The organism is Pseudomonas sp. NPDC087342 (assembly GCF_044744265.1).
GTDB classification, from domain to species: domain Bacteria; phylum Pseudomonadota; class Gammaproteobacteria; order Pseudomonadales; family Pseudomonadaceae; genus Aquipseudomonas; species Aquipseudomonas nunensis.
In genome coordinates, this window is record NZ_JBIUXZ010000007.1 from 194,068 (window position 1) to 284,555 (window position 90,488).

88 protein-coding genes and 1 pseudogene are annotated in these 90,488 nt (G+C 60.3%); 45 read left to right on the forward strand and 44 right to left on the reverse strand.

Translation table 11 applies throughout. From position 1 onward, the window contains the following. Positions 1 to 73: 73 nt before the first annotated feature. Positions 74 to 718, forward strand: a complete 645-nt coding sequence (gene pyrE / locus ACIOYV_RS17435) for an orotate phosphoribosyltransferase (protein ID WP_054048446.1) — start codon at positions 74 to 76, stop codon at positions 716 to 718. A gap of 267 nt (positions 719 to 985) precedes the next feature. On the opposite strand, the gene ACIOYV_RS17440 is transcribed toward pyrE, so the two are convergent. From ACIOYV_RS17440 to coaBC, 7 genes and pseudogenes are all read right to left on the reverse strand, one after another. Continuing rightward, the gene (locus tag ACIOYV_RS17440; protein ID WP_401325506.1) at positions 986 to 1,369 is read right to left on the reverse strand and encodes a hypothetical protein; all 384 of its coding nucleotides are present in this window, start codon (positions 1,367 to 1,369) and stop codon (positions 986 to 988) included. Continuing rightward, positions 1,356 to 1,928 carry a hypothetical protein gene (locus ACIOYV_RS17445; RefSeq protein WP_054048450.1) on the reverse strand — a complete coding sequence of 191 codons (573 nt, stop codon included), beginning with the start codon at positions 1,926 to 1,928 and terminating at the stop codon, positions 1,356 to 1,358. Before ACIOYV_RS17445 ends, ACIOYV_RS17440 begins: the two co-directional genes overlap by 14 nt. A gap of 17 nt (positions 1,929 to 1,945) precedes the next feature. Continuing rightward, positions 1,946 to 2,158, reverse strand: coding sequence for a hypothetical protein (locus ACIOYV_RS17450; protein ID WP_401325508.1), 213 nt, complete (start codon positions 2,156 to 2,158; stop codon positions 1,946 to 1,948). A gap of 189 nt (positions 2,159 to 2,347) precedes the next feature. Further along, a complete protein-coding gene (argB, locus tag ACIOYV_RS17455) occupies positions 2,348 to 3,253 on the reverse strand; it encodes an acetylglutamate kinase (RefSeq protein WP_054048454.1) in 906 nt (301 codons plus the stop codon). A gap of 25 nt (positions 3,254 to 3,278) precedes the next feature. After that, positions 3,279 to 4,655, reverse strand: a pseudogene (locus ACIOYV_RS17460) (phosphomannomutase/phosphoglucomutase); the annotation flags it as partial. A gap of 348 nt (positions 4,656 to 5,003) precedes the next feature. Further along, on the reverse strand, positions 5,004 to 5,459 hold the full coding sequence (dut, locus tag ACIOYV_RS17465) for a dUTP diphosphatase (protein WP_054048458.1): 456 nt from the start codon (positions 5,457 to 5,459) through the stop codon (positions 5,004 to 5,006). 5 nt (positions 5,460 to 5,464) lie between these two features. Then, a complete protein-coding gene (gene coaBC / locus ACIOYV_RS17470; RefSeq protein WP_401325512.1) occupies positions 5,465 to 6,673 on the reverse strand; it encodes a bifunctional phosphopantothenoylcysteine decarboxylase/phosphopantothenate--cysteine ligase CoaBC in 1,209 nt (402 codons plus the stop codon). A gap of 136 nt (positions 6,674 to 6,809) precedes the next feature. Here coaBC and radC point away from each other — a divergent pair, with 136 nt between their 5' ends. Then, positions 6,810 to 7,484 carry a DNA repair protein RadC gene (gene radC, locus ACIOYV_RS17475; RefSeq protein WP_401325515.1) on the forward strand — a complete coding sequence of 225 codons (675 nt, stop codon included), beginning with the start codon at positions 6,810 to 6,812 and terminating at the stop codon, positions 7,482 to 7,484. Positions 7,485 to 7,626: 142 nt separating this feature from the next. On the opposite strand, the gene ACIOYV_RS17480 is transcribed toward radC, so the two are convergent. Next, the gene (locus ACIOYV_RS17480) at positions 7,627 to 9,213 is read right to left on the reverse strand and encodes an ABC transporter substrate-binding protein (protein WP_401325517.1); all 1,587 of its coding nucleotides are present in this window, start codon (positions 9,211 to 9,213) and stop codon (positions 7,627 to 7,629) included. Between the two features lie 445 nt (positions 9,214 to 9,658). Between ACIOYV_RS17480 and rpmB the strand changes: the two genes are divergently transcribed. Then, the gene (gene rpmB / locus ACIOYV_RS17485; RefSeq protein ID WP_401325520.1) at positions 9,659 to 9,892 is read left to right on the forward strand and encodes a 50S ribosomal protein L28; all 234 of its coding nucleotides are present in this window, start codon (positions 9,659 to 9,661) and stop codon (positions 9,890 to 9,892) included. Positions 9,893 to 9,903: 11 nt separating this feature from the next. Further along, complete coding sequence (gene rpmG, locus ACIOYV_RS17490) at positions 9,904 to 10,059, forward strand: 50S ribosomal protein L33 (protein WP_007894709.1); 156 nt, start codon at positions 9,904 to 9,906, stop codon at positions 10,057 to 10,059. Between the two features lie 182 nt (positions 10,060 to 10,241). On the opposite strand, the gene ACIOYV_RS17495 is transcribed toward rpmG, so the two are convergent. After that, positions 10,242 to 10,604, reverse strand: a complete 363-nt coding sequence (locus tag ACIOYV_RS17495) for a cupin domain-containing protein (protein WP_054048465.1) — start codon at positions 10,602 to 10,604, stop codon at positions 10,242 to 10,244. Between the two features lie 237 nt (positions 10,605 to 10,841). On the opposite strand from ACIOYV_RS17495, the gene ACIOYV_RS17500 reads away from it, so the two are divergent. Next, positions 10,842 to 12,335: an aldehyde dehydrogenase gene (locus ACIOYV_RS17500; protein ID WP_054048467.1), complete on the forward strand. Its 1,494-nt coding sequence runs from the start codon at positions 10,842 to 10,844 to the stop codon at positions 12,333 to 12,335. A 192-nt stretch (positions 12,336 to 12,527) separates the two neighbouring features. Continuing rightward, entirely contained in the window at positions 12,528 to 13,673 is a 1,146-nt protein-coding gene (locus tag ACIOYV_RS17505) for an MFS transporter (protein ID WP_401325523.1), read from the forward strand. Positions 13,674 to 13,846: 173 nt separating this feature from the next. Here the strand turns inward: ACIOYV_RS17505 and ACIOYV_RS17510 are convergent, their stop codons facing one another. Beyond that, the gene (locus ACIOYV_RS17510) at positions 13,847 to 15,415 is read right to left on the reverse strand and encodes a phospholipase D family protein (protein ID WP_401325525.1); all 1,569 of its coding nucleotides are present in this window, start codon (positions 15,413 to 15,415) and stop codon (positions 13,847 to 13,849) included. Between the two features lie 60 nt (positions 15,416 to 15,475). Further along, positions 15,476 to 16,909, reverse strand: a complete 1,434-nt coding sequence (locus ACIOYV_RS17515; RefSeq protein WP_401325527.1) for a PLP-dependent aminotransferase family protein — start codon at positions 16,907 to 16,909, stop codon at positions 15,476 to 15,478. Positions 16,910 to 17,088: 179 nt separating this feature from the next. On the opposite strand from ACIOYV_RS17515, the gene ACIOYV_RS17520 reads away from it, so the two are divergent. Continuing rightward, a complete protein-coding gene (locus tag ACIOYV_RS17520) occupies positions 17,089 to 17,334 on the forward strand; it encodes a DUF1127 domain-containing protein (protein WP_265041696.1) in 246 nt (81 codons plus the stop codon). A 119-nt stretch (positions 17,335 to 17,453) separates the two neighbouring features. On the opposite strand, the gene ACIOYV_RS17525 is transcribed toward ACIOYV_RS17520, so the two are convergent. After that, positions 17,454 to 18,746, reverse strand: coding sequence for an NAD(P)/FAD-dependent oxidoreductase (locus tag ACIOYV_RS17525; protein ID WP_401325530.1), 1,293 nt, complete (start codon positions 18,744 to 18,746; stop codon positions 17,454 to 17,456). Between the two features lie 147 nt (positions 18,747 to 18,893). Here ACIOYV_RS17525 and ACIOYV_RS17530 point away from each other — a divergent pair, with 147 nt between their 5' ends. Further along, positions 18,894 to 19,247: a YkgJ family cysteine cluster protein gene (locus tag ACIOYV_RS17530; RefSeq protein ID WP_064680422.1), complete on the forward strand. Its 354-nt coding sequence runs from the start codon at positions 18,894 to 18,896 to the stop codon at positions 19,245 to 19,247. A 138-nt stretch (positions 19,248 to 19,385) separates the two neighbouring features. Here the strand turns inward: ACIOYV_RS17530 and ACIOYV_RS17535 are convergent, their stop codons facing one another. Continuing rightward, the gene (locus ACIOYV_RS17535) at positions 19,386 to 19,874 is read right to left on the reverse strand and encodes an Lrp/AsnC ligand binding domain-containing protein (RefSeq protein ID WP_003177284.1); all 489 of its coding nucleotides are present in this window, start codon (positions 19,872 to 19,874) and stop codon (positions 19,386 to 19,388) included. Positions 19,875 to 20,030: 156 nt separating this feature from the next. On the opposite strand from ACIOYV_RS17535, the gene dadA reads away from it, so the two are divergent. The 6 genes from dadA to ACIOYV_RS17565 all read left to right on the forward strand — a co-directional run bounded on the left by dadA (position 20,031) and on the right by ACIOYV_RS17565 (position 26,180). Next, on the forward strand, positions 20,031 to 21,335 hold the full coding sequence (gene dadA, locus ACIOYV_RS17540; protein WP_401325534.1) for a D-amino acid dehydrogenase: 1,305 nt from the start codon (positions 20,031 to 20,033) through the stop codon (positions 21,333 to 21,335). Further along, positions 21,307 to 21,660, forward strand: coding sequence for a RidA family protein (locus tag ACIOYV_RS17545; protein ID WP_054048481.1), 354 nt, complete (start codon positions 21,307 to 21,309; stop codon positions 21,658 to 21,660). Before dadA ends, ACIOYV_RS17545 begins: the two co-directional genes overlap by 29 nt. Before the next feature lie 110 nt (positions 21,661 to 21,770). Further along, the gene (gene alr, locus ACIOYV_RS17550) at positions 21,771 to 22,847 is read left to right on the forward strand and encodes an alanine racemase (RefSeq protein WP_401325537.1); all 1,077 of its coding nucleotides are present in this window, start codon (positions 21,771 to 21,773) and stop codon (positions 22,845 to 22,847) included. 128 nt (positions 22,848 to 22,975) lie between these two features. Beyond that, the gene (locus ACIOYV_RS17555) at positions 22,976 to 23,524 is read left to right on the forward strand and encodes a cupin domain-containing protein (RefSeq protein WP_047226150.1); all 549 of its coding nucleotides are present in this window, start codon (positions 22,976 to 22,978) and stop codon (positions 23,522 to 23,524) included. Between the two features lie 181 nt (positions 23,525 to 23,705). Then, complete coding sequence (locus ACIOYV_RS17560; RefSeq protein ID WP_306660420.1) at positions 23,706 to 24,116, forward strand: cytochrome c5 family protein; 411 nt, start codon at positions 23,706 to 23,708, stop codon at positions 24,114 to 24,116. Positions 24,117 to 24,254: 138 nt separating this feature from the next. After that, entirely contained in the window at positions 24,255 to 26,180 is a 1,926-nt protein-coding gene (locus ACIOYV_RS17565) for an acetyl-CoA hydrolase/transferase C-terminal domain-containing protein (RefSeq protein WP_401325541.1), read from the forward strand. Positions 26,181 to 26,307: 127 nt separating this feature from the next. Here ACIOYV_RS17565 and ACIOYV_RS17570 read toward each other — a convergent pair whose 3' ends face one another. Together ACIOYV_RS17570 and rep are read right to left on the reverse strand one after the other, a co-directional pair. Next, positions 26,308 to 26,880: a xanthine phosphoribosyltransferase gene (locus ACIOYV_RS17570; RefSeq protein ID WP_020799401.1), complete on the reverse strand. Its 573-nt coding sequence runs from the start codon at positions 26,878 to 26,880 to the stop codon at positions 26,308 to 26,310. Between the two features lie 56 nt (positions 26,881 to 26,936). Continuing rightward, positions 26,937 to 28,946 (reverse strand): DNA helicase Rep, encoded by a 2,010-nt coding sequence (rep, locus tag ACIOYV_RS17575; protein WP_401325544.1) that lies wholly within the window; start codon positions 28,944 to 28,946, stop codon positions 26,937 to 26,939. A 263-nt stretch (positions 28,947 to 29,209) separates the two neighbouring features. Between rep and ACIOYV_RS17580 the strand changes: the two genes are divergently transcribed. Continuing rightward, a complete protein-coding gene (locus ACIOYV_RS17580) occupies positions 29,210 to 30,883 on the forward strand; it encodes a putative bifunctional diguanylate cyclase/phosphodiesterase (protein WP_401325547.1) in 1,674 nt (557 codons plus the stop codon). 108 nt (positions 30,884 to 30,991) lie between these two features. Here ACIOYV_RS17580 and ACIOYV_RS17585 read toward each other — a convergent pair whose 3' ends face one another. After that, positions 30,992 to 32,386 (reverse strand): NorM family multidrug efflux MATE transporter, encoded by a 1,395-nt coding sequence (locus ACIOYV_RS17585; protein ID WP_054048754.1) that lies wholly within the window; start codon positions 32,384 to 32,386, stop codon positions 30,992 to 30,994. A 158-nt stretch (positions 32,387 to 32,544) separates the two neighbouring features. Between ACIOYV_RS17585 and ACIOYV_RS17590 the strand changes: the two genes are divergently transcribed. The 3 genes from ACIOYV_RS17590 (at position 32,545) to ACIOYV_RS17600 (ending at position 37,095) form a co-directional block, all read left to right on the forward strand. Beyond that, positions 32,545 to 33,465 (forward strand): LysR substrate-binding domain-containing protein, encoded by a 921-nt coding sequence (locus ACIOYV_RS17590; protein ID WP_054617030.1) that lies wholly within the window; start codon positions 32,545 to 32,547, stop codon positions 33,463 to 33,465. A gap of 174 nt (positions 33,466 to 33,639) precedes the next feature. Continuing rightward, the gene (locus tag ACIOYV_RS17595; protein ID WP_054048498.1) at positions 33,640 to 35,616 is read left to right on the forward strand and encodes a methyl-accepting chemotaxis protein; all 1,977 of its coding nucleotides are present in this window, start codon (positions 33,640 to 33,642) and stop codon (positions 35,614 to 35,616) included. Positions 35,617 to 35,880: 264 nt separating this feature from the next. Further along, entirely contained in the window at positions 35,881 to 37,095 is a 1,215-nt protein-coding gene (locus ACIOYV_RS17600; RefSeq protein ID WP_401325550.1) for an aldose 1-epimerase family protein, read from the forward strand. A gap of 52 nt (positions 37,096 to 37,147) precedes the next feature. Here ACIOYV_RS17600 and ACIOYV_RS17605 read toward each other — a convergent pair whose 3' ends face one another. Further along, entirely contained in the window at positions 37,148 to 37,450 is a 303-nt protein-coding gene (locus tag ACIOYV_RS17605; protein WP_054048502.1) for a hypothetical protein, read from the reverse strand. Positions 37,451 to 37,498: 48 nt separating this feature from the next. Further along, the gene (locus tag ACIOYV_RS17610; RefSeq protein WP_401325553.1) at positions 37,499 to 38,992 is read right to left on the reverse strand and encodes a YifB family Mg chelatase-like AAA ATPase; all 1,494 of its coding nucleotides are present in this window, start codon (positions 38,990 to 38,992) and stop codon (positions 37,499 to 37,501) included. A 938-nt stretch (positions 38,993 to 39,930) separates the two neighbouring features. Here ACIOYV_RS17610 and ACIOYV_RS17615 point away from each other — a divergent pair. Beyond that, positions 39,931 to 40,236: a HigA family addiction module antitoxin gene (locus ACIOYV_RS17615; RefSeq protein WP_054617025.1), complete on the forward strand. Its 306-nt coding sequence runs from the start codon at positions 39,931 to 39,933 to the stop codon at positions 40,234 to 40,236. A 53-nt stretch (positions 40,237 to 40,289) separates the two neighbouring features. On the opposite strand, the gene ACIOYV_RS17620 is transcribed toward ACIOYV_RS17615, so the two are convergent. Both ACIOYV_RS17620 and ACIOYV_RS17625 read right to left on the reverse strand, forming a co-directional pair. Continuing rightward, positions 40,290 to 40,811, reverse strand: coding sequence for a Bro-N domain-containing protein (locus ACIOYV_RS17620; protein ID WP_401325556.1), 522 nt, complete (start codon positions 40,809 to 40,811; stop codon positions 40,290 to 40,292). Between the two features lie 445 nt (positions 40,812 to 41,256). After that, a complete protein-coding gene (locus ACIOYV_RS17625) occupies positions 41,257 to 41,517 on the reverse strand; it encodes an accessory factor UbiK family protein (RefSeq protein WP_054048512.1) in 261 nt (86 codons plus the stop codon). A gap of 415 nt (positions 41,518 to 41,932) precedes the next feature. Here ACIOYV_RS17625 and glnK point away from each other — a divergent pair, with 415 nt between their 5' ends. The 4 genes from glnK (at position 41,933) to sutA (ending at position 44,710) form a co-directional block, all read left to right on the forward strand. Next, a complete protein-coding gene (gene glnK / locus ACIOYV_RS17630) occupies positions 41,933 to 42,271 on the forward strand; it encodes a P-II family nitrogen regulator (RefSeq protein WP_002555808.1) in 339 nt (112 codons plus the stop codon). Between the two features lie 35 nt (positions 42,272 to 42,306). Continuing rightward, a complete protein-coding gene (locus ACIOYV_RS17635) occupies positions 42,307 to 43,644 on the forward strand; it encodes an ammonium transporter (protein WP_054048514.1) in 1,338 nt (445 codons plus the stop codon). A gap of 214 nt (positions 43,645 to 43,858) precedes the next feature. After that, the gene (locus ACIOYV_RS17640; RefSeq protein WP_054048516.1) at positions 43,859 to 44,284 is read left to right on the forward strand and encodes a secondary thiamine-phosphate synthase enzyme YjbQ; all 426 of its coding nucleotides are present in this window, start codon (positions 43,859 to 43,861) and stop codon (positions 44,282 to 44,284) included. Positions 44,285 to 44,386: 102 nt separating this feature from the next. Continuing rightward, the gene (gene sutA, locus ACIOYV_RS17645; protein WP_054617023.1) at positions 44,387 to 44,710 is read left to right on the forward strand and encodes a transcriptional regulator SutA; all 324 of its coding nucleotides are present in this window, start codon (positions 44,387 to 44,389) and stop codon (positions 44,708 to 44,710) included. A gap of 364 nt (positions 44,711 to 45,074) precedes the next feature. Here sutA and ACIOYV_RS17650 read toward each other — a convergent pair whose 3' ends face one another. Genes ACIOYV_RS17650 through ACIOYV_RS17675 form a run of 6 tightly spaced genes read right to left on the reverse strand, consistent with a single transcriptional unit; the run spans position 45,075 to position 49,688 of the window. Then, positions 45,075 to 45,782, reverse strand: coding sequence for an HAD family hydrolase (locus tag ACIOYV_RS17650; RefSeq protein ID WP_054617022.1), 708 nt, complete (start codon positions 45,780 to 45,782; stop codon positions 45,075 to 45,077). Next, positions 45,779 to 46,678, reverse strand: a complete 900-nt coding sequence (gene xerC, locus ACIOYV_RS17655; protein ID WP_054048521.1) for a tyrosine recombinase XerC — start codon at positions 46,676 to 46,678, stop codon at positions 45,779 to 45,781. The genes ACIOYV_RS17650 and xerC overlap by 4 nt, the downstream gene beginning before the upstream one ends. Positions 46,679 to 46,680: 2 nt before the next feature. Then, positions 46,681 to 47,406, reverse strand: coding sequence for a DUF484 family protein (locus ACIOYV_RS17660; protein WP_054048523.1), 726 nt, complete (start codon positions 47,404 to 47,406; stop codon positions 46,681 to 46,683). A gap of 13 nt (positions 47,407 to 47,419) precedes the next feature. Beyond that, positions 47,420 to 48,250 carry a diaminopimelate epimerase gene (dapF, locus tag ACIOYV_RS17665; protein WP_163910686.1) on the reverse strand — a complete coding sequence of 277 codons (831 nt, stop codon included), beginning with the start codon at positions 48,248 to 48,250 and terminating at the stop codon, positions 47,420 to 47,422. Between the two features lie 4 nt (positions 48,251 to 48,254). After that, on the reverse strand, positions 48,255 to 49,502 hold the full coding sequence (gene lysA / locus ACIOYV_RS17670) for a diaminopimelate decarboxylase (protein WP_265041648.1): 1,248 nt from the start codon (positions 49,500 to 49,502) through the stop codon (positions 48,255 to 48,257). 12 nt (positions 49,503 to 49,514) lie between these two features. Next, on the reverse strand, positions 49,515 to 49,688 hold the full coding sequence (locus ACIOYV_RS17675; protein WP_010465096.1) for a lipoprotein: 174 nt from the start codon (positions 49,686 to 49,688) through the stop codon (positions 49,515 to 49,517). A gap of 314 nt (positions 49,689 to 50,002) precedes the next feature. Here ACIOYV_RS17675 and cyaY point away from each other — a divergent pair, with 314 nt between their 5' ends. The 3 genes from cyaY (at position 50,003) to rnk (ending at position 51,236) form a co-directional block, all read left to right on the forward strand. Further along, positions 50,003 to 50,335, forward strand: coding sequence for an iron donor protein CyaY (gene cyaY / locus ACIOYV_RS17680; RefSeq protein ID WP_017341439.1), 333 nt, complete (start codon positions 50,003 to 50,005; stop codon positions 50,333 to 50,335). 4 nt (positions 50,336 to 50,339) lie between these two features. Next, complete coding sequence (locus ACIOYV_RS17685) at positions 50,340 to 50,558, forward strand: DUF1289 domain-containing protein (RefSeq protein WP_401325565.1); 219 nt, start codon at positions 50,340 to 50,342, stop codon at positions 50,556 to 50,558. Positions 50,559 to 50,825: 267 nt separating this feature from the next. After that, positions 50,826 to 51,236, forward strand: coding sequence for a nucleoside diphosphate kinase regulator (gene rnk, locus ACIOYV_RS17690; protein ID WP_054048529.1), 411 nt, complete (start codon positions 50,826 to 50,828; stop codon positions 51,234 to 51,236). Positions 51,237 to 51,242: 6 nt separating this feature from the next. Here the strand turns inward: rnk and ACIOYV_RS17695 are convergent, their stop codons facing one another. The 3 genes from ACIOYV_RS17695 to ACIOYV_RS17705 all read right to left on the reverse strand — a co-directional run bounded on the left by ACIOYV_RS17695 (position 51,243) and on the right by ACIOYV_RS17705 (position 55,080). Then, complete coding sequence (locus ACIOYV_RS17695) at positions 51,243 to 54,089, reverse strand: class I adenylate cyclase (RefSeq protein ID WP_401325568.1); 2,847 nt, start codon at positions 54,087 to 54,089, stop codon at positions 51,243 to 51,245. A 193-nt stretch (positions 54,090 to 54,282) separates the two neighbouring features. Continuing rightward, on the reverse strand, positions 54,283 to 54,528 hold the full coding sequence (locus ACIOYV_RS17700) for a TIGR02647 family protein (RefSeq protein WP_401325571.1): 246 nt from the start codon (positions 54,526 to 54,528) through the stop codon (positions 54,283 to 54,285). A gap of 267 nt (positions 54,529 to 54,795) precedes the next feature. Next, positions 54,796 to 55,080 (reverse strand): hypothetical protein, encoded by a 285-nt coding sequence (locus tag ACIOYV_RS17705; RefSeq protein WP_007894899.1) that lies wholly within the window; start codon positions 55,078 to 55,080, stop codon positions 54,796 to 54,798. Between the two features lie 124 nt (positions 55,081 to 55,204). Between ACIOYV_RS17705 and ACIOYV_RS17710 the strand changes: the two genes are divergently transcribed. Beyond that, positions 55,205 to 55,864, forward strand: a complete 660-nt coding sequence (locus tag ACIOYV_RS17710; RefSeq protein ID WP_401325574.1) for a glutathione S-transferase family protein — start codon at positions 55,205 to 55,207, stop codon at positions 55,862 to 55,864. A gap of 119 nt (positions 55,865 to 55,983) precedes the next feature. On the opposite strand, the gene argH is transcribed toward ACIOYV_RS17710, so the two are convergent. Then, the gene (argH, locus tag ACIOYV_RS17715) at positions 55,984 to 57,378 is read right to left on the reverse strand and encodes an argininosuccinate lyase (RefSeq protein ID WP_054048536.1); all 1,395 of its coding nucleotides are present in this window, start codon (positions 57,376 to 57,378) and stop codon (positions 55,984 to 55,986) included. A gap of 460 nt (positions 57,379 to 57,838) precedes the next feature. On the opposite strand from argH, the gene ACIOYV_RS17720 reads away from it, so the two are divergent. From ACIOYV_RS17720 to rsd, 7 genes are all read left to right on the forward strand, one after another. Further along, complete coding sequence (locus tag ACIOYV_RS17720) at positions 57,839 to 58,585, forward strand: LytTR family DNA-binding domain-containing protein (RefSeq protein ID WP_054048538.1); 747 nt, start codon at positions 57,839 to 57,841, stop codon at positions 58,583 to 58,585. 138 nt (positions 58,586 to 58,723) lie between these two features. Beyond that, complete coding sequence (gene hemC, locus ACIOYV_RS17725) at positions 58,724 to 59,665, forward strand: hydroxymethylbilane synthase (protein ID WP_401325577.1); 942 nt, start codon at positions 58,724 to 58,726, stop codon at positions 59,663 to 59,665. Next, positions 59,662 to 60,429 (forward strand): uroporphyrinogen-III synthase, encoded by a 768-nt coding sequence (locus ACIOYV_RS17730; protein ID WP_401325580.1) that lies wholly within the window; start codon positions 59,662 to 59,664, stop codon positions 60,427 to 60,429. Before hemC ends, ACIOYV_RS17730 begins: the two co-directional genes overlap by 4 nt. Positions 60,430 to 60,445: 16 nt before the next feature. Then, complete coding sequence (locus ACIOYV_RS17735) at positions 60,446 to 61,588, forward strand: uroporphyrinogen-III C-methyltransferase (RefSeq protein ID WP_401325582.1); 1,143 nt, start codon at positions 60,446 to 60,448, stop codon at positions 61,586 to 61,588. After that, the gene (locus ACIOYV_RS17740; protein ID WP_401325585.1) at positions 61,585 to 62,823 is read left to right on the forward strand and encodes a heme biosynthesis protein HemY; all 1,239 of its coding nucleotides are present in this window, start codon (positions 61,585 to 61,587) and stop codon (positions 62,821 to 62,823) included. The genes ACIOYV_RS17735 and ACIOYV_RS17740 overlap by 4 nt, the downstream gene beginning before the upstream one ends. 405 nt (positions 62,824 to 63,228) lie before the next feature. Beyond that, positions 63,229 to 63,780 (forward strand): disulfide bond formation protein B, encoded by a 552-nt coding sequence (locus tag ACIOYV_RS17745; protein ID WP_401325588.1) that lies wholly within the window; start codon positions 63,229 to 63,231, stop codon positions 63,778 to 63,780. A gap of 177 nt (positions 63,781 to 63,957) precedes the next feature. Then, positions 63,958 to 64,416 (forward strand): sigma D regulator, encoded by a 459-nt coding sequence (gene rsd / locus ACIOYV_RS17750; protein WP_163910697.1) that lies wholly within the window; start codon positions 63,958 to 63,960, stop codon positions 64,414 to 64,416. A 62-nt stretch (positions 64,417 to 64,478) separates the two neighbouring features. On the opposite strand, the gene ACIOYV_RS17755 is transcribed toward rsd, so the two are convergent. Then, a complete protein-coding gene (locus tag ACIOYV_RS17755) occupies positions 64,479 to 65,144 on the reverse strand; it encodes an FKBP-type peptidyl-prolyl cis-trans isomerase (RefSeq protein ID WP_401325590.1) in 666 nt (221 codons plus the stop codon). Positions 65,145 to 65,336: 192 nt separating this feature from the next. Between ACIOYV_RS17755 and ACIOYV_RS17760 the strand changes: the two genes are divergently transcribed. Continuing rightward, the gene (locus tag ACIOYV_RS17760) at positions 65,337 to 66,500 is read left to right on the forward strand and encodes an AlgP family protein (protein ID WP_401325593.1); all 1,164 of its coding nucleotides are present in this window, start codon (positions 65,337 to 65,339) and stop codon (positions 66,498 to 66,500) included. Here the strand turns inward: ACIOYV_RS17760 and ACIOYV_RS17765 are convergent. After that, positions 66,497 to 66,961, reverse strand: coding sequence for a TIGR02444 family protein (locus ACIOYV_RS17765; protein ID WP_401325596.1), 465 nt, complete (start codon positions 66,959 to 66,961; stop codon positions 66,497 to 66,499). The two genes, ACIOYV_RS17760 and ACIOYV_RS17765, sit on opposite strands and share 4 nt — an antisense overlap. 50 nt (positions 66,962 to 67,011) lie before the next feature. Between ACIOYV_RS17765 and ACIOYV_RS17770 the strand changes: the two genes are divergently transcribed. The 3 genes from ACIOYV_RS17770 (at position 67,012) to ACIOYV_RS17780 (ending at position 70,374) form a co-directional block, all read left to right on the forward strand. Then, entirely contained in the window at positions 67,012 to 68,922 is a 1,911-nt protein-coding gene (locus ACIOYV_RS17770) for an ATP-binding cassette domain-containing protein (RefSeq protein WP_163910708.1), read from the forward strand. Continuing rightward, positions 68,922 to 69,503 carry a mechanosensitive ion channel family protein gene (locus ACIOYV_RS17775; RefSeq protein ID WP_163910711.1) on the forward strand — a complete coding sequence of 194 codons (582 nt, stop codon included), beginning with the start codon at positions 68,922 to 68,924 and terminating at the stop codon, positions 69,501 to 69,503. The genes ACIOYV_RS17770 and ACIOYV_RS17775 overlap by 1 nt, the downstream gene beginning before the upstream one ends. Positions 69,504 to 69,741: 238 nt before the next feature. Further along, positions 69,742 to 70,374: a LysE family transporter gene (locus ACIOYV_RS17780; protein ID WP_054044690.1), complete on the forward strand. Its 633-nt coding sequence runs from the start codon at positions 69,742 to 69,744 to the stop codon at positions 70,372 to 70,374. A 192-nt stretch (positions 70,375 to 70,566) separates the two neighbouring features. Here the strand turns inward: ACIOYV_RS17780 and ACIOYV_RS17785 are convergent, their stop codons facing one another. From ACIOYV_RS17785 to ACIOYV_RS17805, 5 genes are all read right to left on the reverse strand, one after another. After that, positions 70,567 to 71,310: a penicillin-binding protein activator LpoB gene (locus ACIOYV_RS17785; protein ID WP_163910717.1), complete on the reverse strand. Its 744-nt coding sequence runs from the start codon at positions 71,308 to 71,310 to the stop codon at positions 70,567 to 70,569. Positions 71,311 to 71,313: 3 nt separating this feature from the next. Beyond that, positions 71,314 to 71,901, reverse strand: coding sequence for a penicillin-binding protein activator LpoB (gene lpoB / locus ACIOYV_RS17790; RefSeq protein ID WP_054044687.1), 588 nt, complete (start codon positions 71,899 to 71,901; stop codon positions 71,314 to 71,316). Between the two features lie 36 nt (positions 71,902 to 71,937). Beyond that, a complete protein-coding gene (locus ACIOYV_RS17795; protein WP_054044685.1) occupies positions 71,938 to 72,309 on the reverse strand; it encodes a YcfL family protein in 372 nt (123 codons plus the stop codon). A gap of 15 nt (positions 72,310 to 72,324) precedes the next feature. Then, positions 72,325 to 73,719, reverse strand: a complete 1,395-nt coding sequence (locus tag ACIOYV_RS17800) for a COG3014 family protein (RefSeq protein WP_401325603.1) — start codon at positions 73,717 to 73,719, stop codon at positions 72,325 to 72,327. Between the two features lie 204 nt (positions 73,720 to 73,923). After that, a complete protein-coding gene (locus tag ACIOYV_RS17805; protein WP_401325605.1) occupies positions 73,924 to 75,324 on the reverse strand; it encodes a COG3014 family protein in 1,401 nt (466 codons plus the stop codon). Between the two features lie 153 nt (positions 75,325 to 75,477). Here ACIOYV_RS17805 and ACIOYV_RS17810 point away from each other — a divergent pair, with 153 nt between their 5' ends. Then, positions 75,478 to 77,376, forward strand: coding sequence for an FTR1 family protein (locus tag ACIOYV_RS17810; RefSeq protein ID WP_401325608.1), 1,899 nt, complete (start codon positions 75,478 to 75,480; stop codon positions 77,374 to 77,376). A gap of 123 nt (positions 77,377 to 77,499) precedes the next feature. Next, positions 77,500 to 77,955: a YaiI/YqxD family protein gene (locus ACIOYV_RS17815; protein ID WP_163910725.1), complete on the forward strand. Its 456-nt coding sequence runs from the start codon at positions 77,500 to 77,502 to the stop codon at positions 77,953 to 77,955. A gap of 116 nt (positions 77,956 to 78,071) precedes the next feature. Here the strand turns inward: ACIOYV_RS17815 and elbB are convergent, their stop codons facing one another. After that, positions 78,072 to 78,740 (reverse strand): isoprenoid biosynthesis glyoxalase ElbB, encoded by a 669-nt coding sequence (gene elbB / locus ACIOYV_RS17820; RefSeq protein WP_054044676.1) that lies wholly within the window; start codon positions 78,738 to 78,740, stop codon positions 78,072 to 78,074. A 115-nt stretch (positions 78,741 to 78,855) separates the two neighbouring features. On the opposite strand from elbB, the gene ACIOYV_RS17825 reads away from it, so the two are divergent. Then, positions 78,856 to 80,091 (forward strand): sterol desaturase family protein, encoded by a 1,236-nt coding sequence (locus ACIOYV_RS17825; protein WP_401325611.1) that lies wholly within the window; start codon positions 78,856 to 78,858, stop codon positions 80,089 to 80,091. Here ACIOYV_RS17825 and ACIOYV_RS17830 read toward each other — a convergent pair. Continuing rightward, a complete protein-coding gene (locus ACIOYV_RS17830) occupies positions 80,072 to 80,704 on the reverse strand; it encodes a DedA family protein (RefSeq protein WP_054044671.1) in 633 nt (210 codons plus the stop codon). The two genes, ACIOYV_RS17825 and ACIOYV_RS17830, sit on opposite strands and share 20 nt — an antisense overlap. Before the next feature lie 208 nt (positions 80,705 to 80,912). On the opposite strand from ACIOYV_RS17830, the gene hemB reads away from it, so the two are divergent. After that, a complete protein-coding gene (gene hemB / locus ACIOYV_RS17835) occupies positions 80,913 to 81,926 on the forward strand; it encodes a porphobilinogen synthase (protein WP_265041608.1) in 1,014 nt (337 codons plus the stop codon). Between the two features lie 18 nt (positions 81,927 to 81,944). Beyond that, a complete protein-coding gene (gene ppk1, locus ACIOYV_RS17840) occupies positions 81,945 to 84,167 on the forward strand; it encodes a polyphosphate kinase 1 (RefSeq protein ID WP_054044666.1) in 2,223 nt (740 codons plus the stop codon). Between the two features lie 166 nt (positions 84,168 to 84,333). Here ppk1 and ppx read toward each other — a convergent pair whose 3' ends face one another. The 5 genes from ppx to ACIOYV_RS17865 form a co-directional block, all read right to left on the reverse strand. Further along, positions 84,334 to 85,836 carry an exopolyphosphatase gene (gene ppx, locus ACIOYV_RS17845; RefSeq protein WP_054044664.1) on the reverse strand — a complete coding sequence of 501 codons (1,503 nt, stop codon included), beginning with the start codon at positions 85,834 to 85,836 and terminating at the stop codon, positions 84,334 to 84,336. A 232-nt stretch (positions 85,837 to 86,068) separates the two neighbouring features. Beyond that, positions 86,069 to 86,806 (reverse strand): amino acid ABC transporter ATP-binding protein, encoded by a 738-nt coding sequence (locus ACIOYV_RS17850; RefSeq protein ID WP_401325616.1) that lies wholly within the window; start codon positions 86,804 to 86,806, stop codon positions 86,069 to 86,071. After that, entirely contained in the window at positions 86,793 to 87,443 is a 651-nt protein-coding gene (locus tag ACIOYV_RS17855) for an amino acid ABC transporter permease (RefSeq protein WP_054044660.1), read from the reverse strand. The genes ACIOYV_RS17850 and ACIOYV_RS17855 overlap by 14 nt, the downstream gene beginning before the upstream one ends. Then, positions 87,440 to 88,108 (reverse strand): amino acid ABC transporter permease, encoded by a 669-nt coding sequence (locus tag ACIOYV_RS17860; RefSeq protein WP_054044658.1) that lies wholly within the window; start codon positions 88,106 to 88,108, stop codon positions 87,440 to 87,442. The genes ACIOYV_RS17855 and ACIOYV_RS17860 overlap by 4 nt, the downstream gene beginning before the upstream one ends. A 21-nt stretch (positions 88,109 to 88,129) precedes the next feature. Continuing rightward, positions 88,130 to 88,915, reverse strand: coding sequence for a transporter substrate-binding domain-containing protein (locus ACIOYV_RS17865; RefSeq protein ID WP_054044657.1), 786 nt, complete (start codon positions 88,913 to 88,915; stop codon positions 88,130 to 88,132). Between the two features lie 256 nt (positions 88,916 to 89,171). On the opposite strand from ACIOYV_RS17865, the gene ACIOYV_RS17870 reads away from it, so the two are divergent. Beyond that, positions 89,172 to 89,879 (forward strand): FadR/GntR family transcriptional regulator, encoded by a 708-nt coding sequence (locus ACIOYV_RS17870; RefSeq protein ID WP_054044654.1) that lies wholly within the window; start codon positions 89,172 to 89,174, stop codon positions 89,877 to 89,879. 120 nt (positions 89,880 to 89,999) lie between these two features. Beyond that, positions 90,000 to 90,329, forward strand: coding sequence for a thioredoxin TrxA (trxA, locus tag ACIOYV_RS17875; RefSeq protein WP_003177349.1), 330 nt, complete (start codon positions 90,000 to 90,002; stop codon positions 90,327 to 90,329). Positions 90,330 to 90,488: the final 159 nt, after the last annotated feature.

Genomic DNA, 90,488 nt, shown 5'->3' on the forward strand with positions numbered 1-90,488 from the left:
CAAAAAGCGCGTGCGTGTAGGATACACGGCGTCAACCTAATTAGCTAAATCCGTGGTATTTGGGGTTTTTTTCATGCAAGCGTATCAGCGCGATTTCATTCGTTTTGCCATCGATCGCGGCGTTTTGCGCTTCGGTGAGTTCACCCTGAAGTCCGGGCGTACCAGTCCTTACTTCTTCAATGCCGGCCTTTTCAACTCGGGTTCGGCCCTGGCGCAACTGGGTCGTTTCTACGCGGCAGCCATTGTCGAAAGCGGCATTTCCTTCGACGTTCTGTTTGGCCCGGCGTACAAAGGCATCCCATTGGCGGCGACTACCGCAGTGGCGTTGGCTGAACATCATGAGCGTGACCTGCCATGGTGCTTCAACCGCAAGGAAGCCAAGGCTCACGGCGAAGGCGGCAGCCTGGTTGGCGCACCGCTGACCGGCGATGTGCTGATCATCGACGACGTGATCACTGCCGGCACCGCGATTCGCGAAGTGATGCAGATCATCGCTTCCCAGGACGGCGCCAAGGCCGCCGGCGTGCTGATCGCCTTGAACCGTCAGGAGCGTGGCAACGGCGAGTTGTCGGCGATCCAGGAAGTGGAGCGCGACTTCGGGATCCCGGTGATCAGCATTGTTTCGCTGAACCAGGTGCTGGAATTCCTGGCAGACGATCCGCAGCTCAAGCAGCATTTGCCGGCCGTAGAAGCCTACCGCGCCCAGTTCGGCGTCTGACACCCATCCCTGTCGGATGGGCCTATGTGGCGAGGGAGCTTGCTCCCGCTTGAGTGCGCAGCGCTCACAAGATTCTTGGGGTTGCTTCGCAGCCCAGCGGGAGCAAGCTCCCTCGCCACAGATAAGTGCTTCCCGCCCAATTTGGTGTCTGGCGCAGCGGACCTGTAGGAGCGAGGCTTGCCCGCGAAAAGGCCATCACATTCAACATCTTTGTTGACTGAAACACCGCTTTCGCGGGCGAGCCTCGCTCCTACAGGGATTGCGTCGTCAGTGCAGTCTTTGCCATTTCCCTACCAGTTTTAGCGCCAACCTCAGGTTGAATAGCGCAAATACCAGCAGTGCCAGGACGACTAACACGTAAAGCGTTCGGTCCACGTCGAAGTCCCACAGATCCAGTGTGCTGGTGCTCATGATCCTCATAGCGGCCGGAAGGTTGACGTAAAACAGCGCCATAAACGCCGCCGTCAGCGGAAGGGCGCAGCCGAACAAAACGTTCATCACCTTTGTCCTGCTGCGTTTCCTCGCCAGCGGCCCTGACTGTTTTTCATCCAGCTCCAACGCTTCATGCAGCCTGGGCCACGCCAGGTTGAACATGAAAGTGGTCAGGGTCAGCAGCAAGCCACTGACCGCCACAATGTCACTGAACGGCATTGATCCCCAGTGTCGCGCACAGCAAGTCGTGGGAATCCTCGCTGATCTCGAACTGCCCGGCGCTGCCTTTGCGCTTGGTGATGGGTTTGAAGGTCGGCTCGTTTTGAGTGATCAGCATGTTCAGCTCATCACGGATGACATCGGAGCTGATCACCACCAGATACACCGTCTGCGCGTGCTCCGCAGACGCGATCACCGCTCGCATGCTGTGCTGCAATATCTCGTCCAGCTGATTGCGAAAGCGTGAAACCGTGTTTTTCAGCAGGGTTTTACTTTGGCTCTGGGTCAGCTGGAAAATCGTCGATATCTGCGATTCGGTCGGCAAGGTCTGCCCGAAGTAGTTTTGAATCAGATACAGCAAGCGATCCTGTTTCGCTTCATCTGCCCGGCTGGGCATTCCGCCCTCGACCAGCATTTTCAGGTATTCGGTCAGGCTTGCCTTGGCGATACGCTGTAGAGCATGGGCAATTTCACCGTCGGAAATCCTCAGGGTTTTCTTGACCGGCTCCTTTTGCTCCTGTTCGAAAGCCTGGGCGTCGATCGTGAACGAGATCTGCATGGCTCAGTCCTCCGCGATTACTTGTCGGACTTCTTCGGATAGGGATCTTCCTCTGCGTCGCCTTGGCCAGTGAGAATTTTCCAGCCGTTTTTCAAGTGCACGGAATCCAGGCGTTGCGGGCATGGAGGCAAGGATTTTTTCGATTGGTTGGAATATTCGTAACCGCAATCGGCGCATTCGTACGTGCCTGCGGACACGTCGCTTCCATTGGGTGCGTAAACTTTTTGCATGGGAAGATCTCCTGTGGGTACACGGAAGATCCTAGGCAGATTCCTTCTTTTGCGATGTCGGACGCTTCCCGCAGCGGCGTCAGGCATTTCCTATAAGCAAAAAAAGATCGCAGCCTCCGTCAGTTCCTACAAGGCGTTGAGTACACCTGTAGGAGCTGTCGAAGGCTGCGATCTTTTGTTTTTCTGGAATCAGGGGCGCTTGCGATTGCTGATCAAAGTACCCACGCCGGTATCGGTGAAGATCTCCAGCAGAATCGCATTCGGCACCCGGCCATCAATGATCAGGGCACTTCCCACGCCGCCCTGAACCGCTTCCAGGGCGCAACGGATCTTCGGCAGCATGCCGCCGTAGATCGTGCCGTCGGCGATCAGGTCGTCGACTTGCTGGGTGGTCAGGCCGGTTAAGACCGTGCCTTGCTTGTCCATCAGGCCGGCGATGTTGGTCAGCAGCATCAGCTTTTCAGCTTTCAGTGCTTCGGCCACTTTACCGGCCACCAAATCAGCGTTGATGTTGTACGACTCACCGTTGGCGCCCACGCCGATTGGCGCGATCACCGGAATGAAATCGCCTTTTACCAGCAGGTTCAGCAGGTCGGTGTTGATGCCGACCACTTCGCCTACCTGGCCGATGTCGATGATTTCCGGTTGGGTCATCTCCGGCGTCTGGCGCGTCACGGTGAGCTTTTTCGCACGAATCAGCTCGGCGTCTTTACCGGTCAGGCCGATGGCGCTGCCGCCATGACGGTTGATCAGGTTGACGATGTCCTTGTTGACCTGGCCGCCGAGGACCATTTCCACCACGTCCATGGTCTGCGCGTCAGTCACGCGCATGCCATCGATGAAGTGGCTCTCGATCGACAGGCGCTTGAGCAAGTCGCCGATCTGCGGACCGCCACCGTGAACCACCACCGGGTTGATGCCCACGGCTTTCATCATCACGATGTCGCGGGCGAAGCCGGTTTTCAGCTCCTCGCTTTCCATCGCGTTGCCGCCGTATTTGATCACCAGCGTCTTGCCGACATAGCGGCGGATGTAAGGCAGTGCTTCGGACAGGACCTTGGCGGTGTTGGCGGCGGCTTCGCGTTCGAGGGTCATTCAGGGCTCCGGGTGGATCGTTCAATCAAAACGGTAGTTGGAGATCAGGTGCAACACGCTTCAACTGGACTTTGAAAACGTCCTTGATGCGCTGCAATTCAGCCTCGTCATCAGCCTCGAAACGCAGGACCAGCACCGGTGTGGTGTTGGACGCGCGCACCAGGCCCCAGCCTTTGGCGTAGTCGACTCGCACGCCGTCAATGGTGGTCAGGTCAGCGCCTTCGCCCCACTTCGCGTCGTGCAATGCATCAATGATGCTGAATTTGCTCTCTTCGGTCACATGGATATTGATTTCAGGCGTAGAAATATCGTTCGGGAAGGTCGCAAACAGCTCTTCCGCAGTGGATTTTTCCTTGCTGAGGATCTCCAGCAGCCGCGCGGCGCTGTAAATGCCGTCGTCGAAACCGAACCAGCGCTCCTTGAAGAAGATATGCCCGCTCATTTCGCCGGCCAACAGGGCGCCGGTTTGTTTCATTTTCTTTTTGATCAACGAGTGACCGGTCTTCCACATTAGCGGACGACCGCCGTATTCCTTGATCAATGGCGTCAGGCGACGGGTGCATTTGACGTCGAAGATGATCTCGGCGTCCGGGTTGCGCTCCAGTACGTCGCGAGCGAACAGCATCAGCAGACGGTCCGGGAAGACGATGCTGCCGGTGTTGGTCACCACGCCGACGCGGTCGCCATCGCCATCGAAGGCCAGGCCCAGGTCAGCGTTGGTTTCCTTGATCTTGGCGATCAGGTCGACGAGGTTTTCAGGCTTGCCCGGGTCCGGGTGATGGTTCGGGAAGTTGCCGTCGACATCACAGAACAGCGGGATGACTTCGCAGTTCAGCGCTTCGATCAGCTGCGGGGCGATGACGCCGGCGGCGCCGTTACCGCAATCGACCACCACTTTCAGGCGGCGGGCGAGTTTGATGTCCTGGAGGATTTCGGTGTTGTAGCGATCAAGGATCTCGACCTTGGTGATACTGCCCTTGCCGCTGCTCAGGTTGTTGGTCTTGAGGCGTTCGTGTAGTGCCTGGATCTGTTCGTTGGCCAGGGTATCGCCAGCGATGACGATCTTAAAACCGTTGTAATTCGACGGGTTGTGGCTGCCGGTCAGCATGACCCCAGACTTGCCGGCCAATACGTTGGCGGCGTAATACAGCGCAGGCGTAGGCATCAGGCCGACGTCGCTGACGTGGCAACCGCTGTCGGCCAAGCCCTGGATCAGGCGCTCGACCAGTTCCGGGCCAGACAGGCGACCGTCACGGCCAACGGAAACGTTCGGTTCGTTCTGGGCCAGACTTTGGGCGCCGATGGCGCGGCCGAGCCAGTAAGCGGTTTCACCGTTCAAGAATTCCGGGACGGTGCCGCGAATATCGTAGGCGCGGAAGATGCTGTCGGGGAACTTGGGTGCGACTTGGGCTGGGCTGTTCATCTGTGGAAATGCTCCATTTCGAAAGTGACTGGACCTGTCCGGGAATAACTCGTTGGCAGGCACAAACTGAAGGGTATGACGGCGTTTTCCACAGAGAGTTCGTGGTGTGCAAAGGCCATGACCCCGGTTTCAGCGCGCACTTGACCGGCCAATCCTTTGATTTTCAGTGGTAAACCTTCCAGATGACGGCTGTGCAATTTGTGGCGAGAGAGCTTGCCCACGCTTCCCCTGTAGGAGCTGCCGGAGGCTGCGATCTTTTGATTTTCGCTTTTAAGATCAAAAGATCGCAGCCTCCGGCAGCTCCTACAGGGGAGGAAATCTATCGGATCAATGGCTACCCGAATGACCGAAACCGCCGGCACCGCGTTCGGTTTCGACGAACTCTTCGACCATCTCGAAGTGCGCCTGAACCACGGGTACCAGAACCAGCTGAGCCAGACGCTCGCCAACTTCCAGGGTGAAATCCTTGTCGCTGCGGTTCCAGCACGAAACCATCAGCGGGCCTTGATAATCGGAGTCGATCAAACCGACCAAGTTGCCCAGCACGATGCCGTGCTTATGGCCCAGGCCGGAGCGCGGCAGGATCAGCGCCGCCAGGCCCGGATCGCCGATGTAGACGGACAGGCCGGTGGGGATCAGCAGGGTTTCGCCCGGCTTGATCACGGTGTCTTTTTCCAGCATGGCGCGCAGGTCGAGGCCGGCGGAGCCAGGGGTGGCGTACTGCGGCAGCGGAAAGTCGGTACCGATGCGGGGGTCGAGGATCTTGGCTTGCAAAGCGTGCATGTAAATTAAACCTGGTTCAGACGGTCGGCGATAAAAGTGATCAGCTGGCGAGCAATCTTGCTCTTGCTGGTCTGGGCGAAAACGGTGGCGTGGAGCTGGCGGTCGATCACGCTGCAGGCGTTTTCTTCGCTGTTGAAACCAATACTCGGGTTGGCGACGTCATTGGCGACGATCAAATCGAGGTTTTTGTCTTTCAACTTGCGCGCTGCGTAATCGAGCAGATGTTCGGTTTCGGCGGCGAAACCGACACTGAACGGACGATCAGGGCGTGTGGCGATGGTGGCCAGGATGTCTGGGTTACGCACCATTTGCAGGACAAAGCCGTCGCCGCTCGTAGGGTCTTTCTTCAATTTTTGCGGGGCGACGACTTCCGGACGGTAGTCCGCAACCGCTGCCGAGGAAATGAACACGTCGCACGGGATCGCGGCTTCGCACGCGGCAAGCATGTCGCGGGCGCTGACCACGTCGATGCGGGTGACGCGATCCGGAGTCGGCAAATGCACCGGGCCGCTGATCAGGGTCACGCGGGCGCCGGCTTCCACTGCCGCTTCGGCCAGGGCAAAGCCCATTTTCCCGGAGCTGTGGTTGGTGATGTAGCGCACCGGGTCGATGTTTTCCTGGGTCGGGCCGGCGGTGATGACCACGTGCTTGCCGGTCAGCGCCTGACGCTGGAAGCAGTCGGCGGCGCACTGGGCGAGGTCGGTGGCTTCGAGCATGCGGCCCATGCCGACGTCGCCGCAGGCCTGGCTGCCAGAGGCCGGGCCGAAGGATTTGATGCCGCGACTTTCGAGCAGTTGCAGGTTGGCCTGGGTGGCCGGGTCGCGCCACATAGCCTGATTCATTGCCGGGGCCACGGCGACTACGGCGTCGGTGGCCAGCACCAGCGTGGTCAGCAGGTCATTGGCGATGCCTTGGGCCAGACGGGCGATCAGGTCCGCGGTGGCAGGGGCGATCAGCACCAGGTCGGCCCATTTGGCCAGCTCGATGTGGCCCATGGCAGCTTCGGCCGCCGGGTCCAGCAGGTCGAGGTGAACCGGGTGGCCGGACAAGGCCTGCATGGTCAGCGGGGTGATGAACTCGCTGCCGCCACGAGTCATGACCACGCGCACTTCGGCGCCCTGGTCGATCAGGCGGCGAACCAGGTCGGCGCTCTTGTAGGCAGCAATGCCGCCGCCGACGCCCAGAACGATGCGTTTCCGATACAGCCGCTGCATAGGTCTGCCTTTCATTTCGTTGATGACTGCAAGGCGAACCCCCCTCCCCAGGAGTGAAATCGCCCGCAAAAAAGATGGGCTACGATATCACAGCGACCGCTACGGAACAGCGGCGCCCACAGACCAGGGAGGTGTTATGAGTATTCGTGATTGGCCGGCGGCGGAGCGGCCGCGGGAGAGGTTACTGGAGTTGGGCTCGGCGAGTCTTTCGGACGCCGAGTTGCTGGCGATTTTTTTACGTACAGGCGTCTCCGGCAAAAGCGCGGTAGACCTGGCGCGACACTTGTTAAGTCAGTTTGGCAGCCTGCGTTCGCTGCTGGAGGCTGATCAAAAAACGTTCAGCAGCCAATTAGGGCTCGGGCCCGCAAAATTCGCTCAATTGCAGGCGGCCCAGGAAATGGGTCGACGGCATTTGGCGGAGCATTCGCGGCAGAAGTCGGCGCTGGAAAACCCGCAGGCTGTGCGTGATTACCTGAAGGCGATGCTCCGTCATGAACCCCACGAGGTGTTTGGTTGCCTGTTTCTGGATTCAAAGCATCGGGTGCTGACGTTTGAAGCGCTATTTCGCGGTTCCATCGACAGCACCAGTGTGTATCCACGGCAGGTGGTCAAGCGCGCCCTGGCACACAACGCCGCTGCGCTGATCCTGTGCCACAACCACCCGTCAGGTAACCCCGACCCCAGCCAGGCCGACCGAATGCTGACCAAGCGCCTGCAGGAAGCGTTGGAACTGGTGGATGTGCGGGTGCTTGATCACTTCATCGTTGGGGATGGTGAACCGCTGTCGATGGCGGAGTATGGGTGGATGTAGCGGGAGGAGGGCGCTGGGGGCGAGCTTTTGTGGCGAGGGAGCTTGCTCCCGCTGGGCTGCGTAGCGGCCCCAAAGATCTTGTGAGCGCTGCGCACTCAAGCGGGAGCAAGCTCCCTCGCCACAAAAGCCGCTCCCACGGTTTCTACTTCAGGCTGACTTTGGAGTAATCCTGCCGACCAAACGGGCTCACCGAGTAACCCTCGACATCCTTGCGCGTCAGCGCGAACGCCGTCGGATGCGCCAGCGGCAGCCACAGTGCCTGTTGCTGAATCTGCGCCTGGGCCTGTTCATACAACTTGGTGCGCACGCCTTGCTCGCTGGTGGTCTTGCCGGCGCTGATCAGCTTATCCAGATCCTGGTTGCAGTAACGGGCGAAGTTGGTGCCGGACTTGACTGCGGCGCAGGAAAACTGCGGCGTGAGGAAGTTGTCCGGGTCGCCGTTGTCGCCGGCCCAGCCCATGAACAGCAGGTCATGCTCGCCAGCCTTGGCGCGGCGGATCAGCTCGCCCCATTCGATCACGCGGATTTCGGCCTGGATGCCGATTTCCGCCAAATCAGATTGCAGCAGTTGGGCGCCGAGGCTCGGGTTCGGGTTCAGCAAACTGCCGGAAGGGCGGGTCCAGATGGTCGTCTGGAAGCCATCCTTGAGCCCGGCCTTCGCCATCAATGCCTTGGCCTTCGCTACGTCGTGCGGGTAACCCGGCAAGCCTTTGTTATAGCTCCAAGTGTTCGGCGGGTATGGGCCATTGGCCGCTTCGGCGGTGTCTTCGAATACAGCTTTGAGGTAGTTGGCCTTGTCGAAGGCGAGGTTGATCGCCTGACGCACTTCAGGCTTGTCCAGCGGCGGATGCTGACTGTTGATGCCGACGAAAGCGGTCATGAAGGCGTCAGTCTTTTCCACTTTCAGCGTCGATTCCTGCTTGGCGGCCACCACATCCAGCGGTTTTGGCGACAGGGCGATCTGGCACTCGTTGCGGCGCAACTTCTGCAAACGCACGTTGGCGTCCGGGGTGATGGCGAAGATCAGCGGGTCTACCGACGGCTTGCCACCGAAATAGTCCGGGTTGGCCTTGTAGCGAATCGACGAGTCTTTCTGGAACCGCGTAAAGACGAACGGGCCACTGCCGATCGGCTGGCTGTTGAGCTTCTCCGGAGTACCGGCCTTCAGCAGTTTGTCGGCGTATTCAGCCGAATAAATCGAGGCGAAGCCCATGCTCAGGGTGGCGAGGAAGGTCGAGTCCGGGTGATCGAGGGTGAAGCGCACGGTCAGCGGATCGAGGGCGTCGATCTTCTTGATCAGCGCCGGCAGTTGCATCGACTGGGCGTGCGGGAAGCCGCTCTGGGCGACTTTGTGCCATGGGTGGGCCGGGTCGAGCATGCGGTCGAAGCTGAACTTGACGTCCTCAGCGCTCAAATCGCGGGTCGGGCTGAAGTAATCGGTCTTGTGGAATTTCACCTGCGGGTGAAGCTTGAAGACATAAGTCAGGCCGTCGGGCGTGACCTCCCAGCTGTCCGCGAGGCTGGCGACCACTTTGCCGCTGGCGGTATCGAAGTCCACCAGGCGATTCATCAACACATCGGCCGAGGCGTTGGTGGTGGTCAACGAGTTGTATTGCACCACGTCGAACCCTTCAGGGCTGGCCTCGGTGCAGACGGTCAGGGCGGCAGCGTGGGCCAGAGGGCTCAGCAGCAGTGGGGCAAGCAGCAGCGGTAGGGCAGCGAGGCGCATGGTCGGATTCCTTTACAGATCGAAGGCCCATCTGCAAGTGCAGTCTGGAAAAGGCTTACCCTAGTGGGCTCTTTTGCAAATGACTATCCCCTTTTTCATTTTGGGGCGACTATAGGCGCCTTATTTGGCTGTGCGCGGTTTCACAAAGCTCCGGATTGGCGTGTTGGCCGATGCTCTGCGACGAGCGGTCGCCATCGACGACAGCCTTTGTCCAAGGCGCTCGTAGCCCGAAAAATGGGCTTTTTGTGAATTCATCGCACACAGAATGTTGTTGCTCTGAGGTCTTTCTGGTATAAAGCAGCGCTCTTTTCTAGGGGCCCGGTTCCTTCACTGTAGGTGTAGCCGGTAAGACCTCTAAAGAAACGCGGCGCCTGGCGCCAAATGACTGAGAGATTAAGCGGCCAACCCATGCCGGGTTGGGCATGTGGTTTTAGAGTGCTGAGGCATGTCGAGAGTATGTCAAGTTACCGGTAAGGGTCCGGTGACTGGGAATAACATTTCCCACGCAAACAACAAAACCCGTCGTCGTTTCCAGCCGAACCTGCAGCATCACCGCTTCTGGGTTGAAGAAGAGAAACGTTTCGTGCGTCTGCGCGTATCTGCCAAAGGCATGCGTATCATCGACAAGCGTGGCATCACTGTCGTGCTGGCCGAAATCCGCAAAGCTGGCAAGATCTAAGGGAGCTAATCATGCGTGAATTGATTCGTTTGATTTCGAGCGCCGGTACTGGTCACTTCTACACTACCGACAAGAACAAGCGTACTACCCCGGACAAAATCGAGATCAAGAAATTTGATCCGGTTGTTCGCAAGCACGTGATCTACAAGGAAGGCAAAATCAAGTAATTGATTTTTCCGACTTATGAAAAAGGCCCGTATCGCGAGATACGGGCCTTTTTTATTGCCTGCGGGTTATGTGTTGCCTGTCAGGACGCCTTCGCGGGCAAGCCTCGCTCCTACAGGGATCGCATCCGTCCTGTAGGAGCGAGGCTTGCCCGCGAAGAGGCCCGCCCCGCTAACACAAGACCTCAAGCCTTCTGTTCAAACACCACATAAATCTTGCGGCACGCCTCCAGCACTTCCCAAGTCCCTCGGAACCCTGCCGGAATGACAAAGCGATCCCCCACCCGCAACGTCTTGCTGTTGCCATCGTTGTCGCGCAGCACCGACACACCCTGAACGATTTCGCAGTATTCATGCTCGGTGTAATTCACCAGCCACTGGCCGATTTCGCCTTCCCACACGCCGGCGCTCATCTGGCCGCACGGGCTGTTGTAGTGGTTGTACACCGCTTGCTCGGGGTCGCCCTTGAGGACTTTGGCCGAGTCTGGCCGATAGCGATCGGGCTGGGTGGCGGCCTGGCTGAAGTCGACGACGTCCTGGATGTTCATTTTGTTGTAATCCCCCGTGATTGCGGCGCGATGACTGGAAAGGCCAAAGTCTATGTTTATTAAAATGAACACCGCAAGGCCGTTTACCGACCTTGTGTCAAATATATTGAAACAACCCCGGCCACTGGTTTAGGGTGGCAGGTGCCTCGGGCCGATAGCAGGCTGGCCGGGCAGAATTCCTGACAGCACCCGCGAAAAACGCGGGGCACTCGTATTCAACAAGAGGAGGACACTCGTATGACCACCCTGACTCGTGCCGACTGGGAACAGCGGGCTCGCGACCTGAAGATCGAAGGCCGCGCCTACATCAATGGCGAATACACCGATGCCGTCTCCAGCGAGACCTTCGAGTGCATCAGCCCGGTCGATGGCCGTCTGCTGGGCAAGATTGCCAGCTGTGACGCCGCCGACGCCCAGCGCGCCGTGGAAAATGCCCGCGCCACCTTCAATTCCGGCGTGTGGTCGCGCCTGGCGCCGACCAAACGCAAAGCCACCATGATTCGTTTCGCCGGCCTGCTGAAACAGCACGCCGAAGAGCTGGCCCTGCTTGAAACCCTGGACATGGGCAAGCCGATCAGCGACTCCCTGTACATCGACGTTCCTGGCGCGGCGCAAGCCCTGAGCTGGAGCGGCGAGGCCATCGACAAGATCTACGACGAAGTCGCTGCCACCCCGCACGATCAATTGGGTCTGGTCACTCGCGAGCCGGTCGGCGTCGTCGGCGCTATCGTGCCGTGGAACTTCCCGTTGATGATGGCCTGCTGGAAACTCGGCCCGGCGCTGTCCACCGGTAACTCGGTGATCCTCAAGCCGTCGGAAAAATCGCCGCTGACCGCCATTCGCATCGCTGCGCTGGCCGTTGAAGCCGGGATTCCGAAAGGCGTGCTGAACGTCCTGCCAGGCTACGGCCACACCGTCGGCAAGGCCCTGGCCCTGCACAACGATGTGGACACCCTGGTGTTCACCGGTTCAACCAAGATCGCCAAGCAACTGCTGATCTACTCCGGCGAATCGAACATGAAGCGCGTCTGGCTCGAAGCCGGCGGCAAGAGCCCGAACATCGTGTTCGCCGATGCCCCGGACCTGCAAGCTGCCGCCGAATCCGCCGCCAGCGCCATTGCCTTCAACCAGGGCGAAGTCTGCACCGCCGGTTCGCGTCTGCTGGTCGAGCGTTCGATCAAGGACACCTTCCTGCCGCTGGTGATTGAAGCGCTGAAAACCTGGAAGCCAGGTAATCCGCTGGATCCGGCGACCAACGTCGGTGCGCTGGTGGATACCCAGCAGATGAACACCGTGCTGTCCTACATCGAATCCGGTCACACCGACGGCGCCAAACTGGTGGCCGGCGGCAAGCGCATTCTTCAGGAAACCGGTGGCACCTACGTTGAGCCAACGATTTTCGACGGCGTGAACAACGCGATGAAAATCGCCCAAGAAGAAATCTTTGGCCCGGTGTTGTCGGTCATCGCTTTCGACACCGCCGAAGAAGCCATTGCGATTGCCAACGACACGCCGTACGGCCTGGCCGCTGCGGTGTGGACCAAGGACATCTCCAAGGCACACCTGACCGCCAAGGCACTGCGTGCCGGTAGCGTGTGGGTCAACCAGTACGACGGCGGCGACATGACTGCACCGTTTGGTGGTTTCAAACAATCGGGCAACGGTCGCGACAAGTCGCTGCACGCGTTCGACAAGTACACCGAGCTGAAGGCGACCTGGATCAAGTTGTAAGTTGTTAACGGGGGGCCTGTTGTAAGGCAGGTCTCCCGAATGATGCAGATCCCCTGTGGGAGCGAGCTTGCTCGCGATAGCGGTGTAACAGTCGACATCAGTGTTGAATGTTCTACCGCTATCGCGAGCAAGCTCGCTCCCACATTTGTTTTGTGGTGTACCTGAAAAATAATATCCACAGGAGCGTGGAACATGCGTTGGGCGACTTATTTCGCCGTGTTGGCGTCTGTCTTGAGTGTCGGCCTGGCCCTGGGCGTCAGCATGCCGCTGGTGTCGTTTCGCCTGGAAAGCTGGGGCTACGGTTCGTTTGCGATTGGCGTGATGGCGGCGATGCCCGCCATTGGCGTGCTGCTGGGAGCGAAGATTTCCAGCCATCTGGCGGCGCGGTTTGGCACGGCCAACCTGATGCGCTTGTGCCTGTGGGGCGGGGCGGTGTCCATTGGTTTGTTGGCGCTGTTGCCGAGCTATCCGATCTGGCTGGTGTTGCGGCTGATGATCGGAGTGATCCTCACCCTGGTGTTCATCCTCGGCGAAAGCTGGATCAACCAACTGGTGGTCGAGCAGTGGCGCGGGCGCCTGGTGGCGCTGTATGGCAGCAGTTATGCGCTGAGCCAACTGGGCGGACCGTTGCTGCTGGGAGCCTTGGGCACCGAGCATGATTACGGCTTCTGGGTCGGCGTCGGTTTGCTGCTGACCGCACCGTTGCTGTTGCTCGGCCGTAGCGGTGCACCGAGCAGCGAAGCCAGCAGCGTGACCTTCGGCGATTTGTGGACCTTTTGCCGAGGCCTGCCGGCGATTGCCTGGGCGGTGTCGCTGTTCGCCGCGTTCGAAGCGATGATCCTGACCCTGTTGCCGGTGTATTGCCTGCGCCAAGGGTTCACGGCGGAAATCGCACTGGCGATGGTCAGCACGGTTGTGGTCGGCGATGCGTTGTTGCAACTGCCCATCGGTGCGCTGGCGGATCGGCTCTCCCGGCGCAGTTTGTTCACCGGGTGTGCCGTGGTCTTGCTGGTTTCGAGCCTGGCTATTCCGCTGCTGATCGATACGTTGTTGATCTGGCCGTTGTGGGTGTTATTCGGCGCGAGTGCCGGTGGCTTGTTCACCTTGTCGCTGATCCTGATCGGCGAGCGCTATCGCGACGATGCACTGGTGCGGGCCAACGCGCATATCGCGCAGCTGTGGGGGATTGGTTGTCTGGTCGGGCCGTTGGCGGCCGGGGCGGGCAGTCAGTGGATCAGCGGGCATGCGTTGCCGTTGCTGATGGCGACGGGAGCTTTGGGGTTGGTGATTCTGTTGATGCGCCAAGGGGCGTTTGGCGCAGTGGCCGAGCCTGCCTAAAACCCTGTGGGAGCGGGCTTGTGTGGCGAGGGGGCTTGCCCCCGTTCGGCTGCGCAGCAGTCGTAAAACCATTCAGCGCGACCTAACTGATAGATCATGTCGTTAACTTTGGGGCTGCTTCGCAGCCCAACGGGGGCAAGCCCCCTCGCCACAGTTAATCAGTGAATATCTGATTACAACATCCGCTCAAGCCCCACGGTGGTGCTCATCCACGCATTAAACCGGCGCCACCAACTCCCCGGTTCCTTGGTCAGCGTGTGCATCTGGCCGTTATCTTCGGTCACCCAGACAATCTGCCCATTCTGCAATTTCGCCTCATAACTCAGCGGTGGCGCCATGCCTTGCAAGGCCAGTTCGCGCACGTGCGCGGCCAGTTCCGGGCTGTCGACCAGCACGCCGACTTCGGTGTTCCACAGCACCGAACGCGGGTCGAAGTTGAACGAGCCGATAAACGATTTTTGCTGATCGAAAATCATCGCCTTGCTGTGCAGGCTCGAATCCGAGCCTTGATAGGCCGAGCGCCGGAACAAGTGCGGGCCACTGCCGCTCCCTGCGCCGGGCTGACGCCGCAGTTCGAACAGCTTCACTCCATGTTCCAGCAAAGCCTTGCGATACGGCGCGTAACCGCCATGCACCGCTGGCACATCGGTGGCTTCCAGCGCATTGGTCAGCAGACTGACCGAGACACCTGCGTCGGCACGCCCGGTCAGGTACACCAGCCCCGGTTGGCCGGGCACAAAGTAGGCGGAAATCATGATCAGTTCTTTGCTGACCCCGTTCAGTTCCGGCGCCAGTTGCGTGGTCAGTAATAATTGCGGGTCGGGTTCGCCCTTGGACAGCACCTTGCTCGGCGCGTCCCACAAGGCTTGGTTCCAGGCCCAGATCAGCTCTCGGCGCCAGATGTCCAGGCGCGGGTGTTTGTCGTAAATCATCAGCTGTTGATACAGCGCGTGGTTCTGTTTGCGGGTTTCTTCCAGGGATTCTTCAAGGCGCGTGCGAGTGTTTTGCAGGTCCTTGGCGGTCGGTTTGCTGGAGAGGAATTCGTCGATCGGCTTGCTCAGGGCACTGTTCCAGTACTGGTCGAAACTGTGCCCGAGCTGCTCGGCGACGGGCCCGACGCTGAGCATGTCGATGTCAGTGAAGTTCAGGTTGGGCTCGGCATCGAAATACTCATCGCCCAGGTTGCGTCCACCGACGATGGCCACGCTGTTGTCCGCCAGCCACAGCTTGTTGTGCATGCGCCGGTGTTGCAGCGACAGGTCGAACAAGCGGCCCATGGTCCGCGTCACGCCGGTGCTGCGGCCCAGGTGCAACGGGTTGAACAGACGAATCTGAATCTGCGGATGGGCCGCCAGGGTGGCGATGACCTGGTCGAGGCCATCGCTGGTGGTGTCATCGAGCAGGATCCGCACCCGCACGCCGCGATCGGCAGCCTTGAGCAATTCCTCCACCAGCATTCGCGTGCTGATGCCGTCATGGACGATGTAGTACTGCAAGTCGAGACTGGTTTGCGCGTTGCGGATCAGCTCGGCCCGGGCCATGAAGGCTTCGGTGCTGTTGGAGAGCAGGCGAAAGCCCGATTGTCCCTGATGGGGCGCGGCCTGTGCCTGGATCGAGCGGCCAAAGCTTGAATCCGCCGCTGGCAAGGCCTGGCTCGGTTCGCGCGGCACGTCGAGGCTGGCGCAACCACCGAGGAACGAGGCGAGTAACAGAAAAGCGAGCAGGGGCTGTCTGAGGCTCACGTGGGATCGTTCCGATTGGCGGCAGTTGTCGGCATATGGACGCGGATTTCCGGATAAAGGTCAGTCGGTGATGTAATCAGTTTCCGCCAGCAACTTGATTGCCGCTGCGCCAACCTTGCGCACGGCTTCTTCAATCTGCGGTGTCGGCTTGGCAGCGTAGTTCATCCGCAGGCAATTACGATACTTGCCCGAGGCCGAAAAAATGCTGCCGACGGCAATCTGTACGCCCTGGTCGTGCAAGGCACGATTCAGTTTCAAGGTATCGAAGCCTTCCGGCAATTCGACCCACAGCATGAAACTGCCCTGAGGACGACTGGCGCGGGTGCCGGCCGGGAAGTAGCGCGTTACCCAATCAATCATCATGTCGCGATTGCGCTGGTATTGGCTGCGCATCCGCCGCAAATGCGGTTCGAAGTGGCCGCCCTTGAGGAAATCGGCGATGGCGATCTGCGCTTGCGGCGCGGTGGAGCCGGTGCTGATGTATTTCATGTGCAGCACCCGTTCCAGATAGCGGCCCGGCGCTACCCAACCGATGCGCAACCCCGGTGCCAGGGTCTTGGAAAAGGAGCTGCAGAGCAGCACGCGGCCGTCTTCGTCGAAGGATTTGATCGTTCGCGGACGCGGGTAGGTGTAGGCCAGTTCGCCATACACATCGTCCTCGATGATCGCCACGTCGAAGCGCTGTGCCAGGTTCAACAATGCGCGTTTACGCGCCTCCGGCATGATGTAGCCCAGCGGGTTGTTGCAGTTGGGGGTCAACTGTATGGCCTTGATCGGCCATTGTTCCAGGGCCAGTTCCAGCGCATCGAGGCTGATGCCGGTGATCGGGTCGGTGGGGATTTCCAGGGCTTTCATGCCCAGGCCCTTGAGGGTTTGCATGGCGCCGTGAAAGCTCGGCGAATCCACGGCGACGATGTCACCGGGTTCGCAGATGGAGCGGATGCTGGTGGACAGCGCTTCGTGGCAACCGGTGGTCACCACCAGCTCGGAGGCGCTCAACTGGCAGCCGGAATCGAGCATCAGCCGGGCGATCTGTTCGCGCAGTTCGAGGTTGCCGTGGATGTTGTCGTAATACAGGCCGGGCATGTCCTGGCGCCGACTGATCTGCGCCAGCCCGCGCAGCAGCGGTTTCATGGTCGGCGTGGTGATGTCCGGCATGCCGCGGCCCAGTTGCACCACGTCTTTGCGTGGCACGGCGCGAATCAACTCCAGCACCTGATCCCACTGGGAAATATCCACCGGGCGCTGCGCCGGACGGCCGACGGCGGGCAGTTCCGGCAGCTCGCGGCTGACCGGCACGAAGTAGCCGGATTTCGGTTTCGGTGTGGCCAGACCGCTGTCTTCCAGCACGCGATAAGCCTGCTGCACGGTGCTCAGGCTGACCCCGTGTTCAACGCTCAACGCCCGCACCGACGGCAGCCGGTCGCCTGGGCGATAGAAGCCCTGTTCGATACGCGTGCCGAGCAATTCGGCGAGATTGACGTAAAGGGTCATGACACTGCCTCGGTGCAGGTGATTCGGTTAACCGGTACAGATGGGGCAAAAATACAGGATTCAGAGCTTTTGGCGGCCAATCTGTATGGAAATAATACATTCTGTTTGAATCTGTAATGCTTTTCGCCGTCCGCGCATGATGAAACCTCTGGCTACCCAAGTAAACAGGAGCAATCAAAATGAACGGCTTGAGCGATGTGCGGCTGACGTTACACAGTCAGGAACTGGCAGCAGGGCAGAACCACGGCACCCGTGAGGCGCGCATGCGTAACGCGCCGTCCTGCCTGAATCGCTGGGATCTGTTCTGGCATCGTCTGCACACGCGCAAGGCGTTGCTGAACCTGACCCCGGAGCAGTTGCGGGATGTGGGGTTGAGTCGGGAGGAAGCGCTGGAGGAGGGGCTTAAGCCGTTCTGGCGGATCTGAAGTCTGTGGTGTTCTTTAGGTCCATTCGCGGGCAAGCCTCGCTCCTACAGGTTATGCGCTGGATACCTGTAGGAGCGAGGCTTGCCCGCGAAGGCGTCCCCACAGACGCCAAAAATCCTTCAAACCAACTCTTTAAGCCGATGCCACAACATCCCCAACGCCAACAACGGCGAACGCAAATGCCGGCCACCGGGGAAGGTGATGTGCGGCACCTGCGCAAACAAATCAAACCCACCACTGTGCTGCCCACTGATCGCCTCGGCCAACAACTTGCCAGCCAGGTGAGTGGCATTCACCCCGTGACCTGAATATGCCTGGGCGTAATACACATTCGGCTGGTCCTTGAGCCGGCCGATCTGCGGCAAGCGGTTGGCGCCGATGCCGATCATGCCGCCCCATTGATAGTCGATTTTCACCCCGGCCAGTTGCGGGAACACTTCCAGCATCTTCGGCCGCATATACGCGGCGATGTCTTTCGGGTCTCGGCCTGAATAGTGGCAGGCGCCCCCGAACAGCAAGCGGCGATCCGCCGAGAGCCGGTAGTAATCCAGGGCCACGCGCTGGTCGCAGACCGCCATGTTCTGCGGCAACAGGGCGTGGGCCTGTTCTTCGCTCAACGGCTCGGTAGCGATGATGTAACTACCGGCGGGCAGCACTTTGCCGCTGAGTTCAGGGTTGAGGTTATTGAGATAAGCGTTGCAACCCAGCACCAGGGTCTTGGCGCGGACCGAGCCTTGGGCGGTATGGACCTTCACTTCGGTGCCGTAATCGATGCGGGTGACCGCGGACTGTTCGAACAGCTTCACGCCCAGTTGCTGCGCGGCCGCCGCTTCGCCCAGCGCCAGGTTCAGCGGATGCAAATGCCCGGAACCCATGTCGATCAAGCCTCCGACGTAACGGTCGGAGCCGACCACCGAATGCATTTCGTTGGCTTGCAGCAAGCGGGTTTCGTAGCGATAACCGAGGCTGCGCAGTTCTTCGGCGTCTTCGGCGAAACCTTCGAGGTCGCGGGGTTTGTTGGCGAGGTCGCAATAGCCCCACGTCAGGTCACAGGGGATCTGAAAACGCTCAACCCGCTGTCGGACGATTTCCACCGCTTCCAGGCCCATGAGTTTCATCTGACGCACGCCGTCGGCACCGATGACATTGGCGAACTGATCGAGGCCATGACCGACCCCGCGAATCAATTGCCCGCCATTGCGCCCGCTGGCGCCCCAACCAATCTTGTGCGCTTCCAGCAGCACCACGCTGAGTCCGCGCTCGGCCAGTTCGAGCGCCGTGTTCAACCCGGAAAACCCGCCGCCGACCACACATACGTCCGCGATCAATTCGCCCTGGAGCACCGGGTGATCGGGCTGCGGCGAGCTGCTGGCGGCGTAGTAAGAGTCGGTGTGCCGGGCAGGGGCATTCATGCGTGAGTTCCTGATTCTGGTGTTTGAAAAAGTTGACGGAGCATAAGCCGGACGTTCCGGCGCGGGCAACATTGGTCGGGCGGCGCTGTCTGGATCGGGGCTTTTGCGTCAGAATCGCGCCCTATTCCGCTTTTGGTCACCGCTTCGATGAGCTGCAACAGTCAGAAAATTCGCACCCTGCGGCAGCAGATTCCCTCGTTTGAGTGCGTGCCCGGCTGCCATGACTGCTGCGGTCCGGTGACGACTTCGCCGGAAGAAATGTCGCGCCTGCCGCGCAAGACCCGCGCCGAGCAGGATGCGGCGATGGACGAGCTCAATTGCGTACACCTGGGGCCCGACGGTTGCACTGTGTATGACGAGCGGCCGCTGATCTGCCGCCTGTTCGGCACCACCAAAACCTTGCCATGCCCCAACGGGCGCGGGCCGGTGGAGCTGATTCATCCGCGGGTGGAGAAGCAGATTCATGAGTACATGGCTTCGACGCGGCAGGTTCTGGTCTAAGGGACGACCGAGTTGCCTGCCTTCGCGAGCAGGCTCGCTCCCACTATGGATCTGTGCAAGACACAGAATTTGTGGCCAGTGAAGATCACTGTGGGAGCGAGCCTGCTCGCGAAGGCGGTCGAATAGGCGACGAATGCTTCAATCCGGAATCGGCAGACTCAAGCTCTCTTTCACTTCTTCCATCACGATATAGCTCTTGGATTCGCGCACATGCGGCAGTTTGAGCAGGATATCGCCGAGCAATTTGCGATACGAAGCCATCTCGGAAATCCGCGCCTTCACCAGGTAGTCGAAATCCCCTGACACCAGATGGCACTCCAGCACGTGGGGCAGTTTCAGGACCGCGCGTCGGAACTCTTCAAAAGTATCGCCGGATTTGTAGTCGAGGCTGATCTCGACGAACACCAGCAGACTACCCTTGAGATGCTGCGGGTTGAGCCGGGCGTTGTAGCCCATGATGATCCCTTCGCGTTCCAGGCGCCGGACCCGCTCAGTGCAAGGCGTGGTCGACAGGCCGACCTTTTCCCCCAGCTCGGTGAAGGAGATGCGCCCGTCCGCTTGCAGGATCCGCAGGATGTTGCGGTCGATCTTGTCCAGCTCACGTTTGGTCTGAGTGTTGGTACGCATAGGGGATGCGCCTCCGTGAAAAGGGTTTTTGCCGAGAATTGTCGCCAAATATAGGCACTTATATAGTGAAATGCACTGGCTAATCTTTTTTAAACTGCCCACATCTTCGGTCTGCACAACACACGTCAGCGGTAAGCCGCGATGAGGGATATGAAAATGCGCGTTATGGTCTTGGGTAGCGGCGTCATCGGTACCGCCAGTGCTTACTATCTGGCGCGTGCCGGATTTGAAGTGGTGGTCGTGGACCGGCAGCCGGCTGCGGCCATGGAGACCAGTTTCGCCAACGCCGGGCAAGTGTCGCCGGGCTATGCCTCGCCGTGGGCCGCGCCGGGTGTGCCGCTCAAGGCCATCAAGTGGCTGCTGCAACGCCACGCACCGCTGGCAATCAAGGCCACCGCCGACATCGACCAATACCTGTGGATGGCGCAGATGCTGCGCAACTGCACCGCCAACCGTTATGCGGTGAACAAAGAGCGCATGGTCCGTCTGTCCGAGTACAGCCGTGACTGCCTCGACGAATTGCGCGCCGAAACCGGGATTGCCTACGAAGGCCGCAGCCTCGGTACTACACAGCTGTTCCGCACCCAGGCTCAACTCGATGGCGCCGCGAAAGACATCGCCGTGCTGAAAGAGTCCGGCGTGCCGTTCGAACTGCTCGACCGCGCCGGCATTGCTCGGGTTGAACCGGCCTTGGCCGCCGTCACCGACATCCTCGCAGGTGCCTTGCGCCTGCCGAACGACCAGACCGGCGACTGCCAGATTTTCACCACTCGTCTGGCCGAAATGGCCGTGAAACTGGGTGTGGAATTCCGTTACGGCCAGGACATTCAGAAACTCGACTTCGCTGGTGATCGCATCAACGGCGTGTGGATCGACGGCAAGCTGGAAACCGCTGACCGTTACGTCCTGGCACTCGGCAGCTACTCGCCGCAATTGCTCAAGCCGCTGGGCATCAAGGCCCCGGTGTATCCGCTCAAGGGCTACTCCCTGACTGTGCCGATCACCAATGCCGCGATGGCCCCGACCTCGACCATTCTCGACGAGACCTACAAGGTCGCGATCACCCGTTTCGACAACCGCATCCGCGTTGGCGGCATGGCTGAAATCGCCGGTTTTGACCTGTCGCTGAATCCGCGTCGGCGCGAAACCCTGGAGATGATCGTCAACGACCTTTATCCTCAGGGCGGCGATCTGGCCCAGGCGAGTTTCTGGACCGGTCTGCGTCCGACCACCCCGGACGGCACGCCGATCGTTGGCGCAACCAAATTCAGCAACCTGTTCTTGAACACTGGCCACGGCACGCTCGGTTGGACCATGGCTTGTGGTTCCGGTCGCTTGCTGGCTGACCTGATGGCGAAGAAAACCCCGCAGATCAGCGCCGAAGGCCTCGATATTTCCCGTTATGGCCGCAAAATTCAGGAGTCCGCAAAACATGGCAATCCAGCGCCAGCTCACCAATGAGCGCATGAGTCAGATCGTCGCTCACAACGGAACGGTGTATCTGGCAGGGCAGGTCGGCGATGACATGAGCGCCGGGATTGAACAGCAGACCCGTGAAACCCTCGCCAACATCGAGCGTTTGCTCGATCTGGCCGGCACCGACAAGCACCACTTGCTGTCCGTGACGATTTACCTGAAAGACATCGACGCGCATTTCGAAGGCATGAATGCGGTCTGGGACAAGTGGCTGCCAAAAGGCGTCGCGCCAGCCCGCGCCACCGTTGAGTCGAAGTTGTGCGAACCGGAAATCCTGGTTGAGTTGTCGGTAGTTGCCGCGCTGCCGTAAAGCGCCGCAACGACCTGTTGCAAACGATCCCTCTCCCGGTGCTGTTGGCGGTTCACGCCGTCAGCCAGCGCCGGTTTTTTATTCCCATGACCGCCTAGAAGTCTGCCGCCATGCGTCCTGCCCGTGCCCTGATTGACCTTCAAGCCCTGCGTCACAACTACCAAGTCGCCCGTGAAGTCACGGCGGGGGCCAAGGCCCTTGCGGTGATCAAGGCCGATGCCTATGGCCATGGCGCGGTGCGTTGCGCCCAGGCGCTGGAAGCCGAGGCGGACGGGTTTGCAGTGGCCTGCATCGAAGAGGCCTTGGAGCTGCGCGCCGCAGGCGTTCGGGCGCCGGTGTTGTTGCTGGAAGGTTTTTTCGAAGCCGATGAGCTGTCGCTGATCGTCGAGCATGACTTCTGGTGCGTGGTGCATTCGTTGTGGCAGCTCGAAGCGATCGAGAAGGCCGCGCTGAGCAAGCCGATCACGGTCTGGCTCAAGCTCGATTCCGGTATGCACCGGGTCGGTTTGCATCCGAAGGATTATCAAGCGGCCTATCAACGGCTGCTGGCCAGCGGCAAAGTGGCGAAAATCGTCTTGATGAGCCACTTCGCGCGGGCCGATGAGCTGCACGAGCAGGCCAGCGCCGAGCAGGTTGCGGTATTCGAAGCGGCGCGCCAGGGCTTGGCCGCCGAGGTCAGCCTGCGCAACTCGCCAGCGGTGCTCGGTTGGCCGCAGATCCCGAGCGATTGGGTGCGCCCGGGCATCATGCTCTACGGCGCCACGCCTTTCGAAGAAGCCAACGCCATGGCCTCGCGCCTGCAGCCGGTGATGACCCTCGAATCCAAAGTGATTTGCGTGCGCGAACTGCCGGCCGGCGAACCCGTCGGCTATGGCGCGAAGTTCATTACCCAGAAGCCGATGCGCATCGGCGTGGTGGCGATGGGTTATGCCGACGGCTACCCGCGTCACGCGCCAACCGGCACGCCAGTGTTGGTTGCCGGGCAGCGCAGCCAATTGCTCGGCCGGGTATCGATGGACATGCTCTGCATCGACCTGACCGATGTGCCGCAAGCCGGCCTCGGTTCGACCGTCGAGTTGTGGGGTAAAAACGTGCTGGCCAGCGAAGTGGCCATGGCTGCGGACACGATTCCTTACCAGATCTTCTGCAACCTGCGCCGGGTGCCGCTGCTCTATTCCGGGGCTTGACCCGGAACACCGAGTGCCGGAAGTCGCCTCGCTGAACAGGATTCAGGCCAAAGTGTTGTAAATACTGAACGCTGTCGCCATGATAACGCTCAATATTCCTACAACCTGAATCCCTGGAGGCTCCAGCATTGGACGTCGGTGAACGACTGCAATCCATCCGTAAGCTCAAAGGTCTTTCGCAGCGTGAACTCGCCAAGCGCGCGGGCGTCACCAACAGCACCATTTCGATGATCGAGAAGAACAGCGTCAGCCCTTCGATCAGTTCGCTGCGCAAGGTTCTGGGCGGGATTCCCATGTCCATGGTCGAGTTCTTTTCCGAAGAGATCCTGCAGGAAAAACCGACTCAGATCGTCTACAAAGCCAACGAGCTGATCGATATTTCCGATGGTGCCGTGACCATGAAACTGGTCGGCCGGGCGCACCCGAGCCGGGCCATCGCATTCCTCAATGAAATCTACCCGCCAGGCGCCGATACCGGTGACGAGATGCTCACCCATGAGGGGGAGGAAACCGGGATTTTGGTCGAAGGGCGACTGGAGTTGGTGGTCGGCGCAGAAACTTTTGTGCTCGAAGCCGGCGACAGCTACTACTTTGAAAGTACCAAGCCGCACCGTTTCCGGAATCCGTTCGACGCACCGGCGCGACTAATCAGCGCAGCCACGCCGGCGAATTTCTAAGAAAAGAGGCGTCCTGCCAGTACCGCCGAGGCGCCCGAGCTGTTTTCCACCGCACAACAAGACCCCTTCGACTTTGGGGTTGTTTCAGTGTGGCGGGCTTGCCGTTATACTTGCGCCCGCCTGCGAACCGTGGCCGCGGGCGTGAATAGCCACCATTGAGGGTGAACGCGTGAACCTAATTATGAAAATGCTGGCTGCACCAGCAACTGTATTGGCCCTTTGGGCTGTGAGCGCACAAGCTGCGACGAACGACGACATTGCCAAACGCCTTGAGCCAGTCGGCCAGGTTTGTGTAACGGGTCAAGAATGCAAAGGGATGGAAGTCGCTGCCGCTACCGCCGGCGGTGGTGCCAAGGCGCCTAAAGATGTTATTGCAAAACATTGCAACGCTTGCCATGGCACCGGCCTGCTAGGCGCGCCAAAAATCGGCGACAAAGCTGCCTGGAAAGAGCGCGCCGATCACCAGGGCGGCCTCGACGGCATCCTGGCCAAAGCCATTACCGGTATCAATTCCATGCCGCCAAAAGGCACCTGTGCCGATTGCTCGGATGACGAGCTGAAGGGCGCCATCAAAGAGATGTCCGGCCTGTAACCTGCCTGCATCTATCGCGAAAAAGCCGCTTGCGAGCGGCTTTTTTGTGCCCGCGATTTGCCTGCGCGACTATTCTTTGCAGCAAAGACCCGGCAAGCTCGGTCCAACCCCAATTCACGGAACGTGCGGGAGGATCAGATGGTGCAGTTGTGTTCTATCGAACAAGCGGTCGATGACGTACTGGCGCGGTTGCCGGCGCATATTCACATGGGCCTGCCCCTGGGCCTGGGCAAACCCAACCACTTCGTCAACGCGCTGTTCCAACGCATCGCGCAACTGCCCGAGCGGCGGCTGACGATCTACACCGCCCTGTGCCTCGGTCGTCCGTCCTTGGGCGATGGTTTGCAAAAGCGCTTCCTCGAACCCTTCATCGAACGGGTCTTCGGCGATTATCCGGAACTGGATTTTCTCGCCGAGCTGCAAAAAGACAACCTGCCGCCGAACATCCAGATCCAGCAATTCTTCATGCAACCCGGCAGCCTGCTGCACAGCGCCCAGGCCCAGCAGGATTACGTCAGCAGCAATTACAGCCACGCCGCCCGTGACATCAACGCCGCCGGTTTGAATCTTGTTGCGCAACTGGTGGCCAGCCATGCCGATCACCCGGATCGCCTGAGCCTGAGTTGCAACCCGGACATCACCCTCGACCTGTTCCCGATGATCGCCAAGCGCCGCGAAGCAGGGGAGACCATTCTGGTCGTCGGCCAAGTGCACAACGATTTGCCCTACATGCCCGGCGACGCGGAAGTCGGCATGGACGCGTTCGACCTGCTGATCGACGCGAAGGACAGCACCACGCTGTTTTCCACGCCGAACATGCCGGTGGGTTTCCAGGATCACTTCATCGGCCTGCACGCCAGCACCCTGGTGCGCGATGGCGGCACGTTGCAGATCGGCATCGGCTCCATGGGTGATGCGTTGACCGCGGCATTGCTGGCGCGCCAGGCGGATAACGCCGGTTACAAAGCGTTGCTGGCGGACTTGAATCTGAGCCAGTGGGCGCAGTTGATCGAGCGCGAAGGTGGCGTCGAACCGTTCGCCAAGGGCCTGTACGGTTGCAGCGAAATGTTCGTCAACGGTTTGCTGGTGCTGGCGGATGCCGGGATCGTGCGGCGCAAGGTTTACCCGGACGTGCCGACCCAGCAACAGGCCAACGAAGGCACGCTCGACGAAGCGGCGCAAACCGATGGCATCTCGGTGCACGGCGGGTTTTTCCTCGGGCCGCGCAGTTTCTATGAACGCCTGCGCGAGTTGCCTCAGAGCAAGCGCCTCGAATTCAACATGACCCGCATCAGCTACATCAACGAGCTCTACGGCCAGGAAGAACTCAAGCGTTTGCAGCGCCTCGATGCGCGGTTTATCAACACCGTGTTCACCATGACCCTGATGGGCGCTGGCGTGGCGGATCAACTGGAAGACGGGCGTGTGCTCAGCGGTGTCGGCGGGCAATACAACTTCGTCGCCCAAGGCCATGCGCTGGAAGGCGCGCGCTCGGTGCTGATCCTGCGCAGTTGGCGCGAGGCGGGCGGTGAAGTCAGTTCGAACATCGTCTGGGAATATGGCCACTGCACGATTCCACGGCACCTTCGAGACATCGTGGTCACCGAGTACGGCATCGCCGATTTGCGCGGCAAAACCGATGCTGCGGTGATCGAGGCGTTGCTCAACATCAGCGATTCACGCTTCCAGCCGGGGCTGATCGAACAGGCCCAAGCCGTCGGCAAGTTGCCGAAGAATTTCCGCATCGATCCTCGCTTCGCCGACAACAGCCCGCAGCGTTTGCAGGACATCAAGGCGCGGCACCCGAACCTGTTTCCGGAGTATCCGTTGGGTTGTGATTTCACCGACGTGGAGCGGGACGTGTTGCGAGCGCTGAACTGGTTGAAGAGCAAGTTCAAGCTGAGCGAGATTCTGGAACTGGGCAAGGCTGCGCTGGATGCACCGGAGGCTTCGCAATACCCGGAACATCTGGAGCGGATGCAACTGACCAACCCGGAGGGGCTGAAGGAGGATTTGTTTCAGCGGTTGTTGCTCACCGGCCTCAAAGCCACCGGGCAGCAGTGAGGACGCCTTCGCGGGCAAGCCTCGCTCCTACAGGATCGCGCGTTATTTGCGGTCGCGTATAACCTGTAGGAGCGAGGCTTGCCCGCGAAGAACGATGACGCGGTCCATCAGAAAAACCGCATCGCCCTTATTCGATGAAGGTCACGACGCCGCCAGCCAGGGATTGCACCCGAGCCAACGATTCAACCCGATAACCCTGCGCATCCAGTTCCGCACGCCCACCCTGGAACGACTTCTCGATCACGATCCCCAAACCGGCCACGGTCGCGCCGGCTTGTTTGATGATCGAGATCAGCGCCTGGGACGCCTTACCGTTGGCCAAAAAGTCATCGATGATCAGTACGCGGTCGCTGCTGGTCAGGTGACGTGGGGAAATCGCCACGGTGCTTTCGGTCTGCTTGGTGAACGAATAAACGGTCGCCGACAGCAGGTTTTCGGTCAGGGTCAGGGACTGGTGCTTGCGGGCGAAAATCACCGGCACGCCCAGATTCAGACCGGTCATGATCGCCGGGGCGATGCCCGAGGCTTCGATGGTGACGATCTTGGTGATGCCCGAATCCTTGAACAGCGTGGCGAATTCGTCGCCGATCAGCTTCATCAGGGCCGGGTCGATCTGGTGGTTCAGAAAGGCGTCGACTTTCAGGACCTGATCGGAAAGCACGATGCCTTCTTCGCGAATTTTCTTGTGCAGTGCTTCCATGAAGCTTTCCTCTAAGGACGGCTATGCGTCTAAGGCTGGTTAAAAAGTAGTCGATTCTAGCGCTTTAACATCGCGCGTATATCCGCCAGTGCGGTATTGCCGCGAACGGCTTTGACTTCAACGGGTGTGTCGTCGTTGCCTTCCCACGCCAGGTCATCCGGCGGCAGTTCATCGAGGAAGCGGCTGGGCGCGCAGTCGATGATTTCGCCGTATTGCTTGCGCTTGGCGGCAAAGGTGAATGCCAGTGTCTGACGCGCGCGGGTAATCCCGACGTAGGCCAGGCGGCGTTCTTCTTCGATGGTGTCGGCTTCGATGCTGGAACGGTGCGGGAGGATTTCCTCTTCCATGCCCATGATGAACACGTAGGGGAATTCCAGGCCCTTGGAGGCGTGCAAGGTCATCATCTGCACGCCTTCGGCGCCGTCTTCCTCTTCCTGCTGACGTTCCAGCATGTCGCGCAAGACGAGTTTGCCGATGGCGTCTTCGACGGTCATCTCGCCTTCTTCGTCTTTCTCCAGGGTGTTTTTCAACGCCTCGATCAGGAACCAGACGTTACCCATGCGGTAGTCGGCGGCCTTGTCGCTGGAGCTGTTGGTGCGCAGCCAGTTTTCGTAATCGATGTCCATGACCATGCTGCGCAGGGCCGAGATCGGATCTTCCCCGGCGCACTGCTCGCGAACCTTGTCCATGAAGCGCTTGAAGCGCGACAGGCGATCGGTGAAGCGTGTGTCCAGATGTTCGCCCAGGCCGATTTCGTCGGTGGCGGCGTACATAGAGATTTTGCGTTCGGTGGCGTAGTTGCCAAGCTTTTCCAGGGTCGTCGAACCGATTTCCCGGCGCGGCACGTTGATCACCCGCAGGAAGGCGTTGTCGTCGTCCGGGTTCACGATCAAGCGGAAGTACGCCATCAGGTCTTTCACTTCCTGACGTCCGAAAAAGCTGTTGCCGCCGGAAAGTCGGTAAGGAATCTGATGGTGTTGCAGCTTCAGTTCGATCAGCTTGGCCTGGTAGTTACCGCGATAAAGGATCGCAAAGTCGCTGTACGGCCGGTCGGTGCGCAAGTGCAGGGTCAGCAGTTCCACGGCCACGCGCTCGGCTTCGGCGTCTTCGTTGCGGCAGCGGATCACGCGGATTTCGTCGCCGTGACCCATCTCGCTCCACAGTTGTTTTTCAAACTCGTGGGGGTTGTTCGAGATCAGCACGTTGGCGCAACGCAGGATGCGGCTGGTGGAGCGGTAGTTTTGTTCGAGCATGACGACTTTCAGGGACGGGTAATCGTCCTTGAGCAACATCAGGTTTTCCGGGCGAGCGCCGCGCCAGGCGTAGATCGACTGGTCGTCGTCGCCCACCACGGTGAACTGGTTACGCGTGCCGATCAGCAGTTTCACCAGCAAATACTGGCTGGCGTTGGTGTCCTGATATTCGTCGACCAACAGATAGCGGACCTTGTTCTGCCACTTTTCGAGGATGTCGGCGTGTTCCTGGAACAGCTTCACCGGCAGCAGGATCAGGTCGTCGAAGTCCACTGCGTTGAACGCTTTAAGCGTGCGCTGATAGTGGGTGTAGACGATGGCGGCGGTCTGTTCCTTGGGATTGCGCGCGTTTTCCAGGGCTTCAGGCGGCAGGATCAGGTCGTTTTTCCAGGAACCGATCATGTTCTTGATCTCGTCGACGCCGTCGTCGCCCGAGTATTCCTTCTGCATGATGTCGGTCATCAAGGCTTTGACGTCGGTCTCGTCGAAGATCGAGAAGCCCGGTTTGTAGCCCAGCCGCACATGTTCCTTGCGGATGATGTTCAGGCCCAGGTTGTGGAATGTGCACACCGTCAGGCCACGGCCTTCGCCGCCCCTGAGCAGGGTGCCGACCCGTTCCTTCATCTCGCGCGCGGCCTTGTTGGTAAAGGTCATGGCGACGATGTACTGGGCACGGATGCCGCAATTCTGGATCAAGTGCGCGATCTTGCGCGTGATCACGCTGGTCTTGCCGGAGCCTGCACCGGCGAGCACCAATAGAGGGCCGCCGACGTAGTTCACGGCTTCTTGCTGCCGGGGATTGAGTCGGGACATACGGAGTCAGGGAGTCATTTGCGAAATGGGCCGGCATTTTAACAGGCTCAGCGAATTGTGCTGCTCTCTCCGACTTGTGACGCAGCACGCGATCTCTAATTGCCGGTTTTGTTACTTTCACGCAGGATGCGCGGAGAATTTGCGGCTAATGTACGTAATTCCAGATACACAGCCGTGTTTGATAACCGATGTCATTTGGTCATTGGTTACCGGCGCGGCATAATGCCCGCCGCCTACATCATTGCAGAGTCTAGGGAGCTAGCTTGTCTACGCCTGTCGAACCCTTGCGTTTGCTGCTACTGGCCGAAGAGCCGGCGTGGGCAGCGTTGTTGCGCGAGTGTCTGGCTCCAATGGGGAGCTCGGCAGTGCTGATCAGCGCGCCGAGCTGGGAGTCGGTCAGCAGTCTGTTCGAAGACAACCGCAGCGCGGTGTTGTTGACGATCCCGGCCCTTCAGCCGGCGCCTGGCCGTTGCAGCCTGCCGACGGTGTTGCTGCTCGAGCATGAGCCGCCGACCCCGCCCGACGGTGTGAGCGACTGGTTGGTGCGCGATGTGCTCGACCCCGGCATGCTGCGCCGCTGCCTGCGCCATGTGCGCGAACGCGGCGTGCTGGAAAACACCCTGCAACGCCTGGCCGAGCAAGACCCGCTGACCGGCATCGCCAACCGCCAGGGTTTTCAGACTCTGCTGGCAGCGCGCCTGGCGGAACACGACGGCCGTGGCCTGGCCCTCGGTCACCTCGACCTCGACAACTTCCGGCACGCCAACGACGCCCTCGGCCATCAGGCTGGCGATCGCTTGATCCTGCAAGTGGTCGCGCGGCTGAAAAGCCAGCTCGAGGTCGGCGATCAACTGGCGCGCCTCGGCAGCGATGAGTTTGCCTTGCTGATCGACACCCGCCGCGCGCCGCAACGCGCCGAATGGATGGCCGAACGCATTACCGAAGCGTTGTCCGAGCCTTACTGGGTCGACGGCGAAAGCCTGTTGATCGGCTCCAGCCTCGGGATTGCCCATGCGCGGGCCCAGGCCGGCGCCGACCCGTTGATGTGGCACGCGCACATCGCCATGCAGCAAGCCAAAAGCACCCAGGGCTGCACCTTTCACATCTTCAACGAACGCATCAACCGCAATGCCCGCAGCGTCGCCGACCTGGAAAGCGAACTGCGCCGGGCCTTGCGCCGCGATGAGCTGGAACTGCATTACCAGCCGCGCCTGAACCTTGAAGACGGCAAGATCGTCGGCCTCGAAGCCTTGGTGCGCTGGCGTCATGCCGAACGCGGCTTATTGCCGCCGAGCGAGTTCGTGCCGCTGGCCGAGCAAAGCGGCTTGATCGTGCCGTTGGGTTACTGGGTGATTTCCCGGGCGCTGCGCGACATGCAAGCGTTGCGCGAACGGGGTTTGCCGGCGTTGCACATGGCGATCAACCTGTCGTTCCGCCAGTTTCAGGACAGCCAGTTGCTTTCGACGCTGAGTCGGTTGATTGCCGAGCGCGGTGTCGAAGCGCAGTGGCTGGAATTCGAACTGACCGAAACCGCCGTGATGCGCCGTAGCGACCTGGTCAAACAGACCATGGACGCCCTCGGCCGCCTCGGGGTGCGCTTCTCGCTGGATGACTTCGGCACCGGGTTCTCATCGTTCGTGCACCTCAATAGCCTGCCGATTACCTTGCTGAAGGTCGACAAGAGCTTCGTCGGCGGCATGGAAGAGCGCGAAGAAAACCGCAAACTGGTGCACGCCATGATCAACCTGGCGCACAACCTCAATCTGGAAGTGGTGGCCGAAGGCGTGGAAACCCCGGAGCAGCTGGATTTGTTGCGCGGGTTTGGGTGTGATCAGGTGCAGGGGTATTTGATCAGCAGGCCGTTGCCGTTGCCTGAACTGGTTGAGTATTTGACGTTTGGCAGCAGCCAACAGCCCGCCCTCGATATCGTGAGCTGACCCCGAACCTGTAGGAGCGAGGCTTGCCCGCGAAGGCGTCGTGTCAGTCGACATCTGTGTTAACTGACACGACGCCTTCGCGGGCAAGCCTCGCTCCTACAGGGGATCTCAGTCGGTCTGAGGAATCTGGAAGCTTTTCCCTGACGGCTCCCGCCGAATCATCCGCTTCATCTTCCACTCAAACGCCAGCGTCAGACTCACCGCCGCGCACGCCAGCCCCAGCGCCAATCCCCACCAGACGCCCGTCGGCCCCCAATTCAAGTTGAAGGCCATCATCCACGCGGCCGGCGCGCCGATCAGCCAATAGCAACCGAGCCCGACCAGGAACGTGGTCTTGGCATCCTTGAGCCCGCGAATGCAGCCCATGGCGATGGTTTGCGTGCCGTCGAACAGCTCGAACCATGCGGCCACCGCCAACAGGCTCACGGCCAGGTCGATGACCGGGCGAAACGCCGGGTCGTTATGGTCCAGGAACAAGCCGATCAACTGATTCGGCAGCAACCAGAAGACCATGGCGAACGCCAGCATCGAAGCGCCGCCAAACGCAATCCCGACCCGACCGGACAGTCGCGCGTCGAGCAATTGCCCTGCACCATAATGCTTGCCGATGCGCATGGTGATCGCATACGAAAGCCCCGCCGGCACCATGAACGCCACCGAAACGATCTGCAGGGCAATCTGATGCGCGGCCAATTGCGTGCTGCCCATGGTGCCCATGCACAGCGCCGCGAAGGCGAACAGCCCGACTTCCACTGCATAAGTGCCGCCAATCGGCAGCCCCAGCCGCCACAGTTCTTTCAGGTACTGGCGGTTCGGCCGTGACAGGCCCTGGCGCAACGGGTAAGCGTCATAAGCCGGATGCCGCCGAATGTGCAGCGCCAGCGCCACGGCCATCAGGTTGGCAACAATCGCGGTGACGAGTCCGATCCCCACCAGACCCATTTTCGGCAAGCCGAACATCCCGGTGATGAACGCGTAGTTGAGGACGAAGTTGGCCACGGTGCCGCCCAGGCTGATCACCATCACTGGCGTCGCCCGGCCGATGGCGCTGGTGAAACCGCGCAGGGCCATGAAACTCAGGTAGCCGGGCAGGGCGAATGGCAAGAACGTCAGGAACAGCCCGGCAGAGTGGACGTTGGTTTCGGTCTGGCCAAACATCAGCAACACAGGTTTGAGGTTCCACAGCAGCAACCCCGCCACCAGCGCCATCAACCAAGCGAGCCACAATCCGGCCTGGGTCAGCCGCGCCGCGCCGACGATATCGCCCGCGCCCTGACGGATCGCGACCAAAGTGCCGACCGCTGCAATCACGCCGATGCAGAAAATCGACACGAACGAGTAAGTCGCCGCACCCAGGCCACCGCCGGCCAGCGCCTCGGGACTCAGGCGCGCCATCATCAAGGTGTCGGTGAGGACCATCAACATGTGCGCCAACTGCGAGGCAATCAACGGCCCCGCCAGCCGCAGGATGGCCCAGAGTTCGGTACGTGCTGGATGCTGCATGGTCATCACGCTCCATGATCAGAGTGAACGGGAAAGGCTTGATTCTCGGCGCTTGGCGAGGTTTGCACAAAGGGATAAAAAGGATGGGTAGCATGATTAAAACTCATCCAGCAGACTTTCTGATAAGTTGCCCTCATCCCGCTATAGGAGCTTTGCGCATGTCTCGTCGGCTTCCTCCGTTGTATGCCCTGCGCGCATTTGAAGCGGCGGCGCGGCACAGCTCCTTTACCCGTGCCGCGGAAGAACTGTCGATTACCCAAAGTGCGGTCAGTCGGCATATTCGTACGCTCGAAGAGCATTTCGCCTGTCGGCTGTTTCACCGCAGCGGGCGCAACCTGCAACTGACCGATTCGGCGCGGCTGATCCTGCCCGGCATCCGCGAGGGGTTCACGGCCCTGGAGCGTGCCTGCAATACGCTGCGCGCCGAAGACGACATCCTGCGCATGAAAGCCCCGTCGACCCTGACCATGCGCTGGCTGCTGGCGCGGCTCAGTCGCTTTCGGCACTTGCAACCGGGCAACGAGGTGCAACTGACCAGCGCCTGGATGGACATCGACACCGTGGACTTCAACCACGAACCGTTTGATTGCGCGGTGATCCTCAGCAACGGAAATTTCCCACCGGACTGGGAGACGACCCTGCTGTTTCCGGAAGAATTGATTCCGGTGGGCGCCCCCAACCTGCTGGACGACCAGCCCTGGGATGTTGCGCGACTCGCCAGCACTGAGCTGCTGCACCCGGCACCGGATCGCCGCGACTGGCGCAGTTGGCTGGAACGCATGGGGTTGGCTGATCAGATATCGCTCAAGGGCGGGCAGGTCTTCGACACGCTGGAGCTGGGGATGATCGCGGCGGCCCGAGGTTACGGCGTGTCGATGGGGGATTTGCTGATGGTGGCGGAAGACGTGGCGCAGGGTCGTCTGAGTTTGCCGTGGCCGACTGCCGTCGCCAGCGGTGAGAAATATTACCTGGTCTGGCCGAAAACCCGTCCCGGCGGTGAGCGCATGCGCCGGCTCAGCGATTTTCTGCAAGGGGAAGTCCGGGCCATGGAACTGCCAGATGTTGAACGTCTGAGCTGAAACGATATAGTGGCCATGCGCTATAACCGGGTTAATAACTCAAGTATTCAGGTTTGCCGCCGAAAATCTGCAGGTGGAACCTTCGTGCAGGTTTCATGTGAGTCCCATTATTCGAAATTTTGCTGAGCGTCGAGCCGGATCAAGGAGGATCCGGTCGCTCGGCCAGGAGCTGTCATGTCTCAACCCCGTGCCCGGATCGCCTCACAGCTTGGTCTTGCGCTTGCCGTGATACTGGCGATTGTCATCAGCGGCAGCACAGTGTTCGCCCTGCGCTCGCTGGACACCGCCAACCTCGCCACCCGCGAAGAGCATCTGGCGAGTGAGGCCAGGTTGCTGGCGGATCAGCTCAGTACGTTCCACGGCACGCTGCGGGAAAGTACCCAGCGCCTCAGTGGTTTGTTCGAGAAGCGCTTCAGCGCGGGCATCAGCGTGCACCCGGACGAGCCGGTGACGGTGGCGGGCGTGCAGACCCCGGGCCTGCACCTGGGCAGCGAAGTGTTGAACAACAACTTCAAGGAAGTCGACGAGTTCAAGCAGATGACCGCCGGCGTGGCCACGTTGTTTGTGCGCAGCGGCGAAGACTTTGTGCGTGTCAGCACATCCCTGAGTAAACAGGACGGCAGCCGCGCCATCGGCACCATGCTCGATCACGCCCACCCGGCTTATGCGCGCTTGATCGCGGGGCAGAGCTACGTCGGTCGCGCGTTGCTGTTCGAACGTTCCTACATGACTCAGTACACCCCCGTACGCGATAGCAGCGGTAAGGTGATTGCCGTGCTGTTCGTAGGATTCGATTACACCGACGCGCAGAACGCGCAGTTCGAGAACTTGAAACGCTTCCGCATCGGCAAGACCGGTTCTTTGGCGTTGCTGGATGAGCAAAGCAAATGGCTGGTGCCGATTGCTGGCGTGCAAGCGCTGGACAAGGCAGTCCCGACCATTGCGGCGTTGGCGAAGAAGCCGGGTAAAGGCGAGTTCTGGAGCGACACCTCGGAAGACTTCTACAGCCTGGCCGTACCCTTCGAAGGCGGGCCGTGGTCGGTGGTCGCGAGCATGCCGAAAGCGGAAATCAGCGCAGTGACCTGGAGCGTCGGCATTCAACTGGCCATCGGCAGTCTGCTGGCGATGTTGATCGCAGTGGGCTCGGCAGTCTGGTTGCTGCGTAGCAAACTGGCGCCATTGGGCGATCTGGTGCGTCAGGCCGAAGCTTTGGGCGCCGGTGATTTGAGCGTGCGCCTGAACGTGTCGAGTAACGATGAAATCGGCCAATTGGCCCGTGCTTTCAACCAGATGAGCCAAGCCCTGTCGACCATGGTCGAGCACATTCGCAAGGCCTCGGCAGAGGTCAACAGCCGTGCCCAGGCCTTGTCCGGTCTGTCCGGCGGCGCTTATGAAGGGATGGAGCAGCAGTCCGGCGAAATCACCAGCATGGCCGGCGCCGTGGAAGAGTTCAGCGCCACCTCCCTGAACATCGCGGACAACATGAGCAATACCCAGCGCATGGCGCAGGAAAACGCACAGCAAACTCAGATCGGTCGTACATCGATGCAAGAAGCGTCCTCCTCGCTGGAGCAAATCGCTGGCGCATTGAACAGCACCGCGACCGTGATCAACACCCTCGGCCAGCGCTCCCAGGAAATCGGCGGCATTGTCGGGGTGATTACCGCGATTGCCGATCAGACCAACCTGCTGGCGCTCAACGCCGCCATCGAAGCCGCCCGTGCCGGCGAGCAGGGCCGCGGTTTTGCGGTGGTGGCCGATGAAGTGCGCAACCTGGCGTCGCGCACCCGTGAAGCGACGGATGAAATCTCCGGGATGATCCAAAGCATCCAGCAGGAAACCGGCAACGCCATCAGCACCATGGAACAGGGCAATGTGCTGATGCAGGAAGGCTTGTCGCGCAATGCCAACGTTGCTTCGGCATTGGCGCGAATCGATGAGCAGAGTCGTTCGGCGGGCCAGCAGTTTGCGGCGATCACCACCGCGACCCAGGAGCAGAGCAGCACGGCCACCTTGCTCAGCAGCAACTTGCAGAGTATTGCGCTGGCCAACAGCGAGCAGCGTGAAGTTGTTTCCAATCTGGCCATCACCGCCAAAGAACTGGAATCGCTGGCGGCGGACTTGCGGCATGAGGTTGACCGGTTTCGTTGAGGCACCGCTGAAGTAGCTTTCGCGAGCAGGCTCGCTCCCACATTGGTCCGGCGGTGAACACAAATTTGTGAGCCCCCGAGATCCTTTGTGGGAGCGAGCCTGCTCGCGAAGGGATCACCCACATTTTCGTTTTAATCCCCTCCTTCGCATCAACCCCTTTTCCCAGCTCACAGCAGCAATTCTTGCGATATCTCCATTTTTAAGCTTGATGAATCGTTTCAGCAAGACTATAAAAATGGCACAACTCCAAGAATGGCTTCAGCCATGACTCCGCTCAAACTCATCGTTGCCCTCAGCGCACTGTCCGCTGCCTCCCACGCCATGGCCTGGGATTACGTCCTGCTCGACACCGACAAAGCTGCTCAGAACTGGCAAATCACCAGCCAACAACTGGGCGTGAAGACCGACCAACCTTTCTCCGTGACCCTGCGCACCCCGCACGGCGGTCGGCAGGAAGGCGTCAGCATCGTCGACATCGATAACGGCAAAATGAAACTCTCGGTGGTGCCGACCCGTGGGATGAACGTCCTACAAGCGTCTGTAGGCAATGTGCGCATGGGTTGGGATTCGCCGGTCAAGGACGTGGTCAATCCGTCCTTCATCGAACTCAACGGTCGCGGTGGACTGGGCTGGCTCGAAGGCTTCAACGAACTCGTCGCCCGCTGCGGCTACGAATGGGTCGGCCATCCGGGCATGGACAACGGCGAACTGCTGACCCTCCACGGCCGCGCTGCCAACATCCCGGCCAGCAAAGTCACCCTGCACATCGACGAAAAGCCGCCGTACGCCATCAGCCTGCGCGGCGAGCTCAAGGAGCAGGCGTTCAAGAAAGTCGACTTCTCGGTGCAGACCGAACTGGTTACCGAACCCGGCAGCGTCGCGTTCGCCCTCAACGATACGCTGACCAACAACGGCGACTATCCGAAGGAATACCAGGCGCTGTACCACAGCAACTTCAGCACCCCGTTCCTGGAACAGGGCGCCCGGTTTGCCGCGCCGGTGAAACAGGTTTCCCCGTTCAACGATAAAGCCAAGGGCGATTTGCCGGACTGGCAGACCTATCGCGCACCGACCAAGGATTACGACGAGACCGTTTACAACGTCGTGCCGTATGGCGATGCCAAGGGCGATACGCTGACCGTGCTGCACAACAAGGCCGGCAGCCTCGGGGTTTCGGTTGGGTTTAACACCCAGCAATTGCCGGTGTTCTCGTTGTGGAAAAACACCGATACCCAGGGGCAGGGCTATGTCACCGGACTGGAGCCGGGCACGAGTTTTTCCTACAACCGTCGTTATCAGCGGCCACTCGGTTTGGTGCCAACGATCGGGGTGAAAGAGCAGAAGCAGTTCCAGATCCACTACAGCTTGCTGGCAGATAAAGGCGCTGTGGATAAGGCGTTGACGCGGGTCAGTGAGATTCAGGGCGGGCGGGCGACTGAGGTCAGGCAGGCGCCGTTGGTGGATTTGACCAAAGAGTAAGCAGCCTTACGAAATGAGCAGTGGAAGTCTTTGTTCACTGCTCATCAGAAGGCTAAAAGGGAAGTCTCATTTCTGAGGCTTGAGCAGCATCAAATAAACGCCGGATGAAATCGAAGTCGTTCCAGGTTTGGTTGGTATAAAACCGGTGTTCCTTATTTCCGATCTCATCTATGTAATAGATGACGTACTCCGCATATTTCTCATCGGCGTTGAAGCTGTAACGCAATGAAAGAGAAAATTCCTTCTCCTTGAGTTTCACAAACGAGTTGTTGTCATCGTAACTCCAGGAAAATTCACCCCGCTCGGTTCTCGCGGTGAGTGCTTTGATGAAATCGAAAAATCTAGGCGGTAGCATATTGGCGCCCTCTGGCTGGGTTAACCTTTTCTAGGTTTTCTTTGATGTTCACGCTGAGGCAGGGCGATATTGCAACGCCTCTGCCAGATGTTCGCGGGTAATCCCGTCGGCCTGCTCGAGATCCGCCAAGGTGCGGGCGACCTTGAGCAGTCGGTGAGCCGCTCGCAGCGATAAAGTCAGTCGTTCGCAGGCGGATTCCAGCCAACTTTCATCGGCTGTGGATAACTTGCAGTGTCGACGCAGTCCTGGCAGATCAAGGAATGCGTTGGCGCAGCCTTGGCGTTTGTGTTGGCGCTCCCTTGCGTCGGCAACCAGTGCAGCGGCGGTGGTTGTGTCGTCGCCGGGTTTGGGCAAAGGATTCAACGCCGTGGCTTCCCGCGCGACGGTCAGGTGCAGGTCGATGCGATCCAGCAGCGGCCCGGAGAGTTTGTTGCGGTAGCGCTGGACCATGTCCGGTGTACAACTGCATTTGCCGCTGGGTTCGCCAAGATATCCACAGGGGCAGGGGTTCATCGCGGCGACCAGTTGGAAGCGTGCCGGGAAACGCACGCGGTCCTTGGCGCGTGATATCACGATGTGGCCGGACTCCATCGGTTCTCGCAAAACTTCCAGGACCTTTCGATCAAACTCCGGCAGTTCATCCAGGAACAGCACGCCATGGTGGGCGAGGGTGATTTCTCCGGGTTGCGGTTTTGAGCCACCGCCCACCAATGCCGGACCGGATGCAGAGTGGTGGGGTTGGCGAAACGGTCGTTGTGGCCAATGACTCAGCGGCACGCAACTGGAGACCGACTGAATCGCCGCTACTTCCAGTGCCTCATTCTCGGCCAGCGGTGGCAGGAGCCCGGGCAAGCGACTCGCCAGCAGGGTTTTCCCTGTTCCCGGCGGTCCGCTGAACAACAGGTTGTGCGCGCCTGCTGCTGCAATCAACAGCGCACGCTTGGCTGACATTTGGCCCTGCACCTCATTCAAATCGGGATAAGGCATGCTGGCGTACAGCAAACCATTGGATACGTAGGGCTCGATCGGAGTGTGTCCGTTGAAGTGCGCGACCGCCTGCAGCAAATGATCCACCGCGATCACCTTCAACCCTGACGCCAGGCACGCCTCCTCGGCATTCTCTCGCGGCACCACCAGTATCCGACCCGCCTTGCGTGCTGCCAGCGCTGCGGGGAGCACACCGCGAACGGCCCGAACCGCGCCGGATAACGCCAATTCACCAAGGCATTCCACGTCATCCAGGGTTAACGTCGGCACCTGCACGCTGGCGGACAAAATCCCCAGGGCAATCGCCAGATCGAACCGCCCGCCGTCCTTCGGCAAATCCGCAGGCGCGAGATTCAACGTGATGCGCCGCGCCGGAAATTGCAGCCCCGAATTGATGATCGCGCTACGTACCCGGTCCTTGCTTTCTTTCACCGCTGCCTCTGGCAAACCGACCATGGTCAGGGATGGAAGACCGTTGGCCAGATGGACTTCGACGGTAACGGCGGGCGCATCTACACCAATCTGGGCGCGGCTATGGACGATGGAGAGGGACATGGTCGTTCCTTGAGCTTCACGGGAACCGCTTCCTGCGGTTTGTGAAGGGTAGCCGGGTCGTGCGGCGGCGCAGGTGCCAAACTTTCGCAGGATGTTGCGAGTGTCTTTCGAGTGGGAGAAAGCTTAAGGGCGGGGGATTGTCGACGTAATCAGTCGCGGGATGAGGTTGTTGTAGGACGTTGCCTAGAGTGATGAAGGATGTTGGCGAAAGCTGAATCGAAGGCGAAAAAAAACCGCCTTGAGGAGACGGTTTTTTATTTGCAGGCTTCGGTGAGGCCGAGGCCTGCGTATCCTCAACAGATACACCCACGACGGGAAGCCTATTCAAGTTTGCTCAGCCAAGCAAGCGTCAATAACGCTCCGATGATGTCAGGCGCTAACAATAGCGAGGATCTGGAAAGAGCATTAGCCACTTCATGAATTGATACAACTCGTTAGAAGATTTGAAGGGTAAGTATTCAAAGAACTGCGATAGCATTCGCCGCGATGAGGCTCGATGAGTGGGTGAATTGCGAAGTGTGGCCGGGGGCGTAAAGATTTTCATGTTCCTCGACACGGTGTGAGAATCGTGCCGGTGTTGGTTTTGAGGAACCCACACCCGGCCGCCTCAACACATACACCCACATGTATTCCCCAAGGTGTGCGTATGCCGGAAAGTGCACTGGAGGTTTGGCCTCACGCAAGGAGGGCCAAAGTATGTCTAAGTTTCTTAAACATATGTGGAGCCTCGTTAGAAACGCGTTATGGGCTTTTCGCCTGTACGAGTTTCTGCGGGACCGCTGGGATGATCCGCGGTAAGGATTGATCCGGCGGTAACCGCCCCGGTTTCGGCTGGGGCGGTTTTTGATCTGTATGAAACTTAAGAACTCCGCGTTTCTAGCAGGCATCGCTGCTCAACGCTGAATATTAATTGTCGGGGCAGGAGGCAATGGGGCGTAATGACTAAAAACGGTATGCGCCCGGTCCACCCCGGCGAGATCCTCAAAGAGGAATACCTTGAGCCACTGAGCCTTACAGCGGCGGCTTTGGCCAGGGCATTGAGCGTTTCGACACCGACGGTGAATGACATCGTGCTTCAGCGTCGAGGCGTCAGTGCTGATATGGCTCTCAGATTATCTATCTGCCTGGACACGACTCCCGAGTTTTGGCTGAACCTGCAATCGACTTACGATTTGCGCAAAGCCGAGATTGAACGAGGGGCTGCGATTCGGGATCAGGTTGAGCGTCTTGCGCACTGCGCCTGATTCTCTGCTCTGGAACGAACCCCACGCTGCAAACGTGGGGTTTTTTGTGTCGTTCAGAATGCCTGGAGTATTCGCGATGCACGCTTCCACCAAGGCGCACTCACCGCACGCCGTGGCTGCTCACCCTCCAACAGCTTATGCGGCACATCCTGTAACCGAATCCACGGCTGGTTATTCCAGTGCAGCAAGCTCAACGACATCTCTGGCCAGTTCAGCAGGCTCAATATCGGGCGTTCGGTCGAGGTCGGTTGCAGGGCGTCTCTGAGGGCTGGCACCACGTCGTGGGTCAGCCATTCACGCAGGCCTCTGTATTCGGGGCAGTAGTGGTAGACCAACAGGGCGTAGACGCCGGATTCGCTGATGAGCAGGGTGTTTTCGACGGTGCCATGGATGAGCATCTGCGCAGTTTGATGTTGGTCGGGGTCGAGTTTGCGGACGGCGCGTTCGTCGAGGAACAGGCGCAGGAGTCGGCCCAGGTCACGGGCGCTGAACCAGGGTTGGTTCTCGAGGAGGAGGGCGTGGAGGTAGAGTTTGTGGCGGGTGAAGATGTGTGGAGTTAGATAGTTTTCGTCCATGGTGTTGTTCTCCGGGGCATGTGAAGAAAACTGCCTCTGATCGTCGCCAAACGAAAAGGGTGGCAGCTATGCGTGGGTTGGCGAACCGGTGCACCCGAAACCGGCAGACCCGAAGGTCTCCCACGCAAAGCCGCCATAACTCGAGGTGGAAGAAATCCTGTCGAATGTGGTCGCGATGTGTCGGATGCTGTCCAGGTCGCCAAACCCAGTGCTGAACATTCAGCAGAAGGTGAGCTTAGGAGCCTGGACTTCACGGCGCTATCGGACGGCGGTGGTGATCTTTGTAGGACGTTGCCGAGATGTTTGCAGGGCTGAGGATCAAAAGATCGCAGCCTTCGGCAGCTCCTACAGGGGGTGGTCTTTACAGTGTGGGAGGGCTGGTTGACCGAGGCGACTCATTCGCGGGCAAGCCTTGCTCCTACAGGGGAACGCATTTTTAGCAGGGTTACTCGGTCGGCGGATTGAGCTTTGCTTCCAGCTCCGCGACCTTCGCTTCAAGGCTTTCCAACCGTGCCCGAGTGCGTGCGAGCACGACCATCTGGCTATCAAACTCTTCCCGGCTCACCAGATCCAGCTTGCTGAAGCCGCTTTGCAGCAGGGCTTTGAACTGGCTTTCGATTTCGCTTTTCGGCAGCGGGGTTTCGCCGCTGAAGAGGCGGGAGGCGGTGCCGCTCAGGGCGTCGAGGAAGTCTTTGGGCGCGAGCATGGGAAAAGTCCTGGAAACAATGGCGGGCAGTGTATCACGCAGTGTCTATAGTCAAATCCGCAGGCACGGATGCACGCTTTTCGCGCAGGCGGACGGACGGCAGCGCACTGTTGTTGTGCGTAATGTCATCGGCAGATGTGGGAAGTGGCTTGCAGCAGCGGCCAAAGGATTGAATTCAGTGGATTTTGGCGAGATGGCAAGGTTTCTGCTTAGTCGCTAGTGACCCATGCACTGATGCAGTCGCTGTGACGAATGCAGTGCGCCACGCGGAACGGGGAAGTTTCGCACGGAGTGGTTAGCTGGCGTCGGACGGGCAGGTTAGGCCGACGATGCGTTACAAAGCCAGGCACTGCGCTTAGACTTGAGACGGGTTTGTTTTCCTGGGGCAAGTCCACCAATTCGGGAGAGAGTTTTCATGAAGCTAGTCACTGCCATCATCAAGCCGTTCAAACTGGACGATGTACGCGAGTCGTTGTCCGAGATCGGCGTGCAGGGCATTACCGTTACTGAGGTCAAAGGCTTCGGTCGGCAGAAGGGTCACACCGAGCTGTATCGCGGCGCGGAGTACGTGGTCGATTTTCTGCCCAAGGTGAAGATTGATGTCGCCATTGACGACAAGGATCTTGACCGGGTTATCGAGGCGATAACCAAGGCAGCCAACACCGGCAAGATCGGTGACGGCAAGATCTTCGTGGTCAATCTGGAACAGGCGATTCGCATCCGTACCGGCGAAACCGATACCGACGCAATCTAAGCCGCCACAAACCCAACGCCCCAGGAGAAAACAATATGACTCTGCGTAAATTCGCAGGGCTAGGAGCCCTGTTGTCCCTCGTAATGCCCAGCCTGGCTATGGCGGCAGACGAAGTGGCGGCCCCAGTCCTCAATTCCGGCGATACCGCCTGGATGCTGACCTCGACAGCCCTCGTGCTGTTCATGACCATTCCCGGCCTCGCGCTGTTCTACGGCGGCATGGTTCGCTCCAAAAACATTCTTTCCGTGATGATGCAGTGCTTCGCCATTACCGGTCTGATCAGCATCCTGTGGGTCATTTATGGCTACAGCATTGCGTTCGACACCACGGGCATGGAACAGGGCGTCATCAACTTCAACTCGTTCTTCGGCGGCATGGGCAAGGCGTTCCTCGCCGGCATCACGCCAGCCAGCCTGACCGGTCCGGCCGCGCTGTTTCCTGAAGCGGTGTTCGTGACCTTCCAGATGACCTTCGCCATCATCACCCCGGCGCTGATCGTCGGTGCCTTCGCCGAGCGCATGAAGTTCTCCGCGATGCTGGTGTTCATGGGCATCTGGTTCACCCTGGTTTACGCACCGATTGCGCACATGGTCTGGTCCGGTAACGGCGGCCTGTTGTGGGACTGGGGCGTGCTGGACTTCGCGGGCGGCACCGTGGTGCACATCAACGCCGGTGTGGCCGGTCTGATCTGCTGCCTGGTACTGGGCAAGCGCAAAGGCTTCCCGACCACCCCGATGGCACCGCATAACCTCGGTTACACCCTGATGGGCGCGGCCATGCTGTGGGTCGGCTGGTTCGGCTTCAACGCCGGTTCCGCCGCTGCGGCCAACGGCACTGCCGGTATGGCGATGCTGGTCACCCAGATTGCAACCGCCGCCGCTGCACTGGGCTGGATGTTCGCCGAGTGGATCACTCACGGCAAACCAAGTGCCCTGGGTATCGCGTCTGGTGTGGTCGCCGGTCTGGTGGCAATCACCCCGGCTGCTGGCACCGTGGGCCCGATGGGCGCGCTGGTTATCGGTCTGGCGGCTGGCGTGGTGTGCTTCTTCTGCGCCACCACCCTGAAACGCAAACTCGGCTATGACGACTCCCTGGACGCATTCGGCGTGCACGGTATCGGCGGTATCCTCGGCGCGATCCTGACCGGTGTGTTCGCAGCACCGTCCCTGGGTGGCTTCGGCACCGTCACCGACATCGCCGCACAAGTCTGGATTCAAACCAAAGGCGTGGGCTTCACGGTGATCTACACCGCGATCGTCACCTTCATCATTCTCAAGGTCCTGGACGCCGTCATGGGTCTGCGTGTGACCGAGGAAGAAGAAGCGGTCGGCCTCGATCTGGCACAACACAACGAACGCGGCTACAACTTGTAAGACGCGCAGAAAAAAACTTGCCCGGCTCGCCGGGCATTTTTTTGTCCGGGATTTATCATTTAAGAGGTAGCTGAAAGGTTTTTTCCTACGGCTTTTGTCGTGTTTACGGCGAGCGTTTTTCTGAGGCGAAAAACTTACAGCAATGCAGGAATATTAGGGCCTTTGTTTTTTCCCAGAGCGCGCTAGAATGCGCCCCGAACGTGCGGAGAACTGTATGTGGCAACAGACTCTGATTACCCTGCGGGCAAGGCCCCGGGGCTTTCATCTGGTAACGGACGAGTTACTCGCCGGTCTGCCTGAACTCAAGGCGTGCCGGGTCGGTCTGTTGCATTTGTGGCTGCAGCATACCTCGGCGTCGTTGACCATCAACGAGAACGCCGATCCGGCGGTACGTCGCGACTTCGAACGATTTTTCAATCGTCTGATCCCACAAGGAACAGATGACTATGAGCATAACGACGAAGGCCTGGACGACCTCCCGGCGCACTTCAAGGCCAGCGTGCTTGGCTGTCAGCTCAGTTTGCCGATTTCGGCAGGCCGACTGGCGTTGGGGACCTGGCAAGGCGTTTATCTGGGCGAGCACCGTGATTTTGGCGGTGCCCGTAAAGTCCTCGCCACCGTGCACGGTGAAGGGGCATAAGTCGCTGGTTGCCAGCGGCTGTTGATTTTTTTCCAGCGGCCTTCGACAGATGGCGAAGCTGGGCTATAACTAATCTGCTTTTCGCAAGTCATGAGGTAGAACATGAGCGACGATGATCTGGAAAACGACGACCTCGAAGTAGGCGACGAAGACGAGGCCGAAGAAGGCCTGGAAGCAGCAGCGGAAGACGTTGCTGACGACGACGGCGGTGAAACGCCGGTTCCGACCGCCAAAGGCAAGGCCAAGGCTGCTGTGTCAGTCGATGAGCTGCCAAGCGTCGAAGCCAAAAACAAGGAACGCGACGCCCTGGCCAAGGCCATGGAAGAGTTCCTGGCCAAAGGTGGCAAGGTGCAGGAAGTGGAGGCCAATGTGGTCGCCGATCCGCCCAAGAAGCCTGACAACAAGTACGGCAGCCGGCCTATCTAAACGCCTGCTACTGGCTTGCTGAAAAAGCCCGCCGTCGCTGCGGGCTTTTTCATGGGCGATGAAAAAGGCCTGAAAGCTTCGCGGGCAAGCCTCGCTCCTACAGGGTATTTGTGATCAATACGAATCCTGTAGGAGCGAGGCTTGCCCGCGAAGAGGCCATCACATTCAGTATATGCGGTGACTGACTCTCCGCTTTCGCGAGCAGGCTCGCTCCCACATTTGATTGTTGGCGTTCACAAAATCTGTCTCCGCAGAAGATCCCCCTGTGGGAGCGAGCCTGCTCGCGAAGAGGCCCTCACATTCAGCATGTGTGGTGGCAGACACTTCGCTTTCGCGAGCAGGCTCGCTCCCACAGGGTTTGGTGTCAGGCCGAGGCTGCGTTCCAACGGGCTAAAAGCGCCGGCAGATCGGTCAGGCTACGAATCTCCGCATCCGGCAAACGATCGGCTTCCCAGGCCTTGCCTGTCGGGTTGAACCAGATTGCGCGCAACCCGGCTTGCTGGGCGCCAGCAATGTCATCACCGGGATGATCGCCAATGTGCACCGCCGTCTCGGCCGTCGCACCGCCACGCTGCAAGGCCTCGTGAAACAGCCGCGCATCGGGCTTGGCGATGCCGATGTCTTCGGCGCACAGCGCGAACTTGAAGTAATCCGCCAGGCCCAAACGACGCACATCGGCGTTGCCATTGGTGACCACGCCGAGGGCGTAATGGTTGGCCAGCGTTTCCAGAGTCGGCTGCACTTCCGGGAAGATTTGCAATTGATGCCGGGCATGCAAAAACACTTCGAAGCTCTGGTCCGCCAAGTCTGACGCCTGACCGTGGTCGTAACCGGCCTCTTCCAACGCATGGAACAGCACCCGCCGACGCAGAGCGCTGATGCGGTGCTTGAGGCCCGGTTCGTTGTTCAGCACCCGCTCACGAATGGCCCACAAATGCTCCACCGGCACCGCGCCCAGATTCGGTGCGTGCTCGGTCAGCCATTCACGCAACGTCGCTTCGGCACTGACGATCACCGGGGCGGTGTCCCACAGGGTGTCGTCGAGGTCGAAGGTGATCAACTGGATTCTCATGACTCATCGCCTTTGATTCGTTTGGCCCGCGGATGGGCGCTGTCGTAGACCGTTGCCAGGTGCTGGAAATCCAGGTGGGTGTAGATCTGGGTGGTCTTGATGTCCGAGTGGCCGAGCAGTTCCTGCACCGCGCGCAGGTCCTGGGAAGATTCGAGCAAGTGGCTGGCGAAGGAGTGCCGCAGCATGTGCGGGTGCAGGTTTTGCCCCAGTTCGCGTTCACCGGCGGCTTTGACCCGCACCTGGATTGCCCGTGGGCCGAGGCGCCGGCCTTGCTGACTGACAAATACCGCGTCGTCCGCCGGATTGGTCATGGCGCGCATAGGCAGCCACAGCTCCAGGGCTTCGCGAGCCTTTTTGCCCACCGGCAGCAGACGGGTCTTGCTGCCCTTGCCGAGCACCTGGACCATGCCGTCGGCCAGATCGAGCTGATCCAGATTCAACCCGGTCAGCTCTGAAAGCCGCAAGCCCGAGGAATAAAACAACTCCAGAATCGCCTGATCCCGGCGCGCCAGAAAGTCATCCTCGACCGCGCCTTCCAGCAGTTGCAGCGCGCGGTCTGTGTCGAGGGTTTTCGGCAAGCGACGTTCGCCCTTGGGCGGCGCCAGGCCGTTGGCCGGGTCGTGATCGCACAGGCCTTCGCGATTCAGATAGTGATAGAGCCCGCGCACCGCCGACAGCAGACGCGCCAGGCTGCGGGACGATTGACCTTGTGAATGCAGGCGCGCGATCAGGCTGCGCAGGCGCTGTATATCCAGCGCGGCCCAGCTGCTGATGTTCTGTTTGACGCACCAGCCCAGCACTTTATCGAGGTCGCGGCGGTAGGCATACAGCGTGTGCGGCGACACCTGCCGCTCACTGCGCAGGTGTTCGCAGTAAGCGTCCAGTTGCCGTTCCACGATCAGCGTACCGAGCGCAGGGAGTTATTGACCCGTGGCAGCACGCGACCCATGACTTCGGCGATGTAGCTCAAGAACAGCGTACCCACCGAGCTCTTGTAGTGCTGCGGGTCGCGACTGGCGATGGCCAAAACACCGTGGATGCCTTGATGGCTGATGGCGACGACGGCGGTGGAGCCGATCTGCTTGCGCTGTTCTTCGCCAAACAGGAAGTCCAGTTCGTGCTCTCGCAGGCTGCCACTGACGCTTTTGTCTTCCGAAAGCAAGCCGCCGATTGCGGTTTGCGCTTCGGCGTGGGTAGCCCAGCGACCAACTGGCATGGGGTTGTCGCCCAGCAGAATGAGGCTGACGAAAGGCACCTGGAAGTCCTGGCGCAGGCTGTCTTCGACGCTGATCACCACGTCTTCGAGGCTGGCGGCATCCATCAGCGCGAGAATCAGGCGGCGGGTCTTGTCGAACAGGCGATCGTTATCGCGGGCGACGTCCATCAAGTGCGACAAGCGATGACGCAACTCGATGTTACGGTCGCGCAGGATGGTCATCTGGCGTTCCACCAGCGACACGGTATCGCCGCGCTGGTGAGGGATGCGCAAGGCCGGGAGCAGTTCTTCGTGCTCGACGAAGAAATCCGGATGAGCCTCCAGGTACGCGGCAATCGCCGCCGCCTCAAGGCTTTCGGAAGGGGATTCGTCGGGCTGTAGGGCGGGGACCTGGGGCTTATCTTTCATGGATTTGGCTCTCTCAAAGACGCACTTGTCCTTCATATACGCGCACTGCCGGGCCGGTCATCATGACCGGTTGGCCTGGGCCTGCCCATTCAATGGACAGGCGCCCGCCGGGCAGGTCGATCAATAGCGGCGAATCCATCCACCCCTGGCTGATCGCGGCCACTGCAGCAGCGCAGGCGCCGGTGCCGCAGGCCTGGGTTTCCCCGGCTCCACGTTCCCAGACGCGCAGCTGCGCACGGTTCCGGTCGATGACCTGGAGAAAACCGACATTGACCCGCGCCGGGAAGCGCGGGTGGTGTTCGATTTTCGGGCCCAGTTCATGCACCGGTGCGTTATTGATGTCGTTGACCCGTAGCACGGCATGGGGGTTGCCCATGGACACGGCCGCCAGTTCCACCGTGGTGCCGTCGACTTCGAGCTGATAGCTCAGGGCCTGGCCTTCGGCTTCGAACGGGATGTCGGCCGGCACCAGGCGCGGTGCGCCCATGTCGACACTGATCTGGCCGTCGCTGCGGATATCCAGCTCGATGATGCCGCTTTTGGTCTCGACGCGTATCTGCCGCTTGGCGGTCAGGCGCTTGTCGAGCACGAAGCGGGCGAAGCAGCGCGCACCGTTGCCGCACTGCTCCACTTCGGAACCGTCGGAGTTGAAGATCCGGTAGCGGAAATCCACGTCCGGGTTGCTCGGCGCTTCGACGATCAGCAACTGGTCGAAACCGATGCCAGTGTGCCGATCGCCCCATTGCTTGGCGTGCTTGGGCAGGATGTGCGCGTGCTGGCTGACCAGGTCGAGGACCATGAAGTCATTGCCCAGGCCGTGCATCTTGGTAAAACGCAGCAGCATGGTTTTACTCCGGCAGCAGGCTTTCGCCAGCAAACAACTCGGCTACCGTCTCACGGCGACGCACTTCAAATGCCTGATCACCGTCCACCAACACTTCGGCGGTACGACCGCGGGTGTTGTAGTTGGAACTCATGACAAACCCGTAGGCACCGGCCGAATGCACGGCCAGCAGGTCGCCTTCTTCCAGCGCCAGTTGACGCTCCTTGGCCAGGAAGTCACCGGTTTCGCAGATCGGCCCGACGATGTCGTAGGCGCGAGCTTCGGTATCACGCGGGCGCACGGCGGTGACGTCCATCCAGGCCTGGTACAGCGCCGGGCGGATCAGGTCGTTCATGGCCGCATCGACGATGGCGAAGTCTTTGTATTCGGTGTGCTTGAGGTACTCGACCTGGGTCAGCAGTACGCCGGCGTTGGCAACGATGTAGCGGCCCGGCTCGAATACCAGCGTCAGGTCGCGACCGTCGCAGCGCTCGCGCACGGCTTTGATGTAGTCGGCCACCAGCGGCGGCTCTTCATCGCGATAACGTACGCCGACGCCGCCACCGAGGTCGATGTGACGCAGGTAAATGCCGCATTCGCCAAGACGATCGATCAAGCCCAGCAGGCGATCGAGGGCATCAAGGAAGGGTGGCAGGCTGGTCAGTTGCGAACCGATGTGGCAATCGACGCCCAATACTTCCAGGTTCGGCAGTTGCGCGGCGCGGATGTATACGTCTTCGGCGTCGGCGATGGCGATGCCGAACTTGTTCTCTTTAAGACCGGTGGAGATGTACGGGTGGGTGCCGGCATCGACGTCCGGGTTCACGCGCAACGAGATCGGCGCGCGAACGCCCAACTCGGCGGCGACCACTTGCAGGCGTTCCAGCTCATCGGTGGACTCGACGTTGAAGCAATGCACGCCGACTTCCAGGGCGCGACGCATGTCTTCACGGGTCTTGCCGACACCGGAGAACACGATCTTGTCGGCGCTGCCGCCAGCGGCCAGGACGCGTTCCAGTTCGCCACGGGAGACGATGTCGAAACCGGCGCCGAGACGGGCCAGGACATTCAGTACACCCAGGTTGGAGTTGGCCTTGACTGCAAAGCACACCAGGTGCGGCACGCCGGCCAGCGCATCGGCATACGCCAGGTACTGGGCTTCGATGTGGGCGCGGGAGTAGACGTAGGTCGGTGTACCAAAGCGTTCAGCGATGGCGGACAGGGCAACACCTTCCGCGAACAGCTCACCGTCACGGTAATTAAAAGCGTCCATGGCGTTCCCTTATTATTGGTAGACGTCGTGCTTGTGTGCTTTGGACGGCTGCTTTTGCGAGGACTGAGCCTGCTCGGCAGGATCCTGAGAGTCGTCAGGCAGATACAACGGGCCTTTTTGACCACAGGCCGACACAAGACAGGCAACCGCGACGAGCGCGGCAAGGGAAGAGATCAGGCGCTTCATGGCGAAATCCTTGAAAATGCGTTAATTGCGCCGGAGTATACCGGCCACCCGGCAGCTTGCCTATGTAACGCGGCTCCCGTCCGGCGGGCCTTGTGACAATGCAGGTCAGCCAAGTGCAATCCCTGTGGGAGCGAGCTTGCTCGCGAAGGCGTAGTGTCAGTCAGCATTGATGTTGAATATGATGGCCTCTTCGCGAGCAGGCTCGCTCCCACCTGTTTCGTGATCGCCCTTGGTCGTTATCCTTTGCAATCACCGGGGCTCGCCCGTATCTTGCGGCGCTTGAGCGTGATCAGACACTTTTTGAGGTTCCTGCAATGAGTTTGACCGAAGCCCGTTTCCACGACCTGGTCGATGCCACCCAGCAATCGCTGGAAGATATTTTCGACGAGAGTGACCTGGATATCGATCTGGAGAGCTCGGCCGGTGTGCTCACCGTCAAGTTCGAAAATGGCAGCCAGTTGATCTTCAGCCGCCAGGAGCCGTTGCGTCAGCTGTGGCTGGCCGCTGTGTCCGGCGGTTTCCACTTCGACTATGACGAAGAGAGCGAGCGCTGGATGTGCGACAAGAGCGAAGAGCAACTGGGTGAAATGCTTGAGCGCATCGTCAAGCAGCAAGCCGGCGCAGAATTCGATTTCGAAGGCCTGTGAGATCGTGACCGAGCCTGCACCTGTTCGTCCGCCCAAGCCGCTCTACAGCAATGTCAGCCCGGCCGTGCCTTCGCCGTGCAGCGGCGTGTGCCGGCTGGATGAGCAGAAGGTGTGCCTGGGCTGCTTTCGCCATGTCGAAGACATCCGCGAATGGCGCTCGGCGGACGATGAGCGACGGCGGGTGATCTGCGTCCAGGCTGCCCAGCGCAAAACTTTGGCATAAGAGCTTTTGTGGCGAGGGGGCTTGCCCCCGTTGGGTCGCGAAGCGGCCCCAAAAGCTTGCGACTGCTTCGCAGCCGAACGGGGGGCAAGCCCCCTCGCCACAGGGTTTACCTCCACACGTCTGATGCGCTCCTTTCCTCGGCTTGTATATTTATTGAGCTGTGATAGTGTCCGGGAACGCCTCAACCCATCGAGGCTCGTGAAAACCCCGCCTTTTTCTGGCGGGGTTTTGCTTTTTTTGTGCAGAAGAAAGGAGTCTGCCCGGATCATGACCGTACCTTCCATCACCCTTACCCGTCTGGACGTACAACGTCTGGAGCGCCTGATCGACAGCCTGGATGACACGCTGCCGGGCGTTATCGCGCTGCAAACCGAACTGGATCGCGCCGATACACTGGTCGGTCACGATGAAGTGCCCGCCGATGTCGTGACCATGAATTCGCGCGTACATTGCCGCGAAGAAATCAGCGGCAAGGACTACCACCTGACGCTGGTTTATCCCAAGGATGCCAATGCCGACGAAGGCAAGATTTCCATTCTGGCGCCAGTGGGCAGTGCCTTGCTCGGCCTGAAAGTCGGTCAGCACATCGACTGGCCGGCACCGGGTGGCAAGACCCTGAAACTGACCCTGCTGGAAGTTGAATCGCAGCCGGCCCATGGCGGCGATTTCCCGGAATAACTCCCCTCAGACCTGCTCGAGCGCTTCGTTCAATGCGCGCTCCAGGTCAGCCTTGTAGCGCAAATACAGATTGCTTGAACTCTGCCCATCACCGAGCAGGCCCGAGAGGTCCAGGTCGGTGATGTAACAGCGGTAGCGTTCCGTCTCGCGGCGCTGATCGATGATCTCCCGAGCGACCACGCTAAACAGCTGATCGCCAAACTCCAGCTCCGAAAACTCCCGCTGATTGCAATACAACGTGACCTGCACCTGGCCTGGTGCGGCTTTGCCGATGATTGCCTGAACGTCGTAGAACGGTTTATTGACCGGTGTTTGTGGCGCTGGTCGCGCTTCGACCCGACGTGCGCGTCCGGGGCCGGACGGCAATAGTTGGTAATACAAAGTATCGAGGCTCAACGGCTGGGCAGCTTCCATCGGCAGCAAGGCGTCCCGGCGATACAGGATCGATTGCAGGAAACGTTGCAGCGGCACCAGCAGGCTTTGTTCGTCGTGATACGGCAGGCGTTGCTGCCACAGCGCGTTGAATTCATCCAGCACATACAAATCAGCCTGTTGCTCGGTGATCCGGTAGAACACCTGAATGCACTCGGGCTGGCCCATCGGCAACAGCAACGCGAGGTCCTGCTCTTCGAGGGCCATCGGGTCCAGGTGCAGCGGGCTGTAGCTGGCCTGCTCTTCGCCCAGGTAATCGAACAGCGCCGGCAGGGTAGCGAGGGCGATGTGGTTGACCTGACCGGGCACCAGTTCCAGCACGTGGTAATGCTGCTGCACCTGTATCAGATAGCGATGATTGAGCTTGCTCAACAGCAGGTTCTGCGCGGTATCGAGGATTTCTTCGACCCGCCGGGCGATGAACTGCGCACGGTTGTGGCAGAAGCAGCGGACTCGCAAGCGCGGCTGATCCAAGCCCTTTGGCAGGTTGTTGAGGTAGTCGCGCAGGCAATCGAGCAGCGCATGCGGCCCGTCGTAACGGCTGACCAGCACTTCGTTCCAACTGTTGAGCGTGACCTGATCCAGGGTCAGTACCAGGTTTTCCCGCACGCCGGCGTAACTCAGGGAATCGGTACGTTCGGTAGTCATCAAAATGTTCAGGTCGCGGTGATGCTTGAGCGGATCGACCCCGACGTTCACCAGGATCAGCACTTCGCTGGGCATGGCGGCGCGCAGTAATGGCTCCTCGGCAACGGTGGTCAGGGGCAGGGCGACGGTTTGTTGCAGGCTGCCGAGCAGATTGAACAGTTCGAACTCGCTCAAGTCGCTGCTACCGGGGTGCAAGGCCAGGCGAGTGCTGCTGTCGATCACCCCGTTGCGGTGGCTCCAGGTCAGCAGTTCGAGCAATTGGCGGCTGCGTTTGATCGGTGCGAAATGCTCCCACTCGTGGGCGTTCAGGCTGCCGTTGTACAAACCCCATTGGGTTTGCCCGGGTTCTTTCTTGTTTGGCGCCTGCACCAGGGTCAGGGTGTCTTCGGCCAGGTCCGGGGCGATGCCCGGGTTGATGAACTCGACCTTGTCGGCCTTGCGTTCGAATGCCGCGTACAGCCGCCGGCCGAGCACATTGAGGTCACGCTTGTTGATCAGGCTGACGGTTTGTTCGGTACGCGCGAACTGGGTCAGGAAGCGATAGCTGTAATTCAGTTCGTTGACCAAGGCCCGGCGTTCGGCGCTGACCTGGCGGACTTTCCACTGGCTGCGACTGTCGAGCAGCGCCAGTTGCCGCTGATCCCAGTGCCATTCGCTGGCCAGGCGTTCCAGCAGCGAGCGCTGCCAACTCACGGTGCGACTGTTGCTGCCGGTGAGCTTGCGATTGACCTTCAGGTACAGCGCGCGGCGTACCAGTTCCAGGCGCTCCGGTTCGCCACGGGCGGTCAGGTATTCCTCGATGCGCCGGTAGACCACGATGTACGGGTCCAGCTCATCGAGGTCCAGCCGATTGGCGAACACTGCCTGTTTGAAACGCAGGCTCAGGCAGTGGACCTTGGGGTGTTCGCTGGCGTAGACCTCGATCAGCAAGAGCTTGAGCACCGACTTGTAGGGCGATTCGATGCCCTTGAACAACTGCCAGAGCCCGGCACCGATGAACTCTCCCGGCGGAATGTGCGCCAGGTGCCCGAGGTCCAGGGTTTCGTCGGCGCGGATGAAGCGCTTGGAAATCAGCGTGTGGGTGTACTGGAGGTAACCGGCTTCTTCGTAGGTCGGCACCAGCCACCAGATCGGCGTGCGCCCGGCCAGCCAGATCGCCGTGCGATAGAACTCATCCAGCAGCAAGTAATGCTGCGTGGTCCCGCAGTCCTCCGAACTCAGCTGCGTATCGCGCTCGCCGTGCATGAAACGGGTCGGGTCGATCAGGAAGAAATGCGCCTCGGCGCCTTGGCTCGCGGCCCAGGTTTCGAGCAACTGGCATTTTTTGCGCAACTCGCTGAGTTCGCTTTCGCTCAGGTCCGGGCCGTGGCACACCCAAACATCCATATCGCTCTGGTCGGCCTGGGCCAGGGTGCCGAGGCTGCCCATCAGGAACAGGCCATGGATCGGTCGCGGCGGATTGCTGCCGTGGCGTGGCTTGTAGGAAAACGATCGGGTCAGGCGCTGGGCTTCAGCGAGGGTGTTGGTGTCGGGTTCGTAATTCGACAGCCCGGCCGGCGTGCTGCCGGAAACATAGCCCGGCAGAAGCGGATGATTGACGTGGAAAAACAGCGGCAGCAGGGTCAACACCCCTTGCTGGCGCGTCGACAACCCTTCCATGGCACGGGCCATGCGGCCTTCGTTGAGTTTCAGAAAACGGGCGCGCAGCTGACTGAGAACCTTGCGGTCGATTCCCTCGTCCAGATCGGGGCGGATTTCATGGGTGCGGGTCATGTCAGCTCAAACCGGCTCGCGAAGCTCGGACGTGGGGTCTGCGGATGAGGGGCAGTTTAGCGCCTCGGCCCCGGGACTTTTAAGCTGTATTTGTATTTCTGGCGTCAGATTTCTATCGCCAGGCGACGGCAGGCAGCCAAGTGTGCCCGCGGAAATCCCGTAACAGGGGTTTCCGTGGGCGATGCAGGGGGATTCAGGCTGTTTCTTGTATGGTCAGAATGGTCAGCACGGTTTGCACATTTTGCGCGGCGTCACGGCCCAGGCTGGTCAGGTAACCGCCATCGGGCTGGGTGATCAGTTCTTTGTCGAACAGGCGTTGGGCGGCGGCAATGGCCTTAGGGGCAGCGGTCTGATGAATTTTCAAACCTTCCTGGGAACTGTCCAGGTTGAAGAGGGCAAGGATTTCCAGTTCGGCAACCAACTCAGGGGTAAGCGACATAAGGACTCCAGACTTTCTAGGAATTAGACGACAGCGTCCCTAAGGTGAGCCCACTCGTGCGGCATGTCCAGTGCTGGCAGCAGGGTTTTTTCGCCTCGGGAAACATTCCCCGGCGGGTGGTGCGGTGGCGGGGTGTTACCAGTGTAGACAGGGTCTGGAAGAACAGCGCAGATGTTTACTTGTAGGAGCGAGGCTTGCCCGCGAAGCTTTTGGCGTTATCGAGGACGCCTTCGCGGGCAAGCCTCGCTCCTACAGGGTGGGGCGGGCTTACTTCTTCTCTGGCGGCAATTCTGGCAATGCGCGCAACGCGGTTTCGTACCATTCGGTGTTGAACGCGCGGTCTTCTTCGAGGATCGCGTCGATTTCCACTGCCAGCACGTGGGCCATCAGGTTGAGGATTTCTTCACGTTCGTAACCCACCAGGGTCAGCTTGTTGAACGTCGCTTTGGCGGCCGGCGGGTTGTCGCTTTCGATCTGGTTTTCAATCGCTTCGATCAGGGTGTTCTCGGCGAATTCTTCTTCGTCGATCTCGATGTCTGTTGGCTCGCTCATGGCAGGCTCCTCAAGTTAAGGCGGCCAGTTTACCTGCATTCAGCGCTGTGATGCTGCTGGCACGAAACGCCCGGGCGATCTATAAACAGGCACTGCCCACCCCGCACGGCCCGGAGGCTTTGTGATGCTCAAGCTTTATGGATTTTCCGTCAGCAACTACTACAACATGGTGAAACTGGCGCTGCTGGAGAAGGGACTGCCATTCGAAGAAGTGGTGTTTTATCCGGGGCCGACCCCCGAGGCATTGGCCATCAGCCCGCGCGGCAAGGTGCCGGTGCTGGGCGTCGATCAAGGCTTCATCAACGAAACCAGCGTGATCCTCGAATACCTCGAACAAAGCCAGAAAGGCACGCCGCTGCTGTCGAGCGAGCCTTTTGAGCGTGCGCAGGCCCTGGCGCTGGCCAAGGAAATCGAGCTGTACATCGAACTGCCGGGCCGCGCCTGCTACGCCGAAGCCTTCTTCGGTATGACCTTGCCGGACGCGATCAAGGACAAGACCAAAGCCGAGTTGCTGCTGGGTTTTGCTTCTCTGGGCCGGCACGGCAAATTCGCCCCGTATGTCGCGGGTGACAGCCTGAGCATTGCGGATCTGTATTTCCTCTACAGCGTGCCACTGGCCTGTGCGGTCGGGCAGAAGCTGTTCGGAATCGACCTGTTGGCCGAGATGCCGGCGGCCAAGGCGTTGCTGGAACGTCTGGAGCAGAACCCGCATGTGCAGCGGATTGCGGCGGACAAGGAAGCGGCGATGCCAGCGTTTTTGGCGATGGTCGCGTCCAAGAAGTAGGTTTTTTAGCGTCTTCGAGAATGCATTCGCGGGCAAGCCTCGCTCCTACAAGTTCACGCTGATTTCAAAATCAACGTGAACCTGTAGGAGCGAGGCTTGCCCGCGAAGCTTTTGACGGTTTAGCGGCTAGCCAACAACGCCTGACCGCGAGCCACTGCCTGCTTGACCTGTGCCGGCGCAGTCCCGCCGATATGGTCACGGGCATTCACCGAGCCTTCCAGGGTCAGCACGGCAAACACGTCCTGATCGATCTGATCGCTGAACTTGCGCAGTTCTTCCAGGCTCATTTCCGCCAGGTCCTTGCCGCTTTCCACGCCGTACTTCACCGCGTGGCCAACGATTTCGTGGCAGTCACGGAACGGCAGGCCACGGCGCACCAGGTAGTCCGCCAGGTCGGTGGCGGTGGAGAAACCGCGCAGCGCCGCTTCGCGCATCATCGCGTGCTTGGGCTTGATCGCCGGGATCATGTCGGCAAAGGCGCGCAGCGAGTCGCGCAGGGTGTCGGCGGCGTCGAACAGCGGCTCTTTGTCTTCCTGGTTGTCCTTGTTGTAGGCCAGCGGTTGGCCCTTCATCAAGGTCAGCAGGCCCATCAGTGCGCCGAATACACGACCAGTCTTGCCGCGAACCAGCTCCGGCACGTCCGGGTTTTTCTTTTGCGGCATGATCGAGCTGCCGGTGCAGAAGCGGTCCGGCAGATCGATGAACTGGAATTGCGCGCTGGTCCACAGCACCAGTTCTTCGGAGAAACGCGACAAGTGCATCATCGCAATGCTCGCGGCCGAGCAGAATTCGATAGCGAAGTCACGATCGGACACGTTGTCCAGGGAGTTGCCGCCGACGGCGTCGAAACCCAGCAACTGCGCGGTGAACTCACGGTCGATCGGGTAGGTGGTGCCCGCCAGCGCGGCGCTGCCCAGTGGCATGCGGTTGGTGCGCTTGCGGCAGTCCACCAGGCGCTCATAGTCGCGGCTGAGCATTTCGAACCAGGCCAGCATGTGGTGCCCGAAAGTCACTGGCTGCGCGGTTTGCAGGTGGGTGAAGCCCGGCATGATGCTGCCGGCTTCGCGCTCGGCCTGTTCCAGCAGACCTTGTTGCAGGCGGGTGATTTCCGCCAGGATCAGGTCGATCTCGTCACGCAGCCACAGGCGGATGTCGGTGGCCACCTGGTCGTTACGGCTACGCCCGGTGTGCAGCTTTTTACCGGTCACGCCGATGCGGTCGGTCAGGCGCGCCTCGATGTTCATGTGCACGTCTTCGAGGTCGATGCGCCAGTCGAACTGGCCGGCCTCGATTTCACCCTGGATGGTCTTCAGGCCATCGGTGATGCTGTCGCGCTCGGCATCGGTCAGCACGCCGACCTTGGCCAGCATGGTGGCGTGGGCAATCGAACCCATGATGTCGTGGCGATACAGGCGCTGGTCGAAAGTGACGGAGGCGGTGAAGCGGGCGACGAAGGCGTCGACGGGTTCACTGAAGCGGCCGCCCCAGGACTGATTGGTCTTGTCAGTGCTCATGAATTCGCTCGTATCGGCTTGAAGAAAGTTGGCGTTGAACGCTGTGGCGGATAATAACAGGGTTGCCAATCCTGTCGCTGACACTGGTCGATACGTTTTTTTCTCATGTGCCGGCCCATACTTGCGGCAATGTCAGAAGTGATTGCGCAACGATATTTTTCATTTGAGCAATATCGCGCCGCCAACCGTCTACAGTTGGACAGTAGGAACAACGCACTTCTGTGCGTTGCCGCTGCCTATAAAAAGAGGGGGTGTTCATATTGTGTATCAGCAAACCCTACGGCGACGCCTCGCCAACGCGGGCCTGGGCCGCCAATCGCCCCGCAGATGAAAATTTAGCCGCCGGTCTCGCGGCACTTTTTGGCCCTCGCGCCAGTCTTAGCGTGGATCGCGGTGACGGATGTCACTTCACCTGTCTACGCTATCCTTGTGCGAGACTCACGCAGGAATCCAGCGCAATATGAATGTCCTGATCGTTGATGACGAACCCCTAGCCCGCGAGCGCCTGAGCCGAATGGTCGGCGAACTCGAGGGATACAGTGTCATGGAGCCCGGCGCCACGAACGGCGAAGAGGCGTTGGCGCTGATCGACAGCCACAAGCCGGATATCGTGTTGCTCGATGTCCGCATGCCGGGCCTCGATGGCCTGCAAGTGGCTGCACGATTGTGCGAGCGCGAAACACCGCCCGCCGTGGTGTTTTGTACTGGCCCCGATGAATTCGCCGTGGAAGCCTTGCAGGCCAGCGGCGTGGGTTATCTGGTCAAGCCGGTGCGCACCGAGCTGTTGCTCGAAGCCTTGAAGAAGGCCGAGCGGCCCAATCGGGTCCAGCTCGCGGCCCTGACTCGCCCGGCTGCCGAAACCGGCAGCGGCCCACGCAGCCACATCAGTGCCCGTACCCGTAAAGGCATTGAGCTGATCCCGTTGGGTCAGGTGGTCTACTTCATTGCCGACCACAAATACGTGACCTTGCGCCACGAAGGCGGCGAAGTGCTGCTGGACGAACCGCTCAAGGCCCTTGAAGACGAATTCGGCGACCGTTTCGTGCGGATTCACCGCAACGCCCTGGTCGCCCGCGAACGCATCGAACGCCTGCAACGCACGCCGCTGGGGCATTTTCAGCTGTTCCTCAAAGGCCTGAATGGCGATGCGCTGATTGTCAGCCGCCGTCATGTGGCAGGCGTGCGCAAGATGATGCAACAGCTTTAATCCGCCGTTTACAGGCGGATCCCACACCCGATTGCCGGACGTTGAAGGCCAGGGAGGCCGAGCAGTTCCTGATACAAGTCAAAGTGGATTTGGCTGAGCTGTTATTATCCGCCGTATCTATTCAGTACGGATTGATCCATGTCCTCTCGCGAAATCCGCATCGCCACCCGTAAAAGTGCGTTGGCCCTCTGGCAGGCCGAATACGTCAAAGCTCGCCTGGAACAAGCCCATCCGGGCTTGCTGGTAACGTTGGTGCCCATGGTCAGTCGCGGCGACAAGCTGCTCGACTCGCCACTCTCGAAAATCGGCGGCAAGGGCCTGTTCGTCAAGGAACTGGAAACCGCGCTACTGGAAAACGAAGCCGACATCGCCGTGCACTCGATGAAAGACGTGCCGATGGATTTCCCCGAAGGCCTCGGTCTGTTCTGCATCTGCGAGCGCGAAGACCCGCGCGATGCTTTCGTTTCCAACAACTACGCCAGCCTCGATGAATTGCCCCAAGGCAGCATCGTCGGCACGTCCAGCCTGCGTCGTCAGGCCCAGTTGCTGACCCGTCGCCCGGACCTGGAAATCCGTTTCCTGCGCGGCAACGTGAACACGCGCCTGGCCAAGCTCGACGCCGGCGAATACGACGCCATCATTCTCGCTGCGGCGGGTTTGATTCGCCTGGGTTTCGAAGACCGCATCACCTCTGCGATCAGCGTTGATGACAGCCTGCCGGCCGGTGGCCAGGGCGCGGTCGGGATCGAATGCCGCAGCGTCGACAACGAAATCCACGCCTTGCTGGCGCCACTGCATCACCAAGACACCGCCACCCGCGTCACCGCCGAACGTGCCCTCAACAAACATCTGAATGGCGGCTGCCAAGTGCCGATCGCCTGCTACGCCGTGCTTGAAGGCGAGCAGATCTGGTTGCGTGGCCTGGTGGGCGATCCGAGCGGTGGCCTGCTGCTCAACGCCGAAGCCCGCGCGCCGCGCAGTGACGCCGAATCCCTGGGTGTGCAAGTCGCCGAAGACCTGCTGAACCAGGGCGCCGGTGACATTCTGAAAGCGGTCTACGGCGAGGCAGGTCACGAGTGACCGGTTGGCGACTGCTGCTGACGCGCCCCGCAGATGAGTCGGCGGCGCTGAGCAGTGTGTTGGCCGAGAGCGGGGTTTTCAGCAGCTGCCTGCCGCTTTTGGAGATCGAGCCGATTGCCTCCTCTGACACAATGCGTGGAGTGATCCGGGAACTGGATCGCTATTGCGCTGTGATTGTGGTGAGCAAACCGGCGGCCCGGTTCGGCATCGATCTGCTCAGCCAGCAATGGCCGCAGCCTCCGTCGTTGAAATGGTTCACTGTGGGCGCCGCGACCGCGCAAATCCTCGAGGATTTCGGGCTCGATGTGAGCTTCCCGGTGGATGGCGATGACAGCGAAGCCTTGCTCGATCTTCCCGAGTTGCGCGAGGCTATCGCCCGGCCTGATCCGCGCGTATTGATCATGCGCGGGGAGGGTGGCCGCGAGTTGCTGGCTGAGCGTTTGCGTGAGCTTGGTGCTAGTGTCGAGTATCTGGAGTTATACCGTCGCGCACTGCCGCAGTACGCGACAACTGCACTGCCGGACCGGATTGAAGCGGAACGCTTGAACGGGCTGGTGGTCAGCAGTGGACAGGGTTTCGAGCACCTGCACCAGTTGGCCGGCGATGCCTGGCCGCGTTTGGCGCAGTTGCCGTTGTTTGTTCCAAGCCCAAGGGTCGCCGAGCTGGCACGTGCCGCCGGGGCTCAAACAGTTGTGGATTGTCGTGGCGCGAATGCCACGGCTTTGCTGACGGCGTTACGGGAGCAACCCGTACCCGTTCTCTAATGCAAAGGATGGATACGTGAGCGAAACAGTCTTGCCTAAAGATGACGTGCAACCGGTGCTCGATGCACCTGTTGAAACTCCACCACCTGCTGCTGTGCAGCGCAGAGGCAATGGACTCGCAATCGTCGCCCTGTTGCTGGGCGCTGCCGGCGTTGCCGTCGGCGGTTGGGGTGTCTGGCAGGTGCGTCACCTGCAGGCCAGTACCCAGCAGCAATTGAGCGAAGTCCAGGCGCTGAACGATCAGGCCCAGAGCCTCAAGCTCAATGATCAACGCCTGACCGCACGCCTCGAACAACTGCCGGCCGCCGATGAGCTGGAAGACCGCCGCCGTCTGGTGACGCAGTTGCAGGGCGATCAGCAGCGCTTGAATCAGAAACTGGAAACCGTCCTCGGCGCCAGCCGCAAGGATTGGCGTCTGGCCGAGGCCGAGCATCTGCTGCGTCTGGCCAGCCTGCGTCTGTCGGCGCTGCAAGACATCAGCAGCGCTCAAGCCCTGGTGCAGGGCGCCGACGAGATTCTGCGCGAACAGAACGACCCCGGCGCTTTCGCCGCTCGCGAGCAAGTGGCCAAGACCCTGCTGGCCTTGCGCAGCACCGCGCAGCCGGACCGTACCGGGTTGTTCCTGAAACTGGGTGCCTTGCGCGATCAGGTGATCAACCTCACCGAGCTGGCGCCGGAGTACAAAGACCGTGGCGAATCCCTGCTGGGCCTGACCGCCGATGGCGATGGCGCCAGTCGCTGGGCGCAGTGGTGGGACGAGGTCTCGCGCTACATCCGCATCGACTTCAATGCCGACAAAAATGTTCGTCCGTTGCTCGCTGGGCAGAGCCTGAGCCAGGTGCGCCTGGCCCTGAGTCTGGCGCTGGAGCAGGCGCAGTGGGCCGCGCTGAATGGCCAGGCGTCGGTGTATACCCAGGCGCTGACCGAGGCGCGGGATGTGCTCAAGGGTAATTTCAACCCGGACAACCCGCAGAGCAAAGTGATGCTTGAACAGGTTGCTGATCTGGGCACGCAACCGGTCACCGTCGTCACGCCGGACCTGACCGGCACATTGAGCTCGGTCCAGGCGTATCTGGAGCGACGCAATGTCAGTGCCGAGGATTCGATCAAACCGCTGGCCAAACCTGCCGCGAACACTGCGCAGGAGGCCACGCCATGAAACGCCTCTATGTGATCCTGTTCCTGGTCATCGCTGCCGCCGCAGTGCTGGGATTGGCGATTGCCGAGCATTCCGGCTACGTGCTGATCGCCTACAAAAGCTTCCGCTACGAGTCGAGCCTGTGGGCGACCCTGGCTCTGGTGGCGGTGCTTTGGTTGGTGTTCTGGGGTATCAAGGCGTTGATCGAGCTGGTCACGACGTCCGGCGGTGTGGTCAATCCGTGGTCCCGACGCAATCGCAGTCGCCGGGTGCAAGTGGCGATCGAGCATGGTCAGTTGGACTTGGCCGAGGGCCGTTGGGCCAGTGCCCAGCGTCATTTGCATCGGGCGGCTGAAGCCGAGCGCCAACCGCTGCTGTACTACCTCGGCGCGGCCCGCGCTGCCAACGAACAAGGTCACTACGAGGAGTGCGACAAGCTGCTGGAGCGTGCGCTTGATCGCCAGCCCCAGGCCGAGTTGGCGATTGCCTTGAGTCACGCGCAGTTGCAGACCGATCGCGGCGATACAGACGGCGCCCTGGCGACCCTGGAAGCCATGCACGAGCGTCATCCGCACAACGTGCAGACTCTGCGTCAATTGCAGCGCCTGCATCAGCAGCGGGGCGATTGGTCGGCAGTGATTCGCCTGCTCCCGGAGCTGCGCAAGGACAAGGTCCTGCCTGCGGCGGAACTGACTGAACTGGAGCGTCGCGCCTGGGGCGAAAACCTTAGTCTGGCGGCGCATCGCGAAGAAGACGGCACGGTCGGTTTGCAGTCACTCACCCGCGCCTGGCAGCAACTCAGCAATGCGCAGCGCCAGGAACCACAACTGGTGCTGGCCTATGCCGAGCAACTGCGGCAGTTGGGAGCGCAGGCCGAAGCCGAAGAAATTCTGCGTGCAGCGCTCAAGCGCAAGTACGACAGTCATCTTGCGCGCCTTTACGGTCTGGTGCGCGGCAGCGATCCGGCGCGGCAGCTGCAAACCGCCGAGGGCTGGCTCAAGGATCACCCGGCTGATCCGAGTCTGCTGCTGACCTTGGGTCGCCTGTGCCTGCAAAGCAGCCTGTGGGGCAAGGCCCGGGATTATCTGGAAAGCAGCCTTCGACTGCAGCGCAACCCTGAAGCCTGTGCGGAACTGGCCAGGTTGCTGGCGCAACTGGGGGATACCGAGCGCAGTAACCAGTTGTTCCAGGAAGGTCTCGGCCTGCTGGACGAACGCCTGTTGGCGGCGCCGTTGCCGGTACCCGCCCGAGTCTGAACCGACTGTTGAGGCCTGGGTTTGTAGCAGCTGCCGAGCCTGCGAGGCTGCGTTCGGCTGCGAAGCAGTCGTGAAATCAGCCGACGCGGTGTTTCAGGAAGACCGCGTGTTCAGGTTTGACGACTGCTGCGCAGCCGAACGCAGCCTCGCAGGCTCGGCAGCTGCTACATGCCTGGCGCGGGCTTCGGCAGCTGTAGTTTGAGCGGTGAGCCGGTCGGCTAACTTGCTGAATGTTTAGCTTTGTAGTCCCCAGTCGGCATAGTCCTACAAGGGACTACATCGAATCCTCTCGCTTCTGTCGGGAATTCCCTACACTTCTGGTGAAGTGTCCGTGGTGGGCCGTCTTGAAAGGCTGGCGCGCTTTCCTCTACCGTAACCGCCTGTCTCTACTGTTACGGATTAGCCATGTCTTTGGCCTGCTCACGCTCCTTGTTTTTCATGGCTTTCACTGCAGGTGCCCTGGCCTTGGGCGTTTCCTATTACCTGGAATATGCAGTCGGGCTCAAACCTTGCGGGTTGTGTTTATTGCAGCGTTTTTGCCTGGTGCTGCTCATGGTCGTTTGCCTGACGGCTTCGATACATGGCCCGCGCCGATTCGGTTCTTTTGTCTATTGGCTGCTGGGATTGTCCGCGAGCCTGGGCGGCACGGTCGCCGCGTGGCGCCAGGTGTTGTTGCAGAGCGATCCGCAGCTACAACGCTCGGGCTGTTCGCCCAATCTGGATGGCGTGTTCGAGAGCATGCCCTGGGCATGCGCCGTTCAACGGCTGTTCAAGGGCGCCGCCGACTGCGCCGAGATCTCATGGACCCTGTTCGACCTGAGCATCCCGGAATGGAGCCTGTTGTTCTTTGTCGCGATGCTGATCCTGGGGATTTATCAGCTGCTGCGCCATGTCTGGATCGCATGTCTGCGACCGCCCAGCGGCGAGTCGTCGCACCGGGCCATGGCCGGCGATTAAACACTTGTATGAACTTTATCTCCTGCGTACCTTGAAGCCATTGTCGTGCGGGCATAATCTGGCCCGCACGTGTCATTGGATTTATGTTGCTCGATGACGCTCTGCCTGGCCGATTCTTGACCTTCAAGGGTGCGACAGGTGTGGAGCAGCATGACCCACAAGGGAAGAGAGATCACCATGCTCGAAAGTTGTCAGAATGCTCAGGAACGCTGGGGTGGAGTGCATCTGCTGATCGACCGCTGGTTGCAGGAGCGTCACGAACTGGTTCGGGCCTATGATGCTCTCGGCGCCAAGCCTGAGGCTCTGGGCGAGAATCGCAAACCGTTGCAGGAATTCTGCGGCGTGCTGGTCGATTACGTATCGGCGGGGCATTTCGAAATCTACGAACAGCTCACCGGTGAAGCCAAGGCCTTTGGCGACAAGCGTGGTCTTGAGCTGGCCGAGACGATCTACCCGCGCATCGACGTCATCACCGAGAAGCTGCTCGCGTTCAACGACCTGTGCGATGCCGGCAAGTGCGTTGCGGAAAAATTCAAGGAACTGGGCGGCCTGTTGCATGAACGCTTCGAACTGGAAGATTGCCTGATCGAAGTACTGCACACCGCTCACAAGGAAGAGGATTCGGTTCAGGCCTGAATCTCTCCTTCGCAAGACCCAAAAAACGGTGCGCTATGCGCGCCGTTTTTCGTTTTCGCGATTCAGCTTGTGGCACCGCGCAATTCGACTTCGAACACCAGCGGTGTGAACGGCGCGATCAGGTCGCCGGCGCCGTCGGCACCATAGGCCTGGGCCGATGGAATTACCAAACGCCACTTCGCACCCACCGGCATGTTTTGCAGCGCAATGCGCCAACCGGTGATCACGCTATCGAGACTGAACCATTGCGGCTGGCTGTTCTGATCGAACACCGTGCCGTCGGGCAGGCGACCGATGTACAACACCTGGACCTTGCCGTTCGGTCCAGCCTTGGCACCGTTGCCAGGGGTCAACTCGGTCAGCAAAATCCCATCGTCCAATTCGCGAACCCCGGGCCGGGCTTTTTCCTGGGTGAGAAAACGCTGCTCTTTTTCCAGGGCTTCTTCGGTTTGCGGTGCTGGTGTTTGCAAGGCGACCTGGGCTTCGTGGTCGGCAAGGATCTGTTCGATCTGCGCATCTTTCAGCGCCAGGGGTTTGCCTTGATAGGCTTGCTGCAAACCATCGACCAGTGCCTGAAGTTGCAAGTCTGGAACCTCTTGGCGCAAGCGTTCGCCCAGGCTTGCCCCCAGGCTGTAAGCGAGATCGTGAGCGTCATTTCCAGCGGTTTTTTCCGCCGCTTGAGCAACCGAAAAACACACCAGCAAGGATAAAAAAAGGTAACGCGACATGGGCACTCTCCGACCTGAGATGCGGAGGATTATGCCAGTGAGAATGCGTTAAACGGTGAACTGCTTTTGCGTAGATGCAGAACATTTTCGATTCGTTGCAACGTAGTGCTTTGGATACTGTCAACATGCCCTAGCGGCGGTGTCAGCAGAGGTCTAGTATGAGCCGCATTCACGTCAGCCAGGAGGTAAACCATGTCGGCCACCAAGAAGCCTGTAAATACTCCGTTGCACTTACTCCAACAACTCTCGGGCAGCCTGCTCGAGCATTTGGAAACCGCTTGTTCCCAAGCCTTGGCTGATGCTGAAAAACTGCTCGCCAAACTGGAAAAGCAACGCGGAAAAGCGCAGGAAAAACTGCACAAATCCCGTACCAAATTGCAGGACGCTGCGTCCGCCGGTAAGGCCAAGGCACAAGCCAAGGCGAAGGACGGCGTCAAGCAACTCGAAGATCTGCTCGATGCCTTGAAGGATCGTCAGTCCGAGACCCGTGCATACATTCTGCAACTCAAGCGTGACGCTCAAGAAAGCCTGAAACTGGCCCAGGGCGTTGGTCGCGTACAAGAGGCTGTCAGCAAGGCGTTGTCCCTGCGTTCGGCCAAGCCTGCTGCGGCACCTGCCAAGAAAGCCGCTGCCAAACCGGTTGCTGCAAAAGCAGCCGCCAAGCCTGCTGCCAAACCGGCTGCTAAAGCACCGGCCAAAGCCGCAGCAAAACCTGCAGCGAAAAAACCAGTCGCGGCCAGTGCTGCGAAACCAGCTGCTAAAGCGACTGCCGCCAAACCAGCCGCTGCAAAAACCGCTGCTGCCAAGCCGGCTGCAGCGAAAACCGCAGCAGCAAAACCAGCGGCTAAACCTGCTGCAAAAGCGGCCGCTAAACCAGCTGCCAAACCTGCCGCCAAAACCGCAGCAGCGAAACCGGCTGCCAAGCCAGCCGCGAAGCCAGTAGCTGCAAAAGCCGCTGCTAAACCAGCAGCAAAACCAGCAGCAAAACCAGCGGCTAAAACCGCAGCCGCCAAACCAGCTGCCAAGCCTGCCGCCGCTAAACCTGCTGCTGCAAAAACCGCTGCTGCTAAACCTGCCGTTGCCAAACCAGCTGCCACTAAACCGGCTACTGCGAGCGCTGCAAAACCTGCCGCTGCCAAGCCGGCTGCTGCAAAACCAGCTGCAAAACCAGCGGTGAAAAAACCAGCCGCCGCAAAACCAGTCGCGGCTAAACCGGCAAACGCGCCAGTCGCCAAGCCTGCCACCCCGGCTCCGGCAGCATCGCCTGCTCCAGCCGCTACCGCTTCGACAGCGACCGCCGCACCAACTCCGGCTGCCGTGTCGAGCACTGGCACCACCCCAACCAGCGCTTCCTAAGTGCCGGTTACCGCGACGCGCAGCTGATGCAGCGCGTCGCGGTCCAGGTTGGCGGCGCCTGCCGCCACACCTTCCAGCCAGGCCGATCGATCGGTCGTCTCGCCTTGCGGCCAACTTTGGGCCGTGCGCTCCAGTTGCAACAGCAGATGCCGTTCCGATTCCAACTCCAGAGTTTTCACTTGCTCGCGTAATGCGTTGAGTCCGACGTCATCCGCAGCGGCGGCTTTCCATTGCTGACGCAATGTGCGCAACGGCCGCACGACGTTCACTTCCCACGGCCCGGCCACCTGCAAAAGTTGCTGCAAGCGTTGCTCGTCGCAGCTCACCCCCCGTTGTTCCAGCCACAGCCCACACAGCAAAAGGCAGACATTCGCCCCCGCCGACTGCAATTGCAGGCACAGATCTTCAACGCCAGGGCGGGCGTAAGTGCCAAGGGAAAAGCTCCACAGGTCAGAGGACATAGTGCTACTCGCGCCAGTTGCGAGCGAAGCTGGTAGACTCCGCCGCCATTATGATTCGACTTCAGAACCTGACTTTACAGCGTGGCCCGCAACGTCTGCTAGAAGACGCCGAGCTGACCCTGCACGCCGGCCACAAAGCCGGCCTCATCGGTGCCAACGGCGCTGGCAAATCGAGCCTGTTCGCCTTGCTCCTGGGCGACCTGCACCCGGACTCGGGTGATTGCTTCTTGCCGGCGGACTGGCGCATCGCCCACATGCGCCAGGAGATCGACACCCTCGATCGCATCGCGGTCGACTACGTGCTCGATGGCGACCTGCGCCTGCGCGAGGTGCAACGTGACCTCGCCGCGGCCGAAGCGGCGCATGACGGTGCCGCTCAGGCCCGCCTGCACGCCGAACTCGACAGCGCCGACGGTTACACCGCCGATGCCCGGGCGCGCAAGTTGCTCGCGGGCCTGGGGTTCACCAACGATCAGATGGATCGTCAGGTAGGAGATTTCTCCGGTGGCTGGAGGATGCGTCTGAATCTGGCGCAGGCATTGATGTGCCCTTCGGACCTGTTGCTGCTCGACGAACCGACCAACCACTTGGACCTCGACGCCATCATCTGGCTCGAAGACTGGCTCAAGAGCTATCCCGGCACTTTGATGCTGATCTCCCACGACCGGGACTTCCTCGATGCCGTGGTCGATCACGTGGCCCACGTCGATCAGCGCAAGATCACCCTGTATCGCGGCGGCTACAGCGCCTTCGAACGTGCGCGTGCCGAGCGTCTGGCCCAGCAACAGCAGGCCTACGAGAAGCAGCAGGCGCAACGTGCGCACATGGAAAGCTACATCGCCCGCTTCAAGGCCCAGGCCACCAAGGCCCGTCAGGCCCAGAGCCGGATCAAGGCGCTGGAGCGGATGGAAGAGCTGTCCGCCGCCCACGTCGATTCGCCGTTCGACTTCGTGTTCCGCGAATCGCACAAAATCTCCAGCCCGCTGATTGATATCTCCGACGCCCGATTGGGCTATGGCGAGCGCGCCGTGCTGGAGAAGGTCAAGCTGCAACTGACCCCTGGCGCACGTATTGGCCTGCTCGGCCCCAACGGCGCGGGTAAATCGACCCTGATCAAAAACCTCGCCGGTGAACTCGCGCCGCTGTCCGGTCGCCTGACCCGTGGCGAGAACACCGTGGTCGGCTACTTTGCCCAGCATCAGCTGGACTCGCTGGACTCCAAGGCCAGCCCGTTGCTGCACATGCAGCGCCTGGCGCCGACCGAGCGCGAGCAAACGTTGCGCGACTTCCTCGGTGGTTTCGACTTCCGTGGTGCGCGCATCGATGAGCCGGTGCTGAATTTCTCCGGCGGCGAAAAGGCCCGACTGGCACTGGCGTTGATCGCCTGGGGCCGCCCGAACCTATTGTTGCTCGACGAACCGACCAACCACCTGGACCTGGAAATGCGCCTGGCGCTGACCATGGCGTTGCAGGAGTTTAGCGGTGCGGTATTGGTGGTCTCCCACGATCGTCATTTGCTCAAAAGCACCACCGACAATTTCTATTTGGTGGCGGACGGCAAGGTCGAAGAGTTCGACGGCGACCTGGAAGACTACACCCGCTGGCTGGTGGACTATCGCCAGCGCAACGCCCCGGTCAGCAACACCCCGGTGAACCCGGACAAGACCGACAAGAAGGCCCAGCGTCAGGCTGCTGCTGCGTTGCGTCAGCAACTGGCACCGCACAAACGCGAAGCCGACAAGCTCGAAGCCGAGCTGGGCAAGCTGCACGAGAAACTGGCGAAGATCGACGCCAGCCTCGGCGACAGCGATATCTACGAACCGGCGCGCAAGAACGAACTGCGTGATCTGTTGGCCGAACAGGCCAAGCTCAAGGTCCGTGAAGCGGAGCTGGAAGAGTCCTGGATGGAAGCCCTGGAACTGCTGGAAAGCATGCAGGCGGAGCTGGAGGCGCTGTCCTGATGGAAGCTTTCAAACTGCCGCTGCCGCCGATGTGGGTCGAGCCGATCTGGCTCGGCGTGCAAATCCTGCTGATCCTGCTGGCGGGTTACCTCGCCCAACGCTTCGTTGCCAAATGCCTGACCCGCCTGGGCGAGCGCTATCCGTTTCCGCCGCAACTGCTGATGCCGCTGCGCGGCGGTCTGCGCTGGCTGATCATGGGCAGCGCGTTGATCTTTGTGCTGGAACGCCTCGGCGTCTCGGCCACGGTGCTCTGGACTGCGTTGTCCGGGTTCGTGGCGGTGGCGGCGGTGGCGTTCTTCGCCATGTGGAGCGTGCTCTCCAATCTGCTATGCGCGATTCTGATCTTCACTGTCGGCCCGTTCCGCATCGGTGATGTGGTCGAGTTGGTGGACACCCTCGACAAGCCTGGCGTCAAAGGCCGGGTGGTGGCGATCAATCTGCTGTTTACCACATTGATTGAGGCGGAAGAGGCCGGGACTGGCAGTGCGATGGTGCAAGTGCCGAACAGCCTGTTCTTCCAGCGCTCGGTTCGGCGGTGGCGGGGGACTGATGTGTTTCCTTCCAGCGGGTTTGAAAAGTAAGTTTTCTGTTGCCTGATACACCGCCATCGCGAGCAAGCTCGCTCCCACAGTGGATCTTCAGTGCCCCGGTTTTTGTGAACAACTGAGATCCACTGTGGGAGCGGGCTTGCTCACGAAGAGGCCCTCACAGCCGCAAACGCTGGTCGCCTGTCCCCACTGTCCTACAAAAAATCGGTAGTCATCCGCCCAAAGCCGCATTAGCTTAGACGTCTGTCACGAGTCTGAGTCGAGGTGTGCGATGGTGCTTCAAACATGGCTGGCGTTTTTTGCCGCCTGCTGGGTGATCAGTCTGTCTCCCGGTGCCGGCGCGATTGCGTCGATGTCCAGCGGCTTGCGCTATGGTTTTTGGCGCGGTTACTGGAACGCCCTGGGCCTGCAACTGGGCCTGGCGGTGCAGATTGCGATTGTCGGCTTGGGCGTGGGAGCGATTCTCACGGCTTCGGCGACGGCGTTCTATGCGATCAAATGGTTCGGTGTGGCGTATCTGGTTTACCTGGCGGTCAAGCAATGGCGGGCACTGCCCAGCGACATGAGCGACGACGGGGCGGTGCGGCAGATTGGCAAGCCGTTGGCCCTGGTGTTCCGGGGTTTTCTGGTGAACATCAGTAACCCCAAGGCATTGGTGTTCATGCTGGCGGTGTTGCCGCAGTTCATTGATCCCCATGCGCCGCTACTGGCCCAGTACCTGATCATTGGCGTGACCATGGTCTGTGTCGACCTGATCGTCATGGCCGGTTACACCGGGCTGGCGGCCAAAGTGCTGCGCCTGTTGCGCACGCCCAAACAGCAGAAACGCATGAACCGCACGTTTGCCGGGTTGTTCATTGGCGCTGCGGCGTTCATGGCGACGCTGCGCAAAGCCGTGGTGTAAAACCGCCAGGCACAAAAAAGGCGACCTTTTCAGGTCGCCTTTTTCGTTTGCCTTGCACTCATTGTGGCGAGGGAGCTTCTGTGGCGAGGGGGCTTGCCCCCGTTGAGGTGCGAAGCGCCTCCAAAATGGGACCGCTACGCAGTCCAACGGGGGCAAGCCCCCTCACCACAGAAGCCCCTCACCACATTGGTATCAGCGCAAAATTACCGGTGCAGTATCGCGCGGCAGATTGTTGCGTTGAGCCGGCTCGCGAGGCTGTTCATAACTAGGGCCACCCAGCTGTTGGCTCAGTTGCCCGGCCACGTCTTCGCCCAACGCCTTGGACACATCACGCACCACCCGAGGACGGTTCAGCGAGATTTTGATGTCCCGGCCATTCACCAGTTTAGTGTCCTGGCCTTCACCCATCGCCGTGAAGGCCGAGGTGATTTCGAAGGTCTTGGTGTTGATCAGGCTGAAATCCGCCACCAAGGTCAGCCCCAGCACCGCCGAATAGCTGTCGGTGTTGGCCAGCTCGTTCATGTCCTGGGTGAAGTCGATGTCCGACACGGTGCCAAACAGCACATAGTCCGCGCCCTTGAAGTTGCCAGCCTTGATCCGCTTGATCACATCGTAGATGTCACCCTTGGACGAGGCGGTATAAGGCGTGCCCTGAATCAGCTGGAACATGCCGGTGCGCAGGATTTCACCCTTGATGTCGCCAGTGAATTTACGCAGCTCGGCCTGTTCGATGTAGCTGGTGGTGGCTTCGAACTCGTTGTAGTTCGACGAACCGCTGGAGCTGTAATAGCCCTCGCGGTAATTGTTCTGCGCCGAGACGATGTGGATGTACTGCTCCACTCGCTCCTGGTATGCCAGATCCGTGACCGCAACTTTCGGGGCCGCTTGCACGCTGAACGCGCAAGCCAGGGCCATCATGCCAATCCATGTGCGCATTGATTAACGCTCCGTGGTTTTGCGGATCTCTTTTTCGTCCATCCACTCGGCCAGACCGCTTTCAACGTCGATCAATTGCAGGCTGAATTTGTAGAAGACGTCCTTGTAGTCGGCGCTGCGCTTGACGATCGAGCTGATCGAACCTTCGATGCGGTACTTGGCAGCAATCATGTTGCCGGTCTTGGCGACAGTGCTTTTCTTGTACAGGCCGCTCTGGTTTTGCAGCTTGAGCTGGTCAACCTGGCTTTGCATCGCGTTGTTGTCGCTGGCGAAGCGCGCGACACCGGTTTTCATCAGCTGGGTCTTGATGCTGGTGGTGATTTCGCGGGTATCGATGTACTCGCTGGTCTTGTTCTTCACGTCGTAGACCTGAACCACCGGGCGGCCCTGCATGATGCCGGACTGGGCCAGGGAGCGGGTCATGGACTCGGCGATCATCTGCAGGTCGGTGGAACCGAACTCGTTGGTCACGGTTTCCACAGCCTTGGTGTCACCGTAGCTGATGTTCTTGCTGCCCAGGGTCGGCGAAGTGTTGGCGCAGCCGCTGGCCAGGAGGGCGAGAACGGCGATGAACGAAAAGCGTGCAAACATGGGAATGCTCTCTAGAACTGAACGAATAGGGTCGGGTTAAGGCGTCTTGATTTCGAGACGGAAATCCACGGCTTTGGCGGTCGGTGCGATGGCCTGGATGAAACTGGTCTGCTCGCCGTACATCATCTGGCTTTTCCAGGTTTCTTCTTCCGCGATCGGGAAGCCTTCAGGACCGAGCCAGGCAAAACGGTAGTAGAAGGTCTTGTTGTTGAAGCTGGTGTTGCTCAGCTGCACATTGACCGTCTGGAAGCCGTTTTCCCGGGCGACGCGCATGGCGCCGACCACGATGTTCTTGAGCTTGCCCATGGCCACGACTTTGCTGGCGGCGCTGCCCGGCTCTGGTGGTGGCGGGGTGGCGCACCCGGCCAACAAGGCCAGGGCGACAACGGCGATGAGTTTGAAGCGCATGCAAAGACTCCGTTCTTAAGGTTGTTTGAAGCTGGCCACGGCGGTCGGGTTGGCACTCGTGATCACGTGTGCAGCCAGGCCGCCGGCGAATACCTGATTACCCACGGCGCGCAGGCTGATGACCTGATAACGCTGATCCACGGTGATCTTGACCACCGAGCCGCCGACGGCGCTCGGCAGGGTGACTTGGTGTTCACCTTTCTTCAAGCGCAGACGCACCACTTGGGTGTTGTCCGGCAGGGTGCGCCACGTACGGGTATCGGCACCTTCCAGCACAGCTGAAGAAATACCCACCGCCAGGCCGGCCAGCGGGTTGGTTTCGTTGATCTTCTTCTGGGCCACGCCTTTGGTCACGGCGCGCACGGTGGTGCGCAGAATGATGCCCGGCATGTCGTCACGCAATGCGCGGCGCGACATGGCGGTGGTGCTGTTGAGCTGGGTCAGGTTCAACTGCTGACCGTCTACGCCGATCTGGGCGAATGCCGGGGTCGAGGTGTCCGGCTTGATGATCGGGAACGACAGCGGGGTGATCACGAGCTGGTTGCTGATTGGCAATGGCAGCGGAATGCGGATCGAGTCACGGGACGGCGCCAGGCCGCTCTGCACCACGATCAGGATGTCGCTGTCGTCAGTCTTGGCCGGCTTGTCGAGGTTGACCAGTGCCTGCTCCAGCAGCGGGGTGTTCGGGCGCAGTTCGGCGGCTTTGCGGTAACCCGGCGCGGCGAGGTCTTTTTCACCCAAGGCTTCGTAGACGTAACCGGCCAGGTAATGGCTGAACGCACTCTGGTAGCTGTTTTTCAGGCTGACCACGTCCGGCGCGTCGAGGCTGGCGACCGGGTAACCCTGCAGGTCTTTGTACTGGGTCTTGATGCCTTCTTTCTCGGCCTCGTTTTCGCTCTTGAGGTATTCCTTGTCGCGCAAATCGGCGATCACGGCTTCGCGTTCGTGGGTCTTCTTGATCGACGTGCGCGCGCCGTCGAAGTCATTCACCGCCAGCAGGTTCAGGGCCATCTGGGTGGTCAGCATGACTTTTTCGTAGTCGTAGCCTTCGTAGCGACGGACCTTGTCGTTGACCAGGAAGCTGCCGAACTGCGCCAGGTACTTGTCGGTATCAAGCTTGACCGAGTCTTCCCACTTGCCCACCACCTGATCGGCGCTGGTCCAGGCATTCTGGCTGCCGGACAGGTCGCCCTTGGCGCGCAGCAGTTCACCCTTCTCGAAGTAATAGAGCAGGTCTTTGTCCGGGCCGGAGTTGTTCTTTTCCAGCATCGTCAGCGCCGCGTCGACATTGCCGGCGGCCAGTTGCTGGTTGGTTTGTGCGAGTTCGGAGTCGTAGTTGCGAAAGGCGGAACAGCCGGAGAGCAAGGTGACTGCACTGAGTGCGATCGAGGTAAGGGCGCGAGAGGCCATAAGGGTACTTCTTCCCTGAGTAGAAGCAGCCGCGCGTGCTGGTCGGGCTGTTGGGACCTATCGGCAGGGAGACTGGCGTCCTGCCAATTCCTCAAAAAGAGGAGCTTAAATGCCGCGGCGCAATCGCGAGGCGGCGGCATTATAAGCTCGGATGCTGGCCATGTAGTGGCTTTTTAATTACATTTTTTCACAACGTGCCACTACTTATTTCAGACCTGATACCACGGTGCTGTCTGGCGCAGAGGAAGGTTCGAAAGCCACGCCGTTGCTGAAGATCCGCCCACCCAGTGCTCGCAGGCCGATGACTTGATGGTTCTGATCGATGCGGATTTTCAGCGGCGCGGCGCCCGGAGCGTTGGGCAAGCTGATCAGGTGCTCGCCTTTTTTCAGGTGCAGACGCACCACTTGGGTGATGTTGGGCAAGGTGCGCCAAGTCCGGGTGTCCGCGTGCTCAAAGCCATCATGCTGCGTCACGTAGGAGGCTTTGCTTGGGTCGCGCCGGTTATCGGTACCCTGAACGTCAGCCGCCAGGAAGGCGCGATAGGCGGTGCGCTGAATAATGCCGGGCATGTCGTCGCGCAATGTCCGCAGCGACATGTCGGTGATGCTGTTGACGAGGATCAGTGGCTGTTTGTGCCCGTCGACGGTCATCTGTGTGAATGCCGGGGTCGAGGTGTCGGGCACCATCACCGGAAACGAAACGTTGGCGACGATGACCTGGCCGTCTTGCAGGCGAACCGGATAGGGCACCCGAACCGAACTGCGCGCCGGCGCCAGGCCGCTTTGAACAATGATCAACACATCACTTTCATTGGCTTTGATGGCTGGTTTGTCGAGTTCGCGCAAGGCCTGTTGAAAGAAGGGCAGGTCGGGTCGCAACTCGATGGCCTGGCGATAACCGGGTGCCGCGAGGTCACGCTCGCCCAGCGCTTCATAGGTAAACCCGGCCAGGTAGTGGCTGAACGCGCTTTGATAGCCGTTTTTCAGCGCGATGACGGAGGGCGCATCGAGGGTGGCCACGGGGTAGCCCTGAAGATCCTTGTAGTGCACGCGAACGCCCTGGGCCTTGGCTTGTTCCTCGACTTGCTCGTATTGTTTTTCCCACTGGCGTGCGATCAGTGCTTCGCGCTCGTGGGTTTTCTTGATATCGGCGCGGGCACCATCGAAGTCATTCACGGCCAACTGGTTCAGGGCCATTTGCGTGGTCAGCATGACCTTTTCATAGTCGTAGCCATCGTAGCGACGCAGTTTGTCATTGATGATGCTGCCCCAATGATCGCCCATCGCGGAAAGAAGTTGAGTGCCGGTGGATTCAACGGTGTCCTGGCGCTGAATCACCATTTGCTCCGCGCTGCGCCAGGCCACCTGACTTTGCGCAATCTCGCCGGCGGCACTCAGGACGGCACCTTTTTCGAAGTAATAGAGCAGATCCCGATCTTCTTGTGGGTTGTGCAGTTCCAGCAATTGGAGAGCGCCCTGCGGATTTCCAGCTTTCAACTGGTCAGTCGTTTGCGCCAGTTCCAAGTCGTAGTTGCGATAGGCGGCGCAACCGGTCAGTTGCAGGGCGAGGCTTAGCAACAGCGAGAAATAGAGGTGTGAGCGCATGGACGATGATTCTTCCCTGATCGGATACCGCGAGGAGATGGCAATTCGCCGCTGAATTTATACGCAGCCGTGCAGGAAACGCCAACAAAGCTTGAGTGAAAGCCATTGGAAGTTAACAATGTGTTACTTCGTATTTCCCCTTGAGATTCATTCATGACTGCCTCCTCCCGTTTTCTGGCGTGGCTAGTGCTGCCGGTTATTGCGTTCTGCAGCCTCAATGCGCTGGCCGACACCGCCGAAGGCGCGCCCAAAGCGCTGCATCTGCTCGACTACATTGGCGCCGACTACCCGGCAACGGTCGAGGCTGGCAAGGTCATCGATGAGTCTGAATACCGCGAACAGCTGGAATTCCTCGGCGTCCTCAAAGGGTTGATCGCTGAGCTGCCGGCCAAGCCTGAGCAAGCCGAGCTGGAGCAAGGCGTCAGCAGCCTCGGCGCTGCTATTGCAGCTCGCAAGGACAGCGCCGACGTCGTGCGCCAGGCGCGGCAGCTCGGTGCGAAGCTGGCGGTGGCCTATGAAGTCAGCCAGGCCCCGGTGATTACCCCGGACCCGACTCGCGGTGCGCCGCTGTACGCCCAGCAATGCTCGGTGTGCCACGGCGATGCGGGCGCTGGCGATGGCCCGGCAGGCGTGGGCATGACGCCGCCGCCGGCCAATCTGCGCGATGCGACGCGCCTCGATCGCCTGAGCCTCTACGGGATCTACAACACCTTGGGCCAAGGCGTCGAAGGCACCGACATGCCGTCCTTCGCCGATCAGCTGGATGATCGTCAGCGTTGGGATCTGGCCACTTATATCGCGGGCTTCAGCGCCGACCCGGCCGCCGCAAAATCCGAAAAAACCTACAACATCGCCGACCTGGCCCGTCAGACGCCGGCCGAAGTGCTGGCCGCCGAAGGCCCGCAAGCGGTGGCGACCTTCCGCGCACAACGGGCGCAGCCGCCGCAGGTCAAGCGTGGCCCGGCGCAGTTGCTCGATTACACCGCCGCGACCCTGGACAAGAGCATCGCCGCTTACCGTGCTGGTGAGCACGATCAGGCTTACGACTTGTCGGTGGCGGCGTACCTGGAAGGCTTCGAACTGGTCGAAAGCTCCCTGGATAACGTCGACGCCAACGTGCGCAAAGACACCGAAAAATCCCTGATGGCGTACCGTCAGTCGTTGCAGGACGGTTTGCCGGTAGCTCAGGTTGAACAGCGCCTGGACGCGGCCAAGGCCAAGTTGAAGGAATCTGCCGGTCTGCTGGGCAGCGATGGCTTGAGCTGGTCCCTGAGCTACATCTCCGGCCTGTTGATTCTGCTGCGCGAAGGCCTGGAAGCGATTCTGGTATTGGCGGCAATCCTCGCGTTCTTGCGCAATACCGGCCAGCAATCGGCGGTGCGCAGCGTCAACGTCGGTTGGGGTTTGGCGCTGGTAGCCGGTTTGGCGACCTGGGCGTTAGCCGCTTACGTGATCGATGTCAGCGGCGCCCAGCGTGAACTGCTGGAAGGCTGCACGGCGTTGTTCGCCAGCGTCATGGTTCTGTGGCTCGGCGTGTGGATGCACGACCGTCGCCACGCCGCAGCCTGGCAGGATTACATCAAGAGCAGCCTGGTGGGCGGCGGCGGGCGTTTCGGCTTTGCGATCCTCGCGTTTTTCTCGGTGTACCGCGAACTGTTCGAAGTGATTCTGTTCTACGAAACGCTGTGGCTGCAGGCCGGTCCTGCCGGGCATAACGCGGTATTGGCGGGCGGCGCCACGGCGCTGGTGCTGTTGATCGGTCTGGCCTGGGTAATCCTGCGCGGTTCGGCCAAGTTGCCGCTGGCGCTGTTCTTCGGCATCAATGCCGGGTTGTTGTGCGCGTTGTCGGTGGTGTTTGCCGGGCATGGCGTGAAGGCGTTGCAGGAAGCCGGGATCTTCGGCACCCGGCCGGTGCCGTTCTTTGACTTCGACTGGCTGGGGATTCATGCGGATGCGTATTCGTTGAGTGCGCAGGCGGTGGCGATTATTGCGATTGTCGTGCTTTATAGCCGCAGTCGCATGGCTGAGAAGCGGCGGGTGCAGGTTTCTTAAAAAGCATTCGCTTCGCTCATATTCGCGGGCAAGCCTCGCTCCTACAGGATTCATGCGCCGGTCGCGTATAACCTGTGTAGGAGTGAGGCTTGCCCGCGAAGCTTTTTAAAAGAGGTAAACACAATGCGTGTCTGGATCGATGCCGACGCCTGCCCACGGGCGGCCAAGGATCTGGTGGTGAAGTTCGCCCTCAAGCGCCAGTTCGAAGTGGTGCTGGTGGCCGGCCAGCCGCAGATCAAGCCAGGCCTGGCCCTGGTGAAGCTGATCGTGGTGCCCAGCGGCCCGGACGCGGCTGACGATTATCTGGTGGAACACGCCGTGCCCGGCGAGTTGGTGATTTGCAGCGATGTGCCGCTGGCGGATCGCCTGGTAAAGAAGGGCGTTTCGGCCCTCGACCCGCGCGGCAAAGAATTCGATGCTCAGAACATGGGCGACCGGCTGGCGGTACGGAATCTGTTCACCGACCTGCGTGAGCAAGGCCAGATGAGCGGCGGGCCCGCGCCGTTTGGCGAGCGGGAGAAACAGGCGTTTGCGAATGCGCTGGATCGGATTTTGACTCGGCTAACCCGCAAACCCTGAGCCCTACCGAAATCATTGTGGGAGCGAGCCTGCTCGCGAAGGCGGCCTGACAGTCAACATAGGTGTTGAATGTGATGGCCTCTTCGCGAGCAGGCTCGCTCCCACATTAGTCAGTGTTAAGCGTCGTTTTCGTGGGTCAGTTCGAGGACGCGGTCGACAAGCTTATTGATCCCGGAAGCCGCTTCGCTAATCGTCTGCGCCAGCATATACGCCGGTGTGCTCACCAATTTGCGCGCCTTGTCCTCGACAATGTCGCCCACGGCGCATTCAGTGTGGGTGGCGCCCATCTTGTTCATGGCCGCCGCTGTGTCGGCGTCGTTGCCGATGGTGCAGGTCACGCCCGGGCCGTAGATCTTGGCCGCCAGCGCTGGCGAGATGCAGATCAAGCCCACCGGCTTACCCGCTTCGGCAAACGCCTCGGCCAACGCCAGGACTTCCGGTTGCACGGTGCAACCGGCGCCTTCGACCGCGAAGTTGGAGAGGTTCTTGGCCGCGCCAAAACCGCCGGGCACGATCAGTGCGTCGAAGTCTTCGACGCTGGCCTCGCGCAAATCCTTGATATTGCCCCGGGCGATGCGTGCAGATTCCACCAGGACATTGCGCGACTCGGGCATTTCTTCGCCGGTCAGGTGGTTGATCACATGCAACTGCGCGATATTCGGCGCAAAGCACTGCACCTGGGCACCGCGCTGGTCCAGACGCAGCAAGGTGATCACGCTTTCGTGGATCTCGGCGCCGTCGTACACGCCACAGCCGGAAAGGATCACTGCAATTTTTTTGCTCATGGGCTTTTCTCCAGATTCATGGCGTTAAATGTCCACTAATTTGTCACTCGTTGCCATAGGGTTAATTCGCGGCTACACCTAGGATCTGTCATCACGATTCCGATCAGGGCGCGTCATGGACTTCATTCTGTATGCGGTGCCGTTTTTCTTTGTGCTGATTGCCGTCGAACTGCTGGCCGACCGTTGGCGCGGGGTCAGCAATTATCGGCTGGCCGACGCGATCAACAGCATCAGCACCGGCGTGCTGTCCACCACCACCGGCCTGTTGACCAAGGGCGTGGGGCTGCTGACGTATGCGTTTGCCCTCGACCATCTGGCGTTGTTCAAGCTCTCGGGCGACAGCGTCTGGGTCTGGGTTTTCGCTTTTGTCCTCTATGACTTCTGCTACTACTGGCTGCACCGCATGGGCCATGAACGCAACATCCTCTGGGCCGCGCACTCGGTGCATCACCAGAGCGAGGACTACAACCTCTCCACGGCCTTGCGCCAGACCAGCACCGGCTTCCTGTTGAGCTGGATTTTCTACCTGCCCATGGCCGTGCTCGGCGTGCCGTTGCTGGTGTTCATCAGCGTCGCGGCGCTGAACTTGCTGTATCAATTCTGGGTGCACACCAAACACATTCCCAAGCTCGGCTGGTTCGAGTGGTTTTTCGTCACGCCGTCCAATCATCGGGCCCACCATGCACAGAACGCTCTCTACATGGATCGCAACTACGGCGGGGTGTTCATTATTTGGGACCGTCTATTTGGCTCGTTCCAGGAAGAGGACGACAACGAGCCGGTGATTTTCGGCGTGACCACGCCGCTGGCGAGCTGGAATCCGCTGTGGGCCAACGTGCAGTTCTATGCGCAATTGTGGGATGACGCGAAGCGGGCGCAGAGCAAGTGGGACAAGCTGCGGATCTGGTTCATGCGCACCGGCTGGCGGCCGGCGGACGTGGCGGCCAAGTACCCGATGAACAAGCCCGACCTGAGCCAGTTCCGCAAATTCGAAGTGCCGCTGGATGGGCGCCAGCAGATTTATGTGGCGTTGCAGTTCTGCGTCTACATCGCCTTGGGCAGTTATTTGATGAACCTCGAACGCAGCCTGCCGACTGGCGCGCTGGTGCTCGGCTGGAGTGCGGTGGCGCTGGGATTGTTTACGTTGGGCGTGGCCCTGGAGAATCGTCCGTGGACGTTGAAACTGGAGCTGCTGCGGCTGGCGTCGAACCTGCCGCTGGTGTGGCTGGCGCCGCTGGTCGGGCTGTGGCCGGCCAGCGCGGGGGGCTGGGTCGGGCTGCTCAGTTACAGCCTGCTCAGCGGGATCGGTCTCTACTGCTGCAGAAACCGATTCACTCGACTGGCGTCTTAGGTTCGCTGATTCGCGCTTGTTCGGCTTTGAGGGCTTGCTCGTCGGCGTAGATCTTCTTCGCCAGGCGAGCATTCTTGAAGCGCCGGCGCAGCCACAGGCCCAGGCCCAGCAACAACAGTGCACCGAGCACCCACAGCTCATACTTCTTGACGCTGCCCAGCATGCCTTCTAGCACCGCACCGAAGTGATAGGCCGCCGCCGCCAGGGCGCTGGCCCAGATCGCGGCACCGATCCCGTTCAGCAGCAGGTAGCGTCCCGGCGGATATCCCGACAGGCCGATCGCCACCGGCATCACCGTGCGCAAACCATAGACAAAGCGGAAACTCAGGACCCAGATGTCCGGGTGCTTGCGGATATGCTCCAGCGCCCGGTCGCCCATCAACTGCCAGCGCGGTTTGCGCGCGAGTAATTTGCGGCCGTGCTTGCGCCCCAGGAAGTACCACAGCTGATCGCCGGCATAACTGCCGAAGAAGGCCACGACGACGACCAGGTTGATGTCCATGTATCCGCGAAACGCGAGGAAGCCCGCGAGCACCAGGATGGTTTCGCCTTCGAAGAACGTGCCGAGGAAAAGGGCAAAGTAGCCGAAGTCATGCAGAAATTGTTGGAGCATTGTCTGGGTGCTGGCGAAATGAACGCGCAGCCTAACCCTTCGTGCACATTCATGAAAGTGTCCAAATGTGTCTCGACGTGAACAATTCCTACAAGGACAATGGAATGCGGCTACGTGTCACGGGGGTAAGCACAACTGTCATCTGTTCGTCATAATGGCCGCTTATAACTGTCACGCTCGCCTGCCAGCGCGGGCTCAGGAGTCTGCCGTGAGCTTTACCCCCGCCAACCGTTTGTTCCCTGCAACCCGCCTGCGTCGCAACCGCCGTGATGATTTTTCGCGTCGACTGGTCCGTGAAAACGTTTTGACCGTCGATGACCTGATCCTGCCGGTGTTTGTGCTGGACGGTGAAAACCGTCGCGAAGCGGTGGCGTCGATGCCGGGCGTCGAACGCCTGACCATCGATCTGTTGCTCGAAGAAGCGGCCAAGTGGGTCGAGCTGGGGATTCCGGCTGTGGCGCTGTTCCCGGTGACGCCGCCGGAACTCAAATCGCTGGACGCCGCCGAAGCCTGGAATCCAGAGGGCATTGCTCAGCGCGCCACTCGCGCCCTGCGTGATCGTTTTCCGGAGCTGGGTGTAATCACTGACGTGGCCCTGGACCCGTTCACTACCCACGGCCAGGACGGTATCCTCGACGAAGAAGGCTACGTGCAGAACGACATTACCGTCGACGCACTGGTCAAGCAGGCCCTGTCCCACGCCGCAGCCGGCGCTCAGGTAGTGGCCCCATCGGACATGATGGACGGTCGCATCCAGGCGATCCGCGAAGCGCTTGAGCTGGCCGATCACGTGAATGTGCGGATCATGGCTTACTCGGCCAAGTACGCCAGCGCCTATTACGGCCCGTTCCGCGATGCGGTGGGTTCGGCGCTGAACCTGGGCAAGGCCAACAAGGCCTCCTATCAGATGGACCCGGCCAACAGCAACGAAGCCCTGCACGAAGTGGCGGCGGACTTGTCAGAAGGCGCGGACATGGTCATGGTCAAGCCAGGCATGCCGTATCTGGACATCCTTTACCGGGTCAAAGAAGAATTCAAAGTGCCGACGTTTGTTTACCAAGTCAGCGGCGAATACGCCATGCACATGGCGGCGATCCAGAATGGCTGGTTGAGCGAAGGGGTTATCCTCGAATCCCTGACCGCTTTTAAACGTGCAGGCGCAGATGGCATCCTGACTTATTTTGCCGTGCGCGCTGCCCAATTGTTACGAGAGCAAAAATAGCCCTCCCAGGAACATTCGATGAATACCGAAGGACTCTCTGAAGTTGCAGTAAAGGAAGCTCAAGCCGTGGTCGAGCAAATCGCCGAAACACCGCCGGAGCTGGAGCCTACTCCACCCGCGGTGGTCATCGAGGCTGCGCCCGCAGTCCCGGCGATTGCCATTCCCGGCCTGGATGACAGCAGCCTGTACATCCATCGCGAGCTCTCGCAACTGCAGTTCAACATTCGCGTGCTGGAACAGGCGCTGGATGAGTCCTACCCGTTGCTGGAACGGCTGAAATTCCTGCTGATCTTCTCCAGCAACCTGGACGAGTTCTTCGAGATTCGCGTGGCCGGCCTGAAGAAACAGATCACCTTCGCCCGTGAACAGGCCGGCGCCGATGGCCTGCAACCGCATCAGGCCCTGGCGCGGATCAGCGAGCTGGTGCACGGTTATGTGGACCGCCAATACGCGATCCTCAACGATATTCTGTTGCCTGAACTGGAGAAGCATCAGGTCCGCTTCATCCGTCGCCGTCACTGGACGACCAAGATCAAAACCTGGGTGCGCCGCTATTTCCGCGACGAGATCGCGCCGATCATCACCCCGATCGGCCTCGACCCGACGCACCCGTTCCCGTTGCTGGTGAACAAGAGCCTGAACTTCATCGTCGAGCTCGAAGGCATCGACGCCTTCGGTCGCGATTCCGGCCTGGCGATCATCCCGGCGCCGCGTTTGCTGCCGCGTGTGATCAAGGTTCCGGAAGAAGTCGGTGGCCCTGGCGACAACTATGTATTCCTGTCGTCGATGATCCACGCCCACGCCGATGACCTGTTCCAAGGCATGAAGGTGAAAGGCTGCTACCAGTTCCGCCTGACCCGAAACGCCGACCTGGCGGTCGATACCGAAGACGTGGAAGACCTGGCCCGCGCCCTGCGCGGCGAGTTGTTCTCCCGTCGCTACGGTGACGCGGTGCGTCTGGAAGTCGCCGACACCTGCCCGAAACACCTGTCCGACTACTTGCTCAAGCAGTTCAACCTGCACGAGACCGAGCTGTATCAGGTCAACGGCCCGGTCAACCTGACCCGTCTGTTCAGCATCACCGGCCTGGACAGTCAGCGTGCGTTGCAATACCTGCCGTTCACGCCGCAGATCCCGAAACTGCTGCAGAACAGCGAGAACATTTTCAGCGTGATCAGCAAGCAGGACATCCTGCTGCTGCACCCGTTCGAGTCGTTCACCCCGGTGGTCGACCTGCTGCGCCAAGCCGCCAAGGACCCGCATGTATTGGCCGTACGCCAGACGTTGTACCGCTCCGGCGCCAACTCGGAAATTGTCGATGCGCTGGTGGATGCCGCGCGTAACGGCAAGGAAGTCACGGCGGTGATCGAGTTGCGGGCACGTTTCGACGAAGAGTCCAACCTGCAACTGGCCAGCCGCCTGCAAGCGGCCGGTGCGGTGGTGATCTACGGCGTGGTCGGCTTCAAGACCCACGCCAAGATGATGCTGATCCTGCGTCGTGAGGCTGGCGAGATCGTCCGCTACGCGCACTTGGGCACCGGCAACTACCACGCGGCCAACGCCCGTCTGTACACCGACTACAGCTTGCTGACCTCGGATGACGCTTTGTGCGAAGACGTCGGCAAACTGTTCAGCCAGTTGATCGGCATGGGCAAGACCCTGCGCATGAAGAAACTGCTGCACGCGCCGTTCACGCTGAAGAAGGGCATGCTCGACATGATTGCCCGGGAGACGCAGTTCGCCCTCGAGGGCAAACCGGCGCACATCATCGCCAAGTTCAACTCGCTGACCGATCCGAAGATCATCCGCGCGCTGTACAAGGCCAGTCAGTCCGGGGTGCGCATCGATCTGGTAGTGCGCGGCATGTGCTGCCTGCGTCCGGGCATTCCGGGGGTGTCCCACAACATCCACGTGCGCTCGATCATCGGTCGCTTCTTGGAACACACCCGGGTCTTCTACTTCCTCAACGGTGGCGAAGAGCAGATGTTCCTCTCCAGTGCCGACTGGATGGAGCGCAACCTCGACAAGCGCGTCGAGACTTGCTTCCCGGTCGAAGGCAAGAAGCTGATCATGCGGGTCAAGAAAGAGCTGGAGCTTTATCTCACCGATAACACCCACAGCTGGAGCCTGCAGTCGGACGGTCGCTACATCCGCAACACCCCGACCGGCAACCAGAACCCGCGCAGCGCCCAGGCGACCTTGCTGGAGCGGTTGGGTAGCCCGATCCTCGCGGTGCGTTAAGCTTCGCGCGGCATAAAAAATGGCGATCCCTCGGGATCGCCATTTTTTTTTGTTCCACCACCGCCCCCTGTAGGAGCACAGCTTGCTGGCGAAGGCGTCAGTGAGATCGCCTTCGCCAGCAAGCTGTGCTCCTACAGGATGGTGTTCGGTAAGTTTTTACCGGGGATTAGCGGACGTTAAGCGTGAACCCAACCCGCGTCAGCCATTCCGCTTCCAGCGCGAAGTCGGCCTGGGTCAGTTGGTTCTCGTCCAGCCAGTTGGCCGGGAACAGCACGTCCAGGCTGTCGCCGTTGGCGCGCAAGGTCACCTGGGGCATTTCCTGGGTGCCGCGGATGTGGTGGAACAGGATCGCAAAGCGCAGCAGCACGCACAGGCGAATCAGCTTGCTGCCATCACTGCCGAAATCGGCAAACTTGTCCCGAGGAATATTGCGGCGGTGACCGCGTACCAGCAGCGCGAGCATTTGCTGGTCTTCGCGGGAGAAACCGGCCAGGTCCGAGTGCTCGATCAGGTAGGCGCCGTGCTTGTGGTAGTGATAGTGGGCGATGTCGAGGCCCACTTCATGGACCTTCGCGGCCCAGCCCAGTAACTCGCGCCAGACGCCGTCGTCGAGGTCCCAGTCCTCGGCCACTTGATCGAAGGCATGCAGCGCTTTGCGTTCAACCCGCGCCGCTTGTTCCAGATCGACGTGGTAACGCTCCATCAGCGAGCTGAGGGTGCGCTCACGCACGTCTTCGTGATGATGACGGCCCAGCAGGTCGTAGAGCACGCCTTCGCGCAGGGCGCCTTCACAGTGATCCATACGTTGCAGTTCTAGGGCGTCGAAGATCGCTTCGAGAATCGCCAGGCCCGCCGGGAAAATTGCGCGACGGTCAGGCTTGATGCCTTCGAAGTCGATTTTCTCGACATCACCGAGCTTGATCAGCTTGCGCTTGAGCCAGGCCAGGCCAGTCGCGTTCACTTCGCCGGTGCCGTGTCCGCCAGCCTTCAGCGCCAGGCCAATGGCGCGGATGGTGCCGGAGGAGCCGATGGCTTCATCCCAGGTCAGACGGTGCAGGGCGTGCTCGATGCTCATGATCTCCAGCCGCGCCGCCGTGTACGCCTGGGCGTAACGGGCCGGGGTGACCTTGCCGTCCTTGAAATAGCGCTGGGTGTAGCTGACGCAGCCCATTTGCAGGCTTTCGCGCAGCAGCGGCTCGAAGCGCTGGCCGATGATGAATTCGGTACTGCCACCGCCGATGTCGGCCACCAGGCGCTTGCCCGGGGTGTCGGCGAGGGTGTGGGAGACGCCGAGGTAGATCAGGCGCGCTTCTTCACGGCCGGAGATGACTTCCACGGGATGGCCGAGGATTTCTTCGGCGCGGCGGATGAATTCGGCGCGGTTACGCGCTTCACGCAAGGCGTTGGTGCCAACGATCCGTACGGCGCCGGGCGGCATACCGTTGATCAGTTGGGCAAAGCGCTTCAGGCAATCAAGCCCGCGCTGCATGGATTCTTCGTTCAGCTGGCGCTCATCGTCGATGCCGGCGGCCAGTTGGACCTTTTCGCCGAGGCGCTCGAGAATACGGATTTCGCCGTTCTGGGCCTTGGCCACGACCATGTGAAAGCTGTTGGAGCCCAGGTCGATTGCGGCGATCAGGGACAGATTCTTGGCTTGGGATTGCGGCATGGTCAGGGGGTCTCGGTCGATAACCCGGACATCGTGCCACGATCAAAGGCTGGCGCCAACGCGTAGCGTTCAAAGCCTTGATCCAACACAGGAAAGTCAGTGATCTCAGGGACGCCTTCGCGGGCAAGCCTCGCTCCTACAGGTTACGGGTGTACACATTTCCCGCGTACGCCACCCACCTGTAGGAGCGAGGCTTGCCCGCGAAGACGGCCTTCCAGTCACCAGAGATCTTTCAGCACGCCGCCTCAACGGTGCCAATAAAATTCGCCAGTTCCGGCGTCTGCGGATTCGCAAACAGAATCTTCGGATCCCCCACCTCATGCACCTTGCCCTGATGCATGAACACCAACTTGTCCCCAACCTCCCGGGCAAACCTCATCTCATGGGTAACCATGATCAGCGTCATTCCTTCCTTGGCCAGTTGCCGCACCACGCTCAGCACTTCGTTGACCAGTTCCGGGTCCAGCGCCGAGGTGATCTCGTCGCACAGCAACACCTTCGGCGACATGGCCAGGGCCCGGGCAATCGCCACACGTTGCTGCTGACCACCGGACAAGCGATCGGGGAAGGCATCAAACTTCTCCCCCAGTCCGACTCGCTCCAGCATCTGCCGCGCAAGCTCCGCCGCTTTCGCCTTGGGCACTTTCTGCACCACCTGCGGCGCGAGCATCACGTTCTCGCCCACGGTCAGGTGCGGGAACAGGTTGAACTGCTGGAACACCATCCCGACTTTCTGCCGCAGGCTGCGCAGGTCGGCGCGGGCGGCGTCGAGGTATTCGCCGTCGACTTCGATCACGCCATCGTTGATCGACTCCAGGCCATTGAGGGTGCGCAGCAAGGTGGATTTGCCCGAGCCGCTGCGGCCGATGATCGCCACGACCTGGCCTTCCTCGACACTCAGGTCGATGCCTTTGAGCACGTGGTGGTCGCCGTAATATTTATGCAGGGCCGAAATTCTAAGCAGAGGCATGCAGTCTCCTTTCCAGGTAGCGCGCACTGAGGGACAAGGGGTAGCAGAGCAGGAAGTAACCGAGGGCGACGAGGCCGTAGACCATGAACGGTTCGAAGGTCGCGTTGGCGAGCATGCCGCCGGTCTTGGTCAGTTCGGTGAAGCCGATAATCGAGGTGACGGCGGTGCCTTTGACCACTTGCACCGAGAAGCCCACGGTCGGCGCCACGGCGATGCGCAGGGCTTGCGGCAGGATCACGTAGCGCAATTGCTCCAGTGGATTCAGCGCCAGGCTCGACGAAGCTTCCCACTGACCGTTGGGGATCGAATCGACGCAACCGCGCCAGATCTCCGCCAGGTAAGCGCTGGTAAACAGCGTCAGCGCCACTGCCGCGGCCATCCACGGTGAAATCTCCACGCCGGCCAACGCCACGCCGAAGAACACCAGGAACAACTGCATCAGCAGCGGCGTGCCCTGGAACAGTTCGATGTAGGTGCGGGCAAAGCTGCGGGGAAAGGTCTTTTTCGAGATGCGCATGACCATGATCAGCAAGCCGATCACGCCACCGCCGATAAATGCCACCAGCGACAGTGCCAGGGTCCATTGCAGGCCTGTGAGCAGGTTGCGCAGGATGTCCCAAAAAGTGAAATCGCTCATTGGCTGCTCCGCGAGATATAGCGCCGGCCGATCCAGTTCAGCAGTTGGCGGATCATCAGCGCCATGCACAGGTAGATCAGCGTGGTCAGCGCGTAGGTTTCAAAGGCGCGGAAGTTGCGCGACTGGATGAAGTTGGCGGCAAAGCTCAATTCTTCGGTGGCTATCTGCGAACAGACCGCCGAGCCGAGCATGACGATGATGATCTGGCTGCTCAGCGCCGGCCAGACCTTGCCCAGCGCCGGCAGCAAGACCACGTGACGGAAGGCTTCGAAACGGCTCATCGCCAAAGCGGCGGCGGCTTCCAGCTGACCCCGGGGGATCGCCTGGATGCCGGCGCGGATGATCTCGGTCGAATAAGCCCCGAGGTTGATCACCATCGCCAGCACCGCTGCCTGCCATTCGGAAATCTGCACGCCCAGGGACGGCAGACCGAAGAAGATGAAGAACAACTGCACCAGGAACGGCGTGTTGCGGATCAGCTCGACGTACACGCCGAAGATCGCCGAGAACGGACGGATGTTCCACGCCCGCACCAGCGCCCCGACAATGCCCAGGCCCACTCCGAACACCGCACCGATGGCCGTCAGTTCAAGGGTGAACAGCGCACCGCGCAGCAGCAGGTCGGTGTTTTGCACCACCGGAAGAAAATCGAACTGGTAAGCCATAAATAGTCTCCTGCGCGACAATCAGAGATCGGCCGGCAGCGGCTCTTTCAGCCAAGTCAGGGCGTTTTTCTCCAGCGAACCGTCGGTCTTGGCGGTGGCGAGGATCTGGTTGACCTTGTCCAGCAGCGCTGGCTCGTTCTTGTTCACGCCGACGTAGACCGGCGAGTCCTTGAGCTTCACTTTCAGCGCCGGCACGCGTTTCGGATTTTTCTCGCTGATGGCGACCATCACCACGTTGCCGCTGGCGATCAGGTCAACCTGGCCCGCGAGGTAGGCGGCGATGGTCGAGTTGTTGTCTTCGAAGCGCTTGATGGTCGCGCCTTCCGGAGCGACTTTGGTCAGCTCGATGTCTTCGATGGCGCCACGGGTAACGCTGATGGTTTTGCCCTTGAGGTCGTCCAGGCCCTTGATCGCGGCGTCTGGCGGACCGAACACGGCGAGGTAGAACGGTGCGTAGGCGCGGGAGAAGTCGATGACTTTTTCGCGCTCAGGGTTTTTGCCGAGGCTGGAAATCACCAGGTCGACCTTGCCGGTGGTCAGGAACGGAATGCGGTTGGTGCTGTTGACCGGGGTCAGTTCGAGTTTGACCTTGAGCTGGTCGGCCAGCAGCTTGGCGGTGTCGATGTCCAGGCCGCGAGGTTTCATGTCCGGGCCGACCGAGCCGAACGGCGGGAAGTCCTGAGGCACGGCGACTTTGAGGGTGCCGCGCTTGACCACATCCTCCAGACCGTCGGCGTGGGCGGGTGCCTGGCTCAGCATCAAGCTGGCAAACAAGGCTGCGAGGAGGGCGCTGTAACGCTGGGTCATGGCAAATCTCCGAATCGGCGAGAAGTGATTTCTGCGGTTCGACAGAGCACGGGCCATGCCAACATCGGGATTACGCGGCGGCAGGCCACGGTTTTGCTGGATTGTGTCGGTCTTACTGGTCTGAACAGTCAGGTCGCATTTCGCACCTCGATAGCGCATCGCGTTGAAGCACCGAACCCCCGTGGGGCACGACTTGCCGGACGCGGCGAATAGCTTTACAACTAGCCGTTCATTGGCCTGGTTCGTCTGAAAAACCATGAATTCGATCTCTCGCGCCGTACCTGAAGTGGCGCTGCAAGCTATCCGCAAACTGATTACCGAGCAGGGCTTCGGGCCGGGGGATGCCTTGCCTTCGCAACGGGACCTGGCGGTGCAATTGGGGGTCAGCCGGGCGTCATTGCGCGAGGCGTTGTCATCCCTGAGTGCGCTGGGGGTGATCAGCATCCAGCCGGGTAAAGGTGTTTTCGTGCAATCGCCGGTGGATTTGCCTAGGGGCGATGCGGCGGCAAGTTGGCCGTTCGCGGCCCAGGCGTCGCCGCTGGATATCTTTCAATTGCGCTACGCCCTGGAAGGCTTCGCGGCGGGCTTGGCGGCCGTGACTCTGACCACTGATGAGCTTGATGCGCTGGAAGACAACGTGGCTGCCATGCGCAACGAACTGAAGGCCGGCGACTTCGACGCGGCGGCGCGGCTGGACTTCGAATTTCACCGGCGCATCCTGTTGGCCAGCGGTAATCAGGCGATGTTGAGCATCCTGACGGCGCGTTCCGACATCTTTCTGGAGAGTCAGAAGCTACCGTTCATCCGGGCTGAGCGGGCCATGGAAACCTGGCAGGAACACCGCAAAATCCTCCGCGCACTGGCGCGACGCTCGTCCGCCGCCGCGCAGAAGGCGATGCAGGAACATGTGCGCAATGCTGCGCTGCGCACCGGAATTGCCTTCGTCGCTCCCGCCACGTCTTGACTTGAGCTATACCCAAACTCATGGACCACCATAGCGAGACTCAATCATCTGCACCTTCCTGAACGAGGGAAGGGCGGCTATGATGGGCCACGTTTTTTTGCTTACAACCTGGAGACTTCCATGAGCAGCGATCTTATCAAACACGTTAGCGACGCTAGCTTCGAGGCCGACGTACTCAAGGCCGAAGGCGCTGTACTGGTCGACTACTGGGCTGAATGGTGCGGCCCTTGCAAAATGATCGCTCCTGTTCTGGACGAAATTGCAGAGACTTACAAAGGCAAGCTGACCATTGCCAAACTGAACATCGACGAAAACCAGGAAACCCCGGCCAAGCACGGCGTGCGTGGTATCCCTACCCTGATGCTGTTCAAGAACGGCAACGTGGAAGCGACCAAGGTTGGCGCGCTGTCCAAGTCGCAACTGGCTGCATTCCTCGACGCCAACATCTAAGTCGGCGACGTTGTAAAAAAAGCCCCGCATATTGCGGGGCTTTTTGCATATTCAGGGCTAGACGCTCCGAAACTCAGGTGGTACATTCGGCCCCGCACTGGTTTCTCCACTGCCCCCTGCTAGCCGTCGCCGACGCACTCCTTTTCGAATAAGTACGCG

Bases quoted from the DNA above. Each gene is read 5' to 3' on its own strand.
- ACIOYV_RS17775 (WP_163910711.1), top strand. From the start codon at position 68,922: ATGGAAGCTTTCAAACTGCCGCTGCCGCCGATGTGGGTCGAGCCGATC.
- ACIOYV_RS17850 (WP_401325616.1), bottom strand. From the start codon at position 86,806: ATGCCTCTGCTTAGAATTTCGGCCCTGCATAAATATTACGGCGACCAC.
- ACIOYV_RS17660 (WP_054048523.1), bottom strand. From the start codon at position 47,406: ATGAAAGATAAGCCCCAGGTCCCCGCCCTACAGCCCGACGAATCCCCT.
- ACIOYV_RS17765 (WP_401325596.1), bottom strand. From the start codon at position 66,961: ATGTCCTCTGACCTGTGGAGCTTTTCCCTTGGCACTTACGCCCGCCCT.
- ACIOYV_RS17740 (WP_401325585.1), top strand. From the start codon at position 61,585: ATGAAACGCCTCTATGTGATCCTGTTCCTGGTCATCGCTGCCGCCGCA.
- ACIOYV_RS17770 (WP_163910708.1), top strand. From the start codon at position 67,012: ATGATTCGACTTCAGAACCTGACTTTACAGCGTGGCCCGCAACGTCTG.
- rep (WP_401325544.1), bottom strand. From the start codon at position 28,946: ATGTCCCGACTCAATCCCCGGCAGCAAGAAGCCGTGAACTACGTCGGC.
- ACIOYV_RS17530 (WP_064680422.1), top strand. From the start codon at position 18,894: ATGAGCTGCAACAGTCAGAAAATTCGCACCCTGCGGCAGCAGATTCCC.
- ppx (WP_054044664.1), bottom strand. From the start codon at position 85,836: ATGCCGCAATCCCAAGCCAAGAATCTGTCCCTGATCGCCGCAATCGAC.
- ACIOYV_RS17855 (WP_054044660.1), bottom strand. From the start codon at position 87,443: ATGAGCGATTTCACTTTTTGGGACATCCTGCGCAACCTGCTCACAGGC.
- ACIOYV_RS17615 (WP_054617025.1), top strand. From the start codon at position 39,931: ATGACTAAAAACGGTATGCGCCCGGTCCACCCCGGCGAGATCCTCAAA.
- argB (WP_054048454.1), bottom strand. From the start codon at position 3,253: ATGACCCTCGAACGCGAAGCCGCCGCCAACACCGCCAAGGTCCTGTCC.
- rpmB (WP_401325520.1), top strand. From the start codon at position 9,659: ATGTCGAGAGTATGTCAAGTTACCGGTAAGGGTCCGGTGACTGGGAAT.
- ACIOYV_RS17720 (WP_054048538.1), top strand. From the start codon at position 57,839: ATGAATGTCCTGATCGTTGATGACGAACCCCTAGCCCGCGAGCGCCTG.
- ACIOYV_RS17780 (WP_054044690.1), top strand. From the start codon at position 69,742: ATGGTGCTTCAAACATGGCTGGCGTTTTTTGCCGCCTGCTGGGTGATC.
- ACIOYV_RS17695 (WP_401325568.1), bottom strand. From the start codon at position 54,089: ATGACCCGCACCCATGAAATCCGCCCCGATCTGGACGAGGGAATCGAC.
- argH (WP_054048536.1), bottom strand. From the start codon at position 57,378: ATGAGCACTGACAAGACCAATCAGTCCTGGGGCGGCCGCTTCAGTGAA.
- ACIOYV_RS17710 (WP_401325574.1), top strand. From the start codon at position 55,205: ATGCTCAAGCTTTATGGATTTTCCGTCAGCAACTACTACAACATGGTG.
- ACIOYV_RS17640 (WP_054048516.1), top strand. From the start codon at position 43,859: ATGTGGCAACAGACTCTGATTACCCTGCGGGCAAGGCCCCGGGGCTTT.
- ACIOYV_RS17865 (WP_054044657.1), bottom strand. From the start codon at position 88,915: ATGACCCAGCGTTACAGCGCCCTCCTCGCAGCCTTGTTTGCCAGCTTG.
- ACIOYV_RS17620 (WP_401325556.1), bottom strand. From the start codon at position 40,811: ATGGACGAAAACTATCTAACTCCACACATCTTCACCCGCCACAAACTC.
- glnK (WP_002555808.1), top strand. From the start codon at position 41,933: ATGAAGCTAGTCACTGCCATCATCAAGCCGTTCAAACTGGACGATGTA.
- coaBC (WP_401325512.1), bottom strand. From the start codon at position 6,673: ATGCAGCGGCTGTATCGGAAACGCATCGTTCTGGGCGTCGGCGGCGGC.
- ACIOYV_RS17450 (WP_401325508.1), bottom strand. From the start codon at position 2,158: ATGCAAAAAGTTTACGCACCCAATGGAAGCGACGTGTCCGCAGGCACG.
- ACIOYV_RS17825 (WP_401325611.1), top strand. From the start codon at position 78,856: ATGGACTTCATTCTGTATGCGGTGCCGTTTTTCTTTGTGCTGATTGCC.
- ACIOYV_RS17515 (WP_401325527.1), bottom strand. From the start codon at position 16,909: ATGACCCTTTACGTCAATCTCGCCGAATTGCTCGGCACGCGTATCGAA.
- ACIOYV_RS17805 (WP_401325605.1), bottom strand. From the start codon at position 75,324: ATGCGCTCACACCTCTATTTCTCGCTGTTGCTAAGCCTCGCCCTGCAA.
- ACIOYV_RS17625 (WP_054048512.1), bottom strand. From the start codon at position 41,517: ATGCTCGCGCCCAAAGACTTCCTCGACGCCCTGAGCGGCACCGCCTCC.
- ACIOYV_RS17585 (WP_054048754.1), bottom strand. From the start codon at position 32,386: ATGCAGCATCCAGCACGTACCGAACTCTGGGCCATCCTGCGGCTGGCG.
- ACIOYV_RS17560 (WP_306660420.1), top strand. From the start codon at position 23,706: ATGAAAATGCTGGCTGCACCAGCAACTGTATTGGCCCTTTGGGCTGTG.
- ACIOYV_RS17570 (WP_020799401.1), bottom strand. From the start codon at position 26,880: ATGGAAGCACTGCACAAGAAAATTCGCGAAGAAGGCATCGTGCTTTCC.
- ACIOYV_RS17565 (WP_401325541.1), top strand. From the start codon at position 24,255: ATGGTGCAGTTGTGTTCTATCGAACAAGCGGTCGATGACGTACTGGCG.
- lysA (WP_265041648.1), bottom strand. From the start codon at position 49,502: ATGGACGCTTTTAATTACCGTGACGGTGAGCTGTTCGCGGAAGGTGTT.
- ACIOYV_RS17795 (WP_054044685.1), bottom strand. From the start codon at position 72,309: ATGCGCTTCAAACTCATCGCCGTTGTCGCCCTGGCCTTGTTGGCCGGG.
- dapF (WP_163910686.1), bottom strand. From the start codon at position 48,250: ATGCTGCTGCGTTTTACCAAGATGCACGGCCTGGGCAATGACTTCATG.
- ACIOYV_RS17635 (WP_054048514.1), top strand. From the start codon at position 42,307: ATGACTCTGCGTAAATTCGCAGGGCTAGGAGCCCTGTTGTCCCTCGTA.
- ACIOYV_RS17595 (WP_054048498.1), top strand. From the start codon at position 33,640: ATGTCTCAACCCCGTGCCCGGATCGCCTCACAGCTTGGTCTTGCGCTT.
- ACIOYV_RS17675 (WP_010465096.1), bottom strand. From the start codon at position 49,688: ATGAAGCGCCTGATCTCTTCCCTTGCCGCGCTCGTCGCGGTTGCCTGT.
- ACIOYV_RS17830 (WP_054044671.1), bottom strand. From the start codon at position 80,704: ATGCTCCAACAATTTCTGCATGACTTCGGCTACTTTGCCCTTTTCCTC.
- ACIOYV_RS17650 (WP_054617022.1), bottom strand. From the start codon at position 45,782: ATGAGAATCCAGTTGATCACCTTCGACCTCGACGACACCCTGTGGGAC.
- ACIOYV_RS17520 (WP_265041696.1), top strand. From the start codon at position 17,089: ATGAACGGCTTGAGCGATGTGCGGCTGACGTTACACAGTCAGGAACTG.
- ACIOYV_RS17800 (WP_401325603.1), bottom strand. From the start codon at position 73,719: ATGGCCTCTCGCGCCCTTACCTCGATCGCACTCAGTGCAGTCACCTTG.
- dadA (WP_401325534.1), top strand. From the start codon at position 20,031: ATGCGCGTTATGGTCTTGGGTAGCGGCGTCATCGGTACCGCCAGTGCT.
- ACIOYV_RS17705 (WP_007894899.1), bottom strand. From the start codon at position 55,080: ATGAGCGAGCCAACAGACATCGAGATCGACGAAGAAGAATTCGCCGAG.
- ACIOYV_RS17815 (WP_163910725.1), top strand. From the start codon at position 77,500: ATGCGTGTCTGGATCGATGCCGACGCCTGCCCACGGGCGGCCAAGGAT.
- rpmG (WP_007894709.1), top strand. From the start codon at position 9,904: ATGCGTGAATTGATTCGTTTGATTTCGAGCGCCGGTACTGGTCACTTC.
- ACIOYV_RS17810 (WP_401325608.1), top strand. From the start codon at position 75,478: ATGACTGCCTCCTCCCGTTTTCTGGCGTGGCTAGTGCTGCCGGTTATT.
- ACIOYV_RS17755 (WP_401325590.1), bottom strand. From the start codon at position 65,144: ATGTCGCGTTACCTTTTTTTATCCTTGCTGGTGTGTTTTTCGGTTGCT.
- ACIOYV_RS17445 (WP_054048450.1), bottom strand. From the start codon at position 1,928: ATGCAGATCTCGTTCACGATCGACGCCCAGGCTTTCGAACAGGAGCAA.
- ACIOYV_RS17590 (WP_054617030.1), top strand. From the start codon at position 32,545: ATGTCTCGTCGGCTTCCTCCGTTGTATGCCCTGCGCGCATTTGAAGCG.
- ACIOYV_RS17785 (WP_163910717.1), bottom strand. From the start codon at position 71,310: ATGCGCACATGGATTGGCATGATGGCCCTGGCTTGCGCGTTCAGCGTG.
- ppk1 (WP_054044666.1), top strand. From the start codon at position 81,945: ATGAATACCGAAGGACTCTCTGAAGTTGCAGTAAAGGAAGCTCAAGCC.
- ACIOYV_RS17605 (WP_054048502.1), bottom strand. From the start codon at position 37,450: ATGCTACCGCCTAGATTTTTCGATTTCATCAAAGCACTCACCGCGAGA.
- ACIOYV_RS17500 (WP_054048467.1), top strand. From the start codon at position 10,842: ATGACCACCCTGACTCGTGCCGACTGGGAACAGCGGGCTCGCGACCTG.
- trxA (WP_003177349.1), top strand. From the start codon at position 90,000: ATGAGCAGCGATCTTATCAAACACGTTAGCGACGCTAGCTTCGAGGCC.
- ACIOYV_RS17610 (WP_401325553.1), bottom strand. From the start codon at position 38,992: ATGTCCCTCTCCATCGTCCATAGCCGCGCCCAGATTGGTGTAGATGCG.
- dut (WP_054048458.1), bottom strand. From the start codon at position 5,459: ATGCACGCTTTGCAAGCCAAGATCCTCGACCCCCGCATCGGTACCGAC.
- radC (WP_401325515.1), top strand. From the start codon at position 6,810: ATGAGTATTCGTGATTGGCCGGCGGCGGAGCGGCCGCGGGAGAGGTTA.
- cyaY (WP_017341439.1), top strand. From the start codon at position 50,003: ATGAGTTTGACCGAAGCCCGTTTCCACGACCTGGTCGATGCCACCCAG.
- lpoB (WP_054044687.1), bottom strand. From the start codon at position 71,901: ATGTTTGCACGCTTTTCGTTCATCGCCGTTCTCGCCCTCCTGGCCAGC.
- ACIOYV_RS17505 (WP_401325523.1), top strand. From the start codon at position 12,528: ATGCGTTGGGCGACTTATTTCGCCGTGTTGGCGTCTGTCTTGAGTGTC.
- rsd (WP_163910697.1), top strand. From the start codon at position 63,958: ATGCTCGAAAGTTGTCAGAATGCTCAGGAACGCTGGGGTGGAGTGCAT.
- ACIOYV_RS17545 (WP_054048481.1), top strand. From the start codon at position 21,307: ATGGCAATCCAGCGCCAGCTCACCAATGAGCGCATGAGTCAGATCGTC.
- ACIOYV_RS17760 (WP_401325593.1), top strand. From the start codon at position 65,337: ATGTCGGCCACCAAGAAGCCTGTAAATACTCCGTTGCACTTACTCCAA.
- pyrE (WP_054048446.1), top strand. From the start codon at position 74: ATGCAAGCGTATCAGCGCGATTTCATTCGTTTTGCCATCGATCGCGGC.
- rnk (WP_054048529.1), top strand. From the start codon at position 50,826: ATGACCGTACCTTCCATCACCCTTACCCGTCTGGACGTACAACGTCTG.
- hemC (WP_401325577.1), top strand. From the start codon at position 58,724: ATGTCCTCTCGCGAAATCCGCATCGCCACCCGTAAAAGTGCGTTGGCC.
- ACIOYV_RS17480 (WP_401325517.1), bottom strand. From the start codon at position 9,213: ATGCGCCTCGCTGCCCTACCGCTGCTGCTTGCCCCACTGCTGCTGAGC.
- alr (WP_401325537.1), top strand. From the start codon at position 21,771: ATGCGTCCTGCCCGTGCCCTGATTGACCTTCAAGCCCTGCGTCACAAC.
- ACIOYV_RS17860 (WP_054044658.1), bottom strand. From the start codon at position 88,108: ATGGCTTACCAGTTCGATTTTCTTCCGGTGGTGCAAAACACCGACCTG.
- ACIOYV_RS17440 (WP_401325506.1), bottom strand. From the start codon at position 1,369: ATGCCGTTCAGTGACATTGTGGCGGTCAGTGGCTTGCTGCTGACCCTG.
- ACIOYV_RS17525 (WP_401325530.1), bottom strand. From the start codon at position 18,746: ATGAATGCCCCTGCCCGGCACACCGACTCTTACTACGCCGCCAGCAGC.
- ACIOYV_RS17600 (WP_401325550.1), top strand. From the start codon at position 35,881: ATGACTCCGCTCAAACTCATCGTTGCCCTCAGCGCACTGTCCGCTGCC.
- sutA (WP_054617023.1), top strand. From the start codon at position 44,387: ATGAGCGACGATGATCTGGAAAACGACGACCTCGAAGTAGGCGACGAA.
- elbB (WP_054044676.1), bottom strand. From the start codon at position 78,740: ATGAGCAAAAAAATTGCAGTGATCCTTTCCGGCTGTGGCGTGTACGAC.
- ACIOYV_RS17535 (WP_003177284.1), bottom strand. From the start codon at position 19,874: ATGCGTACCAACACTCAGACCAAACGTGAGCTGGACAAGATCGACCGC.
- ACIOYV_RS17495 (WP_054048465.1), bottom strand. From the start codon at position 10,604: ATGAACATCCAGGACGTCGTCGACTTCAGCCAGGCCGCCACCCAGCCC.
- ACIOYV_RS17870 (WP_054044654.1), top strand. From the start codon at position 89,172: ATGAATTCGATCTCTCGCGCCGTACCTGAAGTGGCGCTGCAAGCTATC.
- ACIOYV_RS17700 (WP_401325571.1), bottom strand. From the start codon at position 54,528: ATGTCGCTTACCCCTGAGTTGGTTGCCGAACTGGAAATCCTTGCCCTC.
- ACIOYV_RS17745 (WP_401325588.1), top strand. From the start codon at position 63,229: ATGTCTTTGGCCTGCTCACGCTCCTTGTTTTTCATGGCTTTCACTGCA.